The 115,343-nt window shown below is 45.1% G+C and carries 106 protein-coding genes (1 of these 106 cut by a window edge); 77 read left to right on the forward strand and 29 right to left on the reverse strand.

The window, feature by feature from the left end:
• The 7 genes from ACHUFZ_RS10780 to purF form a co-directional block, all read left to right on the forward strand.
• Positions 1-2,137, forward strand: a 2,137-nt coding sequence (locus ACHUFZ_RS10780; protein ID WP_394127170.1) for a FimV/HubP family polar landmark protein, incomplete at its 5' end; no start/stop codon positions are given.
• Positions 2,138-2,224: 87 nt separating this feature from the next.
• Positions 2,225-3,019, forward strand: coding sequence for a tRNA pseudouridine(38-40) synthase TruA (gene truA / locus ACHUFZ_RS10785; RefSeq protein WP_394127171.1), 795 nt, complete (start codon positions 2,225-2,227; stop codon positions 3,017-3,019).
• 174 nt (positions 3,020-3,193) lie between these two features.
• The gene (gene accD / locus ACHUFZ_RS10790) at positions 3,194-4,120 is read left to right on the forward strand and encodes an acetyl-CoA carboxylase, carboxyltransferase subunit beta (protein WP_394127172.1); all 927 of its coding nucleotides are present in this window, start codon (positions 3,194-3,196) and stop codon (positions 4,118-4,120) included.
• A gap of 44 nt (positions 4,121-4,164) precedes the next feature.
• Positions 4,165-5,430, forward strand: a complete 1,266-nt coding sequence (folC, locus tag ACHUFZ_RS10795; RefSeq protein ID WP_394127173.1) for a bifunctional tetrahydrofolate synthase/dihydrofolate synthase — start codon at positions 4,165-4,167, stop codon at positions 5,428-5,430.
• Positions 5,431-5,970: an SPOR domain-containing protein gene (locus tag ACHUFZ_RS10800; protein WP_394127174.1), complete on the forward strand. Its 540-nt coding sequence runs from the start codon at positions 5,431-5,433 to the stop codon at positions 5,968-5,970.
• Positions 5,971-6,033: 63 nt separating this feature from the next.
• A complete protein-coding gene (locus ACHUFZ_RS10805) occupies positions 6,034-6,525 on the forward strand; it encodes a CvpA family protein (RefSeq protein ID WP_004413287.1) in 492 nt (163 codons plus the stop codon).
• A 35-nt stretch (positions 6,526-6,560) separates the two neighbouring features.
• Positions 6,561-8,075, forward strand: a complete 1,515-nt coding sequence (purF, locus tag ACHUFZ_RS10810; RefSeq protein WP_394127175.1) for an amidophosphoribosyltransferase — start codon at positions 6,561-6,563, stop codon at positions 8,073-8,075.
• Positions 8,076-8,158: 83 nt separating this feature from the next.
• On the opposite strand, the gene znuB is transcribed toward purF, so the two are convergent.
• Positions 8,159-8,944 (reverse strand): zinc ABC transporter permease subunit ZnuB, encoded by a 786-nt coding sequence (znuB, locus tag ACHUFZ_RS10815; protein ID WP_134835874.1) that lies wholly within the window; start codon positions 8,942-8,944, stop codon positions 8,159-8,161.
• Positions 8,937-9,722 (reverse strand): zinc ABC transporter ATP-binding protein ZnuC, encoded by a 786-nt coding sequence (gene znuC / locus ACHUFZ_RS10820; protein WP_394127176.1) that lies wholly within the window; start codon positions 9,720-9,722, stop codon positions 8,937-8,939. The genes znuB and znuC overlap by 8 nt, the downstream gene beginning before the upstream one ends.
• A gap of 81 nt (positions 9,723-9,803) precedes the next feature.
• Here znuC and znuA point away from each other — a divergent pair, with 81 nt between their 5' ends.
• The 5 genes from znuA (at position 9,804) to ACHUFZ_RS10845 (ending at position 17,623) form a co-directional block, all read left to right on the forward strand.
• Positions 9,804-10,685, forward strand: coding sequence for a zinc ABC transporter substrate-binding protein ZnuA (gene znuA / locus ACHUFZ_RS10825; RefSeq protein ID WP_394127336.1), 882 nt, complete (start codon positions 9,804-9,806; stop codon positions 10,683-10,685).
• 224 nt (positions 10,686-10,909) lie between these two features.
• The gene (locus ACHUFZ_RS10830) at positions 10,910-14,191 is read left to right on the forward strand and encodes a helix-turn-helix domain-containing protein (protein WP_394127177.1); all 3,282 of its coding nucleotides are present in this window, start codon (positions 10,910-10,912) and stop codon (positions 14,189-14,191) included.
• A 701-nt stretch (positions 14,192-14,892) separates the two neighbouring features.
• Entirely contained in the window at positions 14,893-15,120 is a 228-nt protein-coding gene (locus ACHUFZ_RS10835; RefSeq protein WP_004413294.1) for a FeoA family protein, read from the forward strand.
• Positions 15,120-17,396, forward strand: coding sequence for a Fe(2+) transporter permease subunit FeoB (feoB, locus tag ACHUFZ_RS10840; protein WP_394127178.1), 2,277 nt, complete (start codon positions 15,120-15,122; stop codon positions 17,394-17,396). Before ACHUFZ_RS10835 ends, feoB begins: the two co-directional genes overlap by 1 nt.
• Positions 17,393-17,623 (forward strand): FeoC-like transcriptional regulator, encoded by a 231-nt coding sequence (locus tag ACHUFZ_RS10845; protein WP_394127179.1) that lies wholly within the window; start codon positions 17,393-17,395, stop codon positions 17,621-17,623. The genes feoB and ACHUFZ_RS10845 overlap by 4 nt, the downstream gene beginning before the upstream one ends.
• Positions 17,624-17,720: 97 nt before the next feature.
• Here the strand turns inward: ACHUFZ_RS10845 and ACHUFZ_RS10850 are convergent, their stop codons facing one another.
• Both ACHUFZ_RS10850 and argS read right to left on the reverse strand, forming a co-directional pair.
• Entirely contained in the window at positions 17,721-18,149 is a 429-nt protein-coding gene (locus ACHUFZ_RS10850; RefSeq protein ID WP_394127180.1) for an HIT family protein, read from the reverse strand.
• 106 nt (positions 18,150-18,255) lie between these two features.
• On the reverse strand, positions 18,256-19,989 hold the full coding sequence (argS, locus tag ACHUFZ_RS10855) for an arginine--tRNA ligase (RefSeq protein WP_394127181.1): 1,734 nt from the start codon (positions 19,987-19,989) through the stop codon (positions 18,256-18,258).
• 245 nt (positions 19,990-20,234) lie between these two features.
• On the opposite strand from argS, the gene ACHUFZ_RS10860 reads away from it, so the two are divergent.
• Complete coding sequence (locus ACHUFZ_RS10860; protein ID WP_394127182.1) at positions 20,235-20,834, forward strand: VOC family protein; 600 nt, start codon at positions 20,235-20,237, stop codon at positions 20,832-20,834.
• On the opposite strand, the gene ACHUFZ_RS10865 is transcribed toward ACHUFZ_RS10860, so the two are convergent.
• Complete coding sequence (locus tag ACHUFZ_RS10865) at positions 20,826-23,600, reverse strand: insulinase family protein (RefSeq protein ID WP_394127183.1); 2,775 nt, start codon at positions 23,598-23,600, stop codon at positions 20,826-20,828. The genes ACHUFZ_RS10860 and ACHUFZ_RS10865 overlap by 9 nt on opposite strands.
• A gap of 299 nt (positions 23,601-23,899) precedes the next feature.
• Between ACHUFZ_RS10865 and sixA the strand changes: the two genes are divergently transcribed.
• The 23 genes from sixA (at position 23,900) to ACHUFZ_RS10980 (ending at position 45,249) form a co-directional block, all read left to right on the forward strand.
• A complete protein-coding gene (sixA, locus tag ACHUFZ_RS10870; RefSeq protein WP_394127184.1) occupies positions 23,900-24,364 on the forward strand; it encodes a phosphohistidine phosphatase SixA in 465 nt (154 codons plus the stop codon).
• A 192-nt stretch (positions 24,365-24,556) separates the two neighbouring features.
• On the forward strand, positions 24,557-26,650 hold the full coding sequence (gene flhA / locus ACHUFZ_RS10875; RefSeq protein WP_394127185.1) for a flagellar biosynthesis protein FlhA: 2,094 nt from the start codon (positions 24,557-24,559) through the stop codon (positions 26,648-26,650).
• Between the two features lie 29 nt (positions 26,651-26,679).
• A complete protein-coding gene (flhF, locus tag ACHUFZ_RS10880; RefSeq protein ID WP_394127186.1) occupies positions 26,680-28,155 on the forward strand; it encodes a flagellar biosynthesis protein FlhF in 1,476 nt (491 codons plus the stop codon).
• Between the two features lie 13 nt (positions 28,156-28,168).
• Positions 28,169-29,056 carry a MinD/ParA family protein gene (locus tag ACHUFZ_RS10885; RefSeq protein ID WP_394127187.1) on the forward strand — a complete coding sequence of 296 codons (888 nt, stop codon included), beginning with the start codon at positions 28,169-28,171 and terminating at the stop codon, positions 29,054-29,056.
• Positions 29,049-29,783: an RNA polymerase sigma factor FliA gene (locus tag ACHUFZ_RS10890; RefSeq protein ID WP_053438411.1), complete on the forward strand. Its 735-nt coding sequence runs from the start codon at positions 29,049-29,051 to the stop codon at positions 29,781-29,783. Before ACHUFZ_RS10885 ends, ACHUFZ_RS10890 begins: the two co-directional genes overlap by 8 nt.
• 45 nt (positions 29,784-29,828) lie before the next feature.
• Complete coding sequence (gene cheY / locus ACHUFZ_RS10895; RefSeq protein ID WP_006879571.1) at positions 29,829-30,197, forward strand: chemotaxis response regulator CheY; 369 nt, start codon at positions 29,829-29,831, stop codon at positions 30,195-30,197.
• Positions 30,198-30,237: 40 nt separating this feature from the next.
• Positions 30,238-30,957 carry a protein phosphatase CheZ gene (locus tag ACHUFZ_RS10900; protein WP_053438412.1) on the forward strand — a complete coding sequence of 240 codons (720 nt, stop codon included), beginning with the start codon at positions 30,238-30,240 and terminating at the stop codon, positions 30,955-30,957.
• A gap of 8 nt (positions 30,958-30,965) precedes the next feature.
• Complete coding sequence (locus ACHUFZ_RS10905; RefSeq protein WP_394127188.1) at positions 30,966-33,167, forward strand: chemotaxis protein CheA; 2,202 nt, start codon at positions 30,966-30,968, stop codon at positions 33,165-33,167.
• 23 nt (positions 33,168-33,190) lie between these two features.
• A complete protein-coding gene (locus tag ACHUFZ_RS10910; RefSeq protein ID WP_394127189.1) occupies positions 33,191-34,318 on the forward strand; it encodes a protein-glutamate methylesterase/protein-glutamine glutaminase in 1,128 nt (375 codons plus the stop codon).
• Between the two features lie 8 nt (positions 34,319-34,326).
• Complete coding sequence (locus ACHUFZ_RS10915; RefSeq protein WP_394127190.1) at positions 34,327-35,103, forward strand: ParA family protein; 777 nt, start codon at positions 34,327-34,329, stop codon at positions 35,101-35,103.
• The gene (locus ACHUFZ_RS10920; RefSeq protein ID WP_394127191.1) at positions 35,096-36,160 is read left to right on the forward strand and encodes a chemotaxis protein CheW; all 1,065 of its coding nucleotides are present in this window, start codon (positions 35,096-35,098) and stop codon (positions 36,158-36,160) included. Before ACHUFZ_RS10915 ends, ACHUFZ_RS10920 begins: the two co-directional genes overlap by 8 nt.
• Positions 36,161-36,197: 37 nt before the next feature.
• Complete coding sequence (locus ACHUFZ_RS10925; protein ID WP_004413313.1) at positions 36,198-36,692, forward strand: chemotaxis protein CheW; 495 nt, start codon at positions 36,198-36,200, stop codon at positions 36,690-36,692.
• Positions 36,692-37,189 carry a DUF2802 domain-containing protein gene (locus ACHUFZ_RS10930; RefSeq protein WP_038211084.1) on the forward strand — a complete coding sequence of 166 codons (498 nt, stop codon included), beginning with the start codon at positions 36,692-36,694 and terminating at the stop codon, positions 37,187-37,189. Before ACHUFZ_RS10925 ends, ACHUFZ_RS10930 begins: the two co-directional genes overlap by 1 nt.
• Positions 37,190-37,377: 188 nt before the next feature.
• Complete coding sequence (gene ccmA, locus ACHUFZ_RS10935) at positions 37,378-37,998, forward strand: cytochrome c biogenesis heme-transporting ATPase CcmA (RefSeq protein ID WP_004413316.1); 621 nt, start codon at positions 37,378-37,380, stop codon at positions 37,996-37,998.
• A 2-nt stretch (positions 37,999-38,000) separates the two neighbouring features.
• Positions 38,001-38,669, forward strand: a complete 669-nt coding sequence (gene ccmB / locus ACHUFZ_RS10940) for a heme exporter protein CcmB (RefSeq protein ID WP_394127192.1) — start codon at positions 38,001-38,003, stop codon at positions 38,667-38,669.
• 102 nt (positions 38,670-38,771) lie between these two features.
• The gene (locus tag ACHUFZ_RS10945; protein WP_394127193.1) at positions 38,772-39,521 is read left to right on the forward strand and encodes a heme ABC transporter permease; all 750 of its coding nucleotides are present in this window, start codon (positions 38,772-38,774) and stop codon (positions 39,519-39,521) included.
• 6 nt (positions 39,522-39,527) lie between these two features.
• Positions 39,528-39,734, forward strand: coding sequence for a heme exporter protein CcmD (gene ccmD / locus ACHUFZ_RS10950; RefSeq protein ID WP_394127194.1), 207 nt, complete (start codon positions 39,528-39,530; stop codon positions 39,732-39,734).
• Complete coding sequence (ccmE, locus tag ACHUFZ_RS10955) at positions 39,731-40,216, forward strand: cytochrome c maturation protein CcmE (protein WP_004413320.1); 486 nt, start codon at positions 39,731-39,733, stop codon at positions 40,214-40,216. The genes ccmD and ccmE overlap by 4 nt, the downstream gene beginning before the upstream one ends.
• Positions 40,213-42,171: a heme lyase CcmF/NrfE family subunit gene (locus ACHUFZ_RS10960; RefSeq protein WP_394127195.1), complete on the forward strand. Its 1,959-nt coding sequence runs from the start codon at positions 40,213-40,215 to the stop codon at positions 42,169-42,171. Before ccmE ends, ACHUFZ_RS10960 begins: the two co-directional genes overlap by 4 nt.
• The gene (locus tag ACHUFZ_RS10965) at positions 42,171-42,725 is read left to right on the forward strand and encodes a DsbE family thiol:disulfide interchange protein (protein WP_394127196.1); all 555 of its coding nucleotides are present in this window, start codon (positions 42,171-42,173) and stop codon (positions 42,723-42,725) included. The genes ACHUFZ_RS10960 and ACHUFZ_RS10965 overlap by 1 nt, the downstream gene beginning before the upstream one ends.
• Positions 42,722-43,207 carry a cytochrome c-type biogenesis protein gene (locus ACHUFZ_RS10970; RefSeq protein ID WP_134835851.1) on the forward strand — a complete coding sequence of 162 codons (486 nt, stop codon included), beginning with the start codon at positions 42,722-42,724 and terminating at the stop codon, positions 43,205-43,207. Before ACHUFZ_RS10965 ends, ACHUFZ_RS10970 begins: the two co-directional genes overlap by 4 nt.
• Positions 43,207-44,424 (forward strand): c-type cytochrome biogenesis protein CcmI, encoded by a 1,218-nt coding sequence (gene ccmI / locus ACHUFZ_RS10975; protein ID WP_394127197.1) that lies wholly within the window; start codon positions 43,207-43,209, stop codon positions 44,422-44,424. Before ACHUFZ_RS10970 ends, ccmI begins: the two co-directional genes overlap by 1 nt.
• A gap of 66 nt (positions 44,425-44,490) precedes the next feature.
• Complete coding sequence (locus ACHUFZ_RS10980; protein WP_394127198.1) at positions 44,491-45,249, forward strand: MlaA family lipoprotein; 759 nt, start codon at positions 44,491-44,493, stop codon at positions 45,247-45,249.
• A 76-nt stretch (positions 45,250-45,325) separates the two neighbouring features.
• On the opposite strand, the gene ACHUFZ_RS10985 is transcribed toward ACHUFZ_RS10980, so the two are convergent.
• The 4 genes from ACHUFZ_RS10985 to ACHUFZ_RS11000 form a co-directional block, all read right to left on the reverse strand.
• Positions 45,326-46,597, reverse strand: coding sequence for an outer membrane protein transport protein (locus tag ACHUFZ_RS10985; RefSeq protein WP_394127199.1), 1,272 nt, complete (start codon positions 46,595-46,597; stop codon positions 45,326-45,328).
• Between the two features lie 315 nt (positions 46,598-46,912).
• Positions 46,913-48,205, reverse strand: a complete 1,293-nt coding sequence (locus ACHUFZ_RS10990; protein WP_394127200.1) for an outer membrane protein transport protein — start codon at positions 48,203-48,205, stop codon at positions 46,913-46,915.
• 266 nt (positions 48,206-48,471) lie between these two features.
• Positions 48,472-49,200 (reverse strand): DUF3379 domain-containing protein, encoded by a 729-nt coding sequence (locus tag ACHUFZ_RS10995; protein WP_134835846.1) that lies wholly within the window; start codon positions 49,198-49,200, stop codon positions 48,472-48,474.
• On the reverse strand, positions 49,193-49,699 hold the full coding sequence (locus ACHUFZ_RS11000; protein ID WP_370447464.1) for a sigma-70 family RNA polymerase sigma factor: 507 nt from the start codon (positions 49,697-49,699) through the stop codon (positions 49,193-49,195). Before ACHUFZ_RS11000 ends, ACHUFZ_RS10995 begins: the two co-directional genes overlap by 8 nt.
• A gap of 667 nt (positions 49,700-50,366) precedes the next feature.
• Between ACHUFZ_RS11000 and fadI the strand changes: the two genes are divergently transcribed.
• The 3 genes from fadI (at position 50,367) to ACHUFZ_RS11015 (ending at position 54,442) form a co-directional block, all read left to right on the forward strand.
• Positions 50,367-51,674, forward strand: coding sequence for an acetyl-CoA C-acyltransferase FadI (fadI, locus tag ACHUFZ_RS11005; protein ID WP_394127201.1), 1,308 nt, complete (start codon positions 50,367-50,369; stop codon positions 51,672-51,674).
• Positions 51,674-53,797: a fatty acid oxidation complex subunit alpha FadJ gene (fadJ, locus tag ACHUFZ_RS11010; RefSeq protein WP_394127202.1), complete on the forward strand. Its 2,124-nt coding sequence runs from the start codon at positions 51,674-51,676 to the stop codon at positions 53,795-53,797. Before fadI ends, fadJ begins: the two co-directional genes overlap by 1 nt.
• 96 nt (positions 53,798-53,893) lie before the next feature.
• Positions 53,894-54,442 carry an NAD(P)H nitroreductase gene (locus ACHUFZ_RS11015; RefSeq protein ID WP_394127203.1) on the forward strand — a complete coding sequence of 183 codons (549 nt, stop codon included), beginning with the start codon at positions 53,894-53,896 and terminating at the stop codon, positions 54,440-54,442.
• Between the two features lie 41 nt (positions 54,443-54,483).
• Here ACHUFZ_RS11015 and ACHUFZ_RS11020 read toward each other — a convergent pair whose 3' ends face one another.
• Positions 54,484-55,359 (reverse strand): LysR family transcriptional regulator, encoded by an 876-nt coding sequence (locus ACHUFZ_RS11020; protein WP_134835842.1) that lies wholly within the window; start codon positions 55,357-55,359, stop codon positions 54,484-54,486.
• 245 nt (positions 55,360-55,604) lie between these two features.
• Between ACHUFZ_RS11020 and ACHUFZ_RS11025 the strand changes: the two genes are divergently transcribed.
• From ACHUFZ_RS11025 to recR, 7 genes are all read left to right on the forward strand, one after another.
• Entirely contained in the window at positions 55,605-56,705 is a 1,101-nt protein-coding gene (locus ACHUFZ_RS11025) for a response regulator (protein ID WP_394127204.1), read from the forward strand.
• Positions 56,706-56,865: 160 nt separating this feature from the next.
• A complete protein-coding gene (locus ACHUFZ_RS11030; RefSeq protein WP_004413335.1) occupies positions 56,866-56,997 on the forward strand; it encodes a hypothetical protein in 132 nt (43 codons plus the stop codon).
• 66 nt (positions 56,998-57,063) lie between these two features.
• Entirely contained in the window at positions 57,064-57,411 is a 348-nt protein-coding gene (locus tag ACHUFZ_RS11035) for a YbaN family protein (protein ID WP_053438665.1), read from the forward strand.
• Positions 57,412-57,594: 183 nt separating this feature from the next.
• Positions 57,595-58,140 (forward strand): adenine phosphoribosyltransferase, encoded by a 546-nt coding sequence (gene apt / locus ACHUFZ_RS11040; RefSeq protein ID WP_394127205.1) that lies wholly within the window; start codon positions 57,595-57,597, stop codon positions 58,138-58,140.
• A gap of 29 nt (positions 58,141-58,169) precedes the next feature.
• The gene (gene dnaX, locus ACHUFZ_RS11045) at positions 58,170-60,299 is read left to right on the forward strand and encodes a DNA polymerase III subunit gamma/tau (protein ID WP_394127206.1); all 2,130 of its coding nucleotides are present in this window, start codon (positions 58,170-58,172) and stop codon (positions 60,297-60,299) included.
• A gap of 73 nt (positions 60,300-60,372) precedes the next feature.
• Positions 60,373-60,702 (forward strand): YbaB/EbfC family nucleoid-associated protein, encoded by a 330-nt coding sequence (locus ACHUFZ_RS11050; protein ID WP_004413339.1) that lies wholly within the window; start codon positions 60,373-60,375, stop codon positions 60,700-60,702.
• Positions 60,703-60,716: 14 nt separating this feature from the next.
• Positions 60,717-61,319, forward strand: coding sequence for a recombination mediator RecR (gene recR / locus ACHUFZ_RS11055; protein WP_053438436.1), 603 nt, complete (start codon positions 60,717-60,719; stop codon positions 61,317-61,319).
• 70 nt (positions 61,320-61,389) lie between these two features.
• Here the strand turns inward: recR and ACHUFZ_RS11060 are convergent, their stop codons facing one another.
• Positions 61,390-61,638: a YkgJ family cysteine cluster protein gene (locus ACHUFZ_RS11060; protein ID WP_394127207.1), complete on the reverse strand. Its 249-nt coding sequence runs from the start codon at positions 61,636-61,638 to the stop codon at positions 61,390-61,392.
• A 442-nt stretch (positions 61,639-62,080) separates the two neighbouring features.
• On the opposite strand from ACHUFZ_RS11060, the gene ACHUFZ_RS11065 reads away from it, so the two are divergent.
• From ACHUFZ_RS11065 to ACHUFZ_RS11160, 20 genes are all read left to right on the forward strand, one after another.
• Positions 62,081-62,365, forward strand: a complete 285-nt coding sequence (locus tag ACHUFZ_RS11065; RefSeq protein ID WP_134835833.1) for a type VI secretion system PAAR protein — start codon at positions 62,081-62,083, stop codon at positions 62,363-62,365.
• A complete protein-coding gene (locus tag ACHUFZ_RS11070) occupies positions 62,349-63,389 on the forward strand; it encodes a hypothetical protein (protein ID WP_394127208.1) in 1,041 nt (346 codons plus the stop codon). The genes ACHUFZ_RS11065 and ACHUFZ_RS11070 overlap by 17 nt, the downstream gene beginning before the upstream one ends.
• Before the next feature lie 269 nt (positions 63,390-63,658).
• Positions 63,659-64,156, forward strand: a complete 498-nt coding sequence (gene tssB, locus ACHUFZ_RS11075) for a type VI secretion system contractile sheath small subunit (RefSeq protein ID WP_394127209.1) — start codon at positions 63,659-63,661, stop codon at positions 64,154-64,156.
• Between the two features lie 51 nt (positions 64,157-64,207).
• Positions 64,208-65,680, forward strand: coding sequence for a type VI secretion system contractile sheath large subunit (gene tssC / locus ACHUFZ_RS11080; protein ID WP_394127210.1), 1,473 nt, complete (start codon positions 64,208-64,210; stop codon positions 65,678-65,680).
• Positions 65,681-65,685: 5 nt separating this feature from the next.
• Positions 65,686-66,123 carry a type VI secretion system baseplate subunit TssE gene (tssE, locus tag ACHUFZ_RS11085; protein WP_394127211.1) on the forward strand — a complete coding sequence of 146 codons (438 nt, stop codon included), beginning with the start codon at positions 65,686-65,688 and terminating at the stop codon, positions 66,121-66,123.
• Positions 66,124-66,128: 5 nt separating this feature from the next.
• Complete coding sequence (gene tssF, locus ACHUFZ_RS11090) at positions 66,129-67,898, forward strand: type VI secretion system baseplate subunit TssF (RefSeq protein ID WP_394127212.1); 1,770 nt, start codon at positions 66,129-66,131, stop codon at positions 67,896-67,898.
• Complete coding sequence (tssG, locus tag ACHUFZ_RS11095; RefSeq protein WP_394127213.1) at positions 67,862-68,878, forward strand: type VI secretion system baseplate subunit TssG; 1,017 nt, start codon at positions 67,862-67,864, stop codon at positions 68,876-68,878. Before tssF ends, tssG begins: the two co-directional genes overlap by 37 nt.
• A gap of 2 nt (positions 68,879-68,880) precedes the next feature.
• On the forward strand, positions 68,881-70,356 hold the full coding sequence (tagH, locus tag ACHUFZ_RS11100) for a type VI secretion system-associated FHA domain protein TagH (protein ID WP_394127337.1): 1,476 nt from the start codon (positions 68,881-68,883) through the stop codon (positions 70,354-70,356).
• 2 nt (positions 70,357-70,358) lie between these two features.
• Positions 70,359-70,832: a type VI secretion system lipoprotein TssJ gene (tssJ, locus tag ACHUFZ_RS11105; protein ID WP_394127214.1), complete on the forward strand. Its 474-nt coding sequence runs from the start codon at positions 70,359-70,361 to the stop codon at positions 70,830-70,832.
• Between the two features lie 5 nt (positions 70,833-70,837).
• Positions 70,838-72,172, forward strand: a complete 1,335-nt coding sequence (tssK, locus tag ACHUFZ_RS11110) for a type VI secretion system baseplate subunit TssK (RefSeq protein WP_394127215.1) — start codon at positions 70,838-70,840, stop codon at positions 72,170-72,172.
• A 2-nt stretch (positions 72,173-72,174) separates the two neighbouring features.
• Positions 72,175-72,942 (forward strand): type IVB secretion system protein IcmH/DotU, encoded by a 768-nt coding sequence (gene icmH / locus ACHUFZ_RS11115; RefSeq protein ID WP_134835824.1) that lies wholly within the window; start codon positions 72,175-72,177, stop codon positions 72,940-72,942.
• Between the two features lie 25 nt (positions 72,943-72,967).
• Positions 72,968-75,565, forward strand: a complete 2,598-nt coding sequence (tssH, locus tag ACHUFZ_RS11120; RefSeq protein ID WP_394127216.1) for a type VI secretion system ATPase TssH — start codon at positions 72,968-72,970, stop codon at positions 75,563-75,565.
• A 2-nt stretch (positions 75,566-75,567) separates the two neighbouring features.
• Positions 75,568-77,157 (forward strand): sigma-54 interaction domain-containing protein, encoded by a 1,590-nt coding sequence (locus ACHUFZ_RS11125; RefSeq protein ID WP_394127217.1) that lies wholly within the window; start codon positions 75,568-75,570, stop codon positions 77,155-77,157.
• The gene (gene vasI / locus ACHUFZ_RS11130) at positions 77,154-77,795 is read left to right on the forward strand and encodes a type VI secretion system-associated protein VasI (RefSeq protein WP_394127218.1); all 642 of its coding nucleotides are present in this window, start codon (positions 77,154-77,156) and stop codon (positions 77,793-77,795) included. The genes ACHUFZ_RS11125 and vasI overlap by 4 nt, the downstream gene beginning before the upstream one ends.
• A 2-nt stretch (positions 77,796-77,797) precedes the next feature.
• Positions 77,798-79,204 carry a type VI secretion system protein TssA gene (gene tssA, locus ACHUFZ_RS11135; RefSeq protein ID WP_394127219.1) on the forward strand — a complete coding sequence of 469 codons (1,407 nt, stop codon included), beginning with the start codon at positions 77,798-77,800 and terminating at the stop codon, positions 79,202-79,204.
• 15 nt (positions 79,205-79,219) lie between these two features.
• Complete coding sequence (tssM, locus tag ACHUFZ_RS11140; RefSeq protein ID WP_463596537.1) at positions 79,220-82,762, forward strand: type VI secretion system membrane subunit TssM; 3,543 nt, start codon at positions 79,220-79,222, stop codon at positions 82,760-82,762.
• 54 nt (positions 82,763-82,816) lie between these two features.
• Positions 82,817-84,076 carry a type VI secretion system ImpA family N-terminal domain-containing protein gene (locus ACHUFZ_RS11145; RefSeq protein ID WP_394127220.1) on the forward strand — a complete coding sequence of 420 codons (1,260 nt, stop codon included), beginning with the start codon at positions 82,817-82,819 and terminating at the stop codon, positions 84,074-84,076.
• Between the two features lie 113 nt (positions 84,077-84,189).
• Positions 84,190-84,627: a YcgN family cysteine cluster protein gene (locus ACHUFZ_RS11150; RefSeq protein ID WP_394127221.1), complete on the forward strand. Its 438-nt coding sequence runs from the start codon at positions 84,190-84,192 to the stop codon at positions 84,625-84,627.
• A 219-nt stretch (positions 84,628-84,846) separates the two neighbouring features.
• The gene (locus ACHUFZ_RS11155) at positions 84,847-85,365 is read left to right on the forward strand and encodes a glycine zipper 2TM domain-containing protein (protein WP_394127222.1); all 519 of its coding nucleotides are present in this window, start codon (positions 84,847-84,849) and stop codon (positions 85,363-85,365) included.
• A gap of 162 nt (positions 85,366-85,527) precedes the next feature.
• Positions 85,528-87,207 carry a mechanosensitive ion channel family protein gene (locus tag ACHUFZ_RS11160; RefSeq protein WP_394127223.1) on the forward strand — a complete coding sequence of 560 codons (1,680 nt, stop codon included), beginning with the start codon at positions 85,528-85,530 and terminating at the stop codon, positions 87,205-87,207.
• A 63-nt stretch (positions 87,208-87,270) separates the two neighbouring features.
• On the opposite strand, the gene ACHUFZ_RS11165 is transcribed toward ACHUFZ_RS11160, so the two are convergent.
• From ACHUFZ_RS11165 to gap, 8 genes are all read right to left on the reverse strand, one after another.
• Positions 87,271-87,666, reverse strand: coding sequence for a VOC family protein (locus tag ACHUFZ_RS11165; RefSeq protein WP_394127224.1), 396 nt, complete (start codon positions 87,664-87,666; stop codon positions 87,271-87,273).
• A gap of 81 nt (positions 87,667-87,747) precedes the next feature.
• A complete protein-coding gene (locus ACHUFZ_RS11170; protein WP_394127225.1) occupies positions 87,748-88,053 on the reverse strand; it encodes a ribbon-helix-helix domain-containing protein in 306 nt (101 codons plus the stop codon).
• Positions 88,054-88,232: 179 nt separating this feature from the next.
• On the reverse strand, positions 88,233-90,125 hold the full coding sequence (locus ACHUFZ_RS11175; protein ID WP_394127226.1) for a BCCT family transporter: 1,893 nt from the start codon (positions 90,123-90,125) through the stop codon (positions 88,233-88,235).
• Positions 90,126-90,250: 125 nt separating this feature from the next.
• Positions 90,251-90,607: a hypothetical protein gene (locus ACHUFZ_RS11180; RefSeq protein ID WP_394127227.1), complete on the reverse strand. Its 357-nt coding sequence runs from the start codon at positions 90,605-90,607 to the stop codon at positions 90,251-90,253.
• A 196-nt stretch (positions 90,608-90,803) separates the two neighbouring features.
• On the reverse strand, positions 90,804-91,745 hold the full coding sequence (locus ACHUFZ_RS11185; protein ID WP_394127228.1) for a ChaN family lipoprotein: 942 nt from the start codon (positions 91,743-91,745) through the stop codon (positions 90,804-90,806).
• Positions 91,746-91,822: 77 nt separating this feature from the next.
• Positions 91,823-92,644 carry a 23S rRNA (guanine(745)-N(1))-methyltransferase gene (gene rlmA / locus ACHUFZ_RS11190; RefSeq protein WP_394127229.1) on the reverse strand — a complete coding sequence of 274 codons (822 nt, stop codon included), beginning with the start codon at positions 92,642-92,644 and terminating at the stop codon, positions 91,823-91,825.
• A 115-nt stretch (positions 92,645-92,759) separates the two neighbouring features.
• Entirely contained in the window at positions 92,760-93,644 is an 885-nt protein-coding gene (locus ACHUFZ_RS11195) for a D-hexose-6-phosphate mutarotase (RefSeq protein WP_394127230.1), read from the reverse strand.
• A 172-nt stretch (positions 93,645-93,816) separates the two neighbouring features.
• Positions 93,817-94,812: a type I glyceraldehyde-3-phosphate dehydrogenase gene (gene gap, locus ACHUFZ_RS11200; protein ID WP_049846785.1), complete on the reverse strand. Its 996-nt coding sequence runs from the start codon at positions 94,810-94,812 to the stop codon at positions 93,817-93,819.
• 336 nt (positions 94,813-95,148) lie between these two features.
• On the opposite strand from gap, the gene msrB reads away from it, so the two are divergent.
• Positions 95,149-95,568: a peptide-methionine (R)-S-oxide reductase MsrB gene (gene msrB, locus ACHUFZ_RS11205; protein WP_394127231.1), complete on the forward strand. Its 420-nt coding sequence runs from the start codon at positions 95,149-95,151 to the stop codon at positions 95,566-95,568.
• A 39-nt stretch (positions 95,569-95,607) separates the two neighbouring features.
• Here the strand turns inward: msrB and ACHUFZ_RS11210 are convergent, their stop codons facing one another.
• The gene (locus ACHUFZ_RS11210; protein WP_394127232.1) at positions 95,608-96,426 is read right to left on the reverse strand and encodes a DUF2989 domain-containing protein; all 819 of its coding nucleotides are present in this window, start codon (positions 96,424-96,426) and stop codon (positions 95,608-95,610) included.
• Positions 96,427-96,532: 106 nt separating this feature from the next.
• Here ACHUFZ_RS11210 and ACHUFZ_RS11215 point away from each other — a divergent pair, with 106 nt between their 5' ends.
• Entirely contained in the window at positions 96,533-96,817 is a 285-nt protein-coding gene (locus ACHUFZ_RS11215; RefSeq protein WP_394127233.1) for a YeaC family protein, read from the forward strand.
• 33 nt (positions 96,818-96,850) lie between these two features.
• Here ACHUFZ_RS11215 and ACHUFZ_RS11220 read toward each other — a convergent pair whose 3' ends face one another.
• The 4 genes from ACHUFZ_RS11220 to ACHUFZ_RS11235 form a co-directional block, all read right to left on the reverse strand.
• Positions 96,851-97,348, reverse strand: coding sequence for a YchJ family protein (locus tag ACHUFZ_RS11220; protein WP_394127234.1), 498 nt, complete (start codon positions 97,346-97,348; stop codon positions 96,851-96,853).
• Positions 97,349-97,358: 10 nt separating this feature from the next.
• Entirely contained in the window at positions 97,359-98,576 is a 1,218-nt protein-coding gene (locus ACHUFZ_RS11225; RefSeq protein ID WP_394127235.1) for an EAL and HDOD domain-containing protein, read from the reverse strand.
• A 79-nt stretch (positions 98,577-98,655) separates the two neighbouring features.
• Positions 98,656-99,384: a UDP-2,3-diacylglucosamine diphosphatase gene (lpxH, locus tag ACHUFZ_RS11230; RefSeq protein WP_394127236.1), complete on the reverse strand. Its 729-nt coding sequence runs from the start codon at positions 99,382-99,384 to the stop codon at positions 98,656-98,658.
• Positions 99,385-99,432: 48 nt separating this feature from the next.
• Positions 99,433-99,927 (reverse strand): peptidylprolyl isomerase, encoded by a 495-nt coding sequence (locus tag ACHUFZ_RS11235; protein ID WP_053438470.1) that lies wholly within the window; start codon positions 99,925-99,927, stop codon positions 99,433-99,435.
• A gap of 202 nt (positions 99,928-100,129) precedes the next feature.
• Here ACHUFZ_RS11235 and cysS point away from each other — a divergent pair, with 202 nt between their 5' ends.
• Together cysS and ACHUFZ_RS11245 are read left to right on the forward strand one after the other, a co-directional pair.
• A complete protein-coding gene (gene cysS, locus ACHUFZ_RS11240) occupies positions 100,130-101,512 on the forward strand; it encodes a cysteine--tRNA ligase (RefSeq protein ID WP_394127237.1) in 1,383 nt (460 codons plus the stop codon).
• An 82-nt stretch (positions 101,513-101,594) separates the two neighbouring features.
• Positions 101,595-102,173, forward strand: a complete 579-nt coding sequence (locus ACHUFZ_RS11245; RefSeq protein WP_053438472.1) for a thymidine kinase — start codon at positions 101,595-101,597, stop codon at positions 102,171-102,173.
• Between the two features lie 261 nt (positions 102,174-102,434).
• Here ACHUFZ_RS11245 and infA read toward each other — a convergent pair whose 3' ends face one another.
• From infA to aat, 3 genes are all read right to left on the reverse strand, one after another.
• Positions 102,435-102,653: a translation initiation factor IF-1 gene (gene infA / locus ACHUFZ_RS11250; RefSeq protein ID WP_001040192.1), complete on the reverse strand. Its 219-nt coding sequence runs from the start codon at positions 102,651-102,653 to the stop codon at positions 102,435-102,437.
• Between the two features lie 81 nt (positions 102,654-102,734).
• Positions 102,735-103,433: an arginyltransferase gene (locus ACHUFZ_RS11255; RefSeq protein ID WP_394127238.1), complete on the reverse strand. Its 699-nt coding sequence runs from the start codon at positions 103,431-103,433 to the stop codon at positions 102,735-102,737.
• Positions 103,423-104,151: a leucyl/phenylalanyl-tRNA--protein transferase gene (gene aat / locus ACHUFZ_RS11260; RefSeq protein WP_394127239.1), complete on the reverse strand. Its 729-nt coding sequence runs from the start codon at positions 104,149-104,151 to the stop codon at positions 103,423-103,425. Before aat ends, ACHUFZ_RS11255 begins: the two co-directional genes overlap by 11 nt.
• Before the next feature lie 20 nt (positions 104,152-104,171).
• Here aat and ACHUFZ_RS11265 point away from each other — a divergent pair, with 20 nt between their 5' ends.
• Both ACHUFZ_RS11265 and aroA read left to right on the forward strand, forming a co-directional pair.
• Positions 104,172-104,627 (forward strand): outer membrane lipoprotein, encoded by a 456-nt coding sequence (locus ACHUFZ_RS11265; protein ID WP_134836848.1) that lies wholly within the window; start codon positions 104,172-104,174, stop codon positions 104,625-104,627.
• A gap of 146 nt (positions 104,628-104,773) precedes the next feature.
• Complete coding sequence (gene aroA, locus ACHUFZ_RS11270) at positions 104,774-106,054, forward strand: 3-phosphoshikimate 1-carboxyvinyltransferase (protein WP_394127240.1); 1,281 nt, start codon at positions 104,774-104,776, stop codon at positions 106,052-106,054.
• Between the two features lie 90 nt (positions 106,055-106,144).
• On the opposite strand, the gene ACHUFZ_RS11275 is transcribed toward aroA, so the two are convergent.
• Positions 106,145-106,393, reverse strand: a complete 249-nt coding sequence (locus ACHUFZ_RS11275) for a YciN family protein (RefSeq protein ID WP_394127241.1) — start codon at positions 106,391-106,393, stop codon at positions 106,145-106,147.
• Between the two features lie 410 nt (positions 106,394-106,803).
• Between ACHUFZ_RS11275 and topA the strand changes: the two genes are divergently transcribed.
• From topA to ACHUFZ_RS11300, 5 genes are all read left to right on the forward strand, one after another.
• The gene (gene topA, locus ACHUFZ_RS11280; RefSeq protein WP_394127242.1) at positions 106,804-109,440 is read left to right on the forward strand and encodes a type I DNA topoisomerase; all 2,637 of its coding nucleotides are present in this window, start codon (positions 106,804-106,806) and stop codon (positions 109,438-109,440) included.
• Between the two features lie 195 nt (positions 109,441-109,635).
• Positions 109,636-111,330, forward strand: a complete 1,695-nt coding sequence (locus ACHUFZ_RS11285) for a diguanylate cyclase domain-containing protein (RefSeq protein ID WP_394127243.1) — start codon at positions 109,636-109,638, stop codon at positions 111,328-111,330.
• 365 nt (positions 111,331-111,695) lie between these two features.
• A complete protein-coding gene (gene glgC, locus ACHUFZ_RS11290) occupies positions 111,696-112,913 on the forward strand; it encodes a glucose-1-phosphate adenylyltransferase (RefSeq protein ID WP_394127244.1) in 1,218 nt (405 codons plus the stop codon).
• Positions 112,903-114,363, forward strand: a complete 1,461-nt coding sequence (glgA, locus tag ACHUFZ_RS11295) for a glycogen synthase GlgA (RefSeq protein WP_394127245.1) — start codon at positions 112,903-112,905, stop codon at positions 114,361-114,363. The genes glgC and glgA overlap by 11 nt, the downstream gene beginning before the upstream one ends.
• A 139-nt stretch (positions 114,364-114,502) precedes the next feature.
• A complete protein-coding gene (locus tag ACHUFZ_RS11300) occupies positions 114,503-115,306 on the forward strand; it encodes an alpha/beta fold hydrolase (RefSeq protein ID WP_053438482.1) in 804 nt (267 codons plus the stop codon).
• A gap of 10 nt (positions 115,307-115,316) precedes the next feature.
• Here ACHUFZ_RS11300 and ACHUFZ_RS11305 read toward each other — a convergent pair whose 3' ends face one another.
• A protein-coding gene (locus ACHUFZ_RS11305) for a putative signal transducing protein (RefSeq protein ID WP_394127246.1) crosses the window boundary here: on the reverse strand, positions 115,317-115,343 show its end. The gene runs 279 nt beyond the window's last position; only the last 27 of its 306 coding nucleotides appear in the window; its start codon lies off the right edge, out of view; the stop codon is at positions 115,317-115,319.

Here is a 115,343-nt window from a genome sequence, read left to right on the forward strand (position 1 = left end):
TGAAGCTCCTGAAGCTCCTGAAGCTCCTGAAGCTCCTGAAGCTCCTGAAGCTCCTGAAGCTCCTGAAGCTCCTGAAGAAGAACCTCAAGCGCCAATGTCTGAGGCTATTCCAAATGAATTTGGTACGCCACAAGATGATGACTGGTTAATTGATGAGCCTGAAGCTGGAATAGCAGATGCTACCGCTGAACCACAGCTGGAGATGCCAGAGCCTCAAGCCGAGGAGCCATCATTAGAACTTGATGACCTTGAATTGCCTGAGTACAGCGAAGAAGACGCATTAGCGGACGCGATTGCTGAACCTGAATTGGAGATGCCAGAGCCTCAAGCGGAAGAGCCATCACTAGAAATCGATGACCTTGAACTGCCTGAGTACAGCGAAGAAGACGCACTCGCAGACGCGATTGCTGAACCAGAGCTGGAGATGCCAGAGCCTCAAGCCGAGGAGCCATCGCTAGAAATCGATGACCTTGAATTGCCTGAGTACAGTGAAGAAGACGCATTAGCTGACGCGATTGCTGAAACAGAGCTGGAGATGCCAGAGCCTCAAGCCGAAGAGCCATCATTAGAACTTGATGACCTTGAATTGCCTGAGTACAGTGAAGAAGACGCATTAGCTGACGCGATTGCTGAACCTGAACTGGAGATGCCAGAGTCTCAAGCGGAAGAGCCATCACTAGAAATCGATGACCTTGAATTGCCTGAGTACAGTGAAGAAGAAGCATTGGCAGACGCGATTGCCGCTCCTGAACTTGATATCCCAGAACCTGATCTAGAAGAGTTATCGTTAGAACTTGATGATCTTGAGCTACCTGAGTACAGCGAAGAAGACGCGATTGCTGAACCAGAGCTGGAGATGCCAGAGCCTCAAGCGGAAGAGCCATCGCTAGAAATCGATGACCTTGAATTGCCTGAGTACAGCGAAGAAGACGCATTAGCTGACGCGATTGCTGAACCACAGCTGGAGATGCCAGAGCCTCAAGCGGAAGAGCCATCACTAGAAATCGATGACCTTGAATTGCCTGAGTACAATGAAGAAGAGGCATTGGCAGACGCGATTGCTGAACCAGAACTGGAGATGCCAGAGCCTCAAGCGGAAGAATCATCACTAGAACTTGATGACCTTGAACTGCCTGAGTACAGCGAAGAAGACGCATTAGCAGACGCGATTGCCGCTCCTGAACTTGATATCCCAGAATCTGAGCTAGAAGAGTTATCGTTAGAACTTGATGATCTTGAGCTACCTGAGTACAGCGAAGAAGACGCACTAGCGGATGCGATTGCAGAACCTGAACTGGAGATGCCAGAGCCTCAAGCCGAGGAGCCATCGCTAGAAATCGATGACCTTGAATTGCCTGAGTACAGCGAAGAAGACGCCCTGTTAGACTTAGAGCCTCTTGCTGAAGATCTAAGTGAAGAGAGTGATGACTTTGAACTTGAACCTGTAGAACTGCCTGAGCTAGGTGAGATTCCTGCAGAGAACGTTCAAGATGAGTCAGACGATGTTAAGATGCAGCGTCAAGAGTTCAATGAATCGACGTTTGATGAATTACTGTCTGAAGATGAGACTCAACCAGCAAGCTTCTCGTTTGATACACCAATTGATGAGACGACCTCAGATAGTGCCGGTATGGACATCGACGCCATGCTTGAAATTGGTGAAGACTGGAATGGTTTCAGTTTGTCACCGGATCAACAAGCGGAGATCCCTGATGAGATCCCTGAAGATGAGCAAGACGTCTGGTCGCAAGAGAACCAGCCGGAACAAGCTCAGATATTGGATGAAAATTGGGAAGACCAGCCAGACTTGGATGAGTTTAACCCTCAGGAGAACAAGTACCGCACCATCGACGAGTTGATGGCGGAGGTTGAGTCAGAAGAAGCTCAAGAAATTGATGAAGAGCTTAAGCTGGATGTTGGTTTGAATGATTTCCCAGATGTGATTGGTGACATCGGGACAGGAGACGATGTTGATGCCAATTCAGAAGCCGCTGGTAAGCTTGATCTGGCAAAAATATACCTTGAGATGAATGATGCTCAAGGCGCTAGAAAGCTACTGGAAGAAGCAATCGTGGATGGCAATGACGAAATTCGCCGCGAAGCGAAGAACCTTATCGACACAATCAACAAATCCTAATTAAATCGAATAAAAGGGGGCAGTTTAGCCCCCTTACTTTTTGGTATATACTTCCCGCCCCAATTTAGGAACCAGTGAGAATATCTGATGAGAATTGCTTTAGGTATCGAATACAATGGTACTCAATACTATGGCTGGCAGCGCCAAAGAGAAGTTAAGAGCGTTCAAGAGAAATTAGAACGTGCATTGAGCGTTGTCGCGAATCAGCCGATCGAAGTTCAATGTGCTGGCCGAACAGATGCAGGTGTGCATGGCACGGGGCAAGTAGTCCATTTTGATACGACAGCAACGCGTAAAATGGTTGCATGGACAATGGGTGCTAACGCGAACTTACCTGATGATATTGCTGTCCGTTGGGCGAAAGAAGTACCTGAAGAGTTTCATGCACGTTTTTCCGCAACTGCACGTCGTTACCGATACATTATCTTCAACAGCGCACTACGTCCGGGGATCTTATCTTCTGGTGTCAGTCACTATCACGGTGAACTTGACGAGAAGAAGATGCACCAAGCGGCTCAATACCTATTAGGTGAGAATGACTTCACGTCATTCAGAGCTACCCACTGTCAGTCACGCAGTCCGTGGCGCAATATGATGCACATTAATGTGACGCGCCATAACCAGTTCGTGGTGATTGATATTAAGGCCAATGCCTTTGTTCACCATATGGTGCGTAATATCACCGGTAGTTTAATTTGTGTTGGCCGTGGCGAACAAAAACCAGAGTGGATTGCTGAGCTTCTTGCGGTAAAAGATCGCAAGCTTGCAGGGGCGACGGCAAAGGCCGAAGGCTTGTATTTAGTTGATGTTGATTATCCGGCTGAATTTGAATTGCCAAGAGTGCCGATTGGGCCACTATTTTTGCCAGACAACTTGAACTAAACCGTGGTAAATTGTCGAAAGAATCAGAGCTTTAGTGCGTGAGAATTTCCTTCAAGAAATAGGTACAACCAGTTTTTTGTCTACACTTGGCATTTAATATGCTTTAATCCTCACGCGTAAATTCAGAATTTGTATCCTTCGCGATCGCGAAGGAGTAGAGAGAAAAGGTCTTCCATGAGTTGGCTTGAAAAGATTTTAGAAAAAAGCAACATCGTTAGTTCACGTAAAGCGTCTATCCCTGAAGGGGTTTGGACTAAATGTACTTCATGTGAGCAAGTGCTTTACCACGCTGAACTAGAGCGTAACCTAGAAGTATGTCCGAAATGTGACCATCACATGCGTATGAAGGCGCGTCGTCGTCTTGAGACATTCCTAGATGAAAATAACCGTGTTGAAATCGCGGACGAGCTTGAGCCGCAAGATAAGCTGAAGTTCAAAGATTCTAAGAAATACAAAGACCGTATCTCTGCAGCTCAAAAGAGCAGCGGTGAGAAAGATGCTCTTATAGTAATGAAAGGTGAGCTGTTAGGTCAGCCTATCGTTGCTTGTGCATTCGACTTCTCATTTATGGGTGGTTCAATGGGTTCTGTTGTTGGTGCGCGTTTTGTACGTGCAGCAGAAGCAGCAATGGAAGCTAACTGTGGTCTTGTATGTTTCTCAGCAAGTGGTGGTGCACGTATGCAAGAGGCGTTAATGTCTCTAATGCAAATGGCGAAAACCAGTGCCGCGCTAGAGCGTCTATCTGCGAAAGGTCTACCATTTATCTCGGTAATGACTGACCCTACAATGGGTGGTGTATCGGCAAGTCTAGCGATGCTAGGTGACATCAATATCGGTGAGCCTAAAGCGCTAATCGGTTTTGCAGGTCGTCGTGTTATCGAGCAAACGGTACGTGAAGATCTACCAGAAGGCTTCCAACGCAGTGAGTTCTTATTGGATCACGGTGCGATTGATATGATCGTTGATCGCCGCGAAATGCGTCAGCGTATCGGTAGCCTAATGGCGAAGATGAACAATAAACCATCACCATTGGTTGTTTCAGTCGACGATTCGCCAAATGAAGCTGCTTATTCTGTACCAGAAGCGAGCGAAAAAGGGTAAAGTAACTTACTAACAGGCAACCACAATTCATTGGTTAAAGTTAGATGAGTCAAACCCAAATTCCCCAAGCCACATCACCACTAGCGATGTGGCTTGATTATTTAACAAACATCCACACTTCCGCGATCGACCTTGGTTTAGATCGTGTTCAAGCTGTTGCTCAATCAGCAAATCTTACCAAACCTGCTCCTACAGTGATTACGGTCGCTGGCACAAATGGCAAAGGCTCTACTTGTGCGTTAATGGAAGCGATTCTGCTCGATGCTGGCTATTCCGTCGGTGTGTATAGTTCTCCCCATTTGATCCGCTACAACGAACGTGTTCGTATTAACGGCCAAGATCTTGCTGATGAGAAGCACGCTGAAGCTTTTGATTATATTGAAAAGCAACGAGGTGAGATTAGCCTGAGCTTTTTCGAGTACGGTACGCTAGCAGCGCTGCGTCTGTTCCAAACTGAGAACGTCGACGTTGTTCTACTCGAAGTCGGCTTAGGTGGCCGATTAGATGCGACCAACGTTGTCGATCATGATGTTTCTGTCATTACCAGCTTGGCTATCGACCATGTTGATTGGCTAGGCGATGACATCAACGTGATTGGCTTCGAAAAAGCAGGCATCTATCGCAGCGATAGACCCGCTATCTGTGGCCAGCCAAAAGCGCCTGCAACGGTTGCAGCCCATGCTGATGATATTGGCGCTGAGCTGTATCAAGTCGGTATTCAATATAACTATGAACTTGTCGACGATAATACTTGGCGTTGGGTTCATGGCTGTTATGAGTTAGAGAATCTTCCAGTACCGGGTTTACCTCTGCAAAATGCCGCCACTGCGTTAATGGCTCTTGGGACATCGAACCTTGATATCTCCGATGTGAATATCGTCAAAGGCTTGCAGAATGCTAAGCTGCCAGGTCGTATGCAGATTCTAAGCACAGAACCTACGATTTTACTAGATGTTGCTCATAACCCTCATTCTGCGCAATACCTTGTTGAACGCGTGGCGAAGCAGTACCCAGATAAGGTTATTCACACTGTGGTTGCCATGCTGCACGATAAAGACATCCAATCGACGCTTGAAGCATTAGCACCAGTGGCATCAAATTGGTACCCAGCGTCGCTCTCAGGCCCTAGAGCTGCTGAAGCGGCAGAGCTTTGTCAGTTTCTTCCGAAAGTGACAGAGCAATTCTCTAGGCCTGTTGAGGCTTTTGAAGCTGCAATGACAAATGCGAAGGCAGAAGATGTCATTCTTGTTGTAGGCTCCTTCCATACCGTAGGGGAAGTGCTGGAGCATTGGCAAAATAAAGGAGTTTAAATGGCAAGTAAGTTTCAAAATCGTCTGGTTGGCACCATTATTTTGGTGGCGATTGGGGTGATTGTTTTGCCCGATGTTTTGGATGGGGAGAAAACCCATTACAAAGAAGAGATCGCGAGCATTCCGTTAAAGCCTGAGCTTGATAGTGAATTGGAAAGCTTTGAAGTCCTAGACCCAGTTGATGATTCAAGCAGTCTGCCGGATACCCCAGTAGAAGTGGTTGATATAGACGACGAGGCGGTGGCAGAAGATAAACCGTTACCTGTGGTGGTTAAAGAAGTACCAGAGCGTAATGAGTATCAAGATACTGCTTGGATTGTTCAGTTGATGGCACTTAAAAATGCTGACAATGCGAAAAACCTCGTCAAGGACTTACAAAAGCGTGGATACCAAGCGCATACCAAACCTGAGAACGGCTTTACTCGAGTAATAATTGGCCCAGATGTGTCAAAGAGTAAATTGGAACGTCAGATTGTTGAATTGGAAAAAATTACCGGTTCAAAAGGTCAATTGATCAAATTTAAACCACTAAACCCATAAGAAAACGTTTGCGTCAGCGTTTTTTCTGTTAAAATGCGCGCCAACTTAAGATGTAAGTAGCAAATGAATACATTAGATATCGTCATTTTAGGTGTGATCGGGCTATCCGCTTTGATCAGTTTAGTTCGCGGTTTCGCGAAGGAAGCCTTGTCATTAGTTATTTGGTTTGGCGCTTTTTTTATCGCCAGTCAGTACTACGCTAAGTTAGCGGTGTACTTCACCAATATCGAAGATGAGATGTTTCGTAACGGAGCAGCGATAGCAGCCTTGTTTATCGCAACACTAATTGTTGGCGCCATCGTAAATTACGTCATCGCTCAATTAGTAGAGAAAACAGGTTTGTCAGGAACAGACAGAGTACTCGGCGTCGTGTTCGGCGGCTTACGTGGTGTTCTTATCGTTTCTGCCGCGCTATTTTTTATGGATGCGTTTACATCGTTTCCAGACTCACAGTGGTGGAAAGGTTCACAATTAGTACCGGAGTTTAGCCGCGTCATTGCACCTTTCTTTGAACACTTACAAGCAACATCTAGTTTCTTATCTGGCGCGCTATAACGCGCCAGTCATTGTCGAAAATCGAGGGTTAAGACATGTGTGGTATTGTTGGAATCGTGGGCACTACGCCTGTAAACCAGTCTATCTATGATGCGTTGACGGTATTGCAGCACCGTGGCCAAGATGCCGCGGGTATTTGTACCATAGAAAGCAATCGTTTTCGTCTGCGTAAGGCGAACGGTTTAGTGAAAGATGTGTTCGAAGCAAAACACATGCAACGCCTACAAGGTTCAGTGGGTATTGGCCACGTGCGCTACCCGACAGCAGGGAGCTCAAGCGCTTCTGAAGCACAGCCTTTCTATGTGAACTCTCCATTTGGTATCACACTGGCACATAACGGTAACCTAACTAACGCTGCAGAAGTGCGCGAAAAGTTATTTGAGAAAGATCGCCGTCACTTAAACACGACCTCTGACTCAGAAGTACTACTAAACGTACTGGCTCATGAAATTGATACCGTTAAAGGTAACGTGACTGCAGATGATGTGTTCCGTGCAGTCACTAATGTACACCGTGCTATCAAAGGTGCTTACGCGGTAACCGCGATGATCATCGGTCATGGTATGGTTGCGTTCCGCGATCCTAACGGCATTCGCCCTCTATGCCTAGGTAAGCGTGAAATCAACGGTGTGACGGAATACATGGTTGCCTCTGAGTCCGTAGCATTAGACGCAGTTGGCTTTGACTTTGTCCGTGACGTGGCACCAGGTGAGGCAATCTATGCGACATTCGATGGCCAGCTTCATACTAAGCAGTGTGCTGACAACCCAACGTTAAACCCATGTATTTTTGAGTTTGTTTACTTTGCTCGTCCTGACTCTTTCATTGATAAAGTGTCGGTATACAGTGCACGCGTTGAAATGGGTAAGAAACTAGGTGACCGTATTCGTGACGAATTTAGCCATCTAGATATTGACGTAGTTATCCCAATTCCAGAAACCTCTTGTGATATTGCACTGCAGATTGCTCAAGCTATCGACATACCTTACCGCCAAGGTTTCGTTAAGAACCGCTATGTTGGCCGTACTTTCATTATGCCGGGACAGCAGCAGCGTAAGAAATCAGTACGTCGTAAGCTCAATGCGATTCGCTCTGAGTTTAAAGATAAGAACGTACTACTGGTTGATGACTCTATTGTTCGTGGCACCACTTCTGAGCAGATCATTGAGATGGCTCGTGACTCTGGTGCGAAGAAGGTCTTCATGGTTTCAGCCGCTCCTGAGATTCGTTTTCCGAACGTTTACGGTATCGATATGCCGAGCGCGACAGAACTGATTGCTTATGGTCGTGACAATGACGCTATCTGTAAGCAAATTGGTGCGGACGAGCTTATCTTCCAAACGCTAGAAGATCTTGTTGATGCTGTAGGTTTAGGTAATACGGATATCACTAAGTTTGAAACATCTGTATTCAACGGTGAGTATGTCACTGGTGACATCGACCAAAAATACCTCGACTTCCTTGAGTCTCTGCGCAGTGATGATGCCAAGGTACAGCGTGAGATTCAGCAAGAGCTGGCTAACTTAGAGCTGCATAACGAAGGCGCTTAATCCCTAGTTGCTATAGATACGAAAAAGCCGACGCATCTGCGTCGGCTTTTTTACATATAGGGGAGAAGGGGAGAGTCGTTATGCTAGCTCTTTACTCGGTATAACTGACTGAGCATAAACATAGCGGTTGCGCTAATCACCACTGAAGGGCCCGCAGGTGTGTCATAGTGCCATGACAATGAAAGGCCAAACAACACGGCTACAGCGCCTATCAGAGAGGCGAAAAGTGCCATTTGCTCTGGTGCTTTGGCAAAGCGGCGCGCCGTTGCAGCAGGAATGATCAGTAGTGAGGTCATAATCAGAGCGCCCACAAACTTCATACCAATAGCGATCACTAGACCGACCATCAACATCAACACTAGGCGCATCAAATCAACATTGTGTCCTTCGACAGCAGCCAAATCTTCGTTAACGGTTGTTGATAGTAGAGAGCGCCAGAAAAAGCTCAATACCGCGGCTACGACCACAACACCAAGGTAGATATACACAAGGTCTTCGGGCGTAACGGCCAGTAAGTCACCAAATAGATAGCTCATAAGGTCGATACGGACATTATCCAAAAAGCTGACCGCGACCAAGCCTAAAGATAACGCACTGTGGGCAAGAATACCGAGCAAGGTGTCAGTGGCAACGACTTGCTGCTTTTGTAACGTTACCAAAAGAATAGCTAGCGCTAAACAGCAGACAGTCAGGGCGAGATAGAGATTGATATCAAGCAGTAAGCCGAGCGCTAGACCCATAAGAGAAGCATGCGCGAGGGTATCGCCAAAATAGGCCATGCGTCGCCAAACAACGAAAGAGCCTAAAGGGCCTGCAATGGCTGCAATACCAAGACCTGCAAGAATAGAAGGTAGCAGAAACTCAATCATGATGATGCCCGTGAGAGTGATGAGAACATTGTGACCCTTCGCCTGAGACTGGTTGGCCAGCTAAGTCGTGGTGGTGGTGGTCATGTTGGTGATGATAGAAGGCCAACGACTGCTGATGTGTATGGCCAAACAGCGCGATGTAACTTGGGTGCTGCGCAATGTCAGCGGGCGCACCTGAACAGCAAATATGGTGATGCAGGCAAATAACATCGTCTGTTTTTGCCATCACTAAATGCAAGTCGTGCGAGACCATAAATACCGCACAGTTAAAACGGTGACGAATCGTATCGATAAGGTCATAGAGATCGATTTGCCCTTGAACGTCAACGCCTTGGGCAGGCTCATCGAGTACCAGTAGATCAGGGCGCTGTAATAGTGCACGAGCAATCAGAACACGCTGGTTTTCACCGCCAGACAAAGAGTGCATATTGTTTGAGATTAGATGCTCAGCGCCAACGAGTTTCAACGCATCGTGCAGCTCTTGTTGACTATATTTTCCAGCCAGGCAAAGAAAACGCTTGACGTTAAGCGGGAGAGAGTCATTTAGCTTGAGCTTTTGCGGTACATAACCGACCTTTACCCCTTTCGCTTTAGTGACCTTACCACTGTAGCGTCGTTGTAGGCCTAATAGCACCTTAACCAGGGTTGATTTACCGGCTCCATTAGGGCCAATCAGAGTAGTGATTTTTCCACGTTGGAGAGATAGGTTGACTCTATCTAGTACTTTTCGTTCATCAAATTGAACGCAGATGTCATTTAACTCGACTAGTGCCGACATGAATGGAACTCATTTGCAATTGCTTAATGTTATAATGTAACATTTGTTGGTCCGTTAAACCAGAGAGTAATTTTGTTCGCTATGAAACGTTTTATTTCCGCATGTGCCCTCATGCTTGTTAGCTCGTCATTTGCTCATGCAGCAACCATTTTAACCAGTATCAAACCGATCCAGTTGATTACTCTTGAGCTCACCAAAGGTGTTTCTGAGCCAGAAGTGTTAGTCGCTTCAAACGCTTCCCCACATGATTATGCGTTAAAGCCTTCAGATGTAAAACGCCTGCGTACTGCGGATCTTGTGATTTGGTATGGTAGCGATCTTGAACCGTTTCTTACTAAGGTGCTAGAAAGCCAACAAAACGTATTAACATTAAGCGAGACGGAAGGCCTTGAGCTACGTGAATACGGTGGTGGTCATCATCACGAGCATGATGGGCATGATCATGGTAGCCATGACCCGCACTTCTGGCTTGGTTATAAACCGACATTACAAATCGCACAAGCGATCTCTGAACGTCTTGCTGAAATTGACGCTGAGAACAAAGCTCAGTATCAAGCTAACTTCACCGCATTTGAAGCGCAGCTAACAGAGCAGCAAGAGCAGATTAGAGCCCAACTAGCAACAGTCGCGGATGCTGGTTACTACGTTTTTCACGACGCCTACGGGTATTTCGAGCAGGATTTCCCATTGAATCACTTGGGTTACTTCACGGTTAGCCCAGACAGAAAGCCGGGCGCAAAGACCTTGATTGCAATTCGTAAAGCATTGAAAAGCCAAAACGCACAGTGTGTCTTCTCAGAGCCCCAGTTTACGCCAGCCGTGGTTGAATCAGTAACACGTGGCAGCCAAGCAAAGACTGGTGTGTTGGACCCAATTGGTGCAGAAATTGACGTTGTTATTGGTGGATATTTCAAATTTAAGCAAAATCTGGCTGATAGTTTTAGCCAATGTTTAAGTCAATAATCTCGCTAAGCCAAAGGTAAACCTACCTTTGGCTTACTCCTGTCTTGTGAAGTCCTTTAAAAAGTCACCAATAATTGATAACCCTCACTTGTTAATCTGTGCAATTACTAGATAATTATTATCACAAAATAATATAGGGCTGTTTTTAGGCCCAATGACCGTTGTTGGTCTATCTTTTTCGCTGCTAGGACAAGTTTTTGATTAGAACAATATGGATGTTGTTCATGTTACTGATACCAGTACATGTTTTTGCGTCCAACTCGTCACTTATGGTCTTCTATCCCTTGCCGACTCAGGCTGAGGGAAAAGTCTTTGCGGCTAAACAACTTTTTCTCGCAGATGGTGGAGGCATATGGCTCCAAGATGTGCGTAATCAAGTTCTCTTCTTTGATGGGCAAAACATTACCCCAGAAGTCGGTTCGGCATTAGAGTTTGAAGTGGAGCAAGTCGCGTTTCTCGATAACGCATTCTGGACGTTTTTCCAAAATGAAATCTACAGAACGGTTCCTAATCAAGAAAAAGAGCTGATCTTTAGCCTGACGCCGGGCAGTGAAATATTACGCATAGGAGCTTCAAAGCGATTTATCTGGGTATCGGATGAACGCAATTTCTACACCTACAACGTCGATACAGGTGAGTTTCAGACCTTCTCATTGATGGAGCTCTACCAATATAACCAGTCTTCAAAGATCTTGATTAATGATGCGCAGTTTATCTATTCCCGTTGGGTATTAGCGACCAACGCTGGCGTATATCTTTCGCGAGAAGGGCAGTTCGAGCATGTTGCGAGTTCCGGTAAGCATTATGTCGAGAAGCTCTACTTTTCAGAAAATAGACGAGAGCTGATCATAGGGTCATTAAATGGAGCGTTAATCTTTGATATTACCGCGCCAAACAAACCAATCAAAAGTATCGCAGGCAGCCATGTATTAAGTATTACCGAAACCAGTCAAGAGTATTGGATTGGTACGGAGAAAGGCCTATTCGTCTATTCATTTTTAACTGGCGAAACCAAGCGTTTTGATCAGGGCTTTCTAGCCGGTAACGCGCTTTCAGGTGAGAAAATCTATTCGCTGCTTAATGATGGTGCTGGTGGGGTTTGGGTCGCGACTGACCGAGGTGTTCGATATTTTTCGCTGTTTTCTCAGAAGTTTGAACGTTTCCCTAGCGCTCAACTCAGCTTCAATAACCGTAAAGAGTCATTGAAAAAGCTCACTCCAGCCGCTAATCACGATGGGTATTGGGCGTTGTCCAACAGTGGGTTATATCGGATTAGTTTGTCAAACATTGGTAGCCGAACGCTGATATACCAAGGCAAGATACATGACTTTGAAGAAAGTAACGGTGTACTTTGGTTAGCCACCGATAAAGGTATTGTCTGTATCAATAGTGACAGCGGCGAAATTATTGATGACTCGCTGCCGCGCTTTTTGAAAGATAATAGCGTTCGCTTTATCGAATTAGACAATCACAATGTGGTTTGGGGTGCGAGCCAGAAACAAGTTTGGAGCTACCACCTATCGAGCGGCAAGTTAACCCAATATGGTTCAGAGTGGATGATAGATAAATATCTCCCGGCTCAATTAACGCATATGCATGTGACGAATCAGGGCTATTTATCACTCGGTACTGAGCACGGTGTCTACTTGCTAAAAGATGGGCAGGTGCACTTTGTCGGTGAAAGCGTTCCATATGGCGAGGTGATTGATATCATCCAACCTGCTGATAATGAACTGTGGGTTGCGAGTCGTTATGGCCTCTATCAACTCGATTTATATCTAGAGCAAGCTGAACCTATTAAGATGGTTGATGGCCATATTACGCCTAAATGCTTACTGCAAAACCAAGATGGGATATGGGTGACCTCGTCGACAGGTTTGTCTCGCTATAACCCAAAAGGCAAGCTGATCCATCACTATGGCGAGCCGTTCGGCCTGATCAATAATGAATTTTCACCAGGACTGTGTAGCTACAGTAATGACAGCCAACGTACGCTATTGTTTGGTGCGGATTTGAGTCTAGTGAAAGTCAACACGCATGAACTTGTCGTCAGCAGATTGCCGGACATTCAGGTGATATTTAGTCAGATTAAGCGCGATCAAGCGCTCTATTCGTTGGGTAACACCTTAAAAGAACGACCAAATTTAGGCTACCAAGAGTCGATAACATTCCAATTTGGCGTGCTGCCGAGAGCGAATAACCTCAATTTGGAATACCGACTAAATGAAGGGGCGGAGTGGCAGGCGTTAGATGGCACGACGTTAACCATTGAGCATCTCATGCCGGGCAGCTATACATTGGATGTACGAGCGTTGCGCAATGGGGTACTTCAGGGCCAAAGTAACAGTTATCAATTTAGCGTGACGGAGCCGTGGTTCATGACTAACTCGGCAATCGTGGCCTACATTGTCGTGTTAATTGTCATCATCGTGACGTCTGTTTACTGGCGTTCAAGAATTATGTCGGCTGCGAACCGTGAGTTAAAAGCGCAAATTGCCTTAAAAACCAACCAGCTGCGTCATCAAAGTCGAATTCTTTTGACCAATAACCAGCAACTGAGAAAGCAACTCCAAGTTAGGAGGCTGATATTCACTCAGTCAGTGAATGCACTGAAAGACAAATTAGCCACTTATGCAGAAAACGCTGAAACAAACAGTGTATTGAAACAACTATCGAGAGAGCTAGACCTGCTTGCCTCGACGCGCTCGACCAACGGACAAGCACTTCCTGTGCACAATCTGACTCTGATCATTCAATCGGCGTTAAGTGGCTGGACAGAAGAGTTCTCCAAAGCGGGTGTCCACGTAGAACTCGAAGTTGAAAATGATCTCTATGTCAGCCTGACGCACTTTAACCTAGACGAACTGTTTAACCTGTTGTTTGATGGCATTGTTAAACGCTGTTATCGAAATCAGACCGTGGTCATTCAATTATCTCGCAGAAATGATCTGATTGCGTTCGCGATGCTCGATCAGGGTGAAGAGTTAGAAAGTGATTCAATACTGACTTCGACGCTGCAAAGTCTCCGCTCATTGGTCGAGCAAAGTGGCGGTGAAATGACTTCTCATATTTCAGATGAGAGGAACTTAATTGAAATCGCTTGGCAAGCGAGTGATATCTTTGATGAAGACTCAATTGTCGCCATACCTTCGAATCAAGAAAGCGCAGTATTTGAAGATGATGATCCTTGGCTAGAAAAAGTGATTACGCTTGTTGAAAATAATTACACCAATGCCGAGTTTGGTACCTCTGCCGCGGCTAAGATGCTATTTGTTTCTGAGCGTAGCTTACAGCGCAGAGTAAAGTCGGCGACCGAGAAAACCTTTACTGAGTACTTAACCGAAGTGCGTCTAGACAATGCTTGTCGTCGTCTATTGGCTGGAGAGAAGGTCTCAGAAGTTGCATTTGAGTGTGGTTTTAATGACCCTTCTTACTTCAGTCAGCGCTTCAAGCACCGCTTTGGCATGCCACCAACCCAATTCGTTGAGCAGCAAGATAGGCTCTAATTCCTTTCCTATATCAAGCTAGAGGCTAGGTGAGTGCGCATAAGCGCTTTCTCTCGCCACAATACAATGACCAGCCTGACCACTATGGCGTTATTCTACGCACGAGTTTACTTACTTAAAAATAAGTGATGTTGAAAATAAAACGGTAGGACTATTCTTGAGTGCTGAGTGCTGAGTGCTGAGTGCTGAGTGCTGAGTGCTGAGTGCTGAGTGCTGAGTGCTGAGTGCTGAGTGCCGGGGTAGAGAATACAAGAAAAAAAATATCGTGGTATAGCCGGGGGGACTATACCACGGGTGCCAATGACACCTTCGCTTGCTGCCGGAGTGACGCTTGCTGCGTCACCTCTGGAATTCAATCTTGTTGTCGTTAGGGTGTTCCCTGTCGACGTGAATAACTATAACGGTGGTGACTTATTTTACTTATAAAATTAACGCCAGATTAGCATAAGAAAAGCGACATGTTTTTAAGCCGTTGTATTTTAAGGGTTTAGTGTCTCGTTTTGTCTCGTTAAGAGATATCCCCATATTATTTATGTCGGATTCATCATTGCTTTTAACGTAATTAACGAGGGTTGTTTTTACGTTTTTCACTATCGAATTATTGCAAACATTGATTTCAGACAAGATCTGCAACATATATCAGAGCTAGTATTGCGATTGTTAATAGAAATCCTTCTCATTTAAATATTTTGGCCTACCTTATGAAACTGTCACAATTACAACAAGGGCAAAAAGCAACCATTACGAGCTTTACTGAACTTTCCAATGACGTAAGAAAAAAACTGATGGTTATGGGGTTACTCCCTCAGACACCGGTAAAACTTATCCGCAAAGCCCCAATGGGTGACCCGCTGCAAGTAGAAGTACGTGGAGTATCCTTAGCTGTTCGCGTCAACATTGCTGATGCTATTCAAGTAGAGGTGAACTAATGGAATACAAGATTCTTACCGTTGGTAACCCTAATAGTGGTAAAACAACCCTTTTTAATGGCTTAACGGGCGCCAAGCAGCAGGTAGGTAACTGGGCCGGTGTTACCGTTGAGAAAAAAACAGGTAAATACACCCATTCTAGCGACGACTTTTTACTGACCGATTTACCTGGTATCTACGCTTTGGACAGTGGTAACGATGGCAACAGTATCGATGAATCAATCGCATCTCGCGCTGTTTTAACACACCCAGCAGACCTGATTATTAACGTTGTCGATGCAACGTGCTTAGAACGTAGCCTATATATGACGCTTCAATTGCGTGAACTAGGCCGCCCAATGGTAGTGGTTCTAAATAAGATGGACGCGTTGAAGCGTGAACGACAAACGATCGATCTTAAAGCATTAGAGAAGGTGTTGGGTTGTCCTGTATTTGCGATTTCGGCCAACAATAAATCGCAAGTTTATGCCTTCAAAGACCGTTTGCACAAAGCCTTGGTACAAGGTGTTGCTCTCAACGAAATGCGTCTGAATTATGGTGATGAGTTTGAGCAAGCGATCAGCCAGCTTGAGCCTATCTTTACTCATCAATCGGAAGTCGCTGAACGTGCTCTAGCGATCCGCGCGCTAGAAAATGATCTCTTGGTTTTGAACGCCCTAGCGCAACCTGAACGCTCAACAGTACGCGCTCAGCAGCAGTCGGTTGGTTTAGACATCGACTTATTAGTAGCTGACGTGAAGTACACCTTCTTACACGAGCAATGTAAGAAGATACGTCGTACTGAAGGAAAGCTAAGCCATAGTTTTACTGAGAAGGTCGATAGCGTCATCCTAAACAAGTGGGTTGGCGTGCCGTTCTTCTTTGTCGTGATGTATCTAATGTTTATGTTCTCAATAAACATTGGTAGCGCGTTTATCGACTTTTTCGATATTGGTGTAGGGGCCCTGCTGGTGGATGGCGGTCATTATCTATTAGATGATCACTTACCAGTATGGCTGGTTACTCTGCTTGCTGATGGTGTCGGCGGTGGTATCCAAACGGTGGCGACCTTTATCCCTGTTATCGCTTGTCTGTACCTGTTCCTAGCGGTTCTGGAAAGCTCGGGTTATATGTCTCGTGCAGCGTTTGTACTTGATAAAGTGATGCAAAAGATCGGCTTGCCAGGTAAAGCATTTGTACCATTAGTTCTTGGTTTTGGTTGTAACGTTCCTTCAATCATGGCAACTCGCACGTTAGACCAAGAGCGTGAGCGTAAACTGGCTGCATCAATGGCGCCATTTATGTCTTGCGGTGCGCGCCTACCTGTTTATGCCTTGTTTGCAGCAGCATTCTTCCCTCAAAGCGGACAAAACGTTGTTTTTGCTCTTTACCTACTAGGTATCGTAGCAGCTGTTTTCACTGGGCTAGTTCTGAAAAATACCTTATACCCAGGTTCTAGCGACAGCCTAGTGATGGAAATGCCAGATTACGAATTGCCAACTATGCGCAATGTGGTCATCAAGACATGGCAAAAACTCAAGCGCTTTGTGTTGGGCGCAGGTAAAACGATTGTCGTGGTCGTAACTATTCTTAGCTTCTTAAATTCAGTCGGTACTGATGGCTCATTTGGTAACGAAGACAGTGAAAACTCAGTGCTTTCAAAAGCATCGCAAGTGGTTACACCAATCTTCGCGCCTATCGGTATTCAAGAAGATAACTGGCCTGCAACGGTTGGTATCATCACAGGTATCTTTGCTAAAGAAGCGGTTGTTGGTACGTTAAACAGTCTTTATGCTCCGAGTGACGAAGATGCGGGTGAATTCGATCTAATAGCGAGTCTTGAAGAAGCAGTCATGTCTATTCCTGACAACCTTGCAGCTCTTAGCTATTCTGATCCACTAGGTATTGAAGTGGGCGATCTAACAGATAGCCAAGCCGTTGCTGATGAGCAAGAAGTTGATGCTTCGATCTTCGGTAACCTGAAAGGTTACTTCGCATCAAGCAATGCGGCATTTGCATACCTAATCTTCATTCTGCTTTACACACCTTGTGTTGCGGCTATGGGTGCTTATGTTCGTGAATTTGGCCAAAAGTACGCTCGCTTTATCGCGGTTTGGACCATGGGTCTTGCATATGGCGGCGCAACTCTATATTACCAAGCGTCGCATTTTGCTGACCACCCAGCTTCTAGTGCGGCTTGGATTGGCGGCATCATTGCAGTCAGTGTTGTGACTTACCGCTTGCTAAAAGCCGTGGGTAATAAGCAGAGTAAAGAATTAGAGGCGCAACTAGCATGATTCTTAGTCAGCTAAAACAGTGCATTGATGCTCAAGGTAGCGTATCAAGAAAAGAGCTCGCCAAGCAGTTTCACCTTAGTGAAGATGGCGTCGATGCAATGCTGTCGGTGTGGATTAAAAAAGGATTGGTGTCGCGATTAGTCGACACTAATCAAGCCAAGCATGTTACTCGTGTCCGTTACGCCAAGGTTGAAAGTAATTCGCTTGCCATGACAGTCACCATGTAGTGAAAACGTTTAAAGCCGCTCTTGTTAAGAGCGGCTTTTTTTATATTTGTTTCAGAAGATGTTCCGGATGTTCTTTTAGGAGGTAAGCGTTACAAACTTAAGCACGCGTGAATAGCTTACTCAGTGACAGTACGTTACCAATGCGAGTGAGTAGTGCTGCTTGCTCTTCTTCTGAGCGGAACTCACCCTTGGTATTGCCCCATACTGGACCTGGCCAAGCGACATCATCTTGGAAGCGAGCGATATGGTGAATATGAAGCTGTGGGACCATATTGCCCAGAGCGCCAAGGTTAAGCTTATCTGGCTGGAACGTCGCTTCTAGTGCTTGGCTTACCGCTTGAGACTCTAACAAGAATTGTTGTTGCTCTTGCATCGGCAAATGATGCAGCTCTTTTAGATTGGTGCGCTTAGGGACTAAGATAACCCAAGGCACTGCATTGTCTTTGTGCAGCAGTGCAACACACAGAGGGAAGTGGCCGATGATAGAGGTATCTTTTGCCAATTGAGGGTGCAGTTCAAAACTCATTATCGTTTTCCATTTTGCATTGAATGGGGTCAGTATACGCCAGATAAAACAAAAGGTTGACGCTTTCACGCCAACCTTTCTGATTATCTTAAAGCTTGATGCTTTGTTACATGCGCTCTAGCGTTTCGATACCTAGTAGCGATAGACCTTGCTTAATTGTCTTCGCAGTAAGTGCTGCCAGTTTCAGACGGCTCTGCTTCACTGATTCATCTTCAGTGTTAAGAATCGGGCACGCTTCGTAGAAGCTTGAGAACTGACCTGCTAGTTCGAATAGGTAGCTACACATGATGTGTGGTTGACCTTCACGAGCAACAGATTGAACCGCTTCTTCAAATTGTAGCAGTTTAGCAATCAGCGCTTTCTCTTTCTCTTCAGTCACTTTGATTTCGCCTGCTAGGTTATCCATAGGGATACCCGCTTTAGCGAAGATAGAAGATACACGAGTGTAAGCGTACTGCATGTAAGGCGCTGTGTTGCCTTCAAACGCAAGCATGTTGTCCCAGTCAAACACGTAGTCTGTTGTACGGTGCTTAGAAAGGTCAGCGTACTTAACCGCAGCCATTGCAACTGTGTTAGCAATGTTGCTCTTCTCTTCTGCGTCTAGGCTTGGGTTTTTAGACTCAATCAGTTTGATTGCGCGCTCTTCCGCTTCATCTAGTAGATCAGCAAGACGAACTGTACCACCGGCACGAGTCTTAAATGGACGACCATCTTTACCTAGCATCATGCCGAACGCGTGGTGCTCTAGTGATACTTCTTCTGGCACATAACCCGCTTTTCGAACGATAGTCCAAGCTTGCATTAGGTGCTGATGTTGACGTGAGTCGATGAAGTAAAGAACGCGGTCTGCGCCTAGTGTTTCGTAACGGTACTTAGCACAAGCGATATCCGTTGTCGTGTATAGGAAACCACCATCACGTTTTTGGATGATAACACCCATCGCTTCGCCATCTTTGTTTTTGTACTCTTCTAGGAATACAACTTGAGCGCCGTCATCTTCTTGTGCTAGACCTTGTTGTTTAAGGTCAGCAACAATGCCAGGTAGCATGTCGTTGTACATGCTCTCACCCATAACGTCATCACGAGTAAGAGAAACGTTTAGGCGGTCGTAGTTACGTTGGTTTTGAACCATAGTAACGTCAACAAGCTTCTTCCACATCTCTGCACAGTACTCGTCGCCGCTTTGTAGTTTAACTACGTAGTTACGTGCGCGAGCTGCAAATTCTTCGTCTTCGTCGTATAGCTTTTTAGACTCACGGTAGAAGGTTTCTAAGTCAGACAGTTCCATAGAAACTTCGCCAGACTCTTTTTGTACGCGCTCTAGGTTAGCGATAAGCATGCCGAACTGAGTACCCCAGTCACCGATGTGGTTAGCACGAATCACTTTGTGACCTAGGAATTCAAGAGTACGAACAACCGCATCACCGATGATGGTTGAACGTAGGTGGCCTACGTGCATTTCTTTAGCAACGTTTGGTGCTGAGTAGTCAGCAACGATGGTCTTTTGCTCTTCAGCAGCAACGCTTAAGCGCGCATCTGCTAGGGCTACTTCAGCCTGCTTCGCTAGGAACTCTTCGCTAAGGAAAATGTTGATAAAACCAGGGCCTGCGATTTCAGTTTTGCTAGCGATACCGTCAAGATCCAGAACATCCAATACTTTCTGTGCAAATTCGCGTGGGTTAGTACCTAATTTTTTTGCTACGCCCATTACGCCGTTTGCTTGGTAATCACCAAACTGAGGTTTTGCAGATTGACGAACGGCTGCAGGGCTGCCTGCAGGTGCGCCAGCGGCTTCAAGAGCCTGAGATACTTTGTCGTTAATAAGTGCTTGGATATTCACACGCGCTTCCTTCAATTCTGGGAATTGGTTAGCTATGCATTCCGAGTTAATCAGGGGCTAAAAGCCTTTATCCTGAATAATATCCACCAAGTGGAATGAATGCATATCTCGATCTAGTTCATAAATTTGGCGCACATAATACCAACTTTATTGCTCCGCTTATAGGGAGTGAACTGGGAAATTTTCTACTTTTCCTGACGATCTTGTTAGTATTGGGGAAAAATCAACGCATTGGGTACGAAAAAATGTCACAACCGCTGTTCAACGCTGAATTAATGCCAGCTCAGATGAAAGCAAACCTTGATGAATTTATGCATAAAATTCAATATTTAAGCGATACTTTGCATATTAATCTCAAGCCATTTCAGGCTGATCATATCGCTTTGCGCATCAATGATGCTGAACTGGCGAAATTAGCGCATCAAGAGTGGCAAAAAGAAGGGCAGGTCATTTCGAATGCTCAAATTAATGGTCGTCCGATCATCGTTATCCTATTTGAGCAAGCTTTGTGTAGCCATGGCTGGGATATTGAGTGCTTGGAGCTGCCTTACCCAGCACCCGGAAAAATCTACCCAGAGCAGAACTGGGAGCATGTCGAGTTTGTTGTGCCATCTGACGCGCATTCGGCAGATGACTACTTAGCTGATATCAAACAGCAATTTCCGGCACTGGCACAAAATTGGGATGCACTGCTTGAGAAAGGGGTCAAAGTAAAACTGTCGAGTCCAAAAGGGGAAGGGGAACGACTGAATAACCCGACTGTTGCATTCAAACATAAAGGGGTGTGCATTAAGCTTCACCCCCATCCATTAAAAGCAATTGTAGAATCAGAGCAATCAGCCTAATTCAATATCTTTAGGTCTGAGTTGGAACTCTTCGATTGAGCCAATCTCCTGACCTAAACTGAGAGCTTCCGACTCATGGTGTGCATTGCCCTGAGTGTGCATGATGAGTCGGTTTGCAGTTCTCGGTTTAAGCTCGTTAACAATGAATCGAATCATATCGGTTCGAGTTAATGTCTTGAGCTCCTCAAGCACCACTTCTTTTTGATTAAATTCGAGATCTTTATTGCCTATCGCAACCCAAAGTCGTTGAGCTCGGCCACGTAAAGTCGTGTCCGGTGTAGCGATTTGGTTCCATAGCCCTCGTTTACTGCTATGCCATTGATATTCATTAAGCTCAAGCAGCACCATATAGAAGGCATTGAGGAACTCATCAATGGATTGGATTAGCTCAATAGGTGCCGCATTCGGCGATTGTACGTACAGAGCAATGCCCGGATGGCGATTGAGGGGTAAGTTACCGGTCCCAACCATATAACCAAGCTGTTGTTTGGTGCGGATCTCATGGAAGAAAGTCGCTGACATCAAATGATTAGCCAGTGAGTAAAGGGCAATACTCCTTGGGCTGGTATCGTCACACTGGTAGTAAAGGACGGTTGCTGAGTCCTCTTGATCGCAAAAGACTTCACGCTGGAATGAACCATTTTTGCCCAACATGACCAGTGGTCGCAGTGCCTCTTCATATTGCTGATCTTGAACTCTTAACGCATCTTTAAGTGTATTACCTAATGCCAGTGCGTCAGATTGGGTCCAATCACCATAGACAAACATCTCAACATGCAGCTCGGCCAAAATAGCATCGACAAAGGCTTCTAACTCAGAGACTTCAATCTCTTCTAGTGCTTCTAAGAGTGCGGAGTAGGGTGGGTTATTGGGTTGCAATATACCGGTAAGCGCATTAAAGAGCTGAGAAATAGGGCGATCTTGCGCTGAGTTGCGCCAATTTCTTAACAGTTGTTGTTTGATGGTTTCAAAGCGTTGCTGACTAAAGTCGCGCTTAGCAAAGCGGCTTAAGATGAGTTTCATCAGCTCAGGTTGCTTTTGACTAAAGCCAGAGATAGTTAATGTAACGCCGCCTTGATGGGCGTACATGTTGTAGCCCATGCCCGCAATCTCGGCTTGATACGTTTCAGCCGCCAGACTGTCGAGGAACATTTCCACACACAGGCGAGTTTTAACGATGTTACGCGGGTTAGCCACGGCATGTGGGCTATCAATCGCGACGTAGACGACGCCTTTCGGAACACGAAATTCTTCATCTTGTAGGTGCCACAGCTTAAACCCTGGTAGTTCTTCAAGCACCTGCGGGTTTAACTGCTGAGACTCTAGCTGTTTAGGATCAAGGTCATAACAGATAAATGGGTTCTTCTCCGGCAACTCGAATGACACTGCACTTGGCTCAAGGAAGTACGCTTTTTGTTCTTGGGTAAACGTGGTGACTGAATATGGGGTGAAGTACCACTTAGCCTTTTCTGTATATTCGTAGCCATGTGCAATGAGAGTTGTGCGCAGGTTATCGGGCACCAAATAATCCATCAGCGATTTGAGCTGAGATTCGTCATAGTGATTCATCATAAAATCACCGTAGATGGTGTCTTCAGCTTGGTAATGCTGCATGTTGACCACAAGGTGGCTGACTAAATCGAGTGGACGAGTCGGCTCTTGAAAACGAAACGCGGATTCCAATACTGCTTGTTTTTCGCGGTAACGCCACTCATCAAACCCTTCACGCTTGATTAAATTAAGGTAGCTAAATACCGCTTGGGTAATATCGTCGATGTGCTCTAGGCCCGTCGGAGTCAATGCGCAGCTTACGGTAAACTCACGATAGTTACTGGCGCTCGTGCCACCACCAGCAGACAAAGACGTGATCCACCCCTTGTCCTTGAGAGTGATCATTAAGCTGCCATCTCCTTCATAACCAAGTAAATGGGCGAAGTATGAAAGCGGCTTAGACTGATAAAACTCATCCATCCCGGGCATCGGAAATGCGAGGATTAGTTTGCGAATCTCTTTGACGGGTTCCACATTGACCAAGACGCCGGTTGAGTGCTCATCGCAATAGGCAACATCAATCGACTTACTAGCCAGCTGGTGGTTTGGTATCGCAGAAAACTTCTCGTGACACCAAGCTTCAAGCTCATCGAGCGTTTGAGGACCAGCGATAGAAAGGGTCATTAGATCTGCTGAGTATTGCTGGTAATGGAAATCGACAATTTCATCACGGATGCTTTTTCCGTCGCGATCGCCAAGTGTCTCAAGATTACCGACAGAAAACTTACTGAAAGGGTGGGCTGGATTGATCAGCTCTTTGTGGACTTGGTAGAGGCGCCTAGAATCGTCATTCAGCTTCAGTTTGTATTCAGATTCTACGGCTTGGCGTTCTTTATCTAGTGCTTCAGGATTAAAAAGTGGCGCGGTAAAAAATTGGCTGAAACGGTCTAGACTGGATTCGAAAGCATTGGGTGAAACATCAAAGAAGAAACAAGTGTGTTCTGTGCCGGTCCAAGCGTTGTTGCTGCCACCATGTTGACTGATATAGCTTTGAAACTCGCCCACTTTAGGGTATTTTTCCGTACCCAAAAATAGCATGTGCTCAAGATAATGAGCTAAACCTTCACGATCGGCCGGATCGTCAAAGTGGCCGACATTGACTGCCAATGCTGCCGCTGATTTTTGTGCTGTATCGTCGTGAATCAACAATACCCTAACACCGTTGGGGAGCGTCAAGTAACGGTATTGGTTAGTATCATTTGGGCTAATGTGCACGGTGCCATCTCCAGTCAGTTTGAGAACGCCTTATAGATAATAGAGTAATTATGACTCGGATATGGCTGACTGCAAACTATCTGTTTGAGAAATATGAGCAAAATGGTTTTGTGAGCAGGCTCGATGAGCTGCCAAGAGTGTTAAGAAAGTCAGAGTCTTTCGGAGCAAAGTTGATATAATTATTTATAGCTCAATAGATTTGATAGCCTCCCTCACGTGGTGTTCAAATCAAGAACTCAACAATTACAAGAACAACAATCCGCAATGAACTAACGGCGGGATAGTATTAGGAAGAAGCCATGAAAATTTTTATTATGCGTCATGGAGAAGCAGAGCATTATGCCTCAAGTGACGCAGAGCGAGAGCTAACTCAGCATGGCCGAAAAGCCTCGCTAGCTGTCGCACGAGCATGTGCAGGTAAAGGTTTCGCGCAGTTCGATAAAGTGTTAGTGAGCCCTTACATTCGTGCCCAGCAAACTTGGCAAGAGATCTCATCGCAATTCTCATCTGAGCAAGTGGAAACTTGTGATGATATTACCCCTTACGGTGACTCAGAACAGGTGGCTGACTATGTATCGGCGTTGGTCGACACTCACAACTACCAAAGCGTTTTGATTGTGTCGCATCTACCTTTGGTTGGTTATTTAACATCAGAGTTCGTAACTGACATGGTACCGCCAATGTTCCCAACATCCGGACTGATTTGTATCGAATACTCACTAGAGAAACTGTCGGGTGAAGTGCTCTTTAACATCCACCCATAAGCGCACCGAAAGCTCGCTTTTGTCCTAGCTAGCCTAGGATTGAGAGCGGGTGCTCACCTCCCAAGTCCAATAACGCTGTTCACACAGCGCGCAAACACCACTAGCCATAAAATTGACATACTTGATGGACTAGATATTGCATAGTTACGCCAAGTTGTTCTTTTTTCCGAAATTTACTGTAGCTACTCGACTATGAAGTTTTCTTTGCCGTTCGCGGACAAACTGCCTCCAATTCCTCAGCGTGCGATGCCTGCCATCGGTGCGCCAGTCATGGTTTTGGCTACGCTGGCCATGGTTATATTGCCAATTCCAGCATTCCTACTCGACCTTTTCTTCACCTTCAACATTGCTTTAGCGATGGTTGTGCTACTGGTGACGGTTTATACCCGTAGGCCACTAGACTTCGCGGCTTTCCCAACGGTTCTACTGATCGCGACACTATTGCGATTAGCTTTGAACGTGGCCTCGACTCGTGTCGTTCTACTTTATGGTCATGAAGGGTCGGGTGCGGCTGGTAGCGTGATTGAAGCGTTTGGTAGTGTCGTTATCGGCGGTAACTACGCCGTAGGTTTAGTGGTCTTCCTCATCTTGATGATCATTAACTTCATGGTTGTGACCAAAGGTGCGGGTCGTATTTCGGAGGTAAGTGCTCGCTTCACCCTAGATGCGTTACCAGGTAAACAGATGGCGATTGATGCAGACTTGAACGCTGGTCTGATCGATCAAGACCAAGCTAGAACGCGTCGACAAGAAGTGACCAAAGAAGCGGACTTCTATGGTTCGATGGACGGTGCGTCGAAGTTTGTTAAGGGTGATGCCATCGCCGGTATTTTGATCTTGTTTATCAACATCATTGGCGGCCTATCGATTGGTATGGCGCAATATGGTTTAGGTTTTAGTGAAGCGCTGCAGATTTATACTCTGTTAACCATTGGTGACGGCTTGGTCGCTCAGATTCCATCGCTACTATTGTCGATTGGCGCAGCAATCATGGTTACGCGTCAAAACACCGATGAAGACATGGGCAAAGAAGTTGTCTTCCAGATGTTTGACAACCCGAAAGCCTTGATGATCACCGCTGGGATTCTGTTTATCATGGGTATAGTGCCGGGTATGCCGCACTTTGCTTTTCTATTGTTGGCCTTCATTGCAGGTGGCGGTGCTTACTACATCTATCGCAAGCAGAAAAAAGAGGCTGAACAGCCAAACTTACCTGCGACCGCAGAACCTGAATCGGCAACGCCGAAAGAGCTCTCTTGGGATGACGTTCAACCCGTTGATATTGTGGGCTTAGAAGTCGGTTACCGCCTGATTCCATTGGTCGATCAAGCGCAAGGTGGCGAGTTACTTGAGCGAGTAAAAGGGGTACGTAAAAAGTTGTCACAGGACTTCGGTTTTCTTATTCCAGCGGTCCACATTAGAGATAACTTAGAACTGACACCAAACAGCTATCGCATTACGTTAATGGGCGTCGCGGTAGGTGAAGCTGAAATCAGGCCGGATATGGAACTCGCGATTAACCCGGGCCAAGTCTATGGAATGATTGAGGGCGAACCGACGATCGATCCCGCCTTTGGTCTTGAAGCGGTATGGATACGTGAAGAGCAGCGTGAACATGCGCAAGCATTAGGCTACACCGTCGTAGACTCGTCCACGGTACTGGCGACTCACCTCAGCCAGCTCTTGACTAACAACGCTTCGCAGCTCATTGGGCATGAAGAGGTGCAAAACCTACTTGAAATGCTCGGCCGCAGCACACCTAAGCTGGTGGAAAGTTTTGTACCGGACCAATTGCAGCTGGGTGTGGTGGTTAAAGTTCTCCAGAACCTGCTTAACGAAGCGGTGCCTATCCGTGATATCCGCACAATTGTTCAAACCTTGTCCGAGTACTCGAGTAAGAGTCAAGAACCTGACATATTAACAGCGGCTGTACGTATTTCACTCAAACGTTTAATTGTTCAGGAAATCAATGGGATAGAACCAGAGTTGCCGGTGATTACTCTTATTCCTGAGCTGGAACAAATATTGCATCAAACAATGCAGGCTTCTGGTGGAGAATCCGCGGGGATCGAGCCTGGATTAGCTGAGCGTTTACAATCATCTTTAAGTCAAGCGACACAAGAGCAAGAACTAAAAGGTGAACCGGCAGTGTTACTGACGTCGGGTGTACTACGCTCAACATTAGCGAAGTTTGTAAAGAATACGATTCCTTCACTACGCGTTCTCTCTTACCAAGAAATCCCGGACGAGAAACAGATTCGTATTGTTCAAGCGGTTGGGAACTAGCTTTAATACGTTGATATACGGTACCTAATTTGAAGATTAAACGATTTTTTGCCAAAGACATGCGCACAGCACTTCTCCAAGTCAAAGGAGAACTTGGTGATGACGCGGTTATCATGTCTAACAAGAAAGTGGCAGGAGGAGTCGAGATTGTCGCTGCAGTAGATGGCGAAGGCTCGAATGGCGCGGCGAAGAATTACAGTTCTAGCCCGCGACAAAATAATCCTCGACCAACACAGGCGAAGCCGCAAGCGTCTTCACCAAGCCGAGCGCTGGCGGAAGATAAAGTCAGTCTTCAGTCGCAGTCACGCCCTGATAGCTCAATGACCAAACGCTTTGCCAACATGTTTAAGCAATATGGCGGCGGTGATGGCAGCGAAAGCAAAGAAGAAACCAGTGCGGATACACTCGCTGCTTTGCTGAGTCGACAATCTGCAGCTCGACAAGATGGCCGTGAAGCCGTTCAGTTGAAAGAAGACTCACCACTTGCACGACTTATCGCGGAAGATCGTCGACTAGAGAGACCTGCTGCTAAACTTGATCCGACGCGCTATGAACGTTCTCGTTCGAATGAAGCGGCTGTTGCGAGTGAAGATCTCGAAGAAATGAAAGAAGAGATGACATCGATTCGCCGTCTCTTAGAACACCAAGTTTCTGGATTAATGTGGCAAGAAGTTGAGCGCAGAGAGCCACTTCGAGCGATGTTAATTAAACGCTTAGAGCGCATGGGTGTCTCGTCTGATTTAGCGGATCAGTTAGCTTGTTATATTCCGGAAGATACGGCGCCAACCAAAGCGTGGAAAGCACTGCTGGGTTTGGTTGCTGACCAAGTTCCGGTTTCACAGAAAGATATTTTAAAGCGTGGCGGTGTTGTTGCGCTTCTTGGGCCTACGGGAGTCGGTAAAACAACGACAATCGCCAAGCTAGCTGCTCGTGCGGCTATGGAGTACGGCTCAGATAATGTCGCGCTGGTTTCGACTGATACATATCGTATCGGCGCACATGAGCAACTTGCCATTTACGGACGTATTATGGGATGTCCAGTAAAAGTCGCTAAAGATTCCAACGAGTTAGCCGATGTAATATATCAGTTACGAAATCGTCGCCTAATTCTTGTTGATACAGCTGGTATGGGACAGCGTGACGTTAGACTGTCCGAACAGCTAGATACTTTGATGCAGGAAACCGGTGAAGTGATTCACAGCTATTTGGTTCTTCCGGCTACTGCGCAGCGCAAAGTATTGCAAGAGACCATCGACCACTTTAAACGCATCCCGCTTTCTGGATGCATTATGACAAAGCTTGATGAGTCTTTAAGTTTAGGAGAGTTCCTTAGCGTGGTAGTTCAAAATGCGCTACCCGTGACGTATATAGCGAACGGACAACGAGTCCCAGAAGATATTGTGATAGCGCAACCAAAATACATGGTCGCTAAGGCAAACGAATTACTTGAGAAGTCGACAGACGACGAACCTCACTACTGGAATAGTGAATCGGAAAGGTTCTAGGCGGCGGACGATTATGACAAAGAATATGATACAAGACCAAGCAAGCGGATTACGCCGCTTAACACAGCCTTCACTTACTAAGGTCATTACTGTGACTGGTGGTAAAGGTGGTGTTGGTAAATCTAATGTGACGTTAGGTATGGCTATCTCGATGGCGCGACAAGGCAAGAAAGTCATGGTACTTGATGCCGATTTAGGTCTCGCCAATGTTGATGTCATGCTAGGTATTCGACCTAAGCGTAACTTAGGCCACGTACTCGCAGGCGAATGTGATCTGAAAGATGCCATCGTTGAGGGGCCTCACGGCATTAAAATCATCCCGGCAACATCGGGTACGCAAGCAATGACCGAGCTGTCGCATGCTCAACATATCGGTTTAATTCGAGCTTTTGGAAGCTTAGAAGATGAAATGGATGTGTTACTAATCGATACAGCGGCTGGTATATCTGATATGGTAGTCAGCTTTTCTCGGGCGGCTCAAGATGTGGTTATTGTCGTTTGTGACGAGCCAACATCGATCACTGATGCATATGCTCTAATTAAGTTACTGAGCAAAGAACATCAGGTTCAGCGATTCAAAATCGTTGCAAATATGGTCAGAAGCTACCGAGAAGGCCGAGAATTGTTCGCAAAGTTGACCTTGGTCACAGAGCGATTCTTGAATGTGAGCCTAGAGCTCGTAGCATGTATTCCTTTGGATGATAAAGTAAGACAAGCAGTTAAAAAACAAAAGATTGTAGTTGATGCATTTCCAAGAGCACCTGCTGCATTAGCCATCGGATCTTTGGCAAGTAAAGCACTTACTTGGCCAATTCCTAAGACTCCGAGTGGACATCTTGAGTTTTTTGTCGAACGCTTACTTAATAGACCTGAGATTCTAGAGGAACCATTTGGTGAATAAGGCCTTGACCTATGACCAGTACGCTAACCAGAACAGTCAACGAGCATTTTTAGAAAAATACTCGGTGCTGGTGAAACGTATTGCTCATCATCTGCTTGGACGGTTACCTCCGAGTGTGCAGGTAGAAGATCTTATTCAGGCGGGAATGATTGGCCTGCTCGAAGCTCAAAAGAACTATGATGGTACTAAAGGAGCGAGTTTCGAAACTTACGCAGGGATTCGCATTCGAGGCGCAATGCTTGACGATATTCGTCGAGGAGACTGGGTTCCACGCTCAGTTCATAAACATAATCGTGAAGTTAGCCAAGTTATTGCCATACTTGAAGGTGAGTTGAATCGAGATCCAACTGATGCAGAAGTTGCACAACGGATGGGAATCAGCCTAGAGCAGTATCATGTAATCCTGACGGATATTAACTGTTCTCGCTTAGTGGGAATAGAAGACTTGGGGATATCGGAAGACTCGATATCACCTGAGGATAGTGAAGACGATAATTTACCTTTTAAGGGAGTCGCTGATGAATATTTCCGTAAAGCATTGGTTGACTCAATAAAATCTCTTCCAGAGCGTGAAGCTCTAGTACTTTCGCTTTATTATGATGAAGAGTTAAACTTAAAAGAAATCGGCGAAGTAATTGGTGTTAGCGAGTCACGAGTTAGCCAAATATTAAGCCAATCTATGCAGCGTCTACGCACAAAGTTAAGTGCTTGGACAAATAATGAGTAAAAATCACTGATCTCAAATTCAGTGGAGGCAATTTTGAATAAAAACATGAAGATCCTTATTGTTGATGATTTCTCAACAATGCGCCGTATCGTTAAGAACCTACTTCGTGATTTGGGTTTCAACAATACCCAAGAAGCGGACGACGGCTTAACGGCGTTACCAATGCTTAAGAAGGGTGAGTTCGACTTTGTCGTGACAGATTGGAACATGCCTGGCATGCAAGGCATTGACTTGCTTAAGCATATTCGTGCCGATGACGAGCTTAAGCACTTACCAGTATTGATGATCACTGCAGAAGCAAAACGTGAGCAAATCATCGAAGCAGCACAAGCTGGTGTTAATGGTTACATTGTTAAGCCATTTACCGCTGCAACATTAAAAGAAAAATTAGACAAAATTTTTGAGCGTTTATAGTCAAGGTATTGACTAAAGGCGTGAAAGGCCAAAATTCAGAATGATTTCATTAGAACAGGCAAAGCAACTTGTCGAGCTGTTAGAAGAAGGTCAACAACAGGAAGCGGATATTCTTGTTAGAGACATATACGAAAACACCTCGAACCCAATGCTACAAGAAATTGGTGAATTGACACGTGACTTACATGAGTCAATTAAACATTTCAGCGTGGACGAGCGCATGAGTGAGATTGCCAATGACGAAATCCCTGACGCCAGGGATCGCCTCCAATACGTCATTGATAAGACAGAAGTTGCCGCGAACAAAACCATGGATGCGGTCGATCGTTGTATGCCTATTGCTGATAACCTACATGAAGGACTACTGCAAGTTCGCCCACAGTGGAATGAACTTATGCATGGCCGCATAGAGTTAGCTGATTTTAAAGCGCTTTGTTATCGAATCGATAACCTACTAAGTGAAGTTGAAGGGGATAGTACTGAGTTACGAGGTCAATTGACCGAAATTCTCATGGCCCAAGACTTCCAAGATTTAACAGGTCAAATCATTCGACGTGTTATCACTTTAGTGGATGAGGTTGAAGGTAGATTGGTTGAAATACTGACTGCCTTTAGTTCTGGACAGCTAGAAGAAAGCAAAAATAACAAGAGCAAAGCATCGACGGACCCGGAAGGTCCAATCCTTAACGCTCAAGATAGGGAAGATGCCGTTTCATCACAAGACGAAGTCGACGACTTACTCTCGAGTCTTGGGTTTTAGAGGTAAATATGAGCTACGATTTAGACGAAGATATTCTTCAGGACTTTTTGGTAGAAGCGGGAGAGATCTTAGAGCTACTCTCTGAGCAGTTAGTAGAGCTTGAAAATAACCCTGAAGATAAAGATCTATTAAATGCCATTTTCCGTGGTTTCCACACAGTGAAAGGTGGTGCGGGTTTCCTAGCCCTAACCGAGCTTGTGGATACTTGTCACGGTGCAGAGAACGTGTTCGATATCTTACGTAATGGTCAGCGACAAGTAAGCGCGAGCCTGATGGATACGATGCTTAAAGCACTTGATACGGTGAATGAACAATTCCAAGCAGTTCAAGAGCGTGAAGAATTGCCTAAAGCTGAGCAGTCATTGTTAGATGAACTTCATCGTCTAAGCAGTCCTGAATCAGCTGATGAAGCCGTTGCTGCCGCGCCAGTCGTTGAAGAACCTGTAATCCCAGAGCCTGTTGTTGAAGCTCCCGCAGCGCCTCAAGCAGAGATTGCTGCCGGTTCAATTGATGAAATCACTCAAGACGAATTTGAAAAGCTACTTGATGAGTTACACGGTTCAGGTACTGCGCCAGGAAAACCAACAGGGGCTCCAGTGCCCCCACCTGCACCTGCTGTTGATGCAGATATGGGTAGCGACATTACCGACGACGAATTTGAAAAGTTATTAGATGAACTGCACGGTGTTGGTAAAGCACCAGGTGAGGGTGAATCAGCTGCCGCTGAACCGGCAGCTCCTGCGCCTACACCTGCGCCAGCCGCTCCTGCAGGTGCGGGTGATTCCGATCTAATGTCAGATGAAGAGTTCGAGAAACTGCTTGATGACTTGCATGGTTCAGGCAAAGGCCCAAGTATTGAAGAACTTGACGCGGCAACTAAACCAGCCGCTGCAAACCCTGAACCCGTTGCACCAGCAGCGCCACCACCGGCCCCCAAGCCTGCTCCAGCACCTAAACCTGCTGCTAAAGCGGAAGCTGCGCCACCTCCTCCTGCGAAGAAAGAAGCCGCAACACCAGCTAAAAAAACTCAAGCAGAAGCAACCGTACGTGTTGATACGTCAACGCTCGATACCATTATGAACATGGTAGGTGAGCTTGTACTAGTACGTAACCGCCTGCTTAGCTTAGGTTTAAATAGCAACGACGAGGAAATGTCAAAAGCGGTGTCTAACTTAGACGTTGTTACTGCAGACCTTCAAGGCGCAGTAATGAAAACGCGCATGCAGCCAATCAAAAAAGTATTTGGCCGCTTCCCTCGCGTTGTACGTGACTTAGCTCGTAGCCTTAATAAAGACATTACGCTGGAAATGCGTGGTGAAGATACCGATCTAGATAAAAACCTCGTAGAAGCACTGGCCGATCCATTGATTCACTTGGTGCGTAACTCTGTTGACCACGGTATTGAAATGCCAGAAGCTCGTGTAGCGTCAGGTAAGTCTCGTACCGGTAAAGTGATCTTATCTGCATCTCAAGAAGGCGACCATATTGAACTGGCTATCGTCGATGACGGTGGTGGTATGGACCCAGATAAACTTCGTGGTATCGCGGTTAAGCGCGGCATCATGGATGAAGATGCCGCTTCCCGATTGACAGACAAAGAGTGTTTCAACCTTATCTTTATGCCGGGCTTCTCAAGTAAAGAGCAGATCTCTGATATCTCAGGTCGTGGTGTAGGTATGGACGTGGTGAAAACCGCCATCAATACACTTAATGGCTCGATTGATATTGATTCAGAAATGGGCAAAGGCACCAAGATTACTATCAAGGTACCTCTGACACTTGCGATTCTACCAACCCTAATGGTTGGCGTTGCAAATCACCCATTTGCTCTACCACTGGCAAGCGTAAATGAAATCTTCCATTTAGATTTAAGTCGCACCAACGTAGTTGATGGTCAATTAACGATCATTGTTCGTGATAAGTCTATTCCACTCTTTTACTTACAGAACTGGCTCGCACCTCAAGCAGGTCAAGTCGAGTTACGTAAAGGCCATGGTCATGTAGTGATTGTACAAATCGGTAGCCAGCGTGTTGGTTTCGTTGTCGACACCTTGATTGGTCAAGAAGAAGTGGTTATCAAACCTTTAGATAACTTGTTGCAAGGTACGCCAGGAATGGCGGGCGCGACGATCACGAGTGATGGTCATATTGCCCTTATCTTAGATGTGCCTGATTTGCTTAAGCAGTATGCAGCTGCTTCGCGAATCTAACTTTCAGCATATAAAGGACCTATATGGCAATCAAAGTATTAGTCGTTGATGATTCGAGTTTCTTCCGACGTCGAGTGAGTGAAATTATTAATTCTGACGCTCGACTTGAAGTAATTGATATTGCTACTAACGGGAAAGAGGCCGTCGAAAAAGCCATTTCGATTAAGCCTGACGTGATTACGATGGATATTGAAATGCCAGTCATGGACGGTATCACTGCCGTTCGTGAAATTATGTCAAAGAGCCCTGTACCGATTCTAATGTTTTCCTCTTTGACCCATGATGGGGCGAAGGCAACTTTAGATGCATTAGAAGCGGGCGCGCTCGATTTCCTACCTAAAAAGTTTGAAGATATTGCACGTAATCGTGATGAAGCGGTGTCATTGCTTCAGCAGCGTGTAATCCAGATTGCATCTAAGCGTGCGTCAATGCGCCGTGCTGCGCCAATTAGACCAACGCCTGCGGCATCTCCTGCAGCAAGAACGTCTCCAACTGCGCCTGTGCGCTCTTCGTTGCGTCCCGCTGCGCCAGTGGCTAAGCCAAGTGTGGCGGCGCGATTTAAAGCGAGTGGTAAAAAGTATCAGTTAACTGCGATCGGTACTTCTACTGGTGGTCCGGTTGCGCTGCAGAAAATCTTAACTAAATTACCGGCTAACTATCCTCATCCAATTGTGTTGATTCAACACATGCCAGCGACTTTTACCGCTGCATTTGCGAGTCGTTTGAACTCACTATGTAAGATTCAGGTGAAAGAAGCGGAAGACGGAGACGTACTAAAACCGGGTGTTGCTTATTTGGCACCAGGTGGTAAACAGATGATGTTAGAAGGCCGACCAGGTTCTGCGAAGCTTCGCATCATCGATGGTGGTGAACGCATGAACTATAAACCGTGTGTCGACGTGACATTCGGTAGTGCGGCCAAGATCTATTCTGATCAAGTACTTTCCATGGTGCTGACAGGTATGGGTGCAGATGGCCGTGAAGGTTCTCGTATGCTTAAGGGTGTTGGTTCGACAGTTTGGGCTCAAGACGAAGAAAGTTGTGTTGTTTACGGCATGCCTCAGGCAGTGGCGAAAGCAGGCCTTTCTACTGAAGATTTACCATTGGATAGAATTGCCGAGCGAATGTTAGTCGAAGTCGGTCTAGCATAGAGGTTCTCATGATTGTATGGAGTATAGCGAACCAAAAAGGGGGAGTGGGCAAAACGACCACAGCCATCACTCTTGCTGGTTTGTTGAGTAAACAAGGAAAGCGTGTCTTATTAGTGGATACTGATCCGCACGCATCTTTAACGACGTACCTTGGTTACGACTCTGATAGTGTCCCTTCAAGCCTATTTGATTTGTTTCAACTAAAGGAATACACCGAACAAACGGTGATGCCATTAGTGATGCGTTCAGATATTGAAGGGATCGACCTAATTCCTGCGCATATGTCATTGGCGACACTGGATCGGGTTATGGGTAATCGAATTGGAATGGGATTAATCCTTAAACGAGCGTTGAATGCGATTCGTAGCCACTACGATTATGTGCTGATTGACTGTCCACCAATTCTTGGCGTAATGATGGTCAATGCTTTGGCTGCCAGCGATCGAATTTTGATTCCTGTGCAGACTGAGTTTTTAGCGATGAAAGGCCTAGAGCGTATGGTTCGTACGCTGGCGATCATGCAGAAGTCGCGCAATAAGTCCTTTAATGTGACGATTGTTCCGACCATGTATGACAAACGCACGCGTGCTTCGCTACAAACGTTACAGCAATTAAAGAAAGATTACCCAAGTCAGGTTTGGTCATCTGCTGTCCCTATCGATACCAAATTCAGAGACGCGAGCTTAAAACATTTGCCCGTGTCTCACTTTGCTTCGGGTAGTCGGGGTGTGTTTGCCTACAAGCAACTATTGATTTATCTAGAGAGGTTAGCCATCAATGACTAGCCAATCGATGCTTTCAAGTGAACAAGCTTTAGATGATTACTTCACGGCCCTCCTTGAAGAGCCTGAAGAGCAGAGCCAAAATGAACTTGTAGAGTGTGATGTTAAGTCTATAGTCGTGCCAGAGCCAGAGCCAGAGCCAGAGCCAGAGCCAGAGCCAGAGCCAGAGCCAGAGCCAGAGCCAGAGCCAGAGGACCAACCATTTGAACCAATGGTCCAGTCCGTTGAAGAGAAGAGCTACTACCATGCTCCAGCAGTGGAGATTGAGGTACCTAATCTCGAAGACGTAGAGCGCCTACTTAAGCAGCTTGAATCAACTAACCCAGTTGCCGAGTTAGAGCTTGAAGAGGTGATGGAGCAAAATACCGTTGATATCGCTCAGGCTGAGGTTATTAAGACTGAACCTGAGGTCATCACGGAAGAGATCCAAGACTGGACGGTTGAAGAACCGGTCATCGAAGTTGAGACAGAAGTCGAGCCTGAAATCGTTGTTCCAGAAATCGAACTGCCTCAAGCTGACGTTACTGTTGATACGGACACTGAAACAGAGACCGAGTTACAAACCGCGCAAGGTTCTGCTGACTTGGGAGAGTGGTACTCGACAGAGCGTAATATCGACTTTCAGGTGCTCTATTTTGATGTCAATGGCGTGACGTTTGCTGTGCCATTGGATGAACTGGGTGGCATTCACCGTATTAGCGAAATGAATCACCTAATTGGGCGTCCAGATTGGTATTTAGGCTTACAAACTAGCCGAGAAGCTCAGCTTGATGTTGTTGATACGGCAAAGTGGGTAATGGCCGAGAAGCTAAAAGACGAAGAGTATAAAGACAGCTACCAATATATTGTCATGTTAGGTGAGAGTATGTGGGGACTGGCTTCTACCGAGTTAAAAGGTACAGAATCATTAAATCCAGACATGGTTCGCTGGCGTGCAACCGCAGGGAAACGCCCTTGGCTTGCCGGAATGGTCACAGAAAAAATGTGTGCTTTGATTCACGTCGAAGCATTGATAGCTATGCTTAATGCAGGACTTGATGTAAAAGCATTAGATAATTAGAACATTTATGCCTATTTGGGCTTAGAGAGGATAAGGTATGTCTCAAACTAATGAAGTCGAAGTAAGAAAAGAGCAGTCAAATGACGAAGTGCTTCAGTGGGTGACGTTCCAATTAGAAGAAGAAACTTACGGTATCAATGTAATGCAAGTACGTGAAGTACTTCGTTACACTGAGATTGCTCCTGTACCAGGTGCGCCAGACTACGTGCTAGGTATCATTAACTTACGTGGTAACGTTGTTACTGTTATTGATACCCGCTCTCGCTTTGGCCTAATGGAAGGTGAAATCACAGATAACACTCGTATTATCGTGATTGAGTCTGAGCACCAAGTGATCGGTATTCTGGTTGATAGCGTAGCCGAAGTGGTTTACCTACGTTCTTCTGAAATCGATACCACACCAAGTGTTGGTACTGACGAAAGTGCGAAATTCATCCAAGGTGTTAGCAATCGTGACGGTAAGCTATTGATCCTAGTTGATTTGAATAAGCTACTGACTGATGAAGAATGGGATGAGATGGCTCACCTATAATGGAATTGAGTAGTTCGATGTTAAGTGCTCCAGTGATTGCTGGGGCAGTATCGTTTGTCGTATTGATCATTGTTTTTGCATTATTACGCCTAAAACAAGGACAAACGAAGTCTGCTGAGTATCAACGTCAGCAAACGCGCCATTTGGATAAAGAACTACAAAAAGCCAATAAACAACTTTTAGAAGTTCGTTCCGTTGTGGTCGGGTTAGGACAAAAAGTCAGTGAACAGCAAGATATTATCCAGCACTTAAATGAACGTATTACGGAATTAGAGCAAGCAGACAGTGATGGCCGCTTGTACTCTAGAGCCAGTAAAATGGTCCAGTTAGGTGCAGATATTAATGAGTTGATCGAAGAGTGCGAGCTGCCAAAAGCAGAAGCCGAACTGATGATGTCATTACAGAAAAAAATCGCCGGACAAGAAAAAGTCCCTCCTCTTGAAAGTAGTCCCGATCGGCAAAAAGCCGCAGCGCGTAAGCGAACAATGAGAAGATAGACAACGAAAAAGTGCCACTCGGCACTTTTTTTATGCCTCTATGTAACCATTTAGTGGTAGTTGTTTAAGCTTGTGTTTGAATATTAACAGATTCTTACGTAGTTTCGTGATTCGTATAGGTCTATTCCTATTTAGACAAGACGAGGCTGTGGTAAGATACAGTTTCGAAACTTACCTAGTGACCCCAAATGTTAGAAGTATCTCAACTTACAGCAATTCGAGATGAAAGAATTCTATTTGAATCCCTGTCTTTTACGATTGATTCTGGCGAATTAGTTCAGGTCGAAGGTAGAAATGGTACAGGCAAAACAACCTTGCTTCGTATCATTACTGGGCTAGGAGACCGCGATAACGGGGAAATCTTTTGGAGTGGTGAGAATATCGAGTCCAACCGTGACCAATTCCACCAAGACCTTCTATTCCTAGGGCATCAAACGGGTGTTAAGCGCGAGCTCACTGCTTACGAGAATTTGCGTTTCTATCTAAGTATCCATTCTCGTCAATCCTTTGACAAAAATACGATTTACGATGCCTTAACCAAAGTGGGGTTAGCTGGTCGTGAAGACGTACCTGTTGGTCAGCTGTCAGCGGGTCAGCAAAGACGTGTCGCGTTAGCGCGATTATGGTTGAGCGATCATAAATTATGGATCCTTGATGAACCGTTAACGGCTATCGACAAGCAAGGGGTTAAGGTTCTCGAATCTCTCTTTTTGAAGCATGCTGAAAGTGGTGGCATTGTCATGTTGACGACTCACCAAGATATGTTCGCTGATAATCCAAAACTAAGAAAAATAAAACTAGGTGATTAATCATGCTTGGCACCATGAATAGTATTATAAGACGCGAATTGCAGATCGCTTTTCGCCGTCAAGCAGACATCTTTAACCCTTTGTGGTTTTTTATCATTGTTATTACGTTGTTCCCGCTGAGTATTGGGCCTGAGCCAAATCTTTTAGCGAGAATTGCTGCGGGTATTGTATGGGTAGCGGCATTGCTGTCAGCCTTGCTATCACTAGAACGTTTATTTAGAGATGATTTTCAAGACGGCGCATTGGAACAAATGATGCTAATGCCTGTCCCATTACCGATAGTGGTTATCTCTAAGGTTATTGCTCACTGGTTACTGACCGGTTTGCCACTGATTTTAATCAGCCCACTGTTATCAATCCTACTGTCATTAGACTTTAATACTTGGCTAGCAGTGGTCTGTACCCTGTTAGTTGGTACACCAACGTTGAGCTTTATCGGCGCGATTGGTGTGGCACTAACAGTTGGATTGCAAAAAGGTGGTGTGTTACTGAGTTTGTTAGTACTGCCTTTGTATATTCCTATTTTGATTTTCGCGACGTCAGCGATTGATGCCGCATCATTAGGAATGGCGTATAACGGTCAATTGGCGATTCTTGGCGCAATGTTCATGGGAGCAATGACGCTAACGCCTTTTGCAATTAGTGCGGCGCTAAGAGTAAGTGTCAATTAGTTGTTTTTGATCAAGCACGACTTTTTCCCTTTATATAAATTACAAAACTAATAATTGTCTAACGAAAAATTAGACAAACCTGAAGTAAGAGTGAGAACAACGATGTGGAAATGGCTCCATCCCTATGCCAAGCCTGAATCTGCTTACCAATTATGCGGTAAGCTCTTGCCATGGTTCTCCGTACTAGCGCTGTTATGTTTATCTATCGGCACTGTATGGGGTTTAGCTTTTGCACCTGCTGACTATCAGCAAGGTGATAGCTTTAGAATCATTTATATTCACGTACCGTCAGCCATTTGGTCGATGGGTGTCTATATGTCGATGGCAATTGCTGCCTTTATCGGCATCGTTTGGCAGATTCGCCTGTCAGATATGGCCGCCTCAGCAATGGCGCCTATCGGTGCGGTGTACACCTTTATTGCATTATTAACCGGTGCAATTTGGGGTAAACCAATGTGGGGCACATGGTGGGTATGGGATGCGCGTTTAACTTCTGAATTAATCCTTCTATTCCTCTACCTCGGTGTGATTGCGCTTTACCACGCGTTCGATGACCAAAAAACAGCGGCGAAAGCTGCAGGGATTCTTGCGATTGTTGGCGTTGTGAATCTACCTATCATTCACTTCTCTGTTGAGTGGTGGAATACCCTGCATCAGGGTGCAACGATTACGAAATTTGAGCAGCCTTCGATCTCGAACGATATGCTGTGGCCACTGCTTCTAAATATTTTTGGTTTTGCTTTCTTCTTTGGTTCGGTAACGATGATTCGCTTACGCAATGAGATCATTAATAAAGAGAGCCATCGCCCTTGGGTGATGAAGTTAGCAGCAGATAAATCTCAGAGAGGGTAATTAACGATGCATTTTGAATCTTTGAGTGAATTCTTTGCAATGGGTGGCTATGCAGGTTACGTCTGGGCTGCTTTTGGTATTACTTTTGGCGTGATGCTTGTGTTGCTTATCACTAGCGTTCGACATGGTCGCACTCTTCTTGATGAAGTGCAGGCGAAAGTGGATAGACAAGCACGTATTGATGCAGCGAAAAATTTGGAGAACACATTATGAACCCAAGACGTAAAAAGAGGCTCGGCATTGTTCTGGCGATCTTTATCGGGATCAGTGCAACCATCGGTTTGATGTTGTACGCCCTGAATCAGAATATGGATTTGTTCTACACGCCAACGGAATTGGTGAATGGCAAACCGGATGGTACTAAACCCCACGTAGGTCAGCGCCTACGTATTGGTGGTATGGTCGTTGAAGGTTCTGTTAAACGTGACGTTGAGTCTCTACGTGTTTCATTTGACCTTCATGATGTCGGCCCTAAAGTAACGATCGTTTATGATGGTATTCTTCCGGACCTATTCCGTGAAGGGCAGGGTATTGTTGCTCAAGGCGTGCTGCTAGATGAAACAACGGTTGAGGCATTCGAAGTACTTGCTAAGCACGACGAAGAGTACATGCCACCAGAAGTTGCTGAAGCGATGAAAAAAACGCATGAACCGCTTCAATACACTGAACAACAAAAACAAGGAAGCGATCAATGATTGCTGAAATCGGTCACTTTGCACTGATCATCTCACTGGCGCTCGCGGTACTGCTCAGTATCTTGCCACTGGTTGGTGCATCGAAAAACAATACCCTCTTGATGAACAGCGCCAGACCTTTGTCTTGGGGTATGTTCCTTCTGCTACTATTGTCGTTTTGTATTCTGCTTTGGGCATTTTATACCAACGACTTCACCCTAAACTATGTCGCCAGTAACTCGAACAGTCAGTTGCCTTGGTACTATCGCTTAACAGCGGTTTGGGGTGCGCACGAAGGTTCGCTATTGCTTTGGGTATTAATCCAAGCAGCGTGGACGGTTGCCGTTGCGATGTTTAGCCGTGGTATGCCGCAAGAATCTGTTGCACGTGTGCTCGCGGTAATGGGTATGATCACGGTAGGCTTCCTACTGTTTATCATCTTAACGTCTAACCCATTCCTGCGTACGCTGCCTTACTTCCCGGTTGATGGTCGTGACCTTAACCCACTACTGCAAGACCCTGGCTTAATTATCCACCCACCTATGCTTTACATGGGTTACGTTGGTTTCTCTGTTGCTTTCTCTTTTGCTATCGCATCATTGATGACAGGTCGCCTTGATACCGCATGGGCTCGTTGGTCTCGTCCTTGGACGACAGCAGCATGGTTGTTCCTAACGCTAGGTATCGCTCTAGGTTCATGGTGGGCATACTACGAACTTGGCTGGGGTGGCTGGTGGTTCTGGGATCCAGTAGAAAACGCATCATTTATGCCTTGGCTTGCTGGTACAGCGCTAATGCACTCACTTGCCGTAACGGAAAAACGCGGTACGTTTAAAGCGTGGACGGTATTACTGGCGATCTCTGCATTCTCATTAAGTCTACTTGGTACTTTCCTAGTCCGTTCAGGTATCTTGGTATCCGTGCATGCGTTCGCATCGGATCCGTCACGAGGTATGTTTATTCTAGGCTTCTTGGTATTTGTTATCGGTGGTTCACTACTGCTGTTCGCCGTAAAAGGTGCCTCAGTACGTGTTCGCGGTAACTTTGATCTGGTCTCTCGTGAAAACGCACTATTGGCTAACAACGTTCTACTGATTGCTGCACTGGTTGTGGTTCTTGTAGGTACATTGCTGCCACTAGTACACAAACAAATCGGCCTAGGCTCTGTATCGATTGGTGCGCCATTCTTCGACATGTTGTTTGCTTGGTTGATGATTCCATTCTCATTCCTTTTGGGTATCGGTCCTCTGATCCGTTGGAAGCGCGATGACCTATCAAGCTTGAAAAAACCAATGCTGATTTCTGGTGTAGCATCACTGGTTCTTGCATTTGTGTTTACTACATTGTTGTCAGACTTCTTCTTAACCATGGCTTACGTCGGTTGGGTAATGGCACTGTGGATTATCTTCATGCACGGTTTTGAGCTCTACCAACGCGCGACTCACCGTCACCCATTTATGGAAGGCGTGAAAAAGCTTCAGCGTAGCCACTGGGCGATGATGATGGGCCATATTGGTTTAGCTGTCAGCGTTATCGGTATTGCGATGGTGCAAAACTACAGCATCGAGCGCGACGTTCGTTTGGCGCCAGGTGAGCACTTCCAGATTCAAGGCTATGATTTCTACTTCGAAGGCCTACGCGATAAAGATGGTCCGAACTACGACGGTTACATTGCTGACTTCAAGATCACGAACGATGGTAAATACGTAAATACGCTACATGCTGAAAAACGTTTCTACACCACAGCGCGTTCTATGATGACAGAAGCTGCGATTGATCGCGGTATTACCCGCGACCTATACATCGCAATGGGTGAACGTCTAGATGACAATAAGTCATGGGCAGTACGTATTTACTACAAACCATTTGTACGTTGGATTTGGGCTGGTTCGCTATTGATGGCTCTAGGTGGTGCAATCGCTATCAGCGATAAACGTTACCGCTTCAGAAAGAACACCAAGAAGCAGGAGGCATAATGAATAAGAAACTATTGTTTATTCCCCTAGTGGCATTCTTAGGCTTGGTGGCAGTATTTGCCACCCAGCTAGTGAAAAACCAACATGGTGATGATCCAACCAAACTCGAATCTGTTCTGGTGGGTAAAGAAGTTCCTCAGTTCCGTCTTGAAGACTTAGCAGAGCCGGGCAAGCTATATGACCAAGCGATCTTCAAAGGCGAACCATTGCTACTGAATGTTTGGGCGACTTGGTGTCCGACTTGTTATGCTGAGCACCAGTACCTAAATGAATTAGCTTCGCAAGGCGTTAAGATCATAGGTATGAACTACAAAGACGATCGCGAAAAAGCGGTGGGCTGGCTGAATGATTTAGGTAACCCTTACCTAATCAGCTTGTTTGATGGCAACGGTATGCTAGGCCTAGATTTAGGAGTGTATGGCGCGCCAGAAACCTTCCTTATCGATGCGAATGGCGTAATTCGTTACCGCCACGTTGGTGACGTGAATACGCGTAACTGGAACGAAAAGCTCAAGCCTATGTATGAAGAGCTGATTGCGGAGGCGAAACAATGAAAAAGTGGATCCTCGCACTCGTCGCGTGTTTGACTTTCTCAATGACAGCTTACGCAACGATTGAAATCTATGAGTTTGATAACCTAGAGCAAGAGCATCAGTTCAAAGAGTTAGGTAACACACTTCGCTGTCCAAAATGTCAGAACAACACGATTGCTGATTCGAACGCTGAGTTAGCGGTCGACTTGCGTCATAAAGTGTATGAAATGACGAAAGAAGGTAAGTCTAAGCAAGAAATCGTTGATTACATGATTGCTCGTTACGGTAACTTCGTGACTTACAACCCGCCGTTTACCATTGCAACTTCAATTCTTTGGCTCGGTCCAATCGCGGTTGTATTACTTGGTTTCGGTTTGATCATTGTTCGCAGTCGTAAACCAAAGGCAGTGACAGAGAAAGATGATCAAGAGTGGGATTCTGACAAAGAAGCGCGCCTTAAAGCACTTCTTGATGAAGAAAAGAATGATGGAGACAAGCAGTAATGACACTATTTTGGATAGCCTCAGTCATTCTTATCGCAATTAGTATTTTGCTTATTGCATTACCGTTTATTAAGAAGAAATCAAACAACGACGAGCAACTGCGCGACGAACTCAATAAAGCGTTCTACAAAGATCGTCTATCTGAGCTTGAAGAGGAAGCCGATGAAGGTTTGGTTGAAAACCAACAAGACTTAATCGATGACCTAAAGCAATCGCTGCTTGATGACATTCCTGCTGATGAGAAGAAGCATGACGAGAGCAATACTTCAGCGCTTGCCGTCATCATTCCATCGGCATTACTGGTAATTGGTCTTTCTTACGGTCTTTACTTCAAATTTGGTGCATCAGATGACGTTCAGCAGTGGCAAGAAGTCAGTGATAACCTTCCTGCGCTGTCGAAAAAGCTGATGTCTCCTGAAGGAGCGGAATTGAGCGAAGACGAAATGAGCGACCTGTCATTGGCACTTCGAACACGTCTACACTACCAACCTGACGATTCAACTGGCTGGCTACTGCTAGGTCGTATCGCTCTTGCTAACCGTACTATCGACACTGCAATTGGTGCGATGAAAAAAGCCTACGACATTGAGTCAGATAACCCAGACATTATGTTGGGATACGCTCAAGCGCTAATGCTATCGCAAGACGATGTTGATCAAGATAAGGCTCGCCGCTTGTTAGGCAAACTGGTTCAAGACGACTACGTTGATCTACGCGTTTTCTCACTACTTGCATTTGATGCTTATGAGCGTAAAGACTACCCAGCAGCAGTGCGTTACTGGAGCATTATGCAGCAGATGATTGGCCCTCAAGATACTCGCTATGAAATGCTGTCTCGCAGCATTGAAAATGCTCAGAAGCAGATGGGACAACAAGTAGGTACTGGTCAGTCGGTATCGGTAACCATTAATGTTGGTGACCAAGTGAGCGCAGATCCAAATGCGTCACTGATTGTATCGGTACATACGGCAGATGGTTCACCTATGCCAGTTGCGGCAGCACGCTACCCATTAGGCACGTTCCCAAGAACGGTTGTGCTGGATGATGGCAATAGTATGCTCCAAGATCGCAAGCTTTCTTCACTTGAGTCATTGATGGTTCGTGTTCGCATTGATAGCGACGGTAATGTTGCAACCAAAGATGGGGACTGGTTTGGTGAGAGCGAAGCCGTTAAAATGGGCGAACCAGTTGAAGTTATGATTAATAATCAGTATTAATAGTGACTGTTTATATATCGACGAAGGCCGGTGGAAACACCGGCCTTTTTTATGGAAATTATAATAATGACAAAGATAAAGCCGCAGTTAGGGATGTTGCTTTGCTCTGCTCTTCTAGTGACTGGGTGTGCGTCAGCGCCTAGTGAAGAGCCATTGGCAGGAGAGCCGCAAGTCTATGACCCTTTTGAGAGCTTTAACCGCTCGATGTGGACAATTAACTACGATTATTTAGACCCATATTTAGTTAAACCCGTTTCTTTGGCGTATGTGGATTATGTCCCTGTGCCGATTCGTAGTGGTATTGCCAACTTTCTCGGTAACCTCGATGAACCATCGAGCATGATAAACAACTTAGTGATGGGCAACGGCGGTAAAGCGCTTGATCACTTCAATCGTTTTTGGATTAACACCACTCTCGGCTTAGGTGGTTTAATCGATGTGGCCTCTGAAGCAGGTATCACTGACCATAATGAAAAAGCGTTTAGCGACGCGATAGGTCATTATGGAGTAGGGAATGGACCGTATGTGATGGTTCCGGCTTATGGTCCTTGGACAGTAAGAGAAACGGCTGACATCGTTGATGGCATGTACGTTCCGCTCTCTTATCTTAATTTCTGGGCAGGTTTAGGCAAATGGGCGCTTGAAGGGCTAGAAAGCCGTGCAGTGTTAGCTAAGCAGCAGTCGTTGCTAGATGACTCACCAGATCCTTATGCACTAGTTCGTGACGTTTACATTCAACGCCAAGACTTTAAGGCTGAGATTGAAACGGAAGACTACGATGCAGAAGAAGAAGCCTACCTAGATGAATATCTAGAAGACTTTTAAGTTCTTACTGCTATAGACAGAAAAAAGGCTTGGTGTGAACCAAGCCTTTTGTGTTTTTAGTGTTGCTAAATAGGTCTTAGAACGTGTAGTTCGCTTGTAGACCGATTAGCCAAATGCTACCAGTTACTTCGCCTTCGAAGCTACCGCCAGCTAAATCAGCAGCAGCGTCAGACTCGTGCATTTTTGCGTCTTTAGCCAAGATGTAGGTAAAGCCAGCATCAAAGTTAAGTTGCTCTGACCACTGGTATCCTGCGCCTACGCTAAACCATGTACGGTCAGTTTCTGGGATTGTTGCTGTACGGTGCTCTTCGCTCACTGCTGACTCATCGTATGCTAGGCCTGTACGTAGCGTTAGCTTAGAGTCAACTTGGTAAGTAGCGCCAATCGCGTAGCGCATATTGTCTTCCCAGTTTTCTTCTTTGATAAGGCTAGAGTCTTCGCCTGGGAAGTCAGCAACTAATTTTTCGAAGCTGCTCCAATCAGTCCAGTTGATGCTCGTATGAACAGCAAGCTTGTCATTTAGTTGGTGGTACGTCGCTAGTTCTGCTGTTGCAGGCAGAGCTAGGTTCATAGAGCCAGCCTTCTTAGCTTGTGGGTTGATTTGGTTAAAACCGAAACCGTTAGCGTGGCCTTCTAAAGTTAGGTCTACTTCAGATTTATATGTGAAACCTACGCGGTTTGACTCATTGATTTGCCATGCAGTACCTGCTTGCCATGCCCAAGCCGTATCGTCACCTTCCATGTATTTTAGAGTTGTTCCTGCCGGAAGAACTGCACTTTGAGGTGAAGCAACTGCACCAAAGCTACCTTCTGCGTCAATGTAACGAACGCCACCACCAATACTTACTGCTTCAGTTAGTTGGTACGCAGCATTTAGGTTTGCTTCTACAGAGTAAACACTTGCTTCGTTACCGTGGTTTGCACCTGCGAACTCTTTACCCAGTGATGTTTCCATACCGTAGTTAGTGCCAAGTGCAAAGCCTAGCGCGAACTTGTCGTTGTACTTATGTGAAACGTAGAAGTTAGGGATAACTGCATCGTGTGCGAAGTCTTTTGAGTTAGCTGAGAACTCGGCAGGACCGTAGCTGCTAGTACCATTAACATCAACATTAGGATCTACGTAGATAGCGCCTACTGAAATCTGAGTGCCTTCTAGGTAAGTCAGCATTGCAGGGTTGCGCCATTGTGCGCCTGCGTTGTCAGCCATCGCTGCTTCACCAGCGTATGCACGGCCTAGACCTGTCGCAGAGTATTCTGCTAATTGGAAGCCAGCTGCGTTTACTGTTGCTGATGTTGTCACTAGTCCACATGCCACTGCTAGTGAAAGGAGAGTCTTATTAGTTTTCATTGTAATGTTCGCTGAGATTAAGAGTTATCAGTCGGGGGATAATAAGTTTAGAGTCATTACTTTAAAAATAAAAAACAGTGTATTCGGCGTCTTTAGAGCTAAATTTCTGAAACGCCCTACATTTTAGTGATTAATGTGGCTTGTTAATGATTTGTTTCTTGGTTTCAGCGAACACCTGTAGTGCATTGAAACGTTTTACGTATACAGTTGTACGCTTAAATAGGAGTGACTATAGGGGGAAGTAGAGTGGAATGAGTAACTTATGGGCAATAAAAAGGGCCAGTAAAAACTGGCCCTTGGAATCAAAGTGTAAGCTTAGAAGCTGTAGCTGTACTGAAGGCCAGCTAGGATAGCATCGGCATGTGTAGTTGCCGTTAGCGTACCTGAGCCTTCATTTACTGCAACATCTTGACCTAGCAGGTAAGTGAAACCGAAGTCTACAGTATGGTGTTTATCGAATGAGTAGCCCGTACCGAATGAGAACCACTGACGATCTGAGTCAGGAACAGAAATCGACGTGATTGAATCTTGAGCTGCTGTGTCATACATGTAACCAGCACGTAGAGTCCAGTTATCATTTAGATAGTATGTACCACCAATTGCAGCGTGCCATCCATCTTGCCATTTGTACTCGCTAAGCTGAGTACGACCTGCAGCAGTATTACCATCTAGTGTGTCGAATGTACTCCACTCAATCCATTGTAGAGAGTAGTGAACTGCGAATTTAGTATTTTCGATTTTGTGGAAACCAGAGAACTCAACCATATCCGGAAGAGATAAGTATAGCTTGTCCACGAATTGGCCTGTAGTACCTGAGAAGCTACCTTCTGCCTCGATTTCAGGTTGATAGTGGTAAGCTAAACCAAAGCGGTTATTTTCATCAAGCTCGAACACAGTGCCTAAGTTAAAGCCAAAGCCTATGCCATCAGCGTCGATATTAAGTACATCAGTGCTGCTTGTTTGACCAAATGTTGGCGAGCTTGGGTTAGTATCTGTTGCTTTAACAGTTCTAATTAGCTTACCGCTACCTTGAACGATATCTAGACCACCACCGATGCTCCACTGCTCGTTAATTCGGTAAGCTGCGTTTAACGTATAGTTGATGCTTTCGATTTCTGTCGTACCACCAAATGCTGATGCACCTGTGTGCACTCGACCAAGCGGAGTTTGAGAATCAAAAGAACCAAAGTTATCGTCAAAGTTGTTGTTCGTACCAAAGTTAGAGTAGATACCAGCACCTACAGCAAACTTATCGTTGATGCGGTGGATGTAGTAGATGTTTGGCACAAATGAATCACTGGTATTGTTTGCACCATCAATTGGTACTGAGCCACCAACGACAGGATCTTTTACTTCGATATCAGTTCCGATGTAGTTAACACCACCAGAAAACTGGTTAGAGTCAAAAAGAGTCATTGCTGCTGCATTACGAGCCATAACAGATGCGTTATCTGCAATAACAGCGTCACCTGCAAAAGCACGACCAAGGCCAGTTGCAGATTGTGAGTTAAGCTGGAAGCCGGCAGAGAGAGCTGGCTGCGAAGCGATAGTTGCGGTTGCGATAGTCACTGCTAATAGTGATTTTTTAAACAGACGCGTGTTGTTCATTTTTGCTTTTTCCTTTTCTCTTCGCCTCTTCTGGGCGATATTATTTGAGCAAAAGCTCAGTGGTGGCTGATACTAGACCCAAGTATAAGATATAGAAATCCGACCATTGCTAATTTGGGTGATAAAATTAAGGAAATGACGTGTATCTGGCAGGATTGTGCTGGAAAAAGCATCTTTTTAGAGTTAACACTCTAGTTTTTAGCTAAAAAAATGGCTTAGACGAGATATCTAAGCCATGAGCTGTGTCACAAAATGTTGCGATTTTGTTAATTTAAGGGTTTGATGATATTTGCCAGATTTTTCGCGATTTTCGCTACATCTTCGCCTTCTTCACCTACAAGGATTAGGCTAGTACCATCCATTGGTTTAACAATACCCGCCATACCGTCTTCGTTAAAATCGATAGCTTTCTCACTTGGAATACCAGTAAAGAACAAGGTGACTTTGCCTTTTTCACCTTGGAAAACCATGTGCATGGCGTTTGATTTACCAAAACCACAATGATTTAAGTAGTAGACATGGTAAGGAAACCCTTGAGAAAACTCATGTTCAAACGGCACCATCTTAGCGTTGATTTGCGAAGACTTAACTTGCTCGTCGATATTCTCAACAAACGGCTTCTCTTCTACCACATGCTTCATTGCGGTGCTCGCTAGGCTAGCTTGGGCTGGTGAAACAACAAGGTTACCCCAATTAAGCTGTCCGATAAGTAAACCTGCGACAAATGCCACTGATGCCGCCATTGCCATGGCTCGGCGAGCGAAGGTTGGCTTGACGATGTTGTTTTCAACAGAGGAGCTTTGGTTAAACAAAATACGGTCCGCGAGATCATCAGGTACATCGACAGCCATCGCTTGGGCAATTTGCTTATCGAGATCTAAAATCTCTTCGGCAAACTGACTGTTCTTGTCACTGCTTTTAATGGCTGCAGTAATCTCGCTGTCGCGCTGTTTAGGGTCGGACATTATGCGTCGACGGAACTCTAATTCATCCATTTTGCTGCCCTCTCTGTGAACTATCTGAATCTAACATCTCTTTGAGTTGGTTCCTTGCTCTAAATAGCCGTGTCATCACGGTGTTCTTATTTAAATCAAGGATCTCTCCGATCTCTTCACCACTGAAGCCACCCACGACTTGCAAAAACAACGGCTCACGATACTCTTCTTCGAGTTTCATTATTTGCGCTTGAACCCACTCGGTTTGATGGTGAGGGTCGTCCGATACTTTAGCATCATTGCCATGATCGTCGATATCCACCAGATCAAACTGTTTGCGTTCAAAGCGGCGCGCATTCTCACGTCTTAATATGGTGATAAGCCATGACTTCGCTGCTTTCTCGTCTTGGAGGCTATCAAGCGACTTCCATGCTCGTAGGCATGTCTCCTGAACTAAATCCTCAGAAATAGTTGGATCCTTACACAACCAATAGGCGTAACGGTACAAGTCTCGATGATAGGCCCTTACAAGCGCTTCATATTTTCTTTGTCTGTCCATATCCGAGTTGACCGGGTCTTTGGACTTTTTCTTTCCGAAAAATTGAATAATTGACACATGAGCCTCCCTCGTTGCTCTGTGATTTCTTATTGTTCTGGCGTTATCCGATAGCTAAGTTATTGAGTAACGGTCATTCTGATTGTTGTTATTGATATGCGTATAGACTCATTTTTTATTGGGAAAAAGTATGAGTTGGTCGCGAATTTATATAGCTGGTGTGATTATAAGCAGCTAAGCAAGCAACAAATCCACCTAAAATTGATCTATTTCAAAATTTGTCTCACTCTAGCGGTTATAGTAGCACCTGTCATCTAGTCGGTGTTTACACTGACAAGTTGAGCAAGATGACACTTCCTTTTGAAGGCTGACTTTACTTTCTCCTAATCAGGAAACTGATTATTTCAATTGGCGTTACGTTAATTGCTTTATACATTCCAACCACACAGTTATGTGTGGTTTTTTTTTGCCTGTCATTCCATAAAATACTGCTAATAGTAAAAGTTACACCAAGTTGACGTGATATGAACTCTCAGCAGTATCATAGGGTTACTGATCCTTTCGTCGAAGGAATCTGGTGTAAGTCACGTTTATTCAAACGCCCGTTTGATTGAATTAACATTTTCGTTACAATGATTCTGGTCAGACCTCTATTAATTAAGGAGCAACAATGGGCAAGCAGGAAGTGAAAACTCGCTCAGGAGAACGTGTGGCAATTGTCGCAGGTTTGCGCACGCCGTTTGCACGTCAAAGTACCGAATTTAGCCAAGTACCAGCCGTGGATTTAGGCAAAATGGTAGTGAGCGATATGCTTGCTCGCACCGAAATCGATCCCAAGTTGATTGAACAAGTGGTATTTGGTCAGGTAGTACAAATGCCAGAAGCGCCAAATATCGCACGTGAGATTGTGTTAGGTACCGGCATGAACATCCATACGGATGCCTACAGTGTGACGCGCGCTTGTGCGACCAGTTTTCAGTCAGCGGTGAATGTCGCTGAAAGTATTATGTCGGGAACCATTGATGCCGGTATTGCAGGTGGTGCGGACTCTTCTTCTGTATTGCCAATTGGTGTTTCAAAAAAACTCGCCGCAAATCTACTTGCGCTCAGTAAAACCAAAACACTGAGCCAAAAATTAAAAATTCTTAAGACTCTGTCATTTAAAGACTTGATGCCAGTGCCGCCTGCCGTAGCAGAGTATTCAACGGGCCTATCAATGGGCCAAACTGCAGAGCAGATGGCAAAATCGCACGGAATTACTCGCCAAGCGCAGGATGAACTGGCTCACCGTTCACATACCCTAGCTGCGCAAGCTTGGAACGATGGAAAAATTGAAGGGGAGGTGATGACCGCTTTCCCTGAACCGTATAAGAAGTGGATTTCAAAAGATAACAATATCCGCGAAGATTCGACGATTGAAGGCTATGCGAAACTGCGCCCAGCGTTCGACCGACAGTACGGCAGTGTGACCGCGGCAAACAGTACCCCATTAACCGATGGTGCGGCTGCAATCATGTTGATGCGTGAAGGCAAAGCGAAAGAACTCGGGCTTGATATTATGGGCTACATTCGCTCATACGCGTTCTCTGCTATTGGTGTCGAAAGCGATATGTTGATGGGTCCATCTTATGCGACTCCTATGGCGCTAGATCGCGCAGGTATCACGTTAGCAGATTTAACCTTGATTGATATGCACGAAGCGTTTGCTGCTCAAGCTCTCTCTAACGTGAAGGCGTTCGGTAGCGATAAGTTTGCCCAAGAAAAACTCGGCCGAGCGAAAGCTATCGGTGAGATCGATATGGATAAGTTTAATGTTCTCGGTGGTTCTATTGCTTATGGTCACCCATTCGCGGCTACTGGCGCACGTATGATTACGCAAACATTAAGAGAGCTACAACGTCGAGGTGGTGGTCTTGCACTCAATACAGCGTGTGCAGCAGGTGGCTTAGGCGCGGCAATGGTACTGGAGGTAGAGTAATGAGCGAGCAAACGGCATTTAACTTATCTATTGATGAACAAGATATCGCTTGGCTATCTATCGATGTACCTGGCGAGAAGATGAACACGCTACAGGCAGCGTTTGCTGCAGAAATGGAAGCGATCTTCACTCAACTGGCAGATAAACAGTCAACGATTAAAGGTTTGATTGTTCACTCTCTTAAGCCCGATAACTTTATCGCAGGTGCTGATGTTCGCATGCTAGATGCATGTACCAGTGCCAAAGAAGCGCAAGCCTTAGCTGAAAAGGGTCAGCAGATGTTTCAGCAATTATCTGATCTGCCTTACCCAGTGGTTGCGGCTATCCATGGTCCGTGTCTTGGCGGTGGTTTAGAGTTGGCGCTTGCGTGTGATTATCGTGTATGTACAGATTCAGATAAGACGCGTTTAGGTCTGCCTGAAGTGCAGCTTGGTTTACTGCCGGGCTCAGGCGGTACTCAGCGTCTACCACGTTTGATTGGCCTACTTCCATCGCTTGACCTGATCCTTACGGGTAAGCAGCTTCGTGCTAAGAAAGCGAAAAAACTGGGTGTAGCTGACGCAGTGGTTCCTGAGACCATTTTACTTGAAGTCGCAAAGAGCTTTGTTGAGAAGAATGCGGGTAAGAAAAAGAGTAAACGTAAAGCCTCAACCAAAGAGAAGCTTATCTCGAACACAGGTTTAGGACGTAAAGTCATTTTCGAACAAGCAGCGAAAAAGACCAACGAAAAGACACGTGGTAATTACCCAGCCGCAGATGCGATCCTTGAAGTGATTCGATTTGGTCTAGAGAAGGGCTTTGAGCAAGGTCAGCAAAAAGAAGCCGAGCGATTTGGTGAGCTAGTGATGACATCAGAATCGAAAGCGCTTCGTTCAATCTTCTTCGCCACAACAGAGATGAAGAAAGAGCACGGCAGTGATGCAGAGCCAAAAGCGATTGCTAATGCCGCTGTGTTAGGTGGTGGTTTGATGGGCGCAGGAATTAGTCACGTGAGCGTGGCCAAAGCTAAAGTCCCTACACGCATTAAAGATGTGTCGAATGATGGTGTATTGAACGCGCTGAAATACAACTATAAGTTGTTCGAAAAGCAGCGAAAACGCCGAATTATCTCAAAAGCTGAACTGCAAAGTAAGATGCTGCAGCTATCGGGTGGGGTAGATTTCACACGCTTTAACCACACTGACATTGTCATTGAAGCGGTATTTGAAGATTTAGACCTTAAACAGAAGATGGTTGCTGATATTGAAGAGAACGCGAAAGATAACACCATTTTCGCGACTAATACTTCATCTTTGCCAATTCATCAAATTGCAGAGAAGGCGCAGCGCCCTGAGAATGTTGTCGGTCTGCACTACTTTAGCCCAGTAGAGAAAATGCCGCTGGTTGAGGTCATTCCTCATGAAACGACATCAGACGAAACAATTTCTACTGTGGTTGAGTTTGCTCGTAAGCAAGGTAAGACGCCGATTGTCGTTAAAGATTGTGCAGGCTTTTATGTAAACCGCATTCTTGCGCCGTACATGAATGAAGCCGCGCAAGTGCTGCTGTCTGGTGAGCCGATTGAGCAACTAGATAAAGCACTGCTTAATTTGGGTTTCCCTGTTGGGCCAATCACTTTGCTCGATGAAGTGGGCGTTGATATTGGCGCGAAGATCATGCCGATTCTGGTTGCAGAGTTAGGCGGTCGCTTCCAAGGGCCAGATGTGTTCGACAAGCTGCTCAATGACGGCCGAAAAGGGCGTAAGAGTGGTAAAGGTTTCTACACTTACAAAGGTAAGAAGAAAGAAGTCGATAAATCGGTTTATAAGCTTCTTAGCCTTAACCCTGAGTCAAAATTGGCAGAGAAAGATATCGCGATGCGCTGCGTGCTGCCAATGCTTAATGAAGCAGTACGCTGTCTAGATGAAGGCATTATTCGCAGTCCAAGAGACGGTGATATCGGCGCGATCTTCGGTATTGGGTTCCCGCCATTCCTTGGTGGTCCATTCCGCTATATGGATCAAATTGGTATCAAGCAGCTTGTAGAGATTATGAACGAGCATGCGAAAAAGTACGGCGATCGATTTGCCCCATGCGACGGTCTACTGACTAGAGCCGGTATTGACGAGAAATTCTATCCATAGAGATAGTGAAACGAAAAGGCGAGCCAAGAGGTTCGCCTTTTTAGTTTGTGAGAGTTATTATCAAGAAGAAAAATAGAAAATTAAAAAGGAAGTCAAATGGATGCTCTAGATTTGTTGCTCAATCGTCGCTCAATTGCAAAGTTGTCAGAGCCAGCTCCAGAAGGTAATGCCCTAGAAAATATTATTCGCGCTGGCCTACGTGCACCGGATCATGCGGGTCTTACCCCTTGGCGTTTTGTCATCGCTCAAGGTGAAGGGTTAAGTAAACTATCAGATATCTTAGTGAAAGCGGCTGAAGCGGAACAAAGCGAGCAATCGGTCGTCGATAAGGTTAAGAACGCACCTTTTAGAGCGCCTATGGTGATCACGGTTATCGCTAAAGTGACAGAGCACGAAAAAGTGCCAGCCATTGAGCAGCACCTATCTGCAGGGTGCGCCGTACAGGCGATGCAGATGGCTGCGGTTGCTCAAGGTTTTCAAGGCTTTTGGCGCTCAGGTAAATGGATGTTCCATCCAGAAGTACATCAAGCCTTTGGCTTAGAGGGAGAAGATCAAATCGTCGGCTTCTTATACCTTGGTACGCCAAACTGTACGCCAATGAAAGTTCCAGAGCGTGACTTAACCAAATTTGTTGAGTATTTATAGCCAAATAAAAAAGAGCTCGGTCACTGACCGAGCTCTTTTTTCTAGTGAATGTTGTAGGCGATGACAAAGTCGATAAACAATCGCACCTTCTCAGGCAAATGATCTTTGTGGTTATACAGCATGTAAATGTCGCGCGGGTTGGCGCTCCAATTCTCAAGCACTCGAACCAAACTGCCGTCGTCAATGTACTCTTTGATCATTACGTCTGGCATCAAGGTAATACCAAGACCATCAGAACAGGCACTTCTCACCACGTTTAATGTGTCAGCTTGGAAACGTCCTTTGTCATTATTTACCACAATCTCGCCACTGTGATTAGACAGTTGCCATTTCAGTAATGGTGCACCTTTTAACAGCGAATGCTGATGTAACTCTTCAGCATGCTGAGGCGCCGGGTATTTCTTTAGGTACTCTGGGCTAGCAACGAGAATATCCGCTACAGCACTGATTTTACGTGCAATCAGACTAGAGTCGCGCTGAGGACCGACGCGGAAGATCACGTCCCACTCGGTCGGATCCAACTGATCTGCTTGATTACTAGTGGTGAGCTCAATATTGATATCTGGGTATTGGATCATGAAGCCATTGAACATTGGCATCATCATTCGCTTGGTTAGATTCGATGGGGCAATGATGCGGATTTTGCCCGCGGCTCCACGGCACTCATCGGTGATCTCTTCGGCCGCAGACGTCAGGCGATTTAATAACGGAGAACATTCGTTAAAAAAGCGCTCACCTGCCTCTGTAAGAGAAAGTTTACGGGCATGGCGATTTAGAAGACGGAGGTTTAATGACTCCTCTAATGCCTGAATGCGTCGCGTAATTGTCGCAACAGGGATCATCGTTTTACGGGAAGTTGCTGTATAGCTCCCATTTTCAACGACAAGCCTAAATAGGTTTAGATCATCTAGTTTCATTATGTCGGACACACTTTTTTACGAATTTGGTTAATTTATATGTATATCAAATGTCAAAGCTTGAGTCACATCAACAAGTTTATAGAAAGTTGATATTCCATACATATAGTATGCAACAAGGCCTCAAAGTGGAAGATTTGTATAAATCACCGTTCAAGGCTACTTTTTAAAGAGTGTGTGAAACAATCGACAAGAATAACAATAATAATACAGTTGTACTCTTAGTTGTGTGAGGCGTAGGTATTATGCATAAGACAATAGAAGTTGGAACCAACGCGGCTATGCCTGTCGCTGCGGCCCAAAAACTGATTATGCTGGTGGACGACGATCCTATATTTCGTCGTATTACTTCAGGTTTTTTAGAATCTCAAGGTTACAAAGTTGTTGAAGCGGAAGATGGTCTTGATGGCTTACAGAAACTTCGTAATCATGAGCCGGATCTTATTCTCTGTGATCTCTCAATGCCGATATTAGACGGAATCGAGTTCGTTGAAGAAGTCAGCTTAGAATACCCATCCATGCCCCTTATCGTCGTTTCTGCTACCGACGATATCGCCGACGTGGCTAAGGCGTTGCGTTTTGGTATTAAAGATTTTCTGCCTAAACCGATTGGCAATCATGAACATCTTGCCTGTGCGATTGAAAATACCCTTGATGATTCAGATAACCATCTAAGCGACCAACGTGACTTTTCAAGTCAATGGTTTCGAGTCGATAGCGGTGATGTCCCTGAAGAGCAAGAACTGCACTGGCACCTTGAATACCTAGATGACAACCCAAGTGCGGCGAAAGATCTGTTGCATGCCTTACTTCCAGATAAAGATACCTCTCAAGGAGACTGGAAGTGCGGCTATCGCCTATTACAGTCAATTGATGTCATGCCACTTGTCGTGGACTATGCGTGGCTAATGAATGGTCAATTTGCGTTCTACATTGTGGACTCGAATAGTGAAGGGCAGCATGGCGCAGCGACAACTTTACTCGTACGAGCACTGTTCCATGACTACTTACGTAACCTTAAGTGCTTCAATGCTGATTTAAAAGATCTCGCTACTTTGCTAGAGAAAGGGATCAAGTGTTCCGACTGCAGTACGCCAGTGAAGGCGCTATTTGGTATTGCAGATTTATCTGAGGGGACGCTGTCGATACTTCCGGCAGGTTTAGACGCGCAGTGGGCCAACGGTTATTTGTCGCAGCACATTAACGCCGGTGAAATGCTTGGCGATAATTGTCTTAAAAACTTTATCACTACAGATTTAAATATTCAGTCTGCGTGTCAATTAACCTTGAGCTGCCTCGGCTCAAGTAGCTTTAGTTTAGATATCTATCGCGGGGCCAGCGCCTAATTCGAAGTGATAGCTTTTTAATAACCCTTTTTTTGGTCGGTGTTTGTAACTGACCGAATAGGGTATAGTCCGCCATAAACAAAAATAGCCCAACTTATTAACATCTAGTTAATGATCTATTGGGCATATCGTCACCTTCAAGATTTAGAGAAGCAAGCTCATGGCAGACAACGATTTTAAAGAACCTTATAATATCTTCTACTTTCTAGGATTTATTGCTGTACTACTGATCCCAACTCTTCCAGCAACACTGACTTGGATTCGAGTGTTGAATGGGTACGCAGGGTTCTAATAGCGGCTTACGGAGCATGCCATCATTATTCGCAGAGTTTTTCTATACGTTGTTGGCGTGCTCAGCCTGATTCTGGGCATCATCGGTATTTTCCTTCCCCTTCTTCCTACTACGCCTTTCATTCTGCTATCAAGCGCTTGCTTTATGCGCAGCAGCCCTCGTTTTCATCGTTGGTTACACAATCACAAAACGTTCGGGCCAATCTTAGATAACTGGCATCAAAATCGCGCTGTCACAGCCAAAGTGAAAAAGCGTGGCGCTATCTGGATTGTATTCAGTTTTACGTTGTCAATTTGGGTCGTGCCACATTTCTGGTTAAAGATCATGCTAGTGGTAATGCTGGTGGTATTGCTGAGCTGGTTTATTCGTTTACCTGTGACTGAGTACCTTGCCGATAGCAAAGAAAATCACTAAGATTGCTGGGAAGTGTGCCCACTTTTTTAAGTGGGCGTTTGTTTTTTAGGCACTGTTTTAAGCACAACGATCCGTGATGACTGTTTCGGGCATATCTATAGGGTAGATTGTGCTAAAAACTATGCTGAATCTAGACCCAGTGATGGTGTCTAGCAATGATATAGCCAATCTAAGTATAGAATTATGACAACTGAAACAATCACGCAGATCAAATCGAGCATCAAAAGTATTCCTGACTACCCAAAACCAGGCATCCTATTCCGTGATGTGACGAGCCTAATGGAAGACGCAAAGGCTTACCAAGCTACTATCCAGCTACTTGTTGATAAGTACAAAGATATGGGCTTTACCAAAGTGGTTGGAACTGAAGCTCGTGGTTTCCTATTTGGTGCTCCACTGGCTCTTGAGCTAGGTCTTGGTTTTGTGCCAGTACGTAAGCCAGGCAAGCTACCTCGCGCAACGGTTGCTCAGTCATACGAGCTTGAATATGGTACCGATACACTTGAAATTCATACTGATGCCATCACAGAAGGCGACAAAGTGCTAATGGTTGATGACCTATTGGCAACAGGCGGCACAATCGAAGCAACGACTAAGCTAATTCGTCAGCTTGGTGGCGTTGTAGAACACGCTGCGTTTGTGATTAACCTTCCTGAAATCGGTGGTGATAAGCGTCTTGAAGGTTTAGGCCTAGACGTATACAGCATCTGTGAGTTTGAAGGTCACTAATCGGGTAGGTTTGTAATGGATATAGTTTCATGAGTTATCTTGCCTTAGCGCGAAAGTGGCGACCGACTAAATTCAATGAAGTAGTTGGTCAAGCCCACGTTTTAACAGCACTTGAAAATGCTTTAGCCCAGAACCGTCTGCACCACGCGTATCTGTTTAGTGGGACGCGAGGGGTCGGTAAAACATCGATCGGACGTTTGTTTGCTAAAGGGTTGAACTGTGAATCAGGGATCACCGCCAATCCATGTGGTACGTGTGATACTTGTAAAGAGATAGACGAAGGTCGTTTTGTTGATTTATTAGAAATCGATGCGGCTTCTCGCACTAAGGTTGAAGATACTCGTGAACTGTTGGATAACGTTCAGTACAAACCTGCACGTGGGCGCTTTAAGGTTTACCTTATCGATGAAGTCCACATGCTTTCGCGTCATAGTTTCAATGCGCTGCTTAAGACGCTTGAAGAGCCGCCTGAGTATGTGAAGTTCCTGCTCGCGACAACCGATCCGCAAAAACTGCCGGTGACGATTTTATCGCGCTGTCTTCAGTTCCATTTGAAGCCAATCAGTGTTGATACTATTCATGAGCAGCTTGATCATATTCTAAAAGAAGAGCAAGTCAGCGCAGAAGCACGCGCCTTGGGTATGATTTCTCATGCGGCTGATGGCAGTATGCGTGACGCATTGAGTCTAACGGACCAAGCCATTGCACTTGGCAATGGTCAAGTTCTGACGGATAGCGTAGCGCACATGCTCGGCACGCTAGATACTGATCAAGCATTGCATCTACTAGAGGCTATTAGCTCCAAGCAAGCTCAGACCGCTATGGAGTGCATCTCTGCATTGGCTCAAAATGGTGTTGAGTGGGACGGGTTACTTCAACAGTTATCGACTCAATTGCATCGCCTAGCGATGTACCAAGCTCTACCTGCAACATTAGACCAAGCGCAACCTGACGCTGAAAAAATTGAATTATTAAGTCGTGCTTTGAGCCCGCAAGATGTTCAGTTGTACTACCAGATTGCATTGAAAGGCCGAGAAGATCTGCCTTTGGCACCGTCTGAACGTATTGGTCTAGAGATGGTTATTCTGCGAATGATGGCATTTAGGCCTGCGTCTAAACCGCAGGCGAACGTGATTTCAACGGATGCAGAGCCACAGCTTGCGAGTGCGCCAGTAGCTGCGCCCGTAACTTCACGGCCTGCACCGAAGCCGTCTCAGGTTGCCCCTGCGCCTCAAGCGCCGCAGCCGCCAGCATCTCAGAATATGACATCTGCGAATCCAGTGCCGCCAGCGCAAGGTTATGATGCGCCGCCAATGGATTACATGCCTGAGCCTCCGCCGCACTACGACGAACCTCAATATATGCCACCAGAGCAATATGGTTCAGTGCAGGAAGCGCCACAGTCTCAACCGATGAATCGCTCGCAATCTGATGCACGTTCATCGTCACCAGTGAGTGGCTTGAGACATCAACTGCGTTCTCAGCGTAAAGGTATTAATCCAACTCAGGGTAATTCGCCAAAAAAGGCTAATGCGACATCTGCAAAATCAGAGTCTGTTCTTGACCGTGTAGCTAAGAAACACGTTGGAGCAGGGCAGGTGTCGCCATTATCAAGCCATAACCCAAATGTGGCACCTGAACCCGCTAAGAATGAGCCTTATCAGTGGAAGCCAATTCTTCCACAGGCAAAAAAAGAGACATTAGAACTAACGCCAACGTTACTCAAAAAGGCGTTAGAACATGAGAAAACACCAGAAATGGTGCAAAAGCTAGTCGATGAGAGTTTGAACCAAAGTGAATGGGCCAAACTTATCAGTCAGCTCAACACGGCGAAGCTAACCGAGCAATTAGCACTGAATTCTTGGTATGAGAAAAGTGGCTCAACCATCGCTTTAACACTACGATCAACACAGGCGCACTTAAATACCGATAAGGCTCAAAGTGAACTGCTTGGTGAACTAAATCGAGTATTAGGTGAAGAATGCCAATTAAGCGTTGAAGTTGGTGACAGCGGAGAAACCCCGCTTGAGTTGAGAGATAAACTCTACCAAGGCCGACTGCAACAGGCATTTACCAGCTTAGAAAATGATCCGCATGTGCAATTTATCGAGAAGCGATTTGCGGCAGATCTAGACTCCGAGAGTGTAAGGCCAATTTAATTTGAGGGGTTGAAACTATTTGTCTTCAACCCAATCTAATAACGAAATAAGCTAAATAACCAGAGAGATAAACATGTTTGGTAAAGGCGGTATGGGCAATCTAATGAAGCAAGCCCAGCAAATGCAAGATCGCATGCAAAAGCTTCAAGAAGAAATCGCTAATATGGAAGTAACAGGTGAGTCTGGTGCTGGCCTAGTGAAAGTAACCATTACTGGTAGTCACAGTGTGCGTCGTGTTGAAATTGACGAGAGTCTAATGGAAGACGACAAAGAAATGCTAGAAGATTTGATCGCAGCTGCTTTCAACGATGCGGCGCGTCGTGTTGAGGAAACTCAAAAAGAAAAAATGGCAGGTGTAACTGGCGGTATGCAACTACCACCAGGCATGAAGATGCCATTCTAATCGAGTAAAGATTAATGCGCACCAGTCATATGCTGGAGCAATTGATGGAGGCCTTACGTTGTCTACCTGGGGTTGGCCCCAAGTCGGCGCAGCGTATGGCCTTTCATTTGTTACAGCGAGATAGAAAAGGCGGATTGCAGTTAGCGGATGCGCTCAGTCAGTCAATGACCGAAATTGGTCACTGCAGTGAATGCCGAACTTTTACTGAAGAAGAAGTTTGTCATATCTGTACCAATCCAAAACGACAAGAAAATGGCCAAATGTGTGTTGTAGAGAGCCCTGCAGATATTGCTGCGGTAGAAGCAACTGGTCAGTTTTCTGGGCGTTACTTTGTATTGATGGGGCACCTATCACCCTTAGATGGAATTGGCCCTAGTGATATTGGCCTCGACGTGCTCGATTACCGTCTTCGCCGTGGAGATGTCACTGAAGTGATTCTGGCGACCAACCCGACAGTAGAAGGTGAAGCGACTGCTCATTACATAGCAGAGCTTTGTCGTGAACATCAGGTCTCTGCAAGTCGAATTGCTCACGGAGTCCCTGTGGGCGGTGAACTAGAGTTAGTTGACGGTACAACATTGTCGCACTCATTGCTCGGCAGGCAAAAACTGTCCTAGTAAAAAACCGCAGTTACTGCGGTTTTTTTGTACCCGAAAAACACGACTGGCAAATAATTGCCCGCTCAATTTAGGTGATAATTTCAAGCTCAGTAATGTTGTCCAACGCTTGTTGCGTCGTAGTTCCACATATGACTGGGCATGCTTTGAATTGGTGACATACCTTGGGTCTTTCTGCTTTTCCAAACAGACTACACAGATTCTCGTTATTGAGCTGAATACAGCGTACACCAGCAGGTTTGCCGTTTGGCATTCCTGGAATAGGAGATGAAATACTCGGAGCAACACAACAAGCTCCGCACCCTAATCGACAATCCATTCCACTGACCTCATGAAAATTTAGCGAGCGATACTAACACAGACTGCTACGCTGTTCACGATATTACATATATTAGTAATATATGTTTTATCGGGAATGTTCCCAAAATAATAATAAAAAATCCAAGATTAATTCCAAAATGATTAATTTTTATTTTATTAATATGTCATTAATGACTCCTCTATAAAAACTGTTGGCATATTAATAATAATTTAATTATTAATGCTAAGTGCTATGAAATTGATATGTTTATTATTTAAATGCTTATGGAGTGAGGATCGGAAATATATTACTCATTACGGGTAAATAGTTGCCAGTGAGGCAATAAATAAGTTAGAGTCCCCACCTTACTTAACGTATTTATTAGCCTTTAGTATGAGTTAATATCTGGTTTGATATTTGCTTAATGGCTGTATCAGGATGAAACGTCTAGGAGACAGAAATGGGCAAAGCAGCTCTTGTTGGGCATATAGGCACTGGCCATGATGGATTTCCACCGACCCCGATTATATCTGGTTCGGGAACAGTAAAAGCAGATGGTATTTCGGTCGCCCGTCTGGGAGACCCTTTAGAAGCGCACGATAAACCTAAGAATCCTAAACATGATAGGGCGATTTCTTCTGGTTCAGCTACCGTAAAAATTGACGGTAAACCGGCTGCTAGAATAGGAGATTCCGTAGGCTGTGGTGGTGTTTTGCAAGGGGGAAGCAGTGTTAATATTGGCTAGATACTTATTCCATGTATTAGTCAAAAAAACACTTGTTACACTGGCTTTTATTATCTGTTTTTCTTCTTGGGCTGTCGGGAAAGAAATGTACGATGTTAGTGCGTTGACACCTGAAGAAGCCTACGAATATGGCGAGCTTTTACGAGTTCAGCTCAAAAATGATGCCGCATTAGAATACTTAAAATTCGCCGCTGACGCTGGCCATGCTAACGCGAGCTATGTATATGCGATTGAGCTGAAGAGAAAGCGCACTGCTTATCAAGAAGATAACTCTTATCAACAATACCTGACACTCGCAGCGAGCAATGGCAGCTTGGCAGCAATGCATTACCTATACACTAAAGCTGCTTGGGTAAGCTCTGCTGAAAAGTCCAAGCTGCGTGATGAATACCACGACCAACTGATAGAGCTTGGTGCCACGGAGCCTAGCTTCGCGTACTTCAGATTATCTCAGTATTACTTTATCAATGACAATGAGCTATCTGCATACTATTTAGAAAAAGCGCAACAGTTTGGTGTGGCAAAAGCTTTTATGGAAGAAGGTGAAAGGATTAAAAATGGTCATATAAGCTTCATTTTTCAGGCTAAAAAAGACCGGACTATTATGAGCCAGTACGTTAAGGCCGCTGAGTTAGGTTATATACCCGCGATTAGACGTATTGTCGCGATATTTGAAGCAGGGAGTGATTTCCAACAAGCTTTGATTTGGCGTGAAAAAGCCTTAGAAAGTGGGGATTTAACCTCTCTTCTGTCTCTTTCAAAAATTTATCGAGGCGAGAGTGAGCAGTATGACTTCGTTGGTATAGATTTAGTTAAATCAAAAGCATATCTAGAAGTGTTTTTACAGACAGCAGGTAGAGACGTATTGCCATCTTTATATTCTCAAGCTGAAGATGATTTCGCTAAACTTGCAAAGTTAACCGATAAAGAACAAACAAAGAAATCTGACTATATTAGGAATGCCTTAATGTCAGGAAAAGATTTTATTAGATATGATGAAGTGTTAGATAGTGTCCGGTATTAATTAAGAATATCTCTATGCGGTATAAATCATATTTGTGTCGGATTATTCTTACTATTTACCGGTAGCTGTCTTATTTTTCGCTTTTAGCAAATAAAGTAATATTCCACACTAATGAATTGAGATTAAATTTATGTTTATTTCTGATAAATAAGTACTACGTAGTGAAAGAAATTATAGCTAATTTATTTCTTTGCTTACGCTATTTAGGCTATTAATCCTAATTCAGTAAACGTCAACCACCCTGTAATTTAAATCGGAGACCCTTGACCATGTCGAAGGAAGGAAGCGTTGCACCTAAAGAACGCATTAATATCAAATACATCCCAGCAACTGGTGATGCTCAGGCTGAAATCGAACTACCTCTAAAAACTTTAGTAGTCGGTGATTTTAAAGGCCACACCGAAGACACGCCTGTTGAGGAGCGCAGTACCGTTTCAGTGGACAAAAATAACTTTGAGTCCGTTATGCGTGAAAGCGAATTAGGTTTGTCTACGGTCGTCAAAAACAAACTAGGCGATGATGAAAATGCTGATATGCCAGTCGAGCTTCGTTTCAACGCCCTTACCGACTTCAACCCAGACTCTATCGCTAGTCAAGTTCCTGAGTTGAATAAACTTATTGAGCTAAGAGAAGCCCTAGTCGCGTTAAAAGGACCACTTGGCAACATTCCAGCATTCAGAGACCGCTTGCAGGAACTGCTGAGTTCTGAGGAGTCGCGCGACAAGCTACTCAGTGAACTAAACCTCGTTAGTGAAGAAAGTAATTAGAACAAGTTAACACGACTAACATTTGTCATTTTGGATTAGGGATACATTTTAATGTCTACAGAATCGGTACTAGAAAGACCACAGCTCTCCGAGGGGAGTCTATTAGATGAAATTATGGCACAGACCAAGCTCGCACCAAGCGAAGAAGGTTATGACGTTGCCAAAAAAGGCGTTGCTGCGTTTATCGAGAATTTGATTGGTTCACAGCAAACTGATGAAGCAGTTAACAAATCTCTCGTTGATCAAATGCTTGTTGAACTAGACAAGAAAATTAGCGCGCAAATGGATGAGATTCTGCATGACGAGAAGTTCCAACAAATGGAATCAGCTTGGCGTGGTTTGAAGTTATTCGTGGATCGTACTGACTTTGGTGAGAACAACAAAATCGATCTGCTGCATGTAACAAAAGAAGAACTACTAGAAGACTTTGAGTTTGCACCAGAAACGACTCAGTCTGGATTGTACAAACACGTTTACTCATCTGGTTACGGCCAATTTGGTGGTGAGCCAACTGGTGCGATCGTGGGTAACTTTAGCTTCACTCCTTCAACTCCGGACATGAAATTACTTCAATACATGGGCGCACTAGGTGCAATGGCTCATGCTCCGTTCTTATCGAGTGTAGGTCCTGAATTCTTCGGCTTAGATAGCTATGAAGAATTGCCAAACATTAAAGATGTGAAATCAATCTTTGAAAGTCCTAAATACACCAAATGGCGTTCACTTCGTGAGTCAGAAGATGCACGTTATCTTGGCCTAACGGCTCCTCGTTTCTTACTGCGTGTTCCTTATGACCCAGTAGAGAATCCAATCAAATCATTCAATTATGCTGAAAGTGTTGCTGCATCACATGAACATTACTTGTGGGGCAATACGGCGTTTGCACTAGCGACAAGATTAACGGATAGCTTTGCTAAATACCGTTGGTGCCCAAATATCATCGGCCCACAAAGTGGTGGTGCGGTTGAAGATTTACCAGTGCATGTGTTTGAGTCAATGGGCGCTCTTCAAGCGAAGATCCCAACAGAAGTGTTGATTACTGATCGCAAAGAGTTCGAATTGGCTGAAGAAGGCTTCATTGCCTTGACTATGCGTAAGGGCAGTGACAATGCAGCGTTTTTCTCAGCTAACTCTATCCAGAAACCGAAGGTATTCCCAAATACCAAAGAAGGTAAAGAAGCGGAGACGAACTATAAGCTTGGTACTCAGTTGCCTTACATGATGATCATTAACCGTCTTGCGCACTATATCAAAGTGCTACAACGCGAGCAGATTGGTTCATGGAAAGAGCGTCAAGATCTTGAGCGCGAACTTAACACTTGGATTAAGCAATTTGTAGCGGATCAGGAAAACCCGCCAGCAGATGTACGCAGCCGACGTCCACTACGCGCAGCAAAAATTGATGTTGCTGACGTACAAGGAAACCCTGGTTGGTACCAAGTGTCACTGTCTGTTCGTCCTCACTTCAAGTATATGGGCGCAAACTTTGAACTGTCACTTGTTGGTCGACTAGATCAGGCGTAATTGAAATGACGTACTTTGCACCTGAAGAGAGTACGTTTGGTGTTGGCTTCTTAGAACGCTTAGAAGCCAACTCTGATCCTGTTTCATTTACTCAAGGTCCTTACCCAGAAGATGTGTTGGCTTCGATTAAACGAAATGTCGCTAAAGTCCTTAATACTCGGGTCGGAGGCGCGCAAAGTGCGCCGACTCTAGGCCTTATCGATTTTAATGATGCCACGCTAGATACCTTAGATTTGTCTTTGAAGGTGAAGTTATCCATTCAAGACTGTCTACGCCAGTTTGAGCCACGCTTAAAACACATAGAAGTTACAGCTATTTTGGACCGAGATCGCCCGCTATCTCTGCAGTTTCGTATTACTGCACAGATAAATAGTGATGCGATCCATGACAAGGTGCAATTTGACCTGCTGCTAGATCAGAACAGAAAATATCGAGTGGTTTAAGGAATATGAGCCAAGATAAATACTTTAGAGAAGAGCTTACTTTTCTTAAAGAGCAAGGACGTGAGTTTACTGAGATTTACCCTCAGCTTTCACGCTTCCTCCATGGTCGAACATTAGACCCGGATGTTGAACGCTTACTAGAAGGTTTTGCCTTCTTAACAGGGCGCTTGCGAGAGAAAGTTGAAGACGAGTTTCCTGAACTGACTCACTCGATGATTAATATGCTTTGGCCCAATTACCTTCGACCTGTGCCGAGTATGAGTATCTTGGCCTTTACCCCTGATCAAAGTGTCAGCGAAAAGCAGTTGATCAACAAAGGAACTCAGGTCGACAGTAAAGCTATTTTCGGAACGAAATGTCACTTCCAAACGTGTAGAGAAGTGGAAATTTATCCGATTGAGAGTGTTGATGTACGAGCGCAGCACACTCGCGAAGCGACTGTTATTGATGTGATGTTGAGCACTCAGGGTGACGTTACTCTGGGTAATGCCCTTCTAGAGGATTTGCGTTTTTACCTTGGTGGCGACAAATACAGTTCTCAAATGCTTTATCTATGGTTAAACCACTATCTGGATAAAGTCACCATTGATATAAATGGTGCGGAGTTTTCTCTGCCTAAAGACAGTTTTAGTGTCGTTGGCTTTGGCAGCAATGACGCTCTACTCCCTTATCCGACCAACGTCTATGAGGGATATCGTATTCTGCAGGAATATCTGTCGTTTCCTGAAGCCTTCCACTTTTTTGACCTATCACGCTTAGATAAGGTTATTCCAAAAAGCGTCAGTGGCGAATTTACCATTAAGCTGCACTTTTCCAAGACGCTTCCTGTTGATGTAAGAGTACAGCAAGAGAACTTCCAACTTTACTGTACGCCAATTATTAACTTGTTCCATCACGACGCTGACCCTATCGATTTGTCCGGTCGTCATTCTGAGTACCGGGTTATACCGTCTAGCCGTTACCCTGCGCATTATGAAGTGTTTAATGTTGAAAGTGTTGTCGGTTGGCAAGACGGACAGCAAGAAGGCAAGCGAGTCCGAGGCTCAAAGCGTATTTACTCTCCATTTGAGAGCTTTCAGCATGAAGTAGAGCGAGTGCGTCACCGCCAGGCTCTTTACTATCGAACTCGAATCAAAGAGAGCATTCGAAAAGATGGTTTTGATAGCTTTATATCTTTTGTCAGAAGTGATGAAACCGTCTCTATTGATGTTGATGAAGCGGTCTCAATAAAGCTTACGTGTACCAATCGACTATTGCCTTTAGAGCTAGGCGTAGGTGACATCTGCGAAGCAACGGATACTTCGCCGCCTTTTGCAACATTTTCCAATATATCGGTTCCATCGCAATCATTAAGGCCTGTGCTTGATGGGAGCTTGCTGTGGACGCTGATTTCTAATTTATCTCTTAACTATTTATCGCTGCTTTCAAAGGATGCACTAAGCAGTGTCTTAAGAGCGTATGACTTTAAAGCTTTGGTCGATCGCCAGGCTGAGAAAGTATCAAAACGTCGTCTAGAGGCGATTCAGAAGATTGAGTCAAAACCAATCGACAAAATTATGCGTGGCTTACCGATCAGAGGCTTGCAGTCCACGCTTTATATCGATCAAGCAGGCTTCGGTTCTGAAGGGGATCTGTATCTTTTTGGCACGGTTTTAAGCCACTTCTTTGCGTTGTACGCCAGCATCAACTCGTTCCATGAGCTACACGTCGTCAATGTTACTAATCAAGAGAGGTACACATGGGGTTCTCAAACGGGAATGCAACCTCTCATTTAACTGATGACGAGGCGTCTCAGCAGCCAATCGGTATGCCGAGTGAAGTATATGATTATAGCTTTTACCAATTGGTTGAATTGGTTCAAAAGCTCAAAGGGGTCGACCCTGAAGAGTATGAATGGGAGCGTAACTGCCAGTTGATGTTCAGTGGCAATCCGAGTTTGGGTTTTTCACCGGCAGATGTGGCGAGTTTAGATGTGCTCAATGATGACCGCATGATCATGACGACCAATTTTTTCGGTCTGTCAGGCGCGCAATCGCCGCTGCCTGGCTATGTCGTTGAGCAACTTTTGATGGAAGGGCCTGGTGGACAAAAGCAGCAGTTTTTTGATTTTTTCAATAACCGCTTAATTAGCCTGCTATATCGCATCTGGCGAAAGTACCGATACTTCGTTCGCTTTCAGCCGGATGCGAAAGATGACTTTTCTGCACAGCTACTCTCTTTGGTTGGATTAGGTTCAACGGACCTTAGAGGTGATACGCCAATCAACTGGTGCAAGATGCTGGCTTATTCAGGCACGTTAGCGGGTCGAAGTCGCTCTCCACAAGTCGTGGCGGGAATCATAGCCCACTGTTTTGATTTGAAAGAGGTTCGAATTGAGCAGTGGACGAAAAGAAAAGTGGATATAGCGCCTTCGCAGCAGACCTCAGTTGGTCTAGGGAATGCAGCTTTGGGCGTGTCAACCATCGTTGGCGATTCGGTAGTCGATTGCAATGGTAAGTTTACGATTTGGATCGATGGGTTAAGCCGCAGTCGGTTCTTAGATTTCTTGCCGTCAGGTAAGGAGTTTGAACCGCTTTGTAAACTGGTTGAGTTCATTTTACGTGAGCAAATGGCTTACGACTTATCACTGACTATGGCGAGTGAAGAGCCTCAACAAATCCTATTGAGCAAAGAGTCGAATGTCGCCTTGGGCTGGACATCGTTTCTTGGCCAAAGTAGCGACAAGAAAAACGTATTAATTCAAGTAAGGCAATGATGATGGGCAAATCTCCTTTAACCAAGTTGACGTTATTGGTTACCAATGTACAAAAACTAGAGTCAAGACTCTCGGCGCTAATGGAATGGGGAGTTGAGGGCGGAGTAATTGGTTCTGATGACAACGTTCATTGGTTACTTTCTGACTCTAAGGGTGAAGTTTTCCCTGAGCATTGCGAAATATTGATGTTAGATGGCGCTTTTTGTCTAAAAGATCTTTGCGGTGAAACGTACATCAATGGATCTGTGATGCCAGTGGGCAAAGAGTTTTTAGCAAAACTCGCTCATAACGACCATATCCGCATTGGTCCATACGAAATACGCGTCATTGTTGGCGACTTAGATACAGAAATCTGCTCTGAATCCCTTACCACCCTTTTTTCAGACCCTGGAGCTGACCTGTTATCAAATCATGCTTTTGAGCAAGAGCCCGCACCTAAAAATAAGTCAGCAGAGAAAACGGATCCATTAGATGCGTTGGGCGATTACGTATCAGAAAAGACACAGTCCCTGATTGACGATGAGCCGAAGAGCAGTAATGACTCAGTGCCAGCCAGCTTAGGGCTTGAAGAAGATCTTTCACCGCAAAAGTCGGACATTGTTATGCAATCCGATAGCAATAACGAGCTGTCGTCATCAATGATGCTCAAGAAAATTCTTAATTTTGGCTTTCGATCGAAGCAAGCGCGTAAGCCAGACCAAAATACCAATACCACACAAAAAATCGAGTCAAGTCAGGTTACTGGTATTGACCAACAAAAAATAACAACCAACGTTTTAGAGGGCTTTCAAATGGACGAACAAGAATTAGATTTGTTAGAGGAAGAGGTGGCAAAAAGCCTTCCAACGGAAACAAGTAGTGATGTACCGACTTCAGGTTTAGGTGGACATTTACTCACAGGACCTTTGCTCAATGGTTTGGGCGCACAACTAAGTGGTACGGATGATATCGCTCGTATGCAGATGTTGTCTCAGGAGCTAGGTGAGTCACTGCAGTCTTGTATTAAAGGCATCTTAGCTCTGCACCAACAAGTGAACCAAGGGCGTTTTGGCACACTAAACCGCAACTTACAGCCGATTGAGGATAACCCTCTAAGGTTGGGCCTCTCTTATCAAGAAACCATTCAAACGCTTTATGACTCAAATAAGAGTGCTGTGCATTTATCTGCCCCATTTGCGATTGAAGAAAGCTTAGCCAATGTACAAGCGCACAATGAGGCGATGCAGTACGCAACAGGCGAAGCATTAACGCAAATCTTAGGTGCATTCTCTCCAGACGTACTCTTAAGTCGATTCCAAAACTATAAGCGCTCTCATCAATCTAGCGTTGAGGATGGCGATGCTTGGGCTTGGCAAATGTACTGCAGCTACTACCAAGAATTGGCGTCACATCGCCAGCAAGGGTTTGAAAAACTGTTCTGGGAAATCTTTGAACAATCGTATGACCGCAAAATCCGAGAAAAGCAACTGGAGTACTGATCGTGAGACATTTGCTCTTTGCGTGCTTTTGTTTTGCGTTAATGACTGGGTGTAGCAGTGAACCTGTAAGCCCAGCAAAAGCACCCACGAAGGTGACATTCAGTCTCGTAGCGACAGAGGGAATGAATCCGAACGTGTGGGGAGAAGCCGCACCAGTTGAGATTCAAGTATTCGAGTTAGTTGATGACTCAATGTTTATGTCATCCAGCTACGACCAGCTAAAACAAGACTATAAAAAGGCTTTAAAAAGTAACTTTATCAAGAGCTATGACTATGTCTTGCTACCTGGCCAATTCAAGTTTGTGAATGAAATTGAAGTGACTGATGAGACGAACTATATCGGCGTCCTCGCCAACTTTTCCGACATTGAACTCAGTGAGTGGAAGAAGGCCGTCAAGGTCATCAAGCAGGGAAGGGAGTATCACTTACTGATGTTACTCAATGATTACGAAGTAGATTTACAAAGGGTGGAATAGAGAAGATGTTTTCACGAAATCGTGTAATTTGGAACGAAGGACTTTTCATAAAACCCCAGCACTTCCAACAGCAACAGCGCTACTCAGAATACTTTATGGATGAGCGATTGAGTACAGTCAGTCGTTATTTGTATGGTATCTCGGAGTTTGCGTTCAACCCTGAGTATCTTTCGTTTGGTCGCATTGCCATCGAGCGAGCGGTTGGCGTTATGCCTGATGGTTCGGTATTTCGAATCCCTCAAGAAGATGTTCACCCAGACGCGTTAGAAATTGACGATGCTTCTCTGGCGAACCAGCTTGTTTACTTAGCGGTTCCGCTGCGCAGTGAATCTTTACGAGAGATTAACTGGCCTGACGCTCAGGGTACGGGTAGATATGAGAGTCGCCGACTAGAGGTGCGTGATGTGCATACCTTGCAAGGTGATATGACTACCATTGATGTATCTCCGATTCGTATCCAATTGATGCTGGAAAAAGAAGACCGCAGTGCGTATGCCTCTATGGCGGTAGGAAGAATATTGGAAAAACGTCCTGATGGTAGTGTGGTGATGGATCCAGACTTTATTCCATGTCTCGTCAACGTAGCAGCGAACTCATCGCTTCACCGTTTCATTAACGAAATTTCAGGTCTGATGCGCGAGCGTGCCAAAAACATTGCTCAGCGAATTGGTTCTCCGGCGCAAGGCGGCGTGGCGGATGTCTCTGACTTTATGTTGCTACAAGCCCTAAACCGATTACAGCCACAAATTCACCACTTAGCAGAGCTACGTAGTTTACACCCAGAGCGTCTATTTGAAAGCTTATCTACGGTGGTTGGTGAGCTAGCTACGTTCACTGATGAAAGTCGACTGCCACCTAATGCGGTCAGCTATAACCATGATATGCCGACTGAATCATTCTGGCCTTTGATTCGCAACTTACGTCAAGCGCTCAGCGTTGTATTAGAGCCAAGAGCGGTCGCGATTCAACTTGATAAACGCAAATATGGCTTGATGGTGGCACCAATTCAAGATCCACAGCTTATGCAAACGGCTGACTTTATCATCGCAGTTAAAGCACGTATGCCAATGGATGATTTACGTCGTCAATTTACCCAGCAAACCAAAGTCTCTTCGGTAGAGAAAATCCGTGAGCTGATTTCCTTGCAGTTACCAGGTGTTCCTTTGGTCGTGTTACCAGTGGCACCGCGTCAGTTGCCGTATCACGCTGGTTACATCTACTACCAGTTGGATAAGACAAGTAGTGCATGGCAGCAGCTATCGCAGTCTAGTGGCTTTGCTTTCCATATCGCGGCCGCATTTGACGACCTTGATTTACAGTTCTGGGCAATAAGGGATTAGACGTGGATAAGAAAAGTACTCAATTCAGCAGCTTACTGTTTGATGATGCTGAAAAAATCAACCATGACCAAGACTATTGGTTTCAACTTCGTGGCAGTTTGCATAACCCACTCATTGATGCGTCAACGCCATTGTTCGGACTTTCCCTGCGTATTCGTCAGCTAACAGATTGCGAAAATATTGAAGTAATTTACGAGCAGACGTTAGAGGAAATCAAAAACATTGAAATTGAGCTGACTGGCCTTGGTTACGAACATGCTGTGCTAATGGCTTATCGCTACATCTTATGCACCTTCCTCGATGAGGCTGTGTTAGGAACCGAATGGGGCGCTAACACCGTATGGGCCGAGCACTCACTTCTATCTCGATTTCACAATGAAACTTGGGGCGGAGAAAAGGTATTTACGGTACTGAAACGTCTTGAAAAAGAGCCTGAAAACTACACAGAGCTGTTGGAGTTCATCTACCAATGCCTTGTTTTAGGGTTTGAAGGTAAATATCGCGTAATTGAGTCGGGGCAACAAGAAAGAGAAAAAGTGATCGACCGACTCTATCACTTACTGCATCACGATGAAGAGCAGAAACCTGTTCAACTGACTCATGCAACAGAGCACGTTGTTCGCTCTAAATACAAGATCAGCAAACAGTTACCGATTTGGACCATTTTTGCAGGTTTCGCGCTGCTTTGGGTCGGTACATTTATTGGTTACAGCTATCTCCTTCATGTCAAAACAAGTGATGTGATTGAGCAACTGAATCAAATTTTATAACAATAATTAAGGCTAGGTTATTACCGTGATACGTATCGAGCTTCCAACTCTTATATCAAAGTTAAACGAGCAGAGTAAGCTTGCACTAGAACAAGCTGCGACTGTTTGTATTGAACGCCAACATGGCGAAATTACTTTCGAGCATTACCTTGAGGTGCTGCTAAATAACCCGTTATCAGACGTTAGGCTGATCTTTAAACAAGCTAACCTTGAGATTGATGAGCTGAATCGCGCTTTGGTTGATGGCTATACTCGCGAGACAGCTCTAGACAGCTACCCTGCGTTTTCTCCGCTATTGGTGGAGTTGCTTCAAGAAGCATGGTTACTTTCAACCACAGAACTAAATCAGACGGAACTTCGCTCTGGTGCGATTTTGCTTGCCGCTTTGACGCGTGCGGATCGTTACATGGTTCCGAATTTGGTCAAAGTGACCGGTGGCATCAATCGTGAAAACTTACGCAAACACTTCACTGCGATCTTAGTTGACTCTTCAGAAACTCAAGTGGTTGATAAAAAGAAAGGTCATAGCAACGCGGCGTCAGGTTCGGATTTATCCATTTTAGATAAGTACTGCACCAATGTAACCGCGCAAGCGCGTAACCAAGAATTGGATCCTGTGCTATGTCGAGAGCATGAGATCAGTTTGATGATCGATATCCTTTGTCGCCGTAGAAAGAACAACCCAATCGTAGTGGGTGATGCCGGGGTAGGTAAAAGCGCAGTAATTGAAGGATTGGCATTGTGCATTGCTTCTGGTCAGGTACCCAACCAGCTAAAAAATGTCGAACTCTACTCACTGGATCTAGGGCTACTTCAAGCTGGTGCTTCCGTTAAAGGCGAGTTTGAAAAAAGACTTAAAGGTGTGATTGATGCGATCAAACATTCACCGTCGCCAATCATCCTTTTCATTGACGAAGCACACACGCTTATCGGCGCAGGCAATCAAGAAGGTGGCGGTGATGCCGCGAACTTGCTTAAGCCGGCCCTTGCCCGTGGTGAGCTAAGCACCATAGCCGCGACAACCTGGAAAGAATATAAGAAATACTTTGAGAAAGATCCAGCATTGACACGCAGATTCCAACTGGTCAAGTTGGATGAACCGAGTGTTGATCAAGCGGTAGATATATTGCGAGGGCTTAACTCAGTTTATGAAAATACCCATAAGGTCCTAATTACCGACGAAGCACTTAAAGCTGCTTCAGAGCTGTCGGCGCGTTATATCTCTGGTCGTCAACTGCCGGATAAAGCGATCGATGTGTTAGATACCGCATGTGCTCGTATTGCGATTAATTTGACCACTCCGCCTAAACGTCTTGCCGCAATTGAAACAGCGAAGCATCAGCGTCAGCTTGAGATTGACATGCTCAATCGTGCTCAGCTATTAGGCCAAGACTTAGATACGGCGAGATTGGATGAGCTGCAAACGCAAAGTATTGCCGATGAACAAGAGCACCAAGCACTGAGTGAAAGTTGGCAGTATCAAAAGCAGCTTGTAGAAGAGATCATTGAGCTACGAACGCAGCTATCGGCAGATGAACAAAGTGATGAAGAGCGTTTAGAGTGCAGTGATCAGATCCGTGCTAAGTACAAAGAGATTGATGCGATTCCTCATAAAGAACGTCTTATTCATCCTCAGGTCGATGGCCAGCAAATTGCTGAAGTGATTGCCGATTGGACTGGCGTACCTGTCGATCAAATGAATAGCGACGAGCTGTATAAAATTACCCATTTGACCTCAATTTTAGGCCGTGCAATTAAAGGTCAAGATGTTGCGATTGAGCGAGTACATAAACATCTTCTAACGGCGAGAGCCGACCTTCGTCGCCCAGGTAGACCAAAAGGTGCATTCCTTCTCGTTGGTCCAAGTGGTGTGGGTAAAACCGAGACAGTCGTGCAGTTGGCCGAGCACCTCTATGGTGGCAAACAGTTCTTAACCACCATCAACATGTCTGAGTATCAAGAGAAGCACACCGTTTCTCGACTGATCGGCTCTCCTCCGGGTTATGTTGGCTATGGCGAGGGTGGTGTATTAACTGAGGCTATTCGCAAGATGCCTTACTCGGTCGTTTTGCTTGATGAAGTCGAAAAAGCGCACCCTGAAGTATTAAACCTCTTCTATCAGGCGTTTGATAAAGGTGAACTTGCTGATGGTGAAGGTCGAATCATTGATTGCCAGAATGTGGTCTTCTTCCTCACGTCAAATCTTGGCTTTCAAACAATTGTCGATTACTCAGAGCGCTTAGATGACCTTGATGATGCGCTATATCCTGAGCTTGCTGCCTTCTTCAAACCAGCGTTACTTGCTCGAATGGAAGTCATCCCATATATGCCGCTTTCTCCTCAAGTCCTTGAACTTATTGTAAGAGCGAAACTTGAGCGATTAGAGCATCTATTTAAAGAGCGTTATGAAGCAGAGGTTGTTATCGAGTCTTCATTGATTGATGAAATCCTTGCCCGAGCGACGCGTTCAGAAAATGGTGCCCGAATGCTTGAAGCCATTATTGAAGGTCAGCTTCTGCCACCAGTTTCTCTCGCGCTACTCAACAAACTTTCAGAGCAGAAGCCAGTGAATCGTATCCAATTGTCCGCCGTTGACGGTCAATTTAAAGGCGAAGTGGAGTAGGTATGGCGAATTGGTTAGTAAGGACGACTGAGCTCATTGGTATCAAATCCAAAGATGAGTTAACTCAGACATTCGCTAAGGTATTGATTGAAGAGCTGAGTTTGGCACACTGCTTAGTGCTTTCTCCTAACAATGAAGGGCGCCGACTGATCCCCCACGATACAAGCTTGTCTGTATCGTGGTCAGTAAATGATTTAAGTAACCCGTTTGCTCACGTGTTGCAAAACTCTAAGGCGATGACGCTGTCAGCCGATGAGCTGTTATTTTGGCAAACGGATCGAGCGTTCTGTGAATTAGTTTCCCAAGTAGGCATGTTCGATGGTGTGCGTATTCAGCCGCTACCTTTGCAGTCAAAGTACGTTCAATTTGTACTTTATATGCAGGGGGAGCCATGCAAAATAAACACCACTTTCGAAGACGACATGTGTACCGCGTTTGTTGGGGTATTTACCAAGCAATGGCAGTTACTTGATGAATTAGAGAGAGAACAGCGAGATCTTAAAGAGCTATCGGAGTCTCTGAGTGAGATTCAACGTGATCGAAAGCAGCATGAGCTTGCCAATGATCTGTCACACTCGCTCATCGGTGAAAGCAGAACCATGCAGCGACTTCGTCAGCAGATTGTAAGTGCTGCTTCGTCTCATTTATCTGTCATGGTTCAAGGTGAGACAGGTACAGGTAAAGAACTCGTTGCTCAAGCAATTCACCAGCTTTCTGCTCGTAATAAAAAACCAATGGTGGCGATTAACTGTGCTGCGATTCCCGAGAACCTGTTAGAAAGTGAGCTGTTTGGTTACTGCAAAGGCGCCTTCTCAGGTGCAGAGTCTGATCGACAAGGGCTGATTGCACAAGCCGACGGCGGTACGCTATTTTTAGATGAAATCGGTGACATGCCGTTAGCCCTGCAAGCCAAGTTGTTGCGAGTACTTGAGAGCAAAAGATTTAGACCTGTAGGTGGCAAAGAGGAGCAAGCGTCTGATTTCCGACTTGTTTCTGCAACACACGTCAATCTATTAGCACAAGTCCAAGCCAAGAAATTCAGACAAGATCTCTACTACCGACTGTTTCAATACCCGTTAACCCTACCAAGGTTAGCGGAGCGCTTAGAAGATATCGAGCAACTGAGTGTGCACTTCATCAATGAGTTTAATGAGCTACATGGACGCACTATCCGTGGCCTTCATTACCGAGCACTAGATTGTTTAAAACAATATGCTTTCCCGGGTAATGTGCGCGAACTAAAACACCTCATTGAGTTTGGCTGTGCGCAGACTGATGACAACTCGGAAATCAGTGAAGGAAGCTTAGCTAATCGCATCGCATGCTTAAACTTCGAGCTGAAAAGCTTGAGTGAACCAACGCCAATGGCTCCCCATTCTCACTTTGTTCAAGATAGCCCTTATCAGCATCCACCTAGTGACTTCGCTGGCATCACAGACTTGAAACAAGCGGTGAATGATTACGAAGAGCAAATTATTCGCGATCGCCTAAACTTCTTTGCCGGAAATCGAGGCAAAGCGGCGAAAAGTTTAGGCATTCCGAAAAGAACGTTGGCATACAAATGTCAGAAGCTGGAGATCAAGGCGCTATGAGAATAGTGATAACCAGACTTGTTGGCCTAGCATGTGCCCTTTGGTGGCTACCTGTGAATGCTCAAGCGACCAACACGTATCAGTGGGAGCAGGTGGATCAATGTCGAATCATTGCGAAAAGGCTTGAGCGACTGAGGTGTTTTGATCAGTTGTTTGATACGCCAGTAGCCTTAAAGCGACAGAGCCATGAACCTGATAAGCCTAAAGTGTGGATGCTTGCTTACCCGCAAAGTAGGACTGAAAACGATTTGGCTCCAGCCTTAAATGAATCTGATTCGGGTGAGGATGCTTGGGTCACTTTATCTGCATTGCCTCAGGGCGAGGCTGATTCCCCAGTTCTCGTTATGAGCTGCATGGATGAAATCAGCCGAGTTCAGTTGGCACTACCTAAACCATTAATTGATGCACGTATTTCAGTTTCAGTTGCTCAAGGCCAGCGTGAGTATTGGAGAAGTGATGATGAGGGTGTGGTGTTCTCATCAGCGCAGGGGCTCCCAGCGATAGAGCTGATGAAACGTATGGCTCAACAAAGAAAGGTGACATTGAGGTCGAACTCAGAAACGGTTGATGGGCTGCAGTTCGACACGGTGGCGCTGCAAGCGGCGCTGAGTCCATTACGACAGCGTTGTCGGTGGTAAATATGGAACTTACTCAATATCGCACTTGCATTGTTTCCCCGATTAGTGATGCATCTCCAGTCGGTGAACGTCTGCTGGATGAACCGTTATTTGATTTCATTGAAGATCAGATGATGAAGGTTGGCTCACTCTCCCATGCGAGCGTGCAGTGGCAAGAGGTAGAACACAGTGCGCTTCAGTTACTCAAAGAGAAAAGTAAAGACATCAAACTCTTGGTTTATCTGCTGCAATGTCTGCACCAAGACCTGAACGCAGATCGCTTGGTCACTTCATTCAATGTGATGGGTGATTTTATTTCACACTATTGGCAGGAGAGTTTTCCTGCGCCAGGTAAGCGAGGCAACCTCCCTCGTCGTAAGTTCTTTAGTCAAATGTGTCAACGTTTCTCGATGGCGCTGGATAAGTTCGACTTCAGTCAACTTGATGGCCAAGCACGAGATGATTTGGGTAGCGCTGTATCAGCGTGGCAAGAGGTGATTGCGACCAATGATCTCGCATCAGACATGGTTGAGTCGATTGCTTTAACCGTAGAGAACCAACTGCGTAAAGCGAGTGAGCGTGAGCAGGTAAACAGTAAAGAATCGCCTGTGATTTCCGATGCGATGTCAAGTGTTCCCGACACTAGACCTGCCCCTCTGGTTATTGATAACTCAAGTGGCAAAGCGGCTAAAGAAACCTTGTTTAAAGTGGCTGACTTTCTCTCCGAACAAGAGTTTGGCGCCGCGTTATCGATTCGAGTTCGTCGTCATGCTTTGTGGGGGGCGATTAGCTCGCTACCAGACCACGATAGTAATGGACATTGCTTGTTAAGAGGAATGAATGCTGATCGTGCTAAAGAGTATCGAGACCGTTGCTCTCAGCCTAACTTAGCTCTTTGGCGACAAGTCGAACAAAGCATCACTATGTCACCATTTTGGTTTGAAGGGCAGTTACTCAGTCATGACATCGCCAAAGCGCTTGGCTATGAGCAGTGGTGCCAAGCTATCAGAGAAGAAACACAGGCGTTTATTGAGCGCTTTCCTCATGTCACTAACTTGAAGTTCAAAGATGGCGAACCGTTTGTCAGTGACTCAGTTAAGCAGTGGCTCGAGAGCAGTGAAGGTCTCAATGCGTCGGCGCCTCGAATGAACAGTTGGCAAGAGCAAAGGGACGAAGTCTTTAATCTTGCGAAAGAGGGCGGAATTGCCGTTGCGATGTCGAGAATCAATGATGGTTTAGTCAAAGCGAGTGAACCACGTGAAAGGTTTTACTGGCGACTGCTTAGCGCCGAACTGCTGAAACATCATCATCTTGATGGAATGGCAAAAGAACAATTTCAACATTTAAAACAAGAAGCTATGCAAGCGCAAGTCTCTCAGTGGGAACCTTCGCTCATAGAACAATTAGAGCAAAATACAGCGTCAGTGTAAGTTAAAGGAATCCCCATGTGGAAAAGTGTTATAGGGTTTGTAGCTAAATTCAAACCGGGCATGGCAGCAGCAATGCCTGTCTTACTCCTTATTCTATTTATTTTAGTCAATGTCTCTATCTGGTGGGCAGGCCCGTGGCTTGCTATCGGAGAGACTCGACCTCTAGAAACAGTGATGGCCCGTGGCTTAACATCGGTTATCTTTACTTTGTTTACCATCTCCGGCTGGGGCTTATGGCAGTGGAAGCGGTTACGGACGCTTAAAAATCAGCAGCAGCGTGAAGAGCAACTGAAACAAGATCCGATTTCTGTTTATGAACAGCGCCAAGAAAGTGAATTAAATGGCGTCATGGCGGAAATGAAGCAGAGTTTGAATAGCCGAAATTATTTGTATGCTCTGCCTTGGTATCTCGTACTTGGCTTAGAAAATGCTGGTAAGACGAGCTTGATTAATCGCTCTGGGCAAAACTTTGCGCTTTCATCTGTTATGCGCGCATCGGGTAAAAAGAGTGATAACCCATATTCGTTTGACTGGTGGATTGGTGACGAATCGGTACTGATCGACCCTGACGGTGAGCTGCTGACTCAAGGCAACCGAAGCGAAGATAATGATGGTGAGCTTGAGCGCCGATTATGGCTTAACTTTATTCATTGGCTAGACAAAACGCGTAGCCGAAGACCACTGAATGGTATTGTTTTAGCTTTAGATATTTCTCATTTAGCCACCTCAACGGCTTCTGAACGCAAGGCTTATGCGAACCTGTTGCGAGCACGACTCCGTGAACTAATGGAAACATTGACGACGCGATTACCTGTCTATATCACTTTGACTAAGCTGGATCTTTTGCATGGCTTTGAACCCTTCTTCAAGCACTACTCAAGAGAGCAGCGCGATGAAGTGCTAGGTTTCACTTTTTCACTTGAATCGGTTGAAAACGTCGATCACTGGTTAGAAGAGTTTACCCAAGAATATGGGAAGTTTGTTGGTCGAATTAACGAGCTGCTTCCTCATGCCGTTTCTGAGCCGCTAGAGCAAGAAGAGCGTGCTGCGATCTACAGTTTTACACGTCAGATTTCGGGTTTGCAAAGTATCTTGAAAGGCTTCTTTGAAGATGCGTTATCGAGCGATCAATTCTCTACCTCTGCATTGGTGCGTGGTGCCTACTTTACGTCGGTTTACCAGCAAGGGGTGCCAAGTAACGCGTTCAGTGACTCTGCAGCGCGTCGTTATGGCCTATCGCACGCGATAAACAAAGCTCAACATGCAAAAAACTCTACGGTGTATTTCACCCAGCAATTGTTTAGCAACATTATTTATCCGGAAGCGGGACTGGCCTCGGATAACTTCCGAGTCGCCAAGCAGAAGCGTCGCCTTATCGGGCTCTCTTTTGCAACTTGTACTGTAGCGTCAGTACTATTGATTGGTACTTGGCATCAATACTATTCAAAAAACTATAACCAGTCAGACGCGGTACTGACCAAAGTTAATGAATATAAAAAGCAGTTCCCGTCGAATTTATCCATCGCATCTCAGAAGGATATTTTGGAGCCACTTAATAAGATTCGTCAGGCGACATTAGAATTTGGTTTCTTTAGGGAAAAACCAAAGTACATCTCTGATCTAGGCCTTTACCAGGGACACACAATTGGCCCTATGGTTGAGGACACCTACCTTAACTTGCTTGAAAGCCGTTTCTTGCCGCTCCTGATGGCAGATGTGGTTGTGGACTTAAAGCAAGCTTCTAGCGACGAAGAAAAGTTAGCCACATTGAGAGTCTATCGAATGATGGTGGATAAGAGTGGCCGCTATAAAGATTATGTACTCGATTACTTTAGCAAGTATTGGCAACGAGCCTTTGCTGGGGATAAAGCGGTTCAAGGCCAGTTGCTTGATCATCTAGACTATGCGATGCGTCATACTGATCTAGAGGCTTCAAAACTAGCGGGAGATGAATTGGCGATTGCAGCGATGAAGCCATACGAGTCGACCATTGCTGAGGTGCAAGATGCGCTAAGTACCATGCCAAATGATCAGCGTGTTTATCGTAACTTGAAGCTTAATGCGCAGACCGTTCTTGGTCCATCGATCAGTATTCGTAATCTCGTTGGGCCAATCTTTGATGTGGTGTTTGAAGAGCGGGTCTCGAACCAAAGTTTGTATATTCCTCAGATGCTAACCAAGGAAGGATTTGAAAACTACTTTATGCCGCGATCTGAGTCTGTATCTGAGCTTGCCCTTATCGATAGTTGGGTATTGGGCCAGTCGAAAACGGCGCAATTTAGTGAAGCAGACAAGCAAGTTTTGCGAGAGAAGATTCGTAATTTGTATGTGGCGGACTACATCAACACGTGGCGCGCCGCTCTCAATGATATCGATATGAAGTATTTCTCCGACCTCAATGATGCTGTAGTAGTGCTAGAAAACATCACGGGTAACGTCGAGCCTCTTCAGAGACTACTGAGAACGCTAGAGAGTAACACTCAGTTAATCGCTGGCCTTAATGTTTCAGATGAAGCGCAAGCTGAGTTGGTGAAAAATGCTAAGTATCAAGTATCGTCGAATATTCAGTCGCCTTTTGCTGAACTGAACTTGATGCTGAAACCTGTTGGCGAGCAACCACCTTATATTAATGAGGTGCTTAATTCAGTCGACGAGCTAAAAGCTTACCTAAAAAGCATTCAGGAGTCCCCTGACGTAGGCATGGCGGCACTTGAAGCGACGAAATCGCGAGTCAAACTTGTTAGCGCCGATCCCATTTACACGCTGAAACGGATCTCTTCGGGCTTGCCAAAGCCATTAGATATGATGATGGAAAAGCTGGCAGATGAGAGTTGGCTTGTGGTTAAACAGGAAGCGGTTAAGCATTTAGAAGTGCGTTGGTATGAGGATGTGTATCAGCCATATTATGCCAAGCTTGCTAATCGATACCCGTTCAACGATAAATCCACTAAAGATGTGGCATTAGAGGACTTCGAGACTTTCTTTGCGCCAAAAGGTACGCTGGATAATTTCTACTCGAACCAACTTAAAGTCTTTATTGATGAGAATATTTCTGTCGATAGCTCTGACTCAATGCAGTCTATCATCAGGCCAGAAGTGTTAGCGCAAATTAAGCAAGCGCAGCGAATTCGTCAGGCGTTCTTTAATCGTAAGGGCATCTTAGATGTGAATTTCTCGGTCGAGCCGATTCAGCTAAGTAGCAATAAACGCCGCAGTGTGCTGAATATCGATGGGCAATATTTATCTTATAGTCATGGCCCAAGATCGGGAGCTGAGCTGATATGGCCAAATACATTACGTGATTCTGCTATATCGAAAGTTACCTTAGTGCCAACTAAGACCAATACTTCCCCACGCAGTATTAACATCCAAGGGCCTTGGGCATTTTTCAGGCTACTGGATAAAGGGGATGTACTGGCGGCGAGTCCAACCTCGGTTGACTACAAGTTTGGCTTTGCTGGTGGTGAGATGATTTATCGTATTAACGCTGAATCTGACGCGAACCCGTTTACTGAACGTCTGTTTAAATCATTTAAGCTTTCTCAGACCCTCTATTAACGATTGTTAGGGAGTGACGGTGTTCACTCCCTATCGCATTAGGACGAAGTAGTTATGTCCCATATTGTCATACTCGACCAAAAGACCTACACCATTGTTTCTGAGCCTGAACAGATCAGAACAACCGATACCTATCAAAAAGTAAGAGATGAAATTAACAGTCGCTTCAACCCGTTATCAGGGGGCACTAATTGGCAAGTTGTTCATGATGGTTGTGAGCAGCTTGCTTTTGATCTCGGCATTGATTTGCTGATGAGCTGTTATTTGACCATCGCCAAACTCAAGTTAGAAGGCGTCAAAGGCTACGCTAACGGGTTAGAGCTGATTAATCGCTGCCTGACGCTACAGTCTGAGCCAAGCGCAAAGCTTGCCAAGATGCAGAAAGAGCTGCTTGATTGGGTTAATGGTAAGGCTTTACCCGAACTCAAAGGAATGAAGCTGACGCATGAGCAATTGAGAGATCTATACCGTAGTGAGCGTTTATGCGAAAAAGCCCATCATTGGCTAGCGACTAGTCAGCCAGAGCATGAGGTGAACTTTGAAGGTGTGGGCTTTGTTCTGTTTGAGCATATCGATAAAATCGAAACTCAATACCACACCGCAGTTAAACGGGTCGAAAAGTCAGAACAGCAAATGAGTGGCTATGTCGCTAAGACAAAGTATCGATGGGGGCTGTTTGTTTCAAGTGTGCTGTCTATTTCCGTTGTGTCGGCTGGCTGGTGGTATATACCGAATATCTGGGCCAGCTATCAGCCGCAATATAAAGCGGTTAAAGAAGTGCCAACGCTCAACAGAGAAACCTTGCCTGAGTTCGTGACGCAAACCTCCGCAGAGAATCGCCATAAGTATCAATCACAAATAGTTGAACTCTATCAACAGGCAATTGAAGAGCAGTTGGCAACATCTGTCGAGCAGCCCAATTTAGAGGTTATGAGTCAGCTTGAGGTGCTGACGCAGCTATTTGCTGAAGATCAGCGAGTAGAAGCGATTGCTCAGACTGTCGAGCAAGAGCAGCAGGTTGCTCTTGAGCAAGTCGGTTCATTTGTCGAGCGTTTCAATGAAGCGAGAACCAAAATGGCGAATATTGCATTAATGGTTAAAAATCGCCAGTGGTCTCAAGCGACGCAAGCAGCCAAATCATTAGAAAAACTCGCCATCAGCTTATCGCCAATTTATGCCCGTGTTGGTTATATCGAACGCTTAATTGAGGAACAGGAGTATCAACAGGCAGAAACTGAATTGGCAGAATTAACCGTCAGGTTGAACAACCTCAGTTGGAAAGTAGCGCAATTAAGCCAAAGTCTCGTTAATTGATTGCGAAAGATTATTTTGCATTAGACCGAATTGCTTGCACTTTGGTCAAAGGATCTATATAAATTCGGCTTTCCTTTTTTCGTGACGTATTTGAATATTTGAGGTTGGCGAATATGACGCATTTCTGGCAGCAAAAAGCTTTAGAGCAGATGACCGAGCAAGAGTGGGAGTCACTTTGCGATGGTTGTGGTAAATGCTGTTTGCACAAACTCATGGATGAAGATACCGACGAAATTTACTACACCAATGTGGCATGTAGCTTACTCAATAGTAAAACTTGTTCGTGCAAAGACTATCCGAATCGTTTTAATTACGATGAAGAGTGTACTAAGTTAACGCGCGACGATATCGAAGATTTTACTTGGTTACCTCATACCTGCGCTTACCGTCTATTGGCAGAGAAACAACCTTTACCTGAGTGGCACCCACTGATAACCGGTTCAAAATCAGCCATGCATGCCGCAGGCGAAAGCGTTCGCAATAAAGTGGTGTACGAAATCGAAGTGGTAAATTGGGAAGACCATATCTTGAATCATCCTGGTCGAGACTAGGGTAATTGCGTGTTTGTGGAGGCTTAGCTTAAGCCTCCGCTTTTAATCACCTTATCGCCATACCCAGTTTTTAACCTCGCTGCGTTCATGCACTTTCCCTCGTTAGCCCTCGCGGCACTCTTCACTCACTACTGACATAACTCTTAACTCAACTTGATTCTTTGCCGCTTCGATACGATTAGCATGTTCGCCAGCTAGTATTATCGTTAGGACAATCGAGTGAAAATTAAATCTATAATCTTTGCCATTACAACGGCAGCTCTTCTTAGTGCGTGTCAGGATGACAAAGCTCCCGCGCCAACTTATGCAACGGTGACTTCTGTAGAGCCAATTACTGAGCAGGTGCAAACTCCGCATCAGGTTTGTAAAGATATGGTTGTGACGACGCAGGCTGAGATCAAAGATGACAATAAATTGGTAGGCACATTAGGTGGAGCGGCTGCAGGTGCGGCACTTGGGAATCAGGTTGGTGGTGGGTCAGGTAAAACTATCGCGACGGCTGTTGGCACCGTGGCAGGTGCTATGACTGGCCGAAAGATCCAGGATAACGCGCAAAAGAATGATGTGATTACCACGACCCAAAGGCAATGTAATACGCAATACACCACGTCAAGTAAGACAGTAGGTTATAACGTGACCTATGATTTAGGTGGTACCGCGGTAACGGCGAAAACGACCAATAAGCCACAAGGCAACATTCTGCCAATTGTTGATGGAAAGGTTATCCTTCCAGAGTAAAATCTGAACTTGGTCGATTTTGATTTAAGCAGCCATCTCATCGGCTGCTTTTTTGTGTCATATATTGACGAAGCGATATCAATTGTTAGGGCGTAGTGGTGTAAACTCTAGGCTCATTCATATAATAAACAAATAGTTGTATTTGTCTTTTCTGAGGTAATTATGAATTTATTGTCTCACCGTAGCATTGGGTGGTATGTCAGCTTCACCTTAATGCTTAGTGTATTGTTCAGTCCGTTTTCTATCGCTGCGCAAGAAGCGTCTGTCGTTAGCACATCGAGCACCCAAACTGCGTTCAACAAAATCAACACAGACCTAAAAGAGCTCTCTGATACCCTTGCTTCATCAAGTGGTGATGAGAAAGATGCGCTGCAGCTTAAGTTGTTTCAGAAAAATGAAGAGTTACGAACGGTTCTTGCAAATGCAGTAAGACAAGGCTCTCTGCCAAAAGAGCAATTGATCGCTCAGGTCAAGATGCAACAAAGCTATTCGAAAGGTGCGACGCTATATCTTGATGAAAAAATTAAAGCGTTGAACATTAAAATCGATGACGCTAAAGATGAAGAGCGCCTATCTCTTCTCAATGAGTATCAAGAGCTTCAACACTACTTTGATAATGTCATTCAGTCGAACTGGCAAAACATAAAGTGGCTAGAACAATTAGGTGTGGAAGACGCTGAGGCAAAAACACAGTTTCGTGCTGTTGTCGCGAAACGCCTGCGCGTGGTGTCGGCTTCGGTCGAATATTTTAGCCAGCAGATTGAAGTGGTTGGTAAGCAGCTAACAGTCAGCCCTGAGTCGGAGAAGGCGAGCCTACAGCTTCACCAGTTAGTGGTTAAGCAGCGTATGAACATCGCAGTGGAAAGTCTTTCTTCCCTTATCCCTATTGCAGATCAACTTGATATTGATACGTCAGAATACAAACGTTTGATGTTCGAAGTGACGGGAAGCATTACTCAAGATTTGTTTGAAGGAAAAGTCATTCTTTCTATTGTGACTCACTGGTCGACGAATGCGTTTGATTGGCTCGGAGATAACGCGACTCAGTACATCTTCCAGCTGTTCATTTTTGTACTTCTACTGTTGGTGACTAAGCTATTAGCCAAGTTAGTGCGTAAGGTAGTCAGCAAAACCGTTGTCTCGAAAAACCTTAAGCTCTCTCAGTTGATGCAAGACTTCTTTATTGGCATGTCTGGCAACATCGTCTGGGTGATCGGTATTTTAGTCGCCTTGTCGCAAGTCGGGCTTAACCTGGCGCCAGTGTTAACGGGTTTCGGTATTGCTGGTGTGATTATCGGTTTTGCGTTGCAAGATACACTGTCTAACTTTGCTGCGGGTATGATGCTGCTGATCTACCGACCGTTTGATGTGGGTGACTTTGTTTTTGCTGGTGGCGTGGATGGTAAGGTTAGCCACATGAGCTTAGTGAATACCACGATTAAGACGTTCGATAACCAGATCATCATTATTCCAAATAGCAAGATCTGGGGGGATGTGATCAAGAACGTGACTCATGAACGCCTGCGTCGAGTTGATATGGTGTTTGGTATTGGCTATTCCGATGACTTACTTAAAGCGGAAAAGATTCTAACCGATATTGTACATGAGCATCCGGCGGTACTGAAAACGCCAGAGCCAAACATTAAGGTTCACACTTTGAATACCTCATCAGTAGATTTCATCGTTCGTCCGTGGGTAAAAACAGACGATTACTGGGACGTTTACTGGGATGTCACCAAAGAGGTCAAACTACGTTTTGATAGAGAGGGGATCTCAATTCCATTCCCACAGCAAGATGTTCATTTGCATATGGTTAAAGAGAACAATCTTATTCAAGAATAAAAAAAGAGCGCCGTCTGGCGCTCTTTTTACATCTACTGATTTCAGCACTATAACCAGATAGCCTTATAGATATCGGCCTTGGCGTTGTAAAAACTCAATCTTATAGCCGTCAGGGTCGGTAATAAAAAAGAAGGTCGCAAGATGAGCGCCGTTGTGCGCAAAGGCTTTAATATCAGACGCTTCGATACCTAACTCGACAATACGCTTATGTGCCCGCTCGATATCTTCTACACTCACCGCCAAGTGTCCGTAACCGCTCCCATGGGTGTATGGCTCAGTCTGGCTGTGGTTATGCGTAAGCTCTAATTCGAACCCGGTTTGCGCATTTGCTAAGTAGGTTAAGCTAAAGCCATCAAAGATAAATTGATCTTTGATCTCTAGTTCAAGCGCTTGTCGATAAAATTCGATTGATTGGGTAAGGTCACTGACTCTTACCATAGAGTGGATGAGTTTGGTCATAACGGCCCCTTAACTTTTGATGAGGGTAGGATAGAGGCAGAGGGAGTAGATTAGGTAGTACTAGAGTACGACATGGAAAATTTATGCTTGGCTTGCCAGATGTTCGTTAACGATGCTCATTACGTTCGTTGGCTGACGCAGATAGAGTAAGCAAGCGCAGCGTAGCAATGACGTGAAATTGCTGATTTCGCCGCTGTGAAGTAGCGCTTCTTTATAGATGGAGCTGATAAAGCGCGGTAGGGTCATCTGCTGCTGCGCGGCGATTTCCTCAAGGATTTGCCAAAAACTGGTTTCAAGTTTGATACTGGTAGCATGACCATCGATACGGATCGAGCGGGCGATGGTTTGATAGTTTTCTTGTGGTTGATGAGAAAATATTTCGCACATGTTGGTTTGCCTATGTTTTTGCTGTGCTCATTTTTATCTTCTGCTGCGGTTGAGTCAATGGTGAATTTTCTTTGGGGCCACTCAGCGAAAAAGCGATAGCGGTGATACAGGACTTGTAGACATGGACGAAAAAAGCTCACCAATTGGTGAGCTTTGAGTTAAGGAAGGAAGAATAATGGTTAGGCTGTTGCTGCGTTAGTTACCGCTTGGTTAAACTCTCCTCGCGCGAGTTGGGTCTGCTCTGACGCTTCTTGTTTGCGCTCTTGAGCTTTTGCTACCTCATCAAGAGCGATTTGCAGCTCAGTTTGTAGCTCTTGCGGTAGGTGATGATCAGAGAACTCTTCATCGCCTGAATGCTCAAGTGCGAAGGCACGAATACGTTTTTTGACACTAATCACTTTGGTTAAAGCTTCGCGTTCCAGCTCTGCTGCTTCTTGAGCGGCGTCACGGCTTCTTTCAAAGCGCGCTAACGCCATACCTTCTGAAGACCATGGATCCATTTCTGGCAGATCTTCGATGTTGATGGTTGGTTCTACGTAGTCCTCTTGATGGCGCAGGTCTAGGCTTGTTGCCCTAACCGCAGAAATCATCAACATCACTGAGATTCCAAGCAGAGGTAAACCGCCGACGATAGCCGCTGTTTGTAATGTACTTAAGCCGCCAAGGAACATCAGTACCGTTGGCAAAAAAGATAGCGTGAATGCCCAGAATAGTCGGTTCCAACGCATCGGCTCTTCTGTGACATCGTTTTGAACCACAGAAGCAAGGATATAAGAAATCGAGTCAAAAGTGGTTGCCGTGAAGATAATACATAGGATGGTAAACACCGCGATGACCGCTGTGCCCATTGGTAGGGCGTTCAGCATCGAGAAAATCGCTTTTGTTGCGCCTTCTGTATTTAGTATCCCCACGACATCGAGTTCGCCTGAAAGCTGTAACGACAGACCGTAGTTACCTAAGATCATAAAGAACAAGAAACAGCCTAAAGAACCGAAGAAAATCGAACCTGAGACCATTTGCTTAATGGTGCGTCCGCGCGAGATACGCGCAACGAACAGACCCATACTTGGCGCAAACACCAACCACCAAGCCCAGTAGAAAATGGTCCAGTCTTGAGGGAAGTGAGTGTTTTCAAAGGTACCGTAGCCACCAAATGGTTCCGCCCATGTTGCCATCACGAAGAAGTTTGACAGCATACGACCGATTGAATCGAGACCCGTTTCGAGCATGAAGATGGTTGGACCGGCAAAGAGAACAAAAGCTAATAGACCCATTGCACCCCAGAAGTTGATGTTGCTAAGCACCTTGATGCCTTTTTCCATCCCTGCGTAGGACGAGTAGGCAAAGATCGCTGTACATACAAGTAGAACTGCAATTTGGCTTAAGGTTGTTTGGGGAATGCCGAATAGGAAGTTTAGACCTTCACCGATCAGTGGTGCAGCAAGACCTAGTGTGGTTGCAGCGCCACCAAGTAAACCAAAGATAAATAATATATCGACGATTTTACCTGCTGCACCTTTAGTACGTTCTTCGCCCAGTACTGGCATTAGCGCACTTGATACTTTTAGAACAGGCTGCTTGCGTACATAGAAGAAGTAGGCAATCGGTAAGGCTGGAATAAGGTAAATCGCCCATGCAATTGGTCCCCAGTGGAACAAGCCATAGGTCGCAGCCCAGCGTACTGCCTCTTCACTGCCAGGCTCTAATTGGAATGGCGGTGATTGGTAGTAGTAGGCCCACTCTATACAACCCCAGTACAAGATACTCGCACCGATACCACCACAGAACAGCATAGCTGCCCATGATGCGGTTGCAAATTCAGGCTTTTCGTCAGGATCGCCAAGTTTAATTTGGCCCATGTCACTGAAGATGACATAAATCATGAAGAAAAATGCAGCTAGGCCTAGCGCAAGATAAAGGAAACCGAGTTTATCGGTCATAAAGCTTTTGGCAATTGCAATCCAATCAGCCCCCTGTTGCGGGAACAAAATAAGTGGAATTACAATGGTTAAGAGCAGGGCGATGGCACCAAAAAAGGTAGGTTTATCAATAAGGGAGAATGTGTTTCGCACGAAGATCTTTCCATAATTAAGAGTTCCTTGATTATGGAATGATGCGACTTCACACGACAAACGGAGTAATTTGTCGTGAGGAAAATAAAAGCTAATGGCTCAGGCGATATTGCCCTTATAAACGTTTATATCAACGCGAGTAGAATGCCACCTACGGTTGCCGCAGCGGAAAGGTATTGCCCCGCTGAGTACGAACCATCATCTTCTTCTTCAATTTTGTCTGGATGGTCCATGCCTAGAGCGCCATGAGCAAAGGATTCAACTTTATCACCGACGGTTTTGCCGTCTTCAGGTGTTGCTTTACCATCTTTTTCAATTTGTTGTAGCGCGGCCAAAAGCGCCTTTCCTTCCTCTGAAAGGGTCACTTTACTTTGCTCTACTTTAAGCGGGGCCGGTCCTGATTCTTGAGGTGCGGCAGCAGCTTGAGGCTTTACCTGCTGGGTAGGGGACAGCTTGGCTGGCTCCATTCCTACTGGGGTCATAATGATCTCCTTACATTATCCTCAGACACTTTATCGACTGCTTGGTGAAAAACTTGTGCAAAATATGCAAAATTTGTATAAAAACAATACAAGCATAAAGTGTGCCGATTTTATAGCGGGTTGGTTATATCCGATTTATCTTACAAGATGCCGGATTGAAATGGGCCCGTAAGGAGATCATTAGCAATCAAAGTGCCTATTTACACTCTAAGGTGTTATTGCGGCTAGTTAGGTGCTGATAGGCCGCCATTCGATTCTCCATTTTTACATAACGAGTAGGAGGTGCTAACACGTTGAGTATAAAGTCTTGGCCATTGTTTTCCTCGGTAAGATCTGAGTATGGAGATATGACGACGACATTGAGATTGGGGTTGCGCTTTAGAATCGACGCTTTCGTTCCCAATCCCTGTTCAGTGTGAAATTTGCCCGCAATGTGCAGTACTTGAGTCGATGGGTGCGTATCTAGGTAATGAGTAATGCTTTCTGCCATGGTCTCATCCCAGGTGATTTGAGCGGCAAATTGTTTTTCAGTTTGCTCTGGCTCGCCGTGGTGCATGGATGCCATAAACTTATCTTTATAAGGACTCGCTGAGGTATCTATTTCATTGGCTAGCAAGGCTCTCTGCTGACTATCCAACTTGTCCAAATAGCCTATCCCTTGTCGGCCGATACAGCGAACAATCGGTTTAGGAGCGTTGGCGGCAATGATGTCGAGCTTATGCTTTTTAGTGAGCTCGACGAGAGGGCGGTAGTCACTTTCGTAATTAGGCCAAGCATTGCCGTTCTTGATCAGGGTTTGCTCGCCGATTTCTCCCGCTAGATAGCTGTCGACAGTGGCTTGTTTATCTCGAGAGAATTGCTCCATCGATAGTGCAACGTCATTCTGCTGAGCCAATTGTTCTAACAGCTCTGTTTGGAACCGATGTATAGCAGAGTGTGTATGCCATTCACCAACGAGTATGACATCGGCATCGAGAATTTCATCAGGTAATGCTTGCAGAGAAATAGGCTGCTTGGCTGGTGAATAGAGTTGATAGTCGTAGAAATTACGGACAGTGGCATCAGTAGGACTTGTCGAGACTACAGAGCAGGCAGACAGTGCTAATTTACTAAAAAATATGGCAAAAAGCCGCAGCATAGAAACCTCCATTAATGATCGTAGCAATAATAATGGAGGCGCTATAATAACTCAATAGAAATGAGAATTGTTATCTATTAGTTTGTTTTACGATAAACTCGGATCATAAAATCGGCCTCACACTCATAGAGTGTAGCGGATTTGAGTTTTTCTCTTAGCTCATCTGACGCTTTCCAGGCAAAGGGTGTCATCTGCAGGAGATCGTAGGCATCACCATCGGTAAGCTGCATCACGTAGCTGAGCTTTTCTTGGCTTTCGAGTTCAAACCCTTCGATGCATTCCGCCTCTTCACTGTGTAAACGAACATCTGGGTAGATTTCATCGCGCAATTGGTAGAGGTGGCGTCCGGCAGGAGTGACGGTCACAATCACACCATCGTCAGCAACAACTCGCTGTAGCTCCTGTGCTTTACACGGTGCATAAATTCTCAACACTGCGTCTAGGCTGCAAGGTTCAAAGGGTAGGCGGTGACTAGATGCTACACTGAATGCGCAGTTTAAGTAGCGCTTAGCGGCGTAGCGAATCGCAACCTTAGAAATATCTAAGCCATACACAGTGGCATTGTCAGACTGTTGGGCTAAATGAGAGGCAACTTCTGTGGTGTAGTAACCTTCGCCACAACCGATATCTAATAATCTATGCTTGGTATCGACTAACAACTGCCCACAAAGTTCTGCCACGTACTTTTTAAGTGGTTGGTAGTGATCTTTTTCGAGGAATCGTCGACGTGCCTGCATCATCTCTTTATTATCACCTGGATCTTTTGAACGCTTGTGTTGAACCGGCATCAAGTTGATGTAGCCTTCTTTCGCTAGGTCAAAGGCATGGTTGTTTTCACAGCGATAGGTACGCTCGGTTAATGAGAGTGATTGGTGACAAAGAGGGCAGGTGTAAGACATAAATAGCTCAGATTCGATATTTGAGAGCGCAGAGTCTAGCAGGAACTGCTATGCGGAAAAAGGAATTGTTTCGGCTAGCCCTAGTCGAAACTAGGGCCAGAGATATGTTCGTTACTTACTTAGAAGATAGTGTGGTGACAAGCTGGTGGCTTTCACCCGGCTGTAGCGTTTTACCTTGTTCAATAGACGGGGCATGTAGAGTCGATTCTACACAGAGGAAGGTTTTGTAACCGTCATCTTGCATATCGCCCATACCTTGTGCACCTTCTGCCCATGGGTTCCATAGCACTGCAGAGTTATGGCCTTGATTCTCAACAACTAACGAACGGTTTAGGATCGGATCTTGAACGGTGATTTGTGCACTAGGTTGAGTGTAAACGCGATCAATCGTATCGGTTAGCTGCAGAGTTTCACCACCTTGGCAAATCTCACCGCCTTTTAGGCTATCGATGTATTCAGGGCCCATTCCTATCGTTGTCGCTTGCTCGATATCACCCACAGTTAGGTATGTGTGCAGCGCGCCAGAGAATGTCCAAGCTTGAGTATCCGTATTGGTCACATCTAGCGTAACTTTTAGCTCATCACCAACTTCAACCAATAGGTGCGCTTGGAACTGGTAAGGCCAAACGGCAAGTGTTGATTCGGACGGCAATAGACCAAGCTCAACGATTACACCGCTTTCATTCTCACGATGTTCAAGCAGTGTCCACTCGCTATTGCGTGCAAAGCCATGTGCAGGTGCAGCAATACGACCAAACCACGGCCAGCAAACTGGAATACCACCTCGCAGCGCAGCTTTGCCGTCAAAGATCGCTTGTTCACTCATCCAAATTAGGTCAGGTTGGCCTTTCGGTTGGAAAGAGACTACATGACCTCCGTGTAGACAGATACCAGCTGAAGCCTTCTCGTGAATAACGCGTACGATCTTTACATCGTCTATCTCGACGATAGTTACGTTATCAGACAGTACAGTCAATGCAGGTAATTGCTCTAAATTCATTTAGTTGTCCTCAGTAAGAGAAATGACATTCCTATATTCACTCGACACAAGCGAACCAAAGAATATGATTTCGAGATTCAAATATGGCAGATACTAAAAAGGCGACTCGAGAGTCGCCTTTTACAAGATTCTGCGCTAAACGCTTATCTTAAAGTAACTACTATTTAAAGAATTACTTAGAGATGTGTGCGATTAGGTCTAGAACTTTGTTTGAGTAACCGATTTCGTTATCGTACCAAGATACAACTTTAACGAATTTGTCAGTTAGAGCAACACCAGCTTTAGCGTCAAATACTGAAGTTTGAACTTCGCCGATGAAGTCTTGAGATACAACTTGATCTTCAGTGTAACCTAGAACGCCTTTTAGTTCGCCTTCAGAAGCTTCTTTCATTGCAGCACAGATTGCTTCGTAAGATGCAGCTTCTTTTAGGTTAACAGTTAGGTCAACTACAGAAACGTTAGCAGTTGGTACGCGGAAAGCCATACCAGTTAGAAGGCCGTTTAGTTCTGGAAGAACAACGCCTACCGCTTTAGCAGCACCAGTTGAAGATGGGATGATGTTCTGAGAAGCACCACGACCACCGCGCCAGTCTTTAGCTGAAGGACCGTCTACAGTTTTTTGAGTTGCTGTAGTAGCGTGAACTGTAGTCATAAGACCAGATTCGATACCGAACTTGTCGTTAAGAACTTTAGCTACAGGCGCTAGACAGTTAGTAGTACAAGAAGCGTTAGAAACGATGTCTTGACCAGCGTAAGTTGAATCGTTTACGCCCATAACGAACATTGGAGTTGCGTCTTTAGAAGGACCAGTAAGAACAACTTTCTTAGCACCAGCAGTGATGTGCTTACGTGCAGTCTCGTCTGTTAGGAAAAGACCAGTTGCTTCAGCTACAACGTCAACGTCGATAGCATCCCATTTTAGATCTTCTGGGTTACGCTCTGCAGTAACACGTACAGTCTTACCGTTAACGATTAGGTTACCACCTTCAACTTCAACAGTACCGTTGAAACGGCCGTGAGTTGAATCGTACTTAAGCATGTATGCCATGTACTCTACGTCGATTAGGTCGTTAATACCTACTACTTCGATGTCGTTACGCTCTTGCGCTGCACGGAAAACGAAACGGCCGATACGGCCAAAACCGTTAATACCTACTTTGATAGTCATTATAGTTGCTCCACAACTTAATTTCTGATTAAAGATAACTGGTAGTAAAATTACAGAATCCAGTCAAAATCTGCAACTGATAATCGGACTTAACTTGTTTAAAGTCAAAAAAAAGCGTCGCTTTTTTTCACAATTAGTCGCAAATGGTCATCTTTTGAACGGATTACTGGTTTTTTCCCTAACCAGTTGACGTAAAATAGTGGACGACGCTGACAGCTGTGCTGAAAGTTTAACCATCCTGTTATGGTGTCAAAGTATGTGCTACAAAGGTTGTCGTTCGCAAGTTTTTCGCGAAAAAAGTCATAATAAAAAATGAGAATACGGAGAAATAGTGTTGTGAAACAGAAGGTAGAGAAGGTCGTGAAGCCTGATGAACACTGGCGTGAGGCCTTATCTGATGAAGAGTATCGAGTCTGCAGGGAACAAGGGACTGAAGCCCCGTTTAGTGGCAAACTTCTGCATAATAAAGCGACAGGTATCTATGCCTGTACATGCTGTAAAACCCCCCTATTTATATCTGATAACAAGTATGACTCAGGTTGTGGTTGGCCAAGTTTCGATGCCCCTATTAACGATGGGGCTATTCGTTATTTAGAAGATCTTAGTCACGGAATGACTCGAACAGAGATCAGATGTGCAGCCTGTGATAGTCATTTAGGTCACGTTTTTCCTGATGGACCGAAAACAACTGGTGAAAGGTTCTGTGTTAATTCCGTGTCGTTAATTTTCAACAATTCACAAAAAAGCGGTGAATAAACCACCGCTGTTTGTTTCATCCTTACAACATTCAAGTCACTATTTGAATTTTGGCACCATGTTGGCGTTGAAGGTGCCACTATTAATGGCATCTTCTAACTGCTCAGCAATATCGTCTAACTGTTGATAGGTACTTTTGTCGAATCCGTAAAGCAGTTGCAGTTCGCTGGTTGACGCGATAGGTACCTCGTACCTTTGTGCAACCATGGTCCAGATGTAGGCTTCTTTTTTGGTATCCAGTCGATAAGTTGTACTGGCCAGCGACTTAAATACTTCGGTATTAATTGTATTGCGATTAGTTAACTCTAACGCACGCAGTAATAAAGTACGGGTTTTGTTTTGATCTCGACTGGTATAGAAAGTCGCGAGTGCATACTGCATTTCAGCGGTTTCCAAAGCAGGCGAGCCTTCTAACTGTAAAAAGCTACGTCTTGCTTGGTCACTGCCGGTCTGACTCCACAAAAAGTAATAAGCTTGAGGGGAATTCGATTTCTCGAGTGCTATGACGATCGACTCCAAGTCATCCGACGCGTTTACCAAAGCATCAAATCGACGCTGTTTTAAACCTGATTGATCAATCGGCTGTATTTGCGAGGCAAGTTCTAAACACTTTTTATACTCGGCAAGGTGAAGGTACTCTTTGATCTTATTGTCATCAGTAGGGTTTTTGAGTACTTCGAAGCGGTGCCATATTAAATCTGTTCTAGGTATCCGGCATTGGCCATCGCCCATGTTGAGCCGCTCACATTGTAGTGATGGGTTGGAGCTACATAGCTGCTCAGTATTCTTGTTACTTTCAAAACAGCCAACAAGGCCAAAGCTTACACTTATCAGTGTGAGTACTTTTAGTGATTTCATAGTGTCGTTGCTTGTGATCCGTTACACTTAATTATTGCTGTTATCTTGACTCAGCCTGCTAGCCAGTTAATGTTCGTCTATCTTTTTTGACGAATTAGGATTTTCCATGGACGCAGAGCAGTTAATCAATGCCATCACACCAGAGGCTTATGAGCGTCTACTATTTGCTGTAGAAACAGGAAAGTGGCCTGAGGGTACTCTACTTTCACAAGAGCAGCGAGATTCTTGTATGCAAGCTGTGATGTTGTATCAATCTAAGCATAATTCAGAAGCGCAACATATGACAGTTGCACAGGGTGGGGAAATTAGCTTTAAGTCTAAAGCTGAGCTGAAAAAGCAATTTCAGCAGGGGCAAGATGACATTGTGCGAGTCAACCCAAACAAAGAATAGTAAAAAGGCAGGTTGAACCTGCCTTTTTCGTCATTAGCCGCAGCACTTTTTGAATTTCTTACCGCTGCCGCAAATACAAGGATCATTACGTCCTACTTTGAGGTTTTGTATCGATTGGTTTAACCTAGGATCTTCAACTTCTTGATTCGGAAATGTTCCGTCAATGTAGTACCACAAGTCATTCTCGCGAACAAAGCGAGAACACTCTTCTAAGCAATATTCATTTCCGCCTTCTTGAAAGAAAGCTTTAAAAGTAACGAAGCCTTCATTCTCATTCGCGCCATTAGCCGTGCTGATCACTTCTAATCTACGCCAGTCACTCTCTATGGATTCTGCAATGCCTTCTCGTTGATCTTGGGCATGGCAGCTTGGGTGATAGGTGTTAACTACATAGTCGACTAGGCCTTGCACATGGGCACTGTAGCGAGAACGCATCAACTTTTCCGGAGTTGTAGCGAGTGCATGGTCATTATGTATTGGTTCACAGCACTGGCTGTATTCCAACGCGTTTCCACATGGACAAGAGGTCATAACCACTCCATTAATTTGTTTTCACAGAAAGTAAGTCAGCAGTCCATTTGACCGACGCGTCGTAGCATTCACTTAAGGCGTTTTGATCTAAACCAATAGCCTGACAGCGTTGCTGTACTTTGTCCCATTCAGCTTTCTCATATGCTTTGGTCAAAATAAGGATGTCACCAAGTACACCTTCATTTTGGGTGATCGCGAGTTTGATCGATTCATCGACGGAAATCTCATCGAGAATCTGTTCTAACGGTCTGTCTAACAAGCTATCGAGTAACGAAAACATACCAGTTAGAAATGCCTGTCCTGACTCTAGCTTGTGATTCAAACGTGAGCCAATCAGTTCACAATATCTTGCGCGTTGGATGGAGAGCCCATAGAGGTAATCGGGTTTACTGTCTTGCGTTGAGGCCAGAGCGACTAACGAGATAAATTTGCGAAGTTTATCTTCACCCAAATATACCAATGCTTGCTTGAACGATTGAATACGTGTTTTCACAATTGAAGAGGAATTGACGAATGTCAGTAGCTTATATGACATGGTCAGATCTTTACTGATCAACGATTCGATTGCGCTGTAATTGATGTTCTCTTTTGAAATCTCGGTTAGAAGCTGCACTACTGTCATAAAGGCTGGTTCTAGCGACTTTCTAGAAATCATTTCGGGTTTACTAAAGAAATACCCTTGAAAATAATCAAAACCGGCTGTTTTGGCTTGTTCGAATTCTTCGTAGGTTTCAACTTTTTCGGCTAAGAATTCAATCTTTGAACCACTAAGGCGCAACATAAACATACGCGCTTTTTCAATCGGCACTTGGCGGATATCAAACTTAATGATTGATACATAAGGTAAGAAGGCTCGCCACTCTTTACTCGGAATAAAGTCGTCTAAGGCAATTTTGTAGCCTAACTGCGACATTTCTTTTACGACCGCAAGTAACTCTTCTGTAGGAGGGCAGTCTTCTAAAATTTCAACGACAAGATTGTCCGACGGGAAAAGAGTTGGGACCTTGTTAATTAAGCTTTGGTAAGGAAAGTTAACAAAGCCAAGTTTGTCTCCAAGTGTCTCATAATGCGTTGAGAGAAAATGATCGGACAGTAAACGGCTAGTTGCGTGTTCAGGGTCGATTTCTGGAAACGTATTTTGTGGCCCATCTCTAAACAGTAGCTCATAGCCAAGCGTGTGTTTATCTTTGTCTAGAATAGGTTGCCTAGCAATATAAGAGTATTTCAAGGTATATACCGCGCTCCGAGTAATATTATTCGAATATCAGCTGACCTAAGGGCAGCTATAACTGGCTTAAGGCGAAGTTTTATTGACCAAATGGTCGTTGTTGTAACTCGAAAGAATCTTTATCGTACACCAGTACTGAACCCTGTGTATACCAGTCGCCTAACACTATTCTAGTACAGTTGTTTCCATCTTTATCAAATCGATGAATGTTTGGTCTATGGGTGTGGCCGTGGATCATGAGATCGACATTATGCTCGCCCATGACGCGTTCTACTTCGTCCTGAGTGACGTCCATAATCTCAAGTGATTTTGTCTGCTTGTCTGTCTTAATGTCGGTCTGGACTTTGCTGACGATCTTCTTTTTGATGAACATTGGGATGCGGTTAAATACCCATTGAAGCCATGGTTGATGAACTTTAGCTCGGTATTCCAAATACTTTACGTCTTCAGTACAAAGAGTGTCGCCATGCAAAATGATCGCTTGCTTGCCATATAAGTCGATGACAGTTTCATCCCCAAGAAGGGTCACACCTGTCTGCTTAGCGAAGCGTTTGCCAACCAGAAAGTCCCGATTACCTTGGGTGAAATAGCAAGGGATACCAAGGGCGGTCAGAGCCTTAAATTCATTTCTGATGAGAGTGGCAAAGTCAGATCGATCATCATCACCGACCCAAAACTCAAAAAGGTCGCCTAATACATAAAGCGCCTCAGCATGAATGGCTTCTTCTCGCATGAAACGGACAAAGCATTGATTGATGTCTGGTGTGGCGGGGGAGAGGTGTAGATCAGAGATAAATAGTGTGGTCATAGTTATTTAGCAAGAGAGCGCATCACGATGCGCTCTCTAAATCCAAGATTATTCTTCGATTGTTGTACCTGTAATTAGTACGTCTTCTAGTGGTACATCTTGGTGCATGCCGTAAGAACCAGTGCTCACGCCTTTGATCTTTTCAACGATGTCCATACCTTCGATTACTTCACCGAATACACAGTAACCCCAACCATCTAGGCTTTCGCTACGGAAGTCTAGGAATGTGTTGTTGTTTACGTTGATGAAGAACTGAGAGCTTGCTGAATGCGGCTCCATAGTACGAGCCATAGCAAGTGTACCTACTTTGTTGCTCAGACCATTGTTTGCTTCGTTTTTGATCGGTGCGCGAGTTGGCTTTTCACGAAGGCCAGACTCCATGCCGCCACCTTGAATCATGAAACCATCGATAACACGGTGGAATAGTGTGTTGTCGTAGAAACCATCACGGCAGTACTGTAGGAAGTTTGCACTTGTTTCTGGCGCTTTTTCATCATTTAGTTGAATTTTGATGTCACCAAAATTTGTGTGAAGGGTGATCATGATTTTGTCCTTTACATAGGTTTTTGACTTGAGCCCAAGATTCTATCGTAACTTTTCAGACATTAATACGTGAAAAGTTAGGGTTGAGACCTGAGTATAGGTGCTATTGATGCCTTTTTGAGCGTTTGAGGGATTACGAAACTGGGCGTGAGTTGGTATACTGATGCACTATTTTATTTCACCCAATTATTAGATAGAGATCATGTTAAAGATATATAACACACTCACAAGACAGAAAGAGGAATTCAAACCAATCACTGCCGGAAAGATCGGTATGTATGTCTGTGGGGTAACCATCTATGATCTCTGTCATATTGGTCACGGTCGTACCTTCGTCTCTTTCGATGTGGTCTCTCGTTACCTGCGTTACCTAGGCTATGACCTAACGTTTGTTCGCAATATTACAGACATCGATGACAAGATCATCAAACGTGCGAACGAAAATGGTGAATCGTGCGACTCACTAACAGAGCGCTTGATTGGCGAAATGCATGCAGACTTTGATGCGCTAAACATGAAGCGCCCTGATGTAGAACCTCGTGCGACTGAATACATTAAAGAGATCATTGAGCTAGTTGAAACGCTGATCGAACGCGGTTTTGCCTACGTTGCGGACAACGGTGACGTGATGTTTGAAATTGCTAAGTATGATGAGTACGGCAAGCTTTCTGGTCAAGATCTAGAACAACTTCAAGCGGGTGCGCGCGTTGAGATTGAAAGTGCAAAACGCAGCTCACTAGACTTTGTACTTTGGAAAATGTCTAAGCCAGGTGAACCTACGTGGGAATCGCCATGGGGCCCAGGTCGTCCGGGTTGGCACATTGAGTGTTCTGCAATGAACTCATCAATTCTAGGTAACCACTTCGATATTCACGGTGGTGGCTCGGATCTTCAGTTCCCGCATCACGAGAACGAAATCGCACAATCATGCTGTGCACATGGCACTCAGTACGTAAATACTTGGATGCACAGCGGCATGGTAATGGTTGACCGCGAGAAAATGTCTAAATCTCTAGGCAACTTCTTCACTATCCGTGACGTTCTAGGTCATTACGATGCTGAAACAGTGCGTTACTTCCTAATGTCTGGTCACTACCGTAGTCAACTGAACTACAGCGAAGATAACCTAAACCAAGCTCGCTCTGCTCTTGAGCGTCTATACACGTCATTACGAGGTTTAGATTTAACGGTCGCTGTAGCTGGTGGTGAAGAGTACGTAGCGCGCTTTAATGATGCGATGAACGATGATTTCAATACACCTGAGGCTTACTCAGTGCTATTTGATATGGCTCGTGAAATCAACCGTCTAAAAGCGGAAGACGTTGCAGCAGCAAGCAGCCTAGGTGTAACAATGCGTCAGTTAGCTGATGTGATTGGTATTCTGCACCAAGACCCAGAAGCGTTCCTAAAAGGTGATGCAGGCAACGATGATGAAGTGGCTGAAATCGAAGCACTTATCAAACTGCGTAACGATAGCCGTGCATCGAAGGATTGGGCAAATGCAGATATGGCACGTGATAAGCTGACTGAAATGGGTATCGTACTAGAAGATGGCCCAGAAGGCACAACGTGGCGTCGTAAGTAAGCGTTAAGCTAAGAATCTTTAAGGGCTGTTTATTCAGCCCTTTTCTTTAAAATTTTATAAATCTTTATACAGGTATTAATCAGTGGCTCAGATGTACTTCTATTACTCGGCAATGAATGCGGGTAAATCAACCACTCTTCTTCAATCTTCATTTAACTACCAAGAGCGAGGCATGACGCCAGTAATCTTTACTGCAGCATTAGATGATCGCTACGGTATTGGTAAAGTTAGCTCTCGAATTGGCCTACAATCTGATGCACAGCTCTTTAATGGTGAAACTGATCTATACAAAGAAGTGGCAGCTCTCAATGAAGTAGAGAAGCGTCATTGTATCTTGATTGATGAGTGTCAGTTCTTATCAAAACAGCAGGTTTACCAATTAACAGAAGTGGTGGACAAACTGCATATCCCGGTACTTTGTTACGGCCTACGTACTGATTTCTTAGGTGAACTTTTTGAAGGTAGTAAGTACCTGCTTTCATGGGCAGACAAGCTGGTTGAGCTAAAAACCATTTGTCACTGCGGCCGTAAAGCGAACATGGTAATCCGTACCGATGAGCATGGTGTTGCGATTGCTGAAGGTGACCAAGTTGCAATTGGCGGCAACGACCGTTACGTGTCTGTATGTCGTCAGCACTACAAGGAAGCACTGGGTAAGTAAGTTAAGGCTTCTTGGAACTTATGGGCAGGTGGTGTTTCACAAGCCGCTTAGTTTAGCTAAGTAGTTAGTGGTTGGTTCGTCATGAATCCGCATGCATGTTACGCACCACCAACCCATGAATTCATTAATGTGCCTGAATGTAGGTAGTGGATATCCTGCAATGATGACTAAGCTACCACAGACAAAAACAAAAAAGCGAAGCACTAGGCTTCGCTTTTTTGTTGTATTCGACTAATTCGGATTGCGCTAGGCAGTCACAGATTAACGAGCACGGAAGACGATGCGACCTTTAGATAGATCGTATGGAGTCATCTCTACAGTTACTTTGTCACCAGTAAGAATACGGATGTAGTTCTTACGCATTTTACCAGAGATGTGAGCAGTAACTACGTGACCGTTTTCTAGCTCAACACGGAACATTGTGTTTGGAAGAGTATCAAGGACAGTGCCTTGCATCTCAATTACGTCTTCTTTAGCCATTTAATCCTCTTTTAAAAATGGACAATCTTTACCGGGGGAATAATGCCGATAAAAATGAATTAAGTAAAGTTGGGGCGTATTCTACCCTTGCCAACGCTGATTTACTAGCCTTTGATGACGTTGAAAGCGGACTTTGTAGTTCATCGCTGGGCATTCATCGATTTGATAGCCTAAATAGAGCCACTGTTTACCTTGTTGCTGACAATATTCTAATTGGAATAGTACGCCTAACGTACCAAGTGATAGCTCGTAGTCTGGGTCAAAAAAGGTATAAAAAGCACTGGCACTATTCGACAAAATATCAGTGACCGCAATAGCGACCAATTTATCTTGGTCGTAGATGTGCAGGTATTGAGTATTTAGCCAAGCGCAGGTAGAAAAAGAGGCAAATTCCTCTTTCTTAGGTGGATACATGGAGCCACTCTGGTGACGCGCTTCAATATAGCGCGCATAAAGCTCGAACCAATTCTCATCCATCTCTGATTTCAACTGCCAGCTATAATCTTTTGCCTTGCCATATAGACGTTTTTGGCTTTTTGACTGCGTGAAATCGGGAACAGACACGCGTAAAGCTTGGCAAGATTGGCATTGGTCACAATGGGGTTTGTATATGGTGTCTCCACTACGACGAAACCCATTGGCAAGCAGCACTTCATAGCTTGACCCACAATGCATCCCAGGGTCGAGCGCAACGGCAACTCTTTCCTGTCTGTCGGTTAAATAACTGCATGGATGACAATCAGTTAAGCCGATACGAATTTGTTGTAGATCAGAACTCATTCTGCTCCTCTGAGGTTTGGATTAACCATTGTTTGGTAAAACAGCTCGGTTGTAGTGGCTGACTCTTAAAGGATAGCAGTCTTTGTATGAAATCATCACGTTCAAGCTCATTTGCTCCCATAGAGGCTAGGTGAGGATTCATCACTTGGCAATCAATGAGTTGTCCGCCATGTTTTTGAAAATGTTCGCAAAAGTACCACAAGGCAATTTTTGATGCGTTAGTTTCAAGGCTAAACATGGACTCACCGCAAAAGAGTTGGCCGATCGAAATACCATATAAACCCCCAATAAGAGTATTGTCACGCCAAACTTCAACAGAGTGGCAATGACCTTGCGTTGCTAATGCTTTATACGAAACACACATCTCTTCATTGAGCCAAGTCTCTTCGGCGGCTCTGGTCGAAGCGCAGTAATCAATAACAGCATCCGTCGCCTGATTGATGCTCACTCGGTATTGCTGCTTTCTTTGAAACTTTTTGAGACTTCTTGACGGTTTAAATGTCTTAGGAGTAAAGGTTGCTCTCGGAGAAGGGCTCCACCATAAAATCGGCTCACCGGGCCCGTACCAAGGGAATATGCCATTTTGGTACGCAAACAATAGTCGCTCTGGACTTAAATCTCCACCAACAGCTAATAAGCCGTTTGGATCGACAAGCGCATCGAACGGAGAAGGGAACCAAATTTCGTCGGAGTCGAGTTCAGTGAGATACAATGCCATTAAAATATAGGAGACAAGAAATGAAGAAATTATTGTGGATCATATTGGTTTTTCCTCTTATTGCCAATGCAGCGTACCAAAGAAATACCGCAAGGCCGGTTAATCAGGTGCTGTTTGGCAGTGTCGATACGGTACGTTATATCACTCAACAAGATATTGTGAAATCACAAGGCAGTGGTTGGGAAACACTACTGGGCGCTGTCGTAGGCGGCGTCATCGGTAATCAATTTGGCGGTGGAACGGGTAAAGAGGTCGCAACAGCGGTCGGTGCGGTTGCGGGAGCTGGTGTTGCGAGAAATCATGCTAATCAAGAGTATCGTATTGAATATAAACTGGTTGAGATCTTGATTAAGACTGAGGATGGCAAGCTGATTGACGTGATACAAGATGTCGATTCAAACATGCTGTTCGAACGTGGCGATAAGGTTCGTATTCTCTATTTTGATGATGGAGTACGGGTTGATAAAGAGTATTAATGCGCTTCAGAGCTGACCATATAATTATTCAGTTTTTATCATGCTTTTGCTCTGGTTTTAACGAAGCTTTTTAGATAGGCTGCAAGTACGAAGAATTTTCATCGTCTCGTTTAGGAAGGCGAGGTGAGCAAGGAATAACGATTTTAATGGAAAGCCTTACGTTACAACCTATCAATAAAGTCAATGGTGAGGTCAACTTACCAGGTTCAAAAAGTGTCTCAAACCGAGCGCTGCTGCTTGCGGCTTTAGCAAGTGGTACTACACGCTTAACTAACCTTTTAGACAGTGATGATATTCGTCACATGTTAAACGCTCTCACTAAGTTGGGCGTTAATTACTCTTTGTCAGAAGATAAAACCGTCTGTGAAGTTGAAGGCTTAGGCAAGCCATTTGATGCTCCAGAAGCTCTTGAGCTCTTTTTAGGTAACGCAGGAACGGCAATGCGCCCACTTGCTGCTGCATTATGCCTTGGCCAAGGTGAGTATGTACTTACGGGTGAGCCACGCATGAAAGAGCGACCAATTGGTCACTTAGTTGATGCACTTCGTCAAGCTGGCGCAGAAGTCGAGTACCTAGAAAACGACAACTACCCACCACTTAAGATCTACGGAACAGGTCTAAAAGGCGGTACTGTTGAAATTGATGGCTCGATCTCTAGCCAATTTCTGACTGCGTTTTTGATGTCAGCGCCTTTGGCACAAGATGATGTCACTATCAAAATTATCGGTGAACTGGTTTCTAAGCCTTACATTGATATTACGCTGCACATCATGGCGCAATTTGGTGTTGAAGTAGAAAATAACGATTACCAAGAATTTGTGATCCGTAAAGGCCAGTCGTATGTGGCTCCGGGCGATTTCCTGGTAGAGGGTGACGCATCCTCGGCTTCATACTTCTTAGCTGCTGCAGCGATTAAAGGTGGCGAAATTAAAGTCACGGGTATTGGTAAAAACAGTATTCAAGGCGACATTCAGTTTGCAGATGCACTAGAGAAAATGGGTGCCGAAATTGAGTGGGGCGACGACTATGTAATTTCCCGTGTCGGTGAGCTTAAAGCTGTTGATTTAGACTTCAACCACATCCCTGATGCGGCGATGACGATTGCGACTACAGCCCTGTTTGCGAAAGGCACGACAGCTATTCGTAACGTCTACAATTGGCGAGTAAAAGAAACTGACCGTTTAGCCGCAATGGCGACTGAATTACGCAAAGTTGGCGCGGAAGTGGAAGAAGGTGAAGACTACATCGTGGTCACGCCGCCAGCGAAACTAATCCACGCTGCGATCGACACGTATGATGACCACCGCATGGCGATGTGTTTCTCTCTGGTCGCACTAAGTGATACGCCGGTAACGATTAATGACCCGAAATGTACTTCGAAGACCTTCCCGGATTACTTCGAAAAATTAGAAGGTCTGAGCTCGTAACAGGCTGAGAGAGTTAAGGGTTCAATATACCGTCATTCAAAACCAAAAAGGGTTGGCCCAGTGTGCCAACCCTTTATCTTTTCGTCTTAGTTAACTTTCTAACCTAAATTCTTTTGATAAGTGGTGCGCTAGATATTTAAACATATTGAATACAGCGGTAGTCTTAGGCGTCGGTAGGCCATTGTCATCGAGGAAATAGTTGCCTTTAAAGACTAAGACGCCTTCTTTCTCTTCGACGCTGTCAGTACGCATTCCTTCGATGTAGTCGTCATGGTCTTGGATAATATGGTTAGCAATCATTAACAGTTCTGATTGAGAAATGACTTTTTTGTCGTTCATGGAAAATACCTTTGTAGACTAGCTTCTATTGTAAGAAGTGGTGACAAAATTGTAGGGATATCAAAATAAAATTCAAATGCGATAGATCAAGTCAATCAGTACTGGTAAACCGCAAACAGTAAAGTTGTTTTGTGACTGGTGGCAAAAAACGTCGTCTTCGGTTGGCATCAATAATCTTATGACGTTTAGTATGTGACGCTTTCCAGACCTCTCGATTTTGTTCAAGTAAACCATTAGCGTGAGAAAGGCGATAACTATTTGCTGACATCGTTGATTTGTCGAGCAGTCACGATAGAAATTTAAAAAAGATATTGATCTTCTTGTAATCTCGCTCAATAGTAAAAAAAGAAGCAAAGTATTAAGTATGTTGTGCGATAATTCGCATTCAATAAAGGACACTTGAGTCAATTATGGGTAAGTCACTGGTTATTGTGGAGTCGCCGGCCAAAGCGAAGACCATCAATAAGTATTTAGGTAAGGACTTTATTGTTAAGTCCAGTGTAGGTCACGTTCGTGATCTACCGACTGCTGGCCAAAGCACTGGCCAGAAGGCAGCCGCGGTTTCGACCAAGGGCTTAAGCGCTGAAGAAAAAGCACGAATTAAAAAAGAAAAAGATCGTAAATCGCTGATCAAGAAAATGGGTATCGACCCATATCATGGCTGGGAAGCGAATTACCAAGTATTGCCAGGTAAAGAAAAAGTTGTTGCTGAACTGCAAAAGCTAGCTAAAGACGCTGATAGCGTTTACCTCGCAACCGATTTGGATCGCGAGGGAGAGGCTATCGCTTGGCACCTTCGTGAGATCATCGGCGGCGATGAAGAGCGATACAAACGCGTTGTATTCAACGAAATTACCAAAAATGCTATCCAGCAGGCGTTCGAGAAACCGGGCGAACTGAGCATGGATGGTGTTAACGCACAGCAAGCACGTCGTTTTATGGACCGTGTTGTAGGCTTTATGGTGTCCCCTCTTCTGTGGAAGAAAGTGGCACGTGGTCTATCTGCTGGTCGCGTACAATCGGTAGCGGTGAAGCTACTGGTTGAGCGTGAGCGTGAAATCAAAGCTTTTGTCCCTGAAGAGTTCTGGGATATCCACGCCGACACTAAGACGCAAGACAAAACGGACTTCCGTCTGCAAGTGTCGCAAAAAGAAGGCGTGGCATTTAAGCCTGTTAACGAAGCTGAGACTAAGTCTGCGATTGCGGTACTTGAAAACGCTCGCTACGAAGTGTGTAAGCGTGAAGACCGACCAACGTCGAGCAAACCTTCTGCTCCGTTTATTACGTCTACGCTACAGCAAGCGGCGAGTACTCGCTTAGGTTACGGCGTTAAGAAAACAATGATGCTAGCTCAGCGTTTGTATGAAGCGGGCTACATTACTTATATGCGTACCGACTCAACTAACTTGAGCTCTGAAGCGGTAGAGACAGTTCGTGGCTTTATCGGCGAACAGTATGGTGATGCTTACCTTCCAGCTAAGCCAAATGTCTACGGAAGCAAAGAAGGTGCACAAGAAGCGCACGAAGCGATTCGTCCTTCAGATGTGGCAGTCAAAGCGGATGACCTAAAAGGTATGGAAGCGGACGCACATAAGCTCTACTCACTGATTTGGAATCAATTTGTGGCATGTCAGATGACGCCAGCAAAATACGATTCAACAACGGTAAGCGTTAAAGCTGCTGAGTACACGCTCAAAGCCAAAGGTCGAATTCTTAAATTTGATGGTTGGACACGTGTTCAGCGCCCTCTAGGTAAAAACGAAGACCAAATTCTGCCAGCGGTTCAAGTGGGTGACACGATTGACCTAGTTAATCTTGATCCTAAGCAGCACTTCACTAAGCCACCTGCACGCTTTACTGAAGCTGCATTAGTTAAAGAGCTTGAGAAGCGTGGTATTGGCCGTCCTTCGACGTATGCTTCAATCATTTCAACGATTCAAGACCGTGGTTATGTGAAAGTAGAACAGCGTCGTTTCTATGCTGAGAAAATGGGTGAGATCGTAACTGACCGTCTAGATGGCAGTTTTGATGACCTTATGAACTATGAGTTCACTTCTCGTATGGAAGAAAAGCTTGACCAAATTGCTGAAGGTGAAGCGAACTGGAAAGGTGTGCTAGACGACTTCTTTACAGACTTCACTGGTGACTTAGTGAAAGCTGAGGCGGATGAAGACGAAGGCGGCATGAAGCCTAACCATATTGTTTACACTGACATCGAATGTCCTACGTGTTCGCGCCCTATGGGTATTCGCACGGCTTCGACAGGTGTTTTCCTTGGTTGTTCAGGTTATGCGTTACCACCAAAAGAGCGTTGTAAAACAACGATCAACCTTGGTGACGAAGATGGCATCATCAATGTTCTAGAAGAAGACGTCGAAACTGCGGCTCTTCGTGCGAAGAAACGTTGCCCGATCTGTGAAACGGCAATGGACGCTTACCTAATCGATGAAAAGCGTAAGATGCATGTTTGTGGTAATAACCCGAACTGTGATGGCTACATTGTCGAGCACGGTGAATTTAAGGTTAAAGGCTACGATGGTCCAGTTGTCGAATGTGACAAGTGTGGCAGTGACATGGAGCTTAAGAACGGCCGCTTTGGTAAGTATATGGACTGTACCAGCCAAGAGTGTAAGAACACGCGCAAGATCCTTAAAAATGGCGAAGTAGCGCCACCCAAAGAAGATCCTGTGCACTTGCCTGAATTACCATGTGAAAACTCAGACGCATATTTTGTTCTGCGTGATGGCGCGTCAGGCTTGTTCCTAGCGGCAAGTACTTTCCCTAAATCGCGTGAAACTCGTGCGCCTCTAGTGGAAGAGTTGGTTCGATTTAAGGATCGTATCTCACCGAAATTCCATTATTTAGCCGATGCGCCAGTTAAAGACCCAGATGGTCTACCTATGGTTGTTCGCTTTAGCCGTAAATCAAAAGAGAATTACGTGCGCTCGGAAGTGGATGGCAAGCCTTCAGGCTACACAGCGTTGTATGTAGAAGGTAAATGGGAAATTACCGATAAGCGTAAGAAGCCTGCTAAAGCGAAAAAATAGAGCAGGAAATCGCAAATAAAAAGCAGCCAATATGGCTGCTTTTTTTGTGTGCCGAATGATCATCGGTTTTCATACTAATGAGATCTAGTCTCAGTAATCGTATTTTAATCACCGCTAATGTAAAGATAATCAATATCAGCTTTGACAATGTGTTGCATAGATTCTATTGATCTTAATGAACTATGGAAGGGCGTCATGACACAGAGACTGAAGCTACTGTTGTTGATAGTGATGAGCAGCGTGACGTTTGTTGCTGCGGCATACACTGTTTCTAAGCAAGTGATCGATGAAATCGTTGCTGACTTGCTATGGAAATATGCGCAGGTGTCTGCTCGCTATGATGCAGAAACCCTTCTAAGGCCAATCATTAAAGAAGTTGAATTAGTCAAACAGCTGTCTAGTCACCCCAATATCACCTCATGGGGTTTTCATAGTGATGATGATGTATACCGTTCTGTGGCAGAAGACACGCTGGAGAACTACCGCTGGCAGCTTAAATCGAAAAACTTTTTTATCGCACTTGATCAAAACCTCGCCTATCACTTCAATGACGTAAAAACCGTTCGCAGTGAGACCTTCTTTCGCCATTACCTCGACCCTGCGGCGGTGTACGATACTTGGTATTTTGAACAAAAAGAGAGCCTCACCGATTTATCGGTCAACATTGCCACAGATGCTCATCTCAGTTTGACGCGCGTTTGGATCAATCAAAGCATCATTAAAAACGGCCAATTCTTAGGTATTCTCGGAACAGGGATTGAAGTCTCTGCTCTGTTTCAGCAATTGACCAATCACCACTCCTCTGCGCTGCGAACCATATTTGTTGATGCGCGGCGTCGCATTCAGCTCTCTTTTGATGGGGGAGAGGTCGGTTACCCACTCAGGGACTCGACGAATTTGAAACCTCGCTTGAGTGAAGTCATTACCGATGAGCAAGAATACCAAGCACTCGAAACCTTGATGAAAAGACAAAAAATGGGTCAAGAGTCAGAAGTGTTGATGGTGCAACAGGGAGTGGGCAGGGCGGTTGTTGCCATTCACTATATAGAGGAGCTAGGTTGGTATGAGCTCACCTTTGTCAGCATTGATGAAATGGTCCCTAGCTGGTTATCGACCTATCTCTACTTCCCTTTAGTGTTACTGACTGGGTTATTCGCTTTACTCGCTTACGTCTATTTGGTTAAACATTGGATTGCCCCTACTGAGTATCGTGAGCAGCGACTCGCTTTTCTTGCCAGAGTTCAGCCCTCTCGGCAAGATTACCAATCGAATCCTTTCGATAAATACCTAGATAAACTCGAAGAAGAATTGCGCCAAAACCGCAACGGTGTTGATAGCATGGTGGCATCACGCACCGAAGCTTTAGATAAGCTGACAGTGTTTGATGTCGTGACGCAGCTTTACAATAAACGCGGTTTAGAGCGAGAACTGAGGCTTGAGCTATCTCGCGCTAACCGTGAGCACTATCAGTTTGGATTAATTTGGATAGATGCCGGGATTTCAAAAGCAATTAAGGCCGACAGCACGAGCGAGGCATACAGCCTGTCACTTCAGATGGTGGCCGATGCCCTCCAGCAGGCAATTCGTGAGTATGATATTGCTGCGCGCTGGGCAGATGACGAGTTTTTGTTGCTGATTAGAAGCGGGCAATGCGAAACGCTGCAACAAGTGGCGACCCGGATTCAAGAGTATGTCGATGAACACCCCATGATTCCGGGTACGGATACTCGTTATGTGGGTAATTTGGCGATAGGGGGGACGCTAATTAATCCAGATATGTCATTGCAGCAAGCGCTCGCGTTAACGGATAGTTCTTTGTACATCGCCAAGTCCCAGCAAGAAGGGGCCATTTATATCCACACTCACACCTTAGAAAAGAAATCTGCGTAATTTACTCTCCCTTTTATAAAAAACATAGCCGCTCAGGTTGCGAGCAAAGTCACGTTAATGTAGGTGATATGTTAAGGCTATGTTTCTTTCAACTGGGATAGTGTGAGCTGTCTCAGGACGATAAAAAGTAATAAGTGTGCGCTTCCGAGTACAGCATATTTTAAATTGTAATCTTCTTGAAATACGATAAGTTATAATAAACCATTTGCACAAAGGGGTGAGATGGCTTACCTCACCCAGTAAAGTTTGTGATGTCGTTATAGCTGCGTATTACGCCTGCATGGAGCGGCGCGAATACTAGGAATTTTGACGGATCCCCCAATACCTGATCCGTCGCATATAAAAAATAAAATGGAGAGAAATACATGGCTGGAGTTTTGGGAATGATCCTTGCTGGTGGAGAAGGTTCACGCCTGCGTCCACTAACGGAGTCTCGTAGTAAACCCTCGGTACCGTTTGGTGGTAGCTACCGTCTGATTGATTTTGCTTTGAATAACTTCGTTAACGCGGATTTAATGCGTATCTACGTATTGACTCAATTCAAGTCTCAATCACTGTTCCATCACATGAAAAAAGGCTGGAACATCAACGGAATCACAGACCGATTCATCGACCCAATCCCTGCCCAAATGCGTACGGGTAAACGCTGGTATGAAGGTACCGCGGACGCGATTTATCAAAACCTACGCTTTATGGAGTTATCAGAACCGGATCAAGTTTGTATCTTTGGTTCTGACCACATCTACAAAATGGATATCAAGCAGATGCTGGATTTCCATAGCGAAAAAGAAGCGTCGCTAACCGTTTCAGCACTGCGCATGCCACTTTCTGAAGCCTCTCAGTTTGGCGTGATTGAAGTCGACGAAGAAGGACGAATGGTAGGTTTTGAAGAAAAACCTGCGAACCCTAAATCTATTCCAGGTGACCCAGAGCATGCCCTTGTCTCGATGGGTAACTATGTTTTTGAAGCTCAGACGCTATTTGCTGAACTTATCGAAGATGCTGATAACCCTGACTCTTCACACGATTTTGGCAAAGACATTATCCCGAAAATGTTCCCACGTGGTGATGTGTTTGTGTATGACTTCAGTACCAACCGCATTACGGGTGAGAAAGAAGAAGTTTACTGGCGCGATGTCGGTACTATTGATGCTTACTGGCAGGCGCACATGGACTTGCTTGAGAAAGATGCACCATTCTCTCTCTACAACCGTAAATGGCCACTACACACTTACTATCCGCCACTACCACCGGCAACGTTTACCGACTCAGATAATGGCCGTGTCCAAATCATTGATAGCTTAGTGTGTAACGGTAGCTATGTTCGTGGTTCACGTATCGAAAAGTCAGTGTTAGGTTTCCGCAGTAATATCGCATCAGCATGTGACATCAGTGAAAGTATTCTGTTAGGTGACGTGAAGGTCGGTGAAGGCTGTGTATTACGCCGTGTAATCGTGGACAAAAATGCCGATATCGCCCCAGGAACACAGATTGGTGTTAACCTAACGGAAGACAAAAAACATTACCACGTCTCGGACGACGGTATCGTAGTTATTCCTAAAGGAGCTAGAGTTGGCTACTAAGAATTTATCCATTCTCTTTGTAGCATCGGAAGTTGAAGGTTTAATCAAAAGTGGTGGCTTGGCTGATGTAGCCAAGGCACTGCCTGAAGCGCTTCATACTCTCCAACAAGATGTTCGTATTACATTGCCTGCTTACCAAAAGGTGGCGGGTTTAGATGAAGCAGTTACGTTATTAGAAACAAATTTAGAGCATTGGCCTCACACAGAGTATGTGGTTAAACAGCTTGAGGTAGCGGGCGTGCCTGTTTACGCGATTGATTGCCCTAAATATTATGATCGACCAGAGATGTACGCGGAGAATAACCACGCGTATGCTGATAATGGCGAACGCTTTGCCTTTTTTAGTGCCGCTTGTCTCGATATGCTACCTAAGTTAGGTTTTCAGCCTGATATCGTGCATGCGAATGATTGGCATACGGGTTTTGTGCCTTATCTGCTTAAGCATCGCTATGGGAATGATGAATTCTTTTCTGCGACGAAAAGTGTCCTCTCTATTCATAACGCGGTATTTAAGGGGGTTTTTAGCTACGACGAGCTGCAGGTACTTCCTGAGATGCATACTCGTTACGCGCCCGATGCAGCCGTCAGCCCTACGCATGTGACTATGTTGCGTGCTGGTGTGCTTAACGCAGATAAGATCAATGCCGTGAGTCCGACCTACGCTGAAGAGCTGAAAACAGAGCTTGGCAGTCATGGTATGGCTGCTGAGTTTCAGCAACGCGCTGACGATCTCGTGGGTATTCTCAACGGCTGTGACTACTCTGCATGGAACCCGCAAACAGATTCGCTGTTACCTGCTAACTATAAAGCCAATCGCCAGAGCATGGTGCGTGGTAAAAAGGCATGTAAGAAAGAGCTGCAACAGCGTGTTGGTTTGCAAACCGAAGATGTTGCGGTCTATGGCATGGTCTGTCGCCTGACAAATCAAAAGGGCATTCACTACTTGTTACCGATTCTTTCAGATTTTCTGAAGCATGATGTTCAAGTGGTGATCGTGGGTACCGGAGACCCTGTGCTAGCTTCTCAGCTTAAAGAGATTGCCGCGAAACACAGCGATAAGTTTGCTTTTGTCGAAGCGTACAGTAACGAACTCGCGCACCTTGTTGAAGCAGGTGCTGACTTCTTTATTATGCCGTCAGAGTTTGAACCATGTGGTTTAAATCAAATCTACAGCATGGCTTACGGCACTTTGCCGATTGTACGTGGGGTAGGTGGTTTGCGTGACAGTGTGAATGATTACGACGCTGACCCGCAAAACGCGACGGGTTTTGTCTTTGAACAACCAGAGCCTTATGCATTGCTAAATGTTCTGCAAAGATCATTGTTGCTCTACGTTCAGCAACCTAATGAGGTTAAACGAGTGCAGCTCTACGCGATGGGGCAAAACTTCTGTTGGAACAAGGCAGCGGATGAGTATCTAGAACTTTATCACATCGCTCTTAACCGTTAATAAAAAGGCGCGTAACAGCGCTTTTTTTGCAGCTTATTTGCACAAACTTGAACAAGAAATGATGTGTTCCGACTTCATTCCTTCTATGTTTATGGTACTCTCCTAACCAATCTAAATTCAGAGCACAATTCAAATAACTATGAGCGAGTCTTTACTGTTTCACAAAACCTTTGCGCACCCTACCAGCGATGAATGGGTGGTGTTTGTGCATGGTGCAGGAGGCAGTTCGTCAATTTGGTTTAAACAAATTAAGGCGTATAAGCAGCACTTTAACTTGCTGCTGATTGACCTGCGTGGACATGGTAAATCGAATCAACTCCTCAAAGAACTGATTGCCAATCGCTATACCTTTAAAGCGGTGACCGTTGATATTCTTAAAGTGCTCGATCACTTAAAAATCCGCTCTGCTCACTTTGTCGGTATGTCACTTGGTACCATCATAGTGCGTAATGTTGCTGAGCTTTCGGCTGATCGTGTTAAGTCTATGGTGCTAGGTGGCGCTGTAACTCGTTTAAACACCCGTTCGCAGGTTTTGGTAAGGTTGGGCAACATGTGTAAGCATATTGTCCCTTACATGTGGTTATACAGCTTATTTGCGTACATCGTCATGCCACAGCGTGCTCAGAAAGAGTCTCGTCACCTGTTTATTCGGGAAGCAAAGAAGCTCTGCCAGAAAGAGTTTAAGCGTTGGTTTATTCTCACCGCTGAAGTCAATCCGTTAATGCGCTACTTCAAAGACAGAGAGTTGCCGATTCCGACGCTCTATTTAATGGGGGACAGGGACTACATGTTCATTCAGCCCGTCAAAGAAATGGTTGCGGCGCACAGTGATAGTCAACTGCGTGAGATTGAAAACTGTGGCCATGTGTGCAACGTTGAGCGGCCGGATGAGTTCAATCAACACTCGATCGCGTTTATTAAACAGCAAATTGATACTAAGTAGCGCAAACTAATTAAGGTGCTACGTTGCCACATTGCCA

It is taken from the genome of Vibrio hepatarius (genome assembly GCF_043642085.1).
Classification (GTDB): Bacteria; Pseudomonadota; Gammaproteobacteria; order Enterobacterales; family Vibrionaceae; genus Vibrio; species Vibrio hepatarius_C.

What these genes read in the sequence shown, in the direction of transcription:
- truA (WP_394127171.1), top strand. Translation starts at nt 2,225, where the DNA reads ATGAGAATTGCTTTAGGTATCGAATACAATGGTACTCAATACTATGGC.
- accD (WP_394127172.1), top strand. Translation starts at nt 3,194, where the DNA reads ATGAGTTGGCTTGAAAAGATTTTAGAAAAAAGCAACATCGTTAGTTCA.
- folC (WP_394127173.1), top strand. Translation starts at nt 4,165, where the DNA reads ATGAGTCAAACCCAAATTCCCCAAGCCACATCACCACTAGCGATGTGG.
- ACHUFZ_RS10800 (WP_394127174.1), top strand. Translation starts at nt 5,431, where the DNA reads ATGGCAAGTAAGTTTCAAAATCGTCTGGTTGGCACCATTATTTTGGTG.
- ACHUFZ_RS10805 (WP_004413287.1), top strand. Translation starts at nt 6,034, where the DNA reads ATGAATACATTAGATATCGTCATTTTAGGTGTGATCGGGCTATCCGCT.
- purF (WP_394127175.1), top strand. Translation starts at nt 6,561, where the DNA reads ATGTGTGGTATTGTTGGAATCGTGGGCACTACGCCTGTAAACCAGTCT.
- znuB (WP_134835874.1), bottom strand. Translation starts at nt 8,944, where the DNA reads ATGATTGAGTTTCTGCTACCTTCTATTCTTGCAGGTCTTGGTATTGCA.
- znuC (WP_394127176.1), bottom strand. Translation starts at nt 9,722, where the DNA reads ATGTCGGCACTAGTCGAGTTAAATGACATCTGCGTTCAATTTGATGAA.
- znuA (WP_394127336.1), top strand. Translation starts at nt 9,804, where the DNA reads ATGAAACGTTTTATTTCCGCATGTGCCCTCATGCTTGTTAGCTCGTCA.
- ACHUFZ_RS10830 (WP_394127177.1), top strand. Translation starts at nt 10,910, where the DNA reads ATGTTACTGATACCAGTACATGTTTTTGCGTCCAACTCGTCACTTATG.
- ACHUFZ_RS10835 (WP_004413294.1), top strand. Translation starts at nt 14,893, where the DNA reads ATGAAACTGTCACAATTACAACAAGGGCAAAAAGCAACCATTACGAGC.
- feoB (WP_394127178.1), top strand. Translation starts at nt 15,120, where the DNA reads ATGGAATACAAGATTCTTACCGTTGGTAACCCTAATAGTGGTAAAACA.
- ACHUFZ_RS10845 (WP_394127179.1), top strand. Translation starts at nt 17,393, where the DNA reads ATGATTCTTAGTCAGCTAAAACAGTGCATTGATGCTCAAGGTAGCGTA.
- ACHUFZ_RS10850 (WP_394127180.1), bottom strand. Translation starts at nt 18,149, where the DNA reads ATGAGTTTTGAACTGCACCCTCAATTGGCAAAAGATACCTCTATCATC.
- ACHUFZ_RS10860 (WP_394127182.1), top strand. Translation starts at nt 20,235, where the DNA reads ATGTCACAACCGCTGTTCAACGCTGAATTAATGCCAGCTCAGATGAAA.
- sixA (WP_394127184.1), top strand. Translation starts at nt 23,900, where the DNA reads ATGAAAATTTTTATTATGCGTCATGGAGAAGCAGAGCATTATGCCTCA.
- flhA (WP_394127185.1), top strand. Translation starts at nt 24,557, where the DNA reads ATGAAGTTTTCTTTGCCGTTCGCGGACAAACTGCCTCCAATTCCTCAG.
- ACHUFZ_RS10885 (WP_394127187.1), top strand. Translation starts at nt 28,169, where the DNA reads ATGACAAAGAATATGATACAAGACCAAGCAAGCGGATTACGCCGCTTA.
- cheY (WP_006879571.1), top strand. Translation starts at nt 29,829, where the DNA reads ATGAAGATCCTTATTGTTGATGATTTCTCAACAATGCGCCGTATCGTT.
- ACHUFZ_RS10900 (WP_053438412.1), top strand. Translation starts at nt 30,238, where the DNA reads ATGATTTCATTAGAACAGGCAAAGCAACTTGTCGAGCTGTTAGAAGAA.
- ACHUFZ_RS10905 (WP_394127188.1), top strand. Translation starts at nt 30,966, where the DNA reads ATGAGCTACGATTTAGACGAAGATATTCTTCAGGACTTTTTGGTAGAA.
- ACHUFZ_RS10910 (WP_394127189.1), top strand. Translation starts at nt 33,191, where the DNA reads ATGGCAATCAAAGTATTAGTCGTTGATGATTCGAGTTTCTTCCGACGT.
- ACHUFZ_RS10915 (WP_394127190.1), top strand. Translation starts at nt 34,327, where the DNA reads ATGATTGTATGGAGTATAGCGAACCAAAAAGGGGGAGTGGGCAAAACG.
- ACHUFZ_RS10920 (WP_394127191.1), top strand. Translation starts at nt 35,096, where the DNA reads ATGACTAGCCAATCGATGCTTTCAAGTGAACAAGCTTTAGATGATTAC.
- ACHUFZ_RS10925 (WP_004413313.1), top strand. Translation starts at nt 36,198, where the DNA reads ATGTCTCAAACTAATGAAGTCGAAGTAAGAAAAGAGCAGTCAAATGAC.
- ACHUFZ_RS10930 (WP_038211084.1), top strand. Translation starts at nt 36,692, where the DNA reads ATGGAATTGAGTAGTTCGATGTTAAGTGCTCCAGTGATTGCTGGGGCA.
- ccmA (WP_004413316.1), top strand. Translation starts at nt 37,378, where the DNA reads ATGTTAGAAGTATCTCAACTTACAGCAATTCGAGATGAAAGAATTCTA.
- ccmB (WP_394127192.1), top strand. Translation starts at nt 38,001, where the DNA reads ATGCTTGGCACCATGAATAGTATTATAAGACGCGAATTGCAGATCGCT.
- ACHUFZ_RS10945 (WP_394127193.1), top strand. Translation starts at nt 38,772, where the DNA reads ATGTGGAAATGGCTCCATCCCTATGCCAAGCCTGAATCTGCTTACCAA.
- ccmD (WP_394127194.1), top strand. Translation starts at nt 39,528, where the DNA reads ATGCATTTTGAATCTTTGAGTGAATTCTTTGCAATGGGTGGCTATGCA.
- ccmE (WP_004413320.1), top strand. Translation starts at nt 39,731, where the DNA reads ATGAACCCAAGACGTAAAAAGAGGCTCGGCATTGTTCTGGCGATCTTT.
- ACHUFZ_RS10960 (WP_394127195.1), top strand. Translation starts at nt 40,213, where the DNA reads ATGATTGCTGAAATCGGTCACTTTGCACTGATCATCTCACTGGCGCTC.
- ACHUFZ_RS10965 (WP_394127196.1), top strand. Translation starts at nt 42,171, where the DNA reads ATGAATAAGAAACTATTGTTTATTCCCCTAGTGGCATTCTTAGGCTTG.
- ACHUFZ_RS10970 (WP_134835851.1), top strand. Translation starts at nt 42,722, where the DNA reads ATGAAAAAGTGGATCCTCGCACTCGTCGCGTGTTTGACTTTCTCAATG.
- ccmI (WP_394127197.1), top strand. Translation starts at nt 43,207, where the DNA reads ATGACACTATTTTGGATAGCCTCAGTCATTCTTATCGCAATTAGTATT.
- ACHUFZ_RS10980 (WP_394127198.1), top strand. Translation starts at nt 44,491, where the DNA reads ATGACAAAGATAAAGCCGCAGTTAGGGATGTTGCTTTGCTCTGCTCTT.
- ACHUFZ_RS10985 (WP_394127199.1), bottom strand. Translation starts at nt 46,597, where the DNA reads ATGAAAACTAATAAGACTCTCCTTTCACTAGCAGTGGCATGTGGACTA.
- ACHUFZ_RS10990 (WP_394127200.1), bottom strand. Translation starts at nt 48,205, where the DNA reads ATGAACAACACGCGTCTGTTTAAAAAATCACTATTAGCAGTGACTATC.
- ACHUFZ_RS10995 (WP_134835846.1), bottom strand. Translation starts at nt 49,200, where the DNA reads ATGGATGAATTAGAGTTCCGTCGACGCATAATGTCCGACCCTAAACAG.
- ACHUFZ_RS11000 (WP_370447464.1), bottom strand. Translation starts at nt 49,699, where the DNA reads ATGGACAGACAAAGAAAATATGAAGCGCTTGTAAGGGCCTATCATCGA.
- fadI (WP_394127201.1), top strand. Translation starts at nt 50,367, where the DNA reads ATGGGCAAGCAGGAAGTGAAAACTCGCTCAGGAGAACGTGTGGCAATT.
- fadJ (WP_394127202.1), top strand. Translation starts at nt 51,674, where the DNA reads ATGAGCGAGCAAACGGCATTTAACTTATCTATTGATGAACAAGATATC.
- ACHUFZ_RS11015 (WP_394127203.1), top strand. Translation starts at nt 53,894, where the DNA reads ATGGATGCTCTAGATTTGTTGCTCAATCGTCGCTCAATTGCAAAGTTG.
- ACHUFZ_RS11020 (WP_134835842.1), bottom strand. Translation starts at nt 55,359, where the DNA reads ATGAAACTAGATGATCTAAACCTATTTAGGCTTGTCGTTGAAAATGGG.
- ACHUFZ_RS11025 (WP_394127204.1), top strand. Translation starts at nt 55,605, where the DNA reads ATGCATAAGACAATAGAAGTTGGAACCAACGCGGCTATGCCTGTCGCT.
- ACHUFZ_RS11030 (WP_004413335.1), top strand. Translation starts at nt 56,866, where the DNA reads ATGGCAGACAACGATTTTAAAGAACCTTATAATATCTTCTACTTTCTA.
- apt (WP_394127205.1), top strand. Translation starts at nt 57,595, where the DNA reads ATGACAACTGAAACAATCACGCAGATCAAATCGAGCATCAAAAGTATT.
- dnaX (WP_394127206.1), top strand. Translation starts at nt 58,170, where the DNA reads ATGAGTTATCTTGCCTTAGCGCGAAAGTGGCGACCGACTAAATTCAAT.
- ACHUFZ_RS11050 (WP_004413339.1), top strand. Translation starts at nt 60,373, where the DNA reads ATGTTTGGTAAAGGCGGTATGGGCAATCTAATGAAGCAAGCCCAGCAA.
- recR (WP_053438436.1), top strand. Translation starts at nt 60,717, where the DNA reads ATGCGCACCAGTCATATGCTGGAGCAATTGATGGAGGCCTTACGTTGT.
- ACHUFZ_RS11060 (WP_394127207.1), bottom strand. Translation starts at nt 61,638, where the DNA reads ATGGATTGTCGATTAGGGTGCGGAGCTTGTTGTGTTGCTCCGAGTATT.
- ACHUFZ_RS11065 (WP_134835833.1), top strand. Translation starts at nt 62,081, where the DNA reads ATGGGCAAAGCAGCTCTTGTTGGGCATATAGGCACTGGCCATGATGGA.
- tssB (WP_394127209.1), top strand. Translation starts at nt 63,659, where the DNA reads ATGTCGAAGGAAGGAAGCGTTGCACCTAAAGAACGCATTAATATCAAA.
- tssC (WP_394127210.1), top strand. Translation starts at nt 64,208, where the DNA reads ATGTCTACAGAATCGGTACTAGAAAGACCACAGCTCTCCGAGGGGAGT.
- tssE (WP_394127211.1), top strand. Translation starts at nt 65,686, where the DNA reads ATGACGTACTTTGCACCTGAAGAGAGTACGTTTGGTGTTGGCTTCTTA.
- tssF (WP_394127212.1), top strand. Translation starts at nt 66,129, where the DNA reads ATGAGCCAAGATAAATACTTTAGAGAAGAGCTTACTTTTCTTAAAGAG.
- tssG (WP_394127213.1), top strand. Translation starts at nt 67,862, where the DNA reads ATGGGGTTCTCAAACGGGAATGCAACCTCTCATTTAACTGATGACGAG.
- tagH (WP_394127337.1), top strand. Translation starts at nt 68,881, where the DNA reads ATGGGCAAATCTCCTTTAACCAAGTTGACGTTATTGGTTACCAATGTA.
- tssK (WP_394127215.1), top strand. Translation starts at nt 70,838, where the DNA reads ATGTTTTCACGAAATCGTGTAATTTGGAACGAAGGACTTTTCATAAAA.
- ACHUFZ_RS11125 (WP_394127217.1), top strand. Translation starts at nt 75,568, where the DNA reads ATGGCGAATTGGTTAGTAAGGACGACTGAGCTCATTGGTATCAAATCC.
- vasI (WP_394127218.1), top strand. Translation starts at nt 77,154, where the DNA reads ATGAGAATAGTGATAACCAGACTTGTTGGCCTAGCATGTGCCCTTTGG.
- tssA (WP_394127219.1), top strand. Translation starts at nt 77,798, where the DNA reads ATGGAACTTACTCAATATCGCACTTGCATTGTTTCCCCGATTAGTGAT.
- tssM (WP_463596537.1), top strand. Translation starts at nt 79,220, where the DNA reads ATGTGGAAAAGTGTTATAGGGTTTGTAGCTAAATTCAAACCGGGCATG.
- ACHUFZ_RS11145 (WP_394127220.1), top strand. Translation starts at nt 82,817, where the DNA reads ATGTCCCATATTGTCATACTCGACCAAAAGACCTACACCATTGTTTCT.
- ACHUFZ_RS11150 (WP_394127221.1), top strand. Translation starts at nt 84,190, where the DNA reads ATGACGCATTTCTGGCAGCAAAAAGCTTTAGAGCAGATGACCGAGCAA.
- ACHUFZ_RS11160 (WP_394127223.1), top strand. Translation starts at nt 85,528, where the DNA reads ATGAATTTATTGTCTCACCGTAGCATTGGGTGGTATGTCAGCTTCACC.
- ACHUFZ_RS11165 (WP_394127224.1), bottom strand. Translation starts at nt 87,666, where the DNA reads ATGACCAAACTCATCCACTCTATGGTAAGAGTCAGTGACCTTACCCAA.
- ACHUFZ_RS11170 (WP_394127225.1), bottom strand. Translation starts at nt 88,053, where the DNA reads ATGTGCGAAATATTTTCTCATCAACCACAAGAAAACTATCAAACCATC.
- ACHUFZ_RS11180 (WP_394127227.1), bottom strand. Translation starts at nt 90,607, where the DNA reads ATGACCCCAGTAGGAATGGAGCCAGCCAAGCTGTCCCCTACCCAGCAG.
- ACHUFZ_RS11185 (WP_394127228.1), bottom strand. Translation starts at nt 91,745, where the DNA reads ATGCTGCGGCTTTTTGCCATATTTTTTAGTAAATTAGCACTGTCTGCC.
- rlmA (WP_394127229.1), bottom strand. Translation starts at nt 92,644, where the DNA reads ATGTCTTACACCTGCCCTCTTTGTCACCAATCACTCTCATTAACCGAG.
- ACHUFZ_RS11195 (WP_394127230.1), bottom strand. Translation starts at nt 93,644, where the DNA reads ATGAATTTAGAGCAATTACCTGCATTGACTGTACTGTCTGATAACGTA.
- gap (WP_049846785.1), bottom strand. Translation starts at nt 94,812, where the DNA reads ATGACTATCAAAGTAGGTATTAACGGTTTTGGCCGTATCGGCCGTTTC.
- ACHUFZ_RS11210 (WP_394127232.1), bottom strand. Translation starts at nt 96,426, where the DNA reads ATGAAATCACTAAAAGTACTCACACTGATAAGTGTAAGCTTTGGCCTT.
- ACHUFZ_RS11215 (WP_394127233.1), top strand. Translation starts at nt 96,533, where the DNA reads ATGGACGCAGAGCAGTTAATCAATGCCATCACACCAGAGGCTTATGAG.
- ACHUFZ_RS11220 (WP_394127234.1), bottom strand. Translation starts at nt 97,348, where the DNA reads ATGACCTCTTGTCCATGTGGAAACGCGTTGGAATACAGCCAGTGCTGT.
- lpxH (WP_394127236.1), bottom strand. Translation starts at nt 99,384, where the DNA reads ATGACCACACTATTTATCTCTGATCTACACCTCTCCCCCGCCACACCA.
- ACHUFZ_RS11235 (WP_053438470.1), bottom strand. Translation starts at nt 99,927, where the DNA reads ATGATCACCCTTCACACAAATTTTGGTGACATCAAAATTCAACTAAAT.
- cysS (WP_394127237.1), top strand. Translation starts at nt 100,130, where the DNA reads ATGTTAAAGATATATAACACACTCACAAGACAGAAAGAGGAATTCAAA.
- infA (WP_001040192.1), bottom strand. Translation starts at nt 102,653, where the DNA reads ATGGCTAAAGAAGACGTAATTGAGATGCAAGGCACTGTCCTTGATACT.
- ACHUFZ_RS11255 (WP_394127238.1), bottom strand. Translation starts at nt 103,433, where the DNA reads ATGAGTTCTGATCTACAACAAATTCGTATCGGCTTAACTGATTGTCAT.
- aat (WP_394127239.1), bottom strand. Translation starts at nt 104,151, where the DNA reads ATGGCATTGTATCTCACTGAACTCGACTCCGACGAAATTTGGTTCCCT.
- ACHUFZ_RS11265 (WP_134836848.1), top strand. Translation starts at nt 104,172, where the DNA reads ATGAAGAAATTATTGTGGATCATATTGGTTTTTCCTCTTATTGCCAAT.
- aroA (WP_394127240.1), top strand. Translation starts at nt 104,774, where the DNA reads ATGGAAAGCCTTACGTTACAACCTATCAATAAAGTCAATGGTGAGGTC.
- ACHUFZ_RS11275 (WP_394127241.1), bottom strand. Translation starts at nt 106,393, where the DNA reads ATGAACGACAAAAAAGTCATTTCTCAATCAGAACTGTTAATGATTGCT.
- topA (WP_394127242.1), top strand. Translation starts at nt 106,804, where the DNA reads ATGGGTAAGTCACTGGTTATTGTGGAGTCGCCGGCCAAAGCGAAGACC.
- ACHUFZ_RS11285 (WP_394127243.1), top strand. Translation starts at nt 109,636, where the DNA reads ATGACACAGAGACTGAAGCTACTGTTGTTGATAGTGATGAGCAGCGTG.
- glgC (WP_394127244.1), top strand. Translation starts at nt 111,696, where the DNA reads ATGGCTGGAGTTTTGGGAATGATCCTTGCTGGTGGAGAAGGTTCACGC.
- ACHUFZ_RS11300 (WP_053438482.1), top strand. Translation starts at nt 114,503, where the DNA reads ATGAGCGAGTCTTTACTGTTTCACAAAACCTTTGCGCACCCTACCAGC.